Raw genomic sequence first — 115,343 nt, forward strand, 5'->3', positions numbered from 1 at the left:
ATCAAGTAACCAATGACTAAGCATAAAAATACCCTCATAATCAAAAGATGATAAGGGTATTGTGAAGCAACCAAAAGATCGGTCAACCGATCAAAAATACCTTAACTGATCGGTGTTAACTCTAGGGGTGGCAAACCAGCAACTGGCGGTGGAATTGTCAGAACAGAAACTGCAGGTATTTATAGCTTAGATAAAGTGGCGATTGAACAAGGTTTTGTTTTCACAGGGGCAACAATTACTAATAAAGTGGGAGCATGTGCAGAAGACTTTAGTTATAAACTAAGCGATAACCGCCAAGCAATCACCATCACAGATACAGCTAAAAACTTCGGTACTGTATGTTTAATTTTTAATGTTGAGTGTAATGGCAAAGCCTATGAAAGCGCCGATCCTCAGGTTGAAAATGATGATATACTCTAACTAACAACGCTTAATTATTGACTTTTAAATTGCACAGAGCTGATTTATCCCTGTGCAATTTTTTATAAACTAACCACCTTTTCGCCCCCTCTAGGCATAATGAAAAACTGAGTAAAGGCACCACCTTACAAAACACAGCAAAATCAACAACTTAAAAAAGAAGGTTACCGAAAGGTTTAAAAAACATAAATTAAATAAACTACTAGACATAAAGTTTCATTAACAATAAAAATGAGCAACACCATGTCTAACAATAATGAAAATAGCAGAGCAAACAACGCCGACAATGCTGTATCTGCATTAATGAGCAGCATTTCTAACACCGTTAACAATGAAAAAATAAGCGCTATTATTAATGTCACGAATGTCATGGCCGATGCTATTTTTATTGTTAATGCAGATGGCGTGTTTGAATCAGTAAACCCCGTTGCAGCACGTTTTTTTAACGTGACGTCAGATTTATTAATAGGTAGAAAATGGCATGATTGCTTACAAGAGCAATATCGCGATGACTATGCTTACATGTTTGAAAGTTGGAAAAATAATTATCAAACACCACTCAATCATGGTCCCAAAGAAGTTAAAATAATAAAAAATAACGGCAACTGTTTAGATATAGAACTTTCAATTTCTTGTATGCCTGCATCAACCACAAACAATACACCTTTATTTATTTGTATTATGCATGACATTTCAAAGCATGTTAAAAAGTATAAAGTACTCGAGAACATAGCCAAAATAGATCACCTCACTGGCGTCGCTAATCGCTGCACCCTAGAGAAAACGATTATTAAAAATTGGCAAGAGTGCATCGTAAACAAACAACCTTTGAGTTTTATTTTAATCGATATTGATTTTTTCAAACTGTTTAATGATAGTTTTGGTCATGTTAAAGGTGATAAATGCTTACAAAAGGTAGCGCAAACTATTGAAGCATGCCTACCCTCCAAGGATAGCTTAGTAGCTCGCTATGGTGGTGAGGAATTTGCTGTTGTATTACCCCGCTCACATATCTCAAATGCAGAAATGATCGCAAAACGTATTCAAGAAAAAATACTCAACATTAATTTTAGAGATATTGGGCTGCCACCAAATGTAAAAATTAGTGTGAGCCAAGGCATTGCGTGTGAATACGATAATCAGTACAGGACATCGGAAGCATTAATATGCGCGGCTGATACGGCGTTATATAGAGCGAAGTCGGAAGGTCGTAATAAATTATGTATAAGGTAATGTACGACCTATATTGATAGAGCCTTTATGTACTGAAATAAAACCGCACTTGGCGGTTTTATTATTTTAGGGATGCCTAAATGTCGATTAACAACCCTTCGTCTTTTTTAATTTTTTCGATCACCATATAAGTATGATGAGTGCCCACGCCAGGTATATCGACTAAGTCACCTAGCACTTGTCTGTACTCTTCCATATTAGAAACACGGATTTTTAATAAATAATCATAGCCACCTGCCACCATGTCACATTCGACTACTTGATCTATCCTTAATATGTGCTCTCTAAAGACTTTAAATACAGCAGTATTTGAAGCAACAAGCGATACTTGAACATGCGCTACTAAGCTCTGATTAAGTTTAGCTTCGCTAAGCTTGGCGTAATAGCCTTCAATATAGCCTTCTTGCTCTAAACGTTTAACCCGATCTAGGCACGGGCTGGCGCTTAAATTAACCTGCTTTGCGAGGTTAACATTAGAAATTCTGCCGTTCTTTTGAAGAACGTCTAGTATGGCTAAATCAATACGATCTAGCATGCGTAATCTATTTGGAATTGTCATAACAGAATTTTATGCGGATAAGTTAAATTTATACCCTGTAAATTATCGTAAATCGCGAAATTTAACCAGCATATTCTGCTGAATTTTAATTAGAATGCACTCACAATATCACTGGTAATTTATTGGTAATTAATTTTACTATAATTCTTAACACTCCTGAGGGTTGCTTATGTTATTCAACGGCGATTTAACAACGATTTGTCCTATTAGACAAAGAATCCGTGACTTCTACCGCATAGATGAAAATGCGGTTATTGATCATATTTTACCGCTTGCAGAAGTAGGCGTAAAAGCACGAAGTCGTGCCTGGGAAAGAGCCCGCCAAATTGTTTTAAACATTCGTAAAGAGCAAGATGGGCAAGGCGGTGTTGATGCGCTTTTAAATGAATTTTCACTCTCTAGTGAAGAAGGCGTTGTATTAATGTGTTTGGCCGAAGCGCTGCTTCGTGTTCCAGATAAAGCAACTCAAGATGTACTTATTCGCGACAAATTAGCGAAAGGTGATTGGAGCTCTCATTTAGGAAGCAGCGATTCTTTATTTGTAAACGCGTCTTCTTGGGGATTATTAGTTACCGGTAAAATGGTTAACTACACAGACAAAACGAAAGAACAACAGTTCGGCATGCTTAAAAAGACTATTGGTCGTTTAGGTGAGCCAGTTATTCGTAAGTCTGTAAATTTTGCAATGAAAATTATGGGCAAGCAATTCGTTATGGGTCGTACCATTGACGAAGCAATTGAACGTGCTGCCGATACAGAGCAAAAAGGGTATGTATACTCTTACGATATGCTAGGCGAAGGCGCGCGCACAATGAAAGATGCGAAGCGTTACTTTGACAGCTACATGAATGCAATTCATGCTATTGGTAAAGCGGCAAACGGCCGTGGTCCTGTAAAGAGCCCTGGTATTTCAGTGAAGCTTTCTGCTATTCACCCGCGTTATGAGTTCACTCATAAAGACCGCGTGATGGAAGAAATTGTACCAAAGCTAAAAGAACTTGCACTTGCCGCTAAAAAATACGATATCGGCTTTACAGTTGATGCCGAAGAAGCTGACCGTCTAGATATTTCACTAGATGTAATTGAAGCGGTATTCAGTGATGAAGATCTTGGTGATTGGCAAGGTTTTGGTTTAGCAGTTCAAGCGTATCAAAAACGCGCTATTTTTGTAATTGAATGGCTAACGGACCTTGCAAGCCGTGTTGGCCGTAAGATGATGGTACGTTTAGTTAAAGGTGCTTACTGGGATACAGAAATTAAAACCACTCAACAAGATGGTTTAGAGCACTTCCCAGTGTTTACACGTAAAGCGACTACCGATGTTTCTTACAAAGCATGTGCAATCAAAATGCTTGAAGCGCGTGATGTACTTTATCCGCAGTTCGCAACGCACAACGCTTACACTGCAGCGACTATTTTAGAAGTAGCGAAAGGCGACAACACCGGTTTTGAATTTCAACGTTTGCACGGTATGGGTGAGTCATTATTCGACCAAATCGTAAACGAGGAAAAAATTCAGTGCCGCGTATACGCACCGGTTGGTCAACACGAAGACCTACTTGCATACCTTGTTCGCCGTTTATTAGAAAATGGTGCTAACTCATCATTTGTAAACGCCATTGTAGATACAACAAAACCTGTTGAATCATTGCTACCAGATCCTGTAGAAACACTGCAAGGCCTGCGTAACAAGTACAATACGCAAATTAAAATGCCAATTGATTTATACGGTGAAGAACGTGCTAACTCTAAAGGCATGGACTTAACCGATATTAACGTTATTACCCCTTTCAAAGAGAATCTTGAAACATGGTTTAACGAGCACTTAATTGAGCAAAGCCAAGTACCTGAAGGCTCATTGGCTGTTAAAAACCCAGCGAATCACAAAGAAATCATCGGTCACGTTAAGTTGCAAACCGGCGAAGAAATGAAAGTATTACTGGCTAATGCTGAAGCTGCACTTGAACCATGGTCACAAACACCAGTAAAAGACCGTGCTAATTTACTGCGCCGCGTTGCGGATATTTTAGAGCGTCATCACGATGAGCTCGTTGCTATCTGTATTAAAGAAGCAGGTAAAGTAGCGCAAGACGGTATTGATGAAGTACGTGAAGCAGTTGATTTTTGTCGCTACTACGCAGCGCGCGCTGAAGAGCTATCACAAGATGAGCGTTTTGAAGCCCGTGGTGTTATTTTATGTATTAGCCCGTGGAACTTCCCACTTGCAATATTCTTAGGCCAAGTTGCTGCAGCAATCGTTACAGGTAACACTGTAATTGCTAAGCCTGCTGAGCAAACAAGCTTAATCGCAATTCGTGCTATTGAACTAATGCTCTCTGTTGGTTTACCTGAGCATGTTGTTCAGCCTGTTATTGCTCGCGGTTCTGAAGTAGGCAAAACAATTGTTCCTGATGAACGTATTCAAGCAGTTATGTTTACAGGCTCTACTGAAACAGGCACATTAATTTCTCAAACACTTGCTGCACGTAACGATATTCAAGTACCGTTAATTGCAGAAACAGGTGGCCAAAACTGTATGATTGTTGACTCAACGGCGCTTCCTGAGCAAGTAGTTGACGATGTGATCAGTTCTGGTTTTCAAAGTGCTGGGCAACGTTGTTCTGCTCTTCGTGTTTTATTCATTCAAGATGACGTAGCAGATGGCATTATCGAAATGCTTAAAGGTGCATTGGCTGAGTTGCACATTGGCGACCCATCATTACTATCAACTGATGTTGGTCCTGTAATTGATGAAAAAGCACTTAAAAACTTAAACGAACACGTTGAGTACTTAAAAGGTAATTCTATACTTCATTACGAATGTAAAATTCCTGATAATACGCAAAATGGCGCATACTTTTTTGCTCCTCGTTTATACGAAATTAAAGACTTATCAGTACTTAAGCGTGAAGTATTTGGCCCATGCGTTCATATTGTTCGCTTTAAATCGAATGACATTGATAACGTAATTGACCAAATTAATAACACTGGTTATGGCCTGACAATGGGTGTTCATTCACGTATTGAAGAGCGTTGTGAGTACCTAGCTAAAATGTCACGTGCCGGTAACGTTTACATTAACCGTAACATGATTGGTGCTATTGTTGGTGTGCAACCATTTGGTGGCCGTGGTTTATCAGGTACTGGCCCTAAAGCCGGTGGCCCTAACTACCTACAACGTTTAGTGAAAGAAAAAGCATCTCCAGATAACGTACAAATGACTAACCTAACGCCTGACGAACTTGATTTACACCACTACAGCGGTGCAAATGAACAAGTTAAAAAGCTAATGGCTAACTCAATGCGCGATGAAAAAATTTGGCGTGCAACACCATTAAACGACCGTGTTTCGGCTGTACGTCAGTTGCTTGCTAAAATCGCGACGGTAGAAATTATCGACGACTTAGCAGACGATTTAGCATTAACACTTTCAGAAGCACGTGCTCAGCTTAACCGCCTTGAAAAACACATGCGTAAGTTTACTACCCTGCCAGGGCCAACGGGTGAGTCTAATACACTTCATCTAGAAGCACGTGGTTGTGTAGTGTGTTATGCAGATAAGAGCACATCATTCAACTTCTGGGCACTGTCTATCATTACCGCTATTGCAGCAGGTAACACGGTAATTACAGTGGCATCTGAGTTGTTTTATGATGAAGCTGTTGCCTTTAAAGATAAGTTTATCTCTACAGGTGTTGCTGAAGGTGTTTTCCAAGTAGCTAAACCTAATCAGTTACAAGCTATTTTGGCTCACCCTCATTTAGCAGGTGCGGTAGTTGCAGCTCGCTCGTCTCGCTTAGGCTACTTTAGCCAGCAGCTTGCACAGCGTAAAGGTGCAATTTTACCAGTAATTAGCTCTGAGTATTACGATACGTTAATCAAGCGCTTAATTACTGAAAAAACAATTAGTATTGATACAACGGCATCTGGTGGTAACACATCACTAATGACACTTGTTGAAGACGATGAATAAACTATTTAATATTTTCAGTTAAATAAGTAAAAAAGGCACTGAAAAGTGCCTTTTTTATTTGGTCGTTACGTATATACTTGTTAAGTTGGTAGAAGATTAGCAGCAGAAGTTATAAATTTGAAAAGACTCCCTATCTCACAGTTACTCCCAGGTATGTTTGTGCAAGGTGTTACCAGACAAACTGGCAGTATTAAAATTAAAAACCAAGGCTGGGTTAAAACTCAGGCTAGTATTAATAACCTCATAAAAGCAGGCATTTTAGAAGTAGAAATTGACCCTGATAAAACCCTCATTGATTCAGTCCCTGAAAAAGATCCTATCGCTACACCTATAACAAAAATAAAGCGTGATCCTTGGCAAAAAACACACAGTGCCGAACAAGAAATGGGAAAAGCAAAAAAGCTTTACGATGAGGCAAAAACACTCCAACTAAAAGCATTTAAAGATATAAAAGCAGGCCGCGATATAGATATTGCGCCGTTTAGAGAGCTAGCTAGTGGCTTTATGGACTCAGTTTTTAGAAATCAAGACGCACTAGCCTGCCTTACACAGATGCGCCAAAAAGACGCTTACCTACTTGAGCACTCAATAAATGTCTCTATTTTAATGGGCATTTTTGCAAAGCATTTAGGCATAGATAAAGACATTATTGTTGAGCTAACAACCGGCGCACTACTGCACGATATTGGTAAAATAAAAATTCCTGATGAAGTGCTCAATAAACCAGGCCGTTTTACTGACGACGAATTTAAAATAATGAAAATGCATTCGCTTTTCAGTAAAGAGATTTTAGAAGAGGCCGGCTTAACAGGTGTTGCTGTTGATATTGCAGGAATGCATCACGAAAGACTCGATGGTAAAGGCTATCCGTTTGGTAAGAAAGGCGATGAGATAAGTCAGTACGTACGTATGGCGTCAATTGTTGATGTGTATGATGCACTCACTGCAGAGCGTGTTTACAAAGCAGGTATGGAGCCAATAAAGGCGTTTAAAATATTAAAAGACGGATGCCATGATAGTTTTGATCCTGTTCTACTTAATAAATTTATTCAATGTATTGGTATCCATCCGGTAGGAACGCTCGTTAGATTATCGAGTCAAAAAGTGGGTTTGGTTACTGAGAGTAACCCAAGCACACCACTAAAACCGGTAGTTAAAACATTTTACAGCGCTAAACATAGCCGCTATACCGAAGTAAAAGATATCGATTTATCTAACAAAAAAACAGTAGATACTCTCGAATCAGCTGTTAAACCCAAAGAATATAATATTGATTTAGAACGCTTTTATAAAAATTCAATACTTTCCTAAAACAATTGAGAGCTCAATATTCTATTGAGCTCTCAAACATAATATCTAAGTACTTACTGCGGCCAATCTTGCAGTGCTTTTAGGCTAAATTCATAACCATCAAAATCAAGTACACTTTGCTCAGGTGTAATCTCTCTTACAGTTAGAACGCCAATACTCTCTCCTTCATGTAACTCTCGGCCATTTAGCTTGATCCAACGCTTATCAGCGCTCGATGAATAAATATGCGCTTGATATTTAATGCTAGGCAACATTGATTGCAAACCATCAGGTAGTAACTCTACAGGCTCAACACGTGATGACGTTTTTGATGCATGAGTAACTTCATAATCTTGATTTTTTTCTACGTCTTGTATAGCTTGCGCAAACGCATTTTTAAGCGTTGTAGGCACCGCTTCAAGTTCAGGGTCGCTCACTTGTTGAGCCTGACTACTGCCATTAATTGGCTTACCCAGCACCTTATATTTACTCATATCTAGTTGAGCAGATGATGTATTTTGACTTTGATTTTGCCCAAACACCGAAGCGTTTTGCGTATTGCTTGGGGCGTAATTACTTTGTGGGTTAAATACTGGCTGATTATAATTTTGAACTGGCATTACTTGTTGCATGTTCTGTTGTTGATTATAACCTGCTGCACTCGCCCCCTGACTTGATGGCATAGGAATATATTGCCCATTTGGGGTTAATAGCATTTGCTGCACACCAGTAGGCGTTTGCACGTGCACAAGTTGCCCTTCAATCGTGGCAGTATTTGTTGAAGTTGCTTTGGCTGGTTCTAACTTAGCTATTTGTATTTTTTCAACTTCATTATCTATTTGCTTAATTTCTTTTTTAGGTGCTAAATTTTCGCTTTCAGCCACCTTAATTACAGCGGATTGTGATGTATTTAATAAAGTAGTACCTTGAAACCACTTACCCGTAGTAAAGCCACCAGCTACTGCAATAAAAGCACCTAAACTAGTACCAAAAACTAATGCTAATCGTCTATAACGCTTAAGTGCTTGCTGTTGCTTTAACTGCTCTGATTGCAAGTCGTACTGTTCAGCACTCATATCTGATTGCTGCGACTGCTTTAGCGCATCTAATAAATAAGACATAACTTACCTAACTATAAAATAAATGAAAGCCCAATACCTACGGCAAATAAAGCAGCGAATGCAAGGCTATATGGTACAAATGACGTTGCTTTGTTAGCCTCATTAACTGGCGCTACAAAATCCATGGGTAATGACTCATGTGCTGATTTTTTTATTATATCGCTATCAACTATCAACTGCTGCTTTGCAAAAGTGCCTACCAAAGCACGCTCACAGACCAAGTTCATTAATCGTGGCACACCACCGGTTAATTGATGAACAGCCTGCATGGCGTCCATCGAAAAAATGCCTTTTTCACACCCTGCAACATGTAACCGATGCTTTATGTAAGCAACTGTTTGGCCTTGCGTAAGTGGTAATAAATGGTAACGAGCTGTTATTCTCTGGGCAAGTTGCCTCAGCTCATTGCGCTTTAAAAGTTCTTGTAACTCCGGTTGGCCAACCAATACTATTTGTAATAATTTTTTATGATCGGTTTCTATATTGGTTAGCAAACGCAATTGCTCAAGCACATTAGGAGCAAGTAATTGCGCTTCATCAATAATAAGTATGGTATGCCCACCCGATTTATTATTGGTCTCTAAATGCTTTTTTATAATATCGGTAAGGCTTTTAAGCGTCGCATTATTAGTATCGTAACTAATGTTGAGCTCATCACAAATACTGGCTAATAACTCCAGCTCTGAAAGTGCTGGGTTATGTATCATCGCTACTTGAGTGTTTTCAGGCAATTGTTCTAACATGCTGCGGGTAATTGTTGTTTTACCTGTGCCTACTTCACCTGTTAATAATACAAAACCACCGTCTTCACCTAATCCGTAGGTAAGGTGTGCTAAGGCTTCTTTATGTCGTTCACTTAAAAATAAGTAATGAGGGTTGGGCGAAATTGAAAAAGGTTTTTCATTCAGGCCAAAATAGCTTAAATACACCGTGATGTTCCTTCGTAATTAAATCACGGCCTATAATGGCAAAAAAACGCGCTAAGTGACAACGTTGTAAGCGCTTTATTATTGAAATAACGTAAATTTATGTAAAACAAAAAAATGCAGCCGTTTTAAGGCTGCACTTTTGTATATCAAATTTTTTGATGTACTTTATTTTTCGTAGCGTACTAACCGTAAATACACATTACTGGTTTTGGCATGCAAGCTATTCAGCCCACTATCAAATTGATAAACCCACGCCGAGCTCATAGTGCTCACACCCGATGTATTTGACCAATAGTTTTGAAGCTTAGTACCAAAAAACACCTCTTCATTAATGCTCGGCTCGGTGCAACTGTGCTCTAGAATACTCGCTAATTCTTTAATGTTAGGCATTTGCCAATCATCGTAATCTGCGGTTGTATCATTTTTAGCACCGCGAAGCGCTTCTTGCCAAGTAAGGGAAGGTGTAGAACCTTCACAAAGCTGGGTCTCTGTATTATAAGTTTGCCCATAACTACAGCGTTGCCACATTAGTCCAGTTCCTGTATCAGAAACCGTACCGTCTGTATTTATGGTAAATCTATCTGTCGGTGTTGTGGTATCTGCACCGACGTAGCAAGTTTGCGCCGCTGCAATATTAAAGCTCAAGCTTATAGTTGCTAGTGCATAGAGTAATTTTAATTTCATTATTTTCTCCTAACGGCTTCTAACTAAACGTACATAAGCGAGCTTTTCTTTTGGATAAGCAAGGTCGTTACCATTACTCATATCTATAATATACGCTTGCGATAAACTTGTACCATCGGCTGCAGTTTGCGAGGTCCAGTACGGTAAATCCACACTTTCTATATCACCTGATTGAGGAATATAAGGAAAAAACGATTCGTCTATTAGCACTCTTTGCCCTTGTTTCCCGTAATCAATTAAACCTAAAAGCTCGTTATAAGTTGGTAAGCGCCAGTTTGTACCACCACAGAAATCTAAGCTATTCACTTCGTTTATATAACTTTGCACGCCGCAACTGGTATCATCCGGACAAGTTGAATTGGCTGTACTGGTATCGGTAAAAGTCGTAGCTCCTAAATCCCAAAAGTAATGATTTTGCCCTTCACGCAAACTTGTATTTGGCAATACTCCAGATGATTCAGTTTTTACTTCCCATACAAGCCCAGTAACATTATCGCGTATACAGGTAAAGTCACTACTATCATCACCAACTTCATCAGCAAACTGATTTAGTTTAGTATAATCAAACGCTAAATTACCTTTGCCAACCTTATCTAAACGATTTGCATAGCTATCGCGTCCGAGCTCTGCATCTTGCTCTGGAAAATCATCGCTTTCACAGTTAATGCGTTGTGTATTGTTGTAACACTCACCAACACCACTATCGTTTATAAGCCCAAGCGCTTTAGGTGATACATCAACAAATAAAGAGTCTGTATCGGTACGTCCTTTTGAATCAGTTATCGTTACTTCAAAGCTCAATGTGGATTCAGTATCTACATCAGAGGCAAAAAATGTCGTTGTACATTGGTTGCTATTACTTAATGTTTCGGTATTACCGGTAAGTTGTTGCCATTTACACTGATAGGTATCGGTAACAGTTTCACTACTTGTTGCATCAAGCGTTACTTTTTCAAACTCTTCAATATTTTGATCAGCACCTGCATTTGCATCCACTAATTCATTTGTTTTGTTAAGCGTCATTGAATATTGCGTACTCGCCTCACCGCCTTCATCATCGGTAACGGTTAGCTGCCAAGATAAATTTACGTTACTTTCAAGTAATGGATGAGAAAAGCTAAGCGTTGACTCATTAAAGCTCGCAATATCTAAATCAGGACCTGATAGCAATTGCCACAAGTAACTATCAATTTGGCCATTATCGTCAGGATCGCTCGACTCAAGGCCGCTCAAAGTCACCGTATCTTTGTAAACGGAAGGAAGTGTTTCAGGAGATGTTTGTGTAATAACAGCAAGAGGAAGTTGGTTATTAGAGCTCACTGAAATAGAAATATCGTCACTAACAGCGCTACTACCCGTACTTTGATAGCTTACTCTTAAGATTATTTCACTATCAGCTTTTACATCCGGTGCGGTAAGTGTTTGCTCAGCGCCATCAAGCGGAAAGCCTTCTAAGCTTGGGCCGCTAACTTGCTGCCATGAAAACGTACCATCAGCGGGAGAGCCTTGTGCTGTGATGGTAAATTCAGTTTTTTCGATAATTTGTAAATCGATTCCAGCATTAACAGAGGTTTCTACAACTGTATTATCGCTATCACCGCCACCGCCTCCACACGCACTTAACAAACCACAAGAAATGAGAGGGATTAAAGCAAACGCTTTCATACGCAGCACCTTTTTTATGTCAAATAATTACTATAGTGTAATCACAAGCAATAAAGATGCCATTAAAGCACTACAGATAAGTATCTTGATGAATACGTACAAATAGCTTTGTACCTATTTTACTGTAATCAATTTTATACTCTCGACCATCTAACGCTTGAATAAACAATAACTGTTTTTCTTCGCCAAATATATCAGCGCTACTTACATAAACCATCTCTAAATAACGCTCTTTTGCGTCGCGACGGTTTTTGGGTAACTCTTCTTTAAATGGCTCCAAGCCATGTTGCGTTACTTTAATTTTGGGATGAATTTCAGAGTTTACAATCACTAAATCAAGTTTTTTATCTTTATGTATTATGGTATTTCGACCACTTTTTAAAAAAGCTCTGTCTTGGCTCATTTTCTTTCCTACAGTCGCAGCTTAATTGTTAATTTGCGACGCTATAAACTGACTAGGCTCGCGCTTCCACTTATTTAAGTTAGCACTAAATGCCCAAATATCTCTATCTAATACACTGGCAGGTAATAATAAATCGTAACCTGTTAGCAGTTGAAGGTGCTTAGTTCTGTTAGCAAACATGGCTATAAGACCAGTATAGCTTACCCCTTTATGGGATGTGTATTGTGTATCTTCTATTAACCATTCTGATGGGCAACTGCCATTTTTGCAATGTTTTTGAACAACTTGCATAAATAAATTACGCTGCTCTATTAAAAGTTTTCCTGCAATTCTTGGTGCAAAATTTGTTAAAAACTCATCTATGTCGTTTACTTTAACACCCACCGCATTGAGCTCTAAGTAATCAAGGCCATCTTCTACTTTTGGTATACCGCTGTGATGGAAGTTATTACGAGACATGCTCCAAGCCCCATATTTATGGCAATAAACAAGCTCCGACTCACTTATCAAAAGGCTATAATACGGCTCTTGAGTTTTTAAATATCCAATAAAAATAGCGGCAATACACAAACTCACTAAAAACACTTCAAGGATGCTAATTTCACCTGGCCTTAGTAAATTAAACAACATAATAAACACTAAGCCTATAGCACCGACTGCAAGCACCTCAATTGCGTTTCGCGCACCTTGTGCCCGAAATTTAATTACATTGTTAGATTTATCCATATTGGTAAAACACCATATAAAAAACAAACATAATAATGGCCCAAATTATGATCTTTCTTGTTGTTATACATAAGTTACAGGTCGTTTTAAATTTCATACATTACCGCTTTATCCTCAAAAAAATAGGAACAATGAATAAATCTTATTTACTTTTACGCTTAACGCACAAATTTATGAGACACATAACCGCCTTTTCTCGGTCTTATTTCGTACAATACATATAATTAATTTTCAGGTATGAAAACGATGTACTCAAGACAATCAGGTAAAGCTCTTTTTCCATTTATTATTACATTACTACTAATATTTAGCGTTTATTTATATTTACCCGCTAGCCACGGCGAACAAGCCGATTCATCACAAATGTCTACCCAAGTTATGGCTCATACTGTTACCTCTCAGGAAAACGCAGTGATGATAGAAGCTATTGGTAGCGCACGTGCAAACCAAGCTATTTATATAAAAAGTGCACAAAATGATTATGTCACCGATATATATTTTAAAGATGGCGACCTAGTCAGTAAAGGACAAAAACTAGTACAGCTACAAAGCCAACAAGAACAGCTTGCAGTTAAAGAGCTTGGTATTAATTTACGTGAAGAAAAACGTCAGTTAGATCGCCTAACTGAACTTTCACGTTCGCAATCAACGGCAAAGTCGTTACTTGAAGAGCAGCTATCTCGTGTAGATGCAACAGAGGCTCAACTAGAAAGCGCTAAAACAAAGTTAAATGAAATGACTATTACCGCGCCATTTTCGGGCCTGTTAGGTAAGCGTGAAATATCAATAGGTGCCTACGTAAGCAACACAACAATAATAACCACACTTGATGATATTAGTATTATTAAAGTTGACTTTAAAGTACCTGAAAAATATTTAGCACAATTAAATATGGGTATGAAGGTGCTTACCCAAAACGATGCCTACCCAGGGCAGACATTTACTGGCAAGGTAACGCATATTAGCTCGCGTATTGATTCGGTAACACGCAGTGTTGAAGTAACTGCAAGTTTTGCTAATAAATCAGGCTTATTACGCCCTGGTATGTTACTAAACACAGCGCTTGAGCTTAGTAGCAACCAAGCTTTAATGGTACCAGAAAAAGCCGTTATCCCTTTACAAGACAAACATTTTGTTTTTCAAATTCAAGACGGAATAGTTAATAAAATTGAAGTGCATGTTGCTGGCAGAAATAATGGCTGGGTTGCTATTGATGAAGGCTTAACCGATGGCGAGCAAATTGTTACTGAAGGGCTAATAAAAATTCGCTCTGGAAGTAAAGTAAGCGTAAAGGGGTAATACGTGAAAATTACTGATACTAGCGTTAAACGCCCCGTTTTTGCCATTGTAATTAATTTACTGCTTCTTACTTTTGGTCTGGTTGCATTTACTATGCTGCCACTTCGTGAATATCCGGATATTGAAACGCCGATTGTAAATATCAGCACTGAATACACAGGTGCTTCTGCCGAAATTATAGAAACAAAAATAACGCAAATAATAGAAAACCGTATTTCGGGTATTGAAGGTATTAAAAGTATTAACTCATCGAGCCGTAATGGACGTTCAAACATTACCATTGAGTTTGACATTAACCGCGACATAGATGCCGCATCTAACGATGTACGTGAACGTGTAGCACGTGCACTAGATAGCTTGCCAGATCAAGTACGCCCGCCAGAAGTATCTAAATCAAATAGTGATGAAAGCCCTATTGCATGGTTTGTATTAAACAGCGAAACAATGGACTCGTTACAGTTATCTGATTACGCGCAGCGTTTTATTGTTGACCGCTTAGCGGTGGTAGATGGCGTATCGAATGTACGTATTGGTGGTGAGCGTCAATACGCCATGAAAATTTGGCTAAACCGTCAAGCAATGGCTGCACGCGGTATTACTTCAAGCGACATTGAAAATACACTTCGTACAGAAAACGTTGAGCTACCTGCCGGTGAAATAGAATCAATAGACCGTGACTTTACAGTACGTACTGCACGTAGTTATAAAGATCAACGCGATTTTAAAAACCTAGTAATTAAACGCGGCGATGAAGGCTATTTAGTACGTTTAGGTGAAGTTGCTGATGTACAGCTAGAAGCTGCCGACGACGAAAGCTTATTTCGTGGTAACGGGCGTAATATGATTGGCTTAGGCATTGTAAAACAAGCTAAAGCAAACACACTTACCGTAGTAGATAACGCACGTAGTGAGCTTGAAAAAATCAAACGCAATTTACCTGAAGGCACCACAATTCAAGATAGCTACGATTCGTCTGTATTCATTAAAGAATCAATTAATGAGGTTTACAGCACACTTGCCATCTCTATGGGGTTAGTCGTACTCGTTATATTTTTGTTTTTGGGCAGCATAAGAGCAACGCTTATTCCGGCAGTAACAGTACCAGTCGCACTGGTTGGTAGCTTTATGTTTTTATTAGCAATGGGCTACTCAATCAACTTACTAACTTTACTTGCCTTAGTACTGGCCATTGGTTTAGTAGTAGATGATGCCATTGTAATGCTTGAGAATATTCACCGCCGCATTGAACTGGGTGAGCCACCGTTACTAGCTGCATTTAGAGGCGCGCGTGAAGTAGGTTTTGCCATTGTAGCAACCACTCTTGTGCTTATATCTGTATTTGTACCACTGGTATTTATGGATGGCCGTATAGGCGCATTATTTACCGAGTTTGCTATGGCGGTAAGTGCTGCTGTATTTTTCTCAAGTGTTACCGCACTTACACTCGCACCAGCACTGTGCTCTAAAGTACTTAAAGTATCAGACAAACCAAATAAATTTAGCCAATGGATGGATCGTCAATTTACTAAAATTGAAGTAAGTTACCGTAATTCACTCTCCACTAACATAACTCGTAAATGGGGTTTAATGGTGAGCCTATTATTAGCTGGTTTTGTTAGTTACTCGCTGTTTTTACAAGTTCCTTCTGAGCTAACACCAAAAGAAGACCGTGGCACGTTCTTTATTATGATGAGCGGCCCTGAGGGCGCAAGTTATGAAAATAACGCTGCTAATATGGCAAAAATTGAAGAACGTTTAATGCCCTATTCTGAAGCAGGTGAGCTAAGCCGTGTACTTGTTCGAGTTCCTGGTTGGGGTGGCAGCGGCGGTGTTGCAATTGTAGGTATGGCCGATTGGGATAAACGCAAACGCTCAACATGGGAAGTAATGGATGAAATAAGCGGTAAAATGCAAGAAGTTACCGATGTTCGTGCATTTGCCATTATGCGCCGTGGTATTGGCGGTGGTGGCTCGTCTCGCCCTATTGAGTTTGTATTACAAGGTAACGATTACGCACAGCTAGCTGATTGGCGCGACCGTATAATAAAGCGTGCAGAACTAAATCCTGGTCTTGTAAGAATCGACCATGATTATAAAGAAACCTTCCCACAGTTTTTAGTCAGCATAGATAAAAACAAGGCAGCCGATTTAGGCGTGTCGGTATCTGATGTAGGCCGTACACTCGAAACAATGCTTGGCCAGCGCCGTGTTACCACCTTTATTGACCGCGGTGAAGAGTATGATGTAATTTTAAAAGGGACAAAAGAAGATTTCACCAACCCTACTGATATTTCAAATATATACCTTAAATCACGCAGTGGTGAGCTAGTCCCTCTCGATAGCCTTATCAGCTTAAAAGAAGAAGCAACTGCATCGCGCTTAAACCGTTATAACCGTATGCGCGCAATTACATTAAGCGCCAACTTAGCTGACGGTTACACACTTGAGCAAGCGCTTAACTTTTTAAACGAAGTAGCCGCTGAGGAAAACGATATAGATGGCGCAGTAGATTACAAAGGTGAATCGCAGCTTTATTACGAAGGCGCATCAGCGATGACCTACGTATTTATACTTGCACTAACTGTTACCTTCTTGGTGCTTGCTGCACAGTTTGAAAGCTTTATGCACCCGTTTGTCATTATGCTTACCGTACCACTTGGTTTAATGGGCGCTATGTTTGGGCTTTGGGCTACAGGACTTACCTTAAATATTTACAGCCAAATAGGTATTGTCATGCTCATAGGGTTAAGTGCTAAAAATGGTATTTTAATTGTAGAGTTTACTAACCAATTACGTGATAAAGGCGTTGAGTTTAGTGAAGCAATACTACAAGCAGCTACCCAGCGCCTTCGCCCAATAATAATGACCTCACTTACAACCGTTATGAGCTCTGTTCCTTTGGTTTTTGCTTCAGGCCCTGGCGCCGAAAGCCGTATGGTAATTGGTGTAGTTGTGTTTACAGGGGTTATTGTATCTACCCTGCTGACTCTTTTTGTTGTACCTGCTGCGTATTATGCTCTATCGAAAAATACACAGTCACCTGAGTTTTTACAACAAAAGCTGAATAAACAAGCTGCAGATAAACCTTTCGAAGAGATCTAATCTCTTTATTGCGCCGTAACCTTGTTGTTGCGGCGCATACAATTTATGCTCGCCTTTAGACTCCATATACATTTTAGGAATACTTATGAGCTCAACAACGCAAGTAGCCACATTTGGTGGCGGCTGTTTTTGGTGTATAGATGCTGCATTTAGACGTGTAAATGGCGTACTAACTGTAAGTTCAGGCTATACAGGCGGCGAAACTGACGCCCCAACCTATAATTCTGTATGCTCAGGTACTACAGGGCACGCTGAAGTTGTTAAAATTGAATTTGACGCAGCTGTAGTTAGCTTTGAAACACTGCTAGCAATGTTTTTCACTATGCATGACGCAACACAATTGAATCGCCAAGGTAACGACATAGGCACGCAATACAGAAGCGTTGTTTATTACCATGATGAAGTTCAATTAACGCAAACCAATGAAATGATAGCTCAACTGCAAAGCCATGTGAGTGAATCTATTGTGACAGAAGTTAGTCCTGCTACTACATATTATCCGGCAGAGCATCACCATCAAGATTACTATAACGAAAACCCACAGCAAGGTTACTGTAGTATTTTAATAGCACCTAAATTACACAAGTTTGAAACCGTATTTAAAGAGTTTTTAACTGAGTAACTAAATTTAGTCGCATAGTAAAAAGCCCGATTTAAATCGGGCTTTTGTCTATGTATTCAAACTAAAAGTGGTAATTAGAATTGGTAGCTTGCGCCTGCAAAAAAGCGACGCTCAGGTGTGTTGTAGTAATACACTTCACCCGTTGTAAAATCAGCATTTGAATCAACCGCGTTGTATTCTTTATCAAATAAGTTTTCTACACGAAGCGAAACTTCAATGTGTTCATTTACTTGATAATTACCGGCTAAGTTCCAAAGTGTGTATGAGCCTAAACGCGTTACAGCACCTTGTCGGTCACTACGATATTGCATATCTAAGCTTGCATCAAATGCACCAAACTGTTTTGCAAGTTCCCAGTTAAAGGTACGTTTAGCAACATTGCGTAACTCTGCACCTGTTTCTTTATTTTCTGCGCTTAAGTAAGCAAAGTTAAGGTTACTATCAAAACCAAAAAGCTGCTGAGACAAGCTAAATTCAACCCCTTCAAAGCGCGCTTCATCGATATTAGCGAGTGCAAAATTTGCGTCGTAATCAATTCTATCTTCAATATCGTTTCTGAATATTGCAACATCAACTTGTGTAATGTCAAAGTCCACACTCAAACCAAGCTCACGGTTTACTGATTTTTCAGGCTGTAAATCAGGGTTACCAAAGTTTGGAAAATATAAATCGTTAAAGGTAGGCGCTTTAAAACCAGTGCTTTGACTTATTCTAAAGGTTGCATCTTCAGATAAATGATAGCCTGCAGCTGCAGTATAGGTTGTTTCATCACCAAATTGCTCATCATCATCTTGGCGTACAGTTAAGTTAGCAAGAATTTTATCGGTATCGTAGTAAGCACCTACAAACACAGCAAGTACATCTCGGCTATCTTCTACAAACACCTCAGAGCTGTGCGATACATCGTCGTTATACCAGTTAATACCACCACTAATATTAAATTCATTAGACAGTTGATACTGACCGTTGTAATCAATTTGAGTACGTTTAGTTATAAATGTGCTGGTTGCAGGCAGTCCAGTAAAAAAATCGACAAAAGTGTTATCTGAGTCATCCGTTGCAATAGCAATATCAACACTGTGTGATTGGTTCGTGTAGTTTTTATTCCAACCAGCAGAAAGTTGATAGTTTTTAAAATCACCTGTTTCAACAGTACTTGTGGCTGGACTAAAACTACTGTCGTAATCAGCAAAACCTTCGCTGTATTGACCAAGTAACTTAAAGTCGCCGTAGTGTGCGTCGGAGTAATTTACTTTAAAACCAAGGTTTTTATTCTCGTAGCCATCTTCATCTGGTGCTACGCCTTGCAGTACATCAAAGTTATCTGTTTTTTCAAAGCCCGCATTAAATGCTGTTGTTATATCACCTGATTTTACAGAGCCTGCCACTTGATAATTTTGGTAAGAATCAGAGCCAAACATAGCATTTACAGATAAGTTATCTGACTCACGCGTTATAATATTAATTACACCAGCGAGTGCGTCAGAGCCATAAATAGCTGCACGTGAGCCTTTAATAATTTCAATGCGTTCAATACTATTTAAAGGGACATTACTTAAAGCTTTTTCACCAAGTGTTGCAGAGCCCGTACGCACGCCATCAATCAAAATTAACGTATCGCCAGAGCCTGTACCACGAAGTGACACACCTGTATTTTGGCCAAAGCCACCGTTTGGATTAACCTGAAAACCAACTTGCTTGCTTAATAACGTAGGTAAATCGCGTACATTACTTGCTTCTATTTCAGCACGTTCAATAACATTTACACTCGCTAAAACGTCGTTAATTGATTGCTCAAACTTATTAGCTGTAACGGTTATTTTTTCAATTGATTGCTCTGCACCAGACACAGAAAATGAAAGCGCAGCAGAAATTGCAACGCCTAGAGTTGTTTTGTTTAACATGATGTCCCCTACCTTTGCCCACCGCAAAGATTTAAGTAAGTAAGATTGCATCAAGGCCGGTCTCCGGACTCAGTAAGCATATAAAAACATGCAATACTTTACCGTTGCGGGGGCAGTGTTGGGCTTGTAGTCATCATGAAAACGCACCAACTTCCCGATTATCTTGCCGTTAGTTTCAATACCTTAAAACCAATGCCTAAGCATTAAGCAAGCACCTTGAAAATATGTCGCTATTGTGAATATTTTGTTTACAAATGTCAATGGACGTCTATATAGCTAAAACAGTTTAACCATACGTGTTACTCAATATTAACTGGGAAATAGCCATCTTCAACTAATACATTAATATCAACTGCTTTTGGCAAACTAGGCTGTGTAAATAGAGTTAGCACAAATAGCACAAATAATTGATAGGCTTTCATTTAATACCTTGTATTAAAATTACATGTAGTAAATATAGTAGCTTAAATACTAAAAAGCGGATCAATCGAAGGAATACTTAAGGAGGAGAAATATAAAGCGGCTTTAATTAGCAGTAAAAAATTAAAGCACGCTATATTACAAAGCTTAAAGAGCTTTATTAGTCGCGGAAGTTTTTAAACTGAAAAGGCTGACCTAATTCAGCACTGCGTACTACTTGCATTGCTTCTTGTAAGTCGTCACGTTTTTTACCCGTAACACGTACTTCTTCGCCTTGAATAGCCGCTTGAACTTTAACTTTTGAGTCTTTGATGGCTTTAACTACTTTTTTAGCCATGTCTTTCTCAATGCCTTGCTTAAGGCCTACATTACGAAAAACATTTTTACCCGCTCGCGTAATATCTTGAAGCTCTAAGCTTGATACATCCATACCACGCTTTGATATTTTATTCGCTAAAATATCAAACAATTGCATAACCTGAGAGTCTGCTTCGGCTTTTAGCTTAATTGTTTTATCATTTAGCTCTATAGATGCGTCAACACCTCTAAAATCAAAGCGAGTTTCTAGTTCACGATTTGCGTTATCAACCGCGTTTTTAGCTTCGTTCATTTCTACTTCAGATACAATATCAAATGAAGGCATTGGTTTGCTCCTAACTATTTAATCTTAATTTTATGTGGCAATTATAACGCTAAAATTATAAATCTTTACATTTTTCTGCATCTTGTTCAGGTGCGATATTAAATTAGTTTGATATACTAGCGCCTCTTTTTTAAGCGATCTTAGGATTTGTCGTGACAAGGCGTGTTTATCAAGCAATTTTTTTAATCAGCATAGTAGCGTTTACCTTTTTATTTGCCAAAGAAATAAAAGGTGGGGTTACAAACCTATTCCCTCATGTTGATAAAGTAGCTCACTTTGGGATTTTTTTCATACTTGCCATAATAATGGATAGAGCATTTAAACTTCCTTTGTACGTGCAAATACTTTTACTTGCCGGCTATGGCGCCTCAATAGAAATAATGCAAGGCACACTCCCTTACAGGCAAGCATCGCTCGGTGACTTTTTTGCAGATTTTGCAGGTGCTGCAAGCTACTTTATATTAAGAGTTATTTTTACTCCTCGAAAAAAGAATCCATATGGCTAATATTTTAATCGTTGGCGATGGCGCTATAGGCTTATTACTAAGCCACTTTTTAAGCGCATCGCATAATGTCAGTGTTTTAACTCGCAAAAGCCCAACAAACACCCGCTTTTACAGTAGAGGTAAGGGCGCATCTAAAAAAATTAATGCACACTTTATTTCATTAAATCAGCTAGATAAAGTAACTGAATTTGATGTGGTTTTATTTACTGTTAAAGCCTTTCAAGTACTTGATGCGTTTTCACAAATAAAGCCTTTTTTACCAAGTCATTGCTCGGTTGTGCTTTCACATAACGGAATGGGGAATGTTGACGAGGTAAATAACCAACTAAGCACTCATCAAGCACTCTATTTTTTAACTACCAGCATAGCGGGTTTTAAATCAAACCAATATATTGTGCAACACACAGGTGAAGGGCAAAGTGTTATTGGTGCTTGTAATGAATTAGCTTTTCAAAATAGCGTGCCAATGGCAGATACTCTCAAAGTAATACCAAACCTAAAATTTACTAATAACATTCAGCAGCTTCGTTTTGAAAAACTACTCGTTAATATTGCCATTAATCCATTAAGCGCTTTAAGTAATGTAAAAAATGGTGAATTACGCGCACCTAAGTACAACGCTATAATTTTTAATGCACTCACCGAAGCGTGTAACATAGCGAAGGCGCAAGGGCTTAATATCCCATTGATTAAAGCACTTAATACCGCTTATAAAATAATGGAATTAACGTCTGACAATTACTCTTCAATGCAGCAAGATGTCGCGCATTGCAGAGAAACTGAAATATCAGCTATATGTGGCTATATTAGCCAGCAAGGTAAACTTCACGGTATTCCTACACCTTACAACGATGAGTTGTTTGCTAAAATTCAGGCAAAAAAAAGCGTGGTATAAACCACGCTTATATAAATTCTTAATCTTAGACGACAAACCTTATGGGCGGTAAACTTTTACAGTTTCAAAGCCTTGTTCGTGCAGCATAAGTGCCTGTAGCTGGCTCATTACGCCCCTATCGCAATATAAATAGTAGTCAGTGTCTTTTGGTAAATCACCAAACTTAGTTGCTAAGCGGAAAAATGGTAAATGTACCACTTCAACACCGTCAATTACTAACGGCGCAGCTTCTTCTTCTTCTGGTGAGCGAATATCAACTACTACAGAGCCTACAGGTAAATCTGCAACTGACTCAGCTTCTTTAAGTTCTTGCTTAGCTTCTACGTCAATATCACGCACGTCCATTATACGTGCGTTGTTTACAACGGTATCTAGCACGTCAAAGTCGAACTTTTCTTCTTCACCAAGAATAACGTCTATTTTGGCTTTAACCGTTGGCTTTTTAGAAATAACACCACAGTATTCAGGCATTGTTTCTGCCATTTCGGCCGTACCAATTTGGCGAGCAATATTAATAATTTCTTGCTTATCGTGTTGAATAAGCGGGCGTAAAATAAGCGTTTCAGTAACGCGGTCAATCACACTTAGATTCGCTAAAGTTTGACTAGATACTTGGCCAATACTTTCACCAGTGACAAGTGCTTGAATGTTTAACTTTTGCGCAACTACACTACCCGCGCGCATCATCATACGTTTAAGTACAACACCCATTTGGCTGTTTTCAACATTTTCTAAAATTTCAGCAACAACAGGTTCAAAATCAACCGTTACAAATTTAACTTTATGTGTAGAGCTGTATTTTTTCCATAAGTAGTAGCTTGCTTGCTTAACGCCAATTTCGTGCGCTGCGCCACCTAGATTAAAGAATAAAAAGTGTGTGCGTGCGCCTTTACGAATCATTTGGTAACTTGCTACACCAGAGTCAAAGCCACCCGACATAAGCGAAAGCACATCTTCTTGAGTTGGCAGAGGAAAACCAGCCATACCAAAATGCGTATGAGAAACAATGTAAGCTTTATCGTCTTTTACTTCTAAGCGTATTGTTACTTCTGGGCGGCTAAGTTTAACACTTGCGCCTTCAATATGCTGGTTCAACCCACCACCAACATAACGCTCTAAGTCAGTTGATGTAAAATCGTGTTGCCCTATACGCTTAGCACGAACACAAAAGGTTTTACCTATAATTGTATGCCCAACTAACGCTATTGTTTTTTGGTAAATATCATCAAGCGTTTCGAACTGTGTTTCGGTTACTTCAATAAATTGAACAATGCCGGGTATGCGTTTAAGGCTGTCGATAAAATCAAGGCGAACTTGTGCATCTTCAAGCTTTGTAACAACTGAAATATTATCCCAGTTATTTCTTACTTGTACTTTTTCGTCAAGACGTCGCAATACAATTTTAATGTTATTTTCTAACACTTTAGTAAAGCGTTTACGGACCGAACGGCTTTTGATGGCTATTTCAGGATGTAGTTTGACGATAAATTTAAGCATAGTTCACTCTTAGACTGCGGGAATTCGCGCTCCCAGGCATTTGGCGCGCGATTATAGCAAAAAATTCAGCGTCTAGGAAACAGCCAAAGAGCAACGGCTAAACGACAGTTGGGGCTTGTTGCGCTAATTCGGTATATTTTTCTCGCAACAAATTCATTTTATCGATACTTTTATCGGTACTGTACGCTCTAAATAACGTGAGCACTTTTAAAATACCATGATAGATATCTTGCTCAGCAAGCGTACCGCTTGGCCTACGGGCTTTAATATAAGGCGTCCAAAAACTAACGGTTAGCTTAAGTGTATGTGCTAAATCAATGACATCTTGTTCATCAATAGCAATCATTTCACTATCGCGAAGCCCTAAAATAATTTTACGAACTTGCTCTAATAACTCCAGCTGGAAATCAATGTAAGCTTGTTTTAACTCTGAGTCTCTAGAGAGAATATCGCCTAAGTTGTCGTAAAAAAAATGATAACGCCACATCAATTCAAATAACGAATCTAAGTAAGCGGTTAAATGACTAAATGCATCATCTTCTTTATTAATGGGTTTAAAGTGAGTATTTAAATGATCGCGATACAACGCAAAAATATGACGGATAATGTCTTCTTTATTTTTAAAGTGATAATAAAGGTTACCCGGGCTCATCCCTAAGTTTGATGCAATATGGTTTGTTGATATTGCACGCTCACCATTTTCGTTAAACAACAAAATACTGGTGTGTATTATTTTATCCTTGGTATTCATATGCTAATACTCAATTATCTATAGGCTACATTACACTCAAAAGAGATTAAGCAGTATAAACAAATATGAGTCATTAAAACACTCCCACCATGGACTGACCTGTTTAAATAAAACAAACATTTGCATACTTTTTAGCTAGGCTGCTTTGTATCACAAACACTGTTAAACTAACGCTAAAATAATAAATAGTGAACATTATGAAAGTTACTGCAATTTATCCTGGTACATTCGACCCGCTAACAAATGGGCATACAGACCTTATTCAACGTGCTGCTAAAATGTTTGATACCGTATTAGTTGCGGTTGCTAATAACCCAAGTAAAAAGCCCTGCTTTAACCTTGAAGAACGAGTTGAACTGGCCAACACTATTTTAAGCCACTTAGATAATGTTAAGGTAATTGGTTTTTCTGGCTTATTGGCAGACCTTGCACGCGATCACAATGCAAATGTACTTATTCGTGGCATTAGAGCGGTATCTGATTTTGACTACGAGTTTCAGTTAGCCAATATGAACCGCCGTCTAAATCCAGACTTAGAAAGCGTATTTTTAACACCCGCAGAGCGAAATTCATTTATTTCATCCACTCTCGTTAAAGAAGTAGCTCGTCATAATGGTGACGTAAGCGAGTTTGTAGACCCCGTAATAGTTAAAGCTCTAAAAACTAAATTAGGCTGTGACGGCCAGTAGCTATTTATTTCATTAGCGCATAACTCGTATGCGCTAATTTGGATTTTGTATCGATGATGTTTTTAATTTTTTAATTAACCAGACAAGTTTTAGCAAATCTTTATTGGTAATTAGTATTAGTGCCATAGTAAAATCGACAAAATACATCCCGAATGTGTAAATGGTCCAAAACCACCAATAGTAAAGAGTGCCAACGATTACAATGTCGTAATGCATACCCAGGAACAAACACGCATTAATAAATAGACCAACAATTACATAGACAAAAGCAATAGAGATAGGTCTTTTACATACAGCTCGCCAAATTAATAATATACCTATGGTAACAAAATCAAAATAAAAATAATTTAAGTGAGGAGTCGCAGTGTGAGGATCCATAAAAAGGCTTGAAGTATAAGAAACCAGCATAATGAGTGATAACTGTAGCAGGTTTTTATCTGCCTTATTTATACTTGCTGATAGATTATATAAAAATGAGATTAAAAAGAACCAAGTAAATAGTAGTCCTATATTATCGCCTAAATCGACAAGGCTCCAAAGTAGATCAGCCACCAACCGTCCTTTTCAAACTAGTAATCAAACCATTTTTTAATTTCATCAAACATAGAAAATCTTTGTTTATAAAAAATATAGCTACCATTATAAAATCCACAGCGTTGATCCCAATTGCGTAAGCATTCCAAAGCCACCAATAATTTGTATTATTTAATATATAGATGTCGTAATGCATGAAGAAATGTAAAGCTGAGTTTATAGCTAAACCAGTAATAATATATAGGTAGGTAATACCATTATGCCAGAGCCGTCTAAGGAAAATAATAACTAGAAGAGTTAAAATATCGGAAAACAAAAAATCTAGATAAGTTACCGTATCCATATTTGTAAATATACTAAATGAATATGAAGCACTCATAACCAAAGACAAATACACTCTTTCTTTATTAGGCTTATTAATCGAATGAGCAAGGGAGTATAAAAAGGCCATAAGGAATCCCCATTGTACAAGCCCTCCAATGTAAAACGATACTGTTGGACTAACTATAAGTTCACTCATTATTCTTAATATTTTTGGAATTTAAAGTAATAATTTTCAAAGGTGACATTTGTACAAATTTTTTATTCAGTATCAGCGAAAGCATCATCAATATATCTATTAAAGTACTCCCAATAGAATAAAAGCTCCAATACCACCACTCATCTAAATGATAAAGAATATACAGATCGTAATGCATTATTGATGCGAGAAGGCTATTAATAGCTAAACCTATTAGAATAAAATTAGCACTTGGGCAATATTTAATAAGGTCAATTTTTTTAAAAAAAAGTATTGCTGCTATGGTAAATAAGTCATATAAAATCCAATCTAAATAAGGATCATTCAATATAGTAAAGTATCCACTCAAAAAATATGAACACAACATTATGGTTGATGTAATGAGAAGGGATTTATTTTTAGTATTGATACTAGATACTAAGCAATACAAAAAGGCCATTAAAAAGCCCCATTGTGTAAAAGCATTTACATAATCTAGGAAAGCACCTGTAAAGTACATTCTAAACTAAATTACTTTGCGGGTATCGTTTGAGTTGAAGTAGCTGAAGATTTTTTTCTTTAATTTATGAAGACCGAGGAAGTCTCTATCAACAATTAATGCGACTATCATAATAAAATCAACGATATTAACTGTGAATGTATAAACATCCCAGAAAAACCAGGGTTCATTCGTTTCATTTATAAATATATCACCGTACATCAGCAAACTAAAAATTGAATTTATTATTAGTCCTAAAGCTATATACATCATAGACGGTGACGTTTTCTTTAATAGTTTGTATGCTAAAAACAAAGCAGTAACCGTGGCGTAATCATAAAGAGCCCAGTCAAGATAAACGGTGCTTTCAAGTGACAACCAATTAAAAAAATAGTCTGATACAGTATAAGAAACCATCATAATAAAAGAACTGAGTAATAATGTTGTTTCTCTTTTTAGACCTATCGAGTAAATAAATACGTTAAAAAAGAAGGCCATCAAAAAACCCCACATAGTAAAGGCCGATAGAGAGAAAAAGCCAAAGAACTCAGTTAAAAGCATTCATAACCTTTTATTATTTAGGTTTTATAGGAACTATAATTCCACCACGCTGTAATTCATTACTCGCAGCACTCATAGCTTCTTGAGAGATGCTTACTGTATCAGATTGCAGGGTTTTAGGGCTAGCAGTTTGTTCCATTGCAGGCTTTAATTGTTGTGTTTTGTTGTATGCTTGCATTTGTAATTGGCTATTAGCTGAAACTTGCATGTGATTGATCCTTGTAAAAGTTTTAATTATATTTGGTGCAACTTTTAACCACATTATTATGTAGATAAATGCATCACCTGTTCTAAGCGATGATAGCTATTTTGCTATCTGCTTTATATAAAGCAAACAATGTGCCAACTTTTTTTGACACCTTAAAACTCACTCAAAACATACTTATATAATCAATCCAAACAGATCCGACCAGTTCACAGCAAACATAAAAAAACGCACAGGGATAACCGTACGTTTTTTATATCCAGGGATTTTAAGCTACGTATTTACACAGGATCTCCGCACGTGTACTTAACTTCAAAATATATTCCATTGCTACTTCGTCACAATTTTCTTTACGAAGGCAAAGTTCACAATCTTTCATTACTTTTTCAGGTAGGCTCTCTTTAGAGCAAAATATAAAACGCTGCTTTTCGAAAAAGTCCGGAACACGTGTTAATACAATTACCCGATTTAGCGCCAACTTTTTGGCTTTAACTAATAAGTGCTCAACTAGCTGTCTTCCCTGTCCTGAAACAGCGCTTTGTGGGTCTATACCCAATGAGCGTATTTCAGCAAGGCCAGTGTCGTATATATACAACGACGCACACCCAGTTACTCTGCCGTTAATTTCAGTTACAGCAAACTCATTTATTGAATGCACCATATCACTTTTAGCACGCGGTAGGTTTTCGCCTACAGTTGCCCAGTGCTGAACCAATTTAGCTATTGATTCAACATCATCTAAGTTGGCATCACGAACCGTTATTTGCTGTTTTTTTTTCGCTTCTTTTATTGCATTCGTTACTTGCTCAATGGATGTACCGCCAAGTGCTTGACGCGCTTTTATACAGGCGTCAATTTCAAGTACCGGATATACATCGTCTTCAAACACGTCGCTTACCGATTTGTACTGCGCAAGCGAAAGATCTTCAAGTGTTTTACCTTCACTAATAGCAAGCTGAACAAGCACACCCACAATATGATGCCCTTCTCTAAACGGTACGCCTTTAGCAACAAGGTAATCTGCAAGTTCTGTCGCATTAGCATGGCCACCTTTAGCAGCAGCAAGAGTTCGATCGCCTCTTACTTTAACGCCTTTAATACAGGCTTGTGCCATATGAATACAAGCCAGCCATGTTGGCATCGCGTCAAATATGCCCTCTTTGTCTTCTTGCATATCTTTATTGTAGGCAAGTGGCAGCGCCTTTAATGTCATCATCATCGCGCTAAACGCACCAAACACACGCCCGGTTTTACCACGAATAAGCTCAAGTGCATCAGGGTTTTTCTTCTGAGGCATGAGCGATGAGCCCGACGTTACATTATCAGCAAGCTCAATAAAACCCGCTTCACCAGAGTTGTAAAATATTAAATCTTCAGACATACGTGATAGATGAATCATCGAAATAGACGCACAACTTAATAGCTCTACAACAAAGTCACGATCAGATACGCCATCAAGGCTATTTTTAGTAGCGCCAGTAAAGCCTAAGCCTTGTGCAAGTGCTTGGCGATCAATGGGGTAAGCTGTGCCGGCTAATGCGCCACTTCCAAGTGGACAAAAGTTCATGCGTGCTTTTGCATCTTGTAAACGGCTTTCATCACGCTCTAGCATTTCTACATACGCCATACACCAATGGCTAAATAATACTGGCTGAGCACGTTGTAAGTGCGTATAACCTGGTAATATTGTACCCAGTTCACGCTCAGCTAAAGCAACAAACTCGCCTTTAAGCTGCTCAATTGCTTTTAAAATATGTTCGGCTGTATCTCTACACCATAATCTAAAGTCTGTCGCTACTTGGTCATTACGGCTTCTGCCTGTATGTAATTTTTTAGCTAAATCACCTACTTTTTCGATTAAAGCAGCTTCAACATGTGAATGAATATCCTCTGCGCCGGAAGTAGCTACTGCGAGTGGATCAGCTTTTACTTCTTCAAGTAACTCATATAATGCCGCAACAAGCTCTTTGTGCTCATCATTCGATAACACATTTACTTGTTCAAGCGCGCCAGCCCATGCCACAGAGCCAATAATATCTTGCTCCGCTAGCTGATAATCGAAGGGAAGAGAGTCGTTAAATTGCTTAAACGCCTCATCTGGACCCGTAGAAAAACGTCCGCCCCATAATGCCATGAAATCTCTCCAAACCCTGTAGTGCCCCTTTTACAGGGGCTATAAATAATTTACTTTTTAGCGAGTGCTGAAATTCTGCTTGAAAGCGAGAATAAACGAATAAAGCCTTCAGCGTGTGATTGGTCGTACACATCGTCTTCGCCAAATGTAGCGAATGCTTCGCTGTATAAGCTATTTGGTGACTGCTTTTGAACTGCAGTTACTTGGCCTTTGTATAGCTTAAGTACCACTTCACCTGTTGCCATTTTAGAAAGTGCTTCAGCACCGGCTAAAATTGAATCTTTAAGAGGCGTAAACCAACGGCCGTCGTATACTAAATGCGAGAACTCACCACCCAGTACTTCTTTCCATTTACGGCTTGCTTTATCAAGCACTAGTTCGTCAATTGCTTGAAGGGCCGCCATAATTACGGTGCCGCCTGGCGTTTCATAACAACCGCGCGACTTCATGCCAACTAAACGGTTTTCTACAATATCAACACGTCCAACACCATGAGGTGATGCAATATCGTTTAATTTAACCAAACAATCGTAAGGTTTAAGCTCTACGCCATTTACAGCAACCACTTCGCCTTCAACAACTTTTAAAGTTACTAGTTCTGATTTATCTGGTGCTTGCTCTGGAGAGTTAGTCCAAGTCCATACTTGTTCAGTCGGTTGACACCATGGGTCTTCAAGCTCGCCACCTTCATGCGAAATATGCCATGCGTTAGCGTCACGGCTATAAATTTTTGTAGCTGACGCCGAACACGGAATATCACGCTCTGCTAAGTAGTCAAGTAATGACTCACGGCTTGATAAGTCCCACTCACGCCATGGCGCAATTACTTTTAAATCAGGTGCAAGGGCCGCAAAACATGATTCAAAACGAACTTGGTCGTTACCTTTACCAGTACAACCATGAGAAAGTGCATCAGCACCTACTTTACGCGCAATTTCAACTTGTGCTTTAGCAATAATTGGGCGCGCCATAGACGTACCTAATAAATAAGTGCCTTCGTAAATTGAACCTGTTTTAAGCGTTGGGTAAATGTAGTCACTTACCATTTCATCTTTTAAGTCAACGACGTAACATTCAGATGCACCAGAGGCGATTGCTTTAGCTTCTACGCCTTCAAGTTCTTCAGCGCCTTGACCTACATCGGCAACAAATGCGATTACTTCACAGCCGTAGTTTTCTTTTAACCATGGCACGATAGCCGACGTATCAAGACCACCAGAATAGGCTAAAACGACTTTTTTAATTGAACTCATAGGTGTTCCTTAACAAAATTTGGATTTAGTAATGTAACTAGCAGAGCATTTTGCGCATGCATGCGATTCTCTGCTTGTTGAATAATTTTAGATGCTGGACCATCCATTACCTCAGAGGTAATTTCAAATTCACGGTGTGCCGGTTGGCAATGTAATACCGTAGTCGCACCTGTTTGATCTAGCAATGCCTGATTTAATTGATAAGGCATGTATTTTTCTTTAACTTGCTCAAGTGGTGTTGTATCACCCATTGATACCCAGGTATCTGCGTATACAACGTTTGCACCAACAGCAGCTTCAACACGGTCACTTACCATGACTGATGCACCATTCATTGCTGCAATTTGCTCAGCTTTTTTAAGTATTTGTGAATCTGGTGAACACCCTTTTGGTGTTACAGCAACAAAATCAGTACCTAGCGTAGCGGCAAGTAACATCAATGAATGAGTCACGTTATTGCCCTCGCCTAAGTAAGCCACTTTAAGTTGGCTCACATCACCATGTACTTCTTGAAGCGTTAAAAAATCAGCTAGCGCTTGGCACGGGTGATATAAATCACACAAGCTATTAACTACCGGTACCGATGAAAACTCGCCTAATGTAGTCAATGTGCTGTGCTGATTTACACGTGCCACAATACCATCAGCCCATGTAGAAATATTAAGCGCAAAATCTTTAATTGATTCACGTGCACCCATAGCGCCATTTTGCTGATCTAAATAAACAGCATGACCACCTAAACGATTTATACCTATATCAAACGATAAACGTGTACGTAAACTTTGTTTTTCAAATAACGTTACGATTGATTTGCCTGCTAATACTTGGCTGTATTTTTCTGGCTTTGCTTTTATATCTTGCGCTAACTTTAATAAATTAAGTGCGCCTTCTTGGTCTAACTCTAAACCCGTTAAAAAATTTTCAAACATAATAAACCTATGGTGTAATCTTTGTTCCGACATGCTCGCCTTGCAGCAGAGCTGTTAAATTTTCTGGCTTTTGCCAGCTGGAAATATACACACCGCGTCGTAAATGTTGGGCAGCGTGAAGGCTGGTCTTAACTTTGACCTCCATCCCGCCCACAATTACTCCATCTGTAATTAAAGTATCAATGTGTTTTGTGTCAAGTTGATGTAACGGTTGTTTATTTGCGTCAAGTACCGCTTCTACATCCGTCATAAAAATTAGTTCTGCATTTAAATTACTGGCAATAGCCGCTGCAGCTTCATCTGCATTTACGTTGTACCACACACCTTGTTCGTCAAAACCAATAGAGCTAACTATTGGTAAACGCCCAATTCTAAGTAAGTCGTTAATAATAGAATCGTCGTTACTTTTGCACTTACCTACTAGGCAAAGCGCTTTTAATTTTTGAGTAGCAGTCACACCCGCCTCAAAAAGGCTTAAGCCAACCGGTTTATGCCCTGCGCTTATAGCTTGAGTCATTAATTGTTTATTAGCGCAACCTGCAAGCGCACCCACTATATAAGGCATTTGCTCTGCAGGGCTAATACGTAAACCTTGATGTTTAGCGCTGGCAAAACCCGCTTGCTTTAGCCATGTATCCACTAAAGAACCACCGCCATGAACGATGACAAACTCATCATTTTTTTGCTCATTTAATACATCAAACAATGCTTTTGCAGCATTTTCTGTATTAAGTACTGCACCACCGAGTTTAATAACCCACGTTTTTTTACTCATTTAAAACGCTCCTTTTAAGCCGGTAGTGTGCTCTAAATTCATAGAAATATTAATACACTGCAAAGCCTGCCCAGCTGCGCCTTTTAATAAGTTATCAATAGCAGACATTACAATTAACTGTGTGCCTTGTTGTTGCCAACCAATATCAACAAATGGCTGCTTAGCTACACCTTTAATTGACGGTATTTTATCGCCTAGCAAACGAATTAATGGCTCGTTAGCAAGTACTTGATAAGCCGCTGTAACGTTTTCCTTGGTAACGCCTGGCTTAAGCTGTACATAAATAGTTTCTAAAATACCACGCGGGAAATTACCTAAATGCGGTGTAAATAAAACTTTGTGGCCAAGGTGTTGTTCAATTTCAGGACCGTGGCGATGGTTAAACAAACCATAAGGGGTAAGCGATACTTCACAAAAGTGAGTACCTACACTCGCTTTACGCCCAGCACCCGTAACACCCGATACTGCATTAATAATAATACTTTCGCTGCTCAATAAGCCGGCTTGTTTAAGTGGTTTAAGTGCATTAAGCGCAGCAGTTGGGTAACAGCCTGCAACAGCAATTAGCTTTGCATTAGCTATAGCATCATGGTTCCACTCAGCTAGACCGTAAGCGGCTTCATTTAAAAGCTCTGGATGTTGATGTTCAAAACCATAGTAAGTAACGTAGTCGTCATTGCTTGCTAGGCGATAGCCACCTGATAAATCAAATACCTTCTTACCCATAGCTAAAAATTGCGGTGCTAAATCAACACTTACTTTGTGATCGGTACATAAGCATACGTAATCAGCATCACTTTGAATGTCATCAAAAGCTGATACGCTAAGAGGAAGTAAAGGGCAGTCTAGTAAGCCAAGGTGCTCTGGGTATAAATCACTTAGTAATTTATTTTTATCTAAGCTACCCTCAGATACATAACAGCCTGTTAAAGTTAAGTTTGGATGCTTAGCAACTAAACTTGCTAACTCTGCGCCGCTATAACCGCTTGCGCCAATAATCACTACATTCATTTGTTACTCGTTATCTTAAAATTAGTTACTACTTACTTATAATGTTCGCTTAAACTAGCTTAGACGCTAATTAAGTCTTTTTTATTAATGAATTTTGATTATCGTCGCATTATTTTCATAGCGTTACTTTAATATATTTATGCTTAAAAAGTGAATTGATATTCATCATAAATACTTTTATATTGTTATGCAATTAAATTGAATACTTATTTTGGATTTTTTTATGCCTTTACCTTCGTTTATTTCCATGTACCAACAATTGATTGCAGCCCCTTCTATTAGTGCTATTGAAGACAACCTGTGTATGAGCAATAAAAATGTAATCGAACTCCTAGCCAGTTGGTGCAAAACACTCGGTTTTACGTGTGAAATTATAGAATTAGAAGGAGGTAAGGGGCGCTATAATTTATTAGCAAAACGCGGAGAAGGTGATGGCGGACTAATGCTAGCTGGTCATACCGACACAGTGCCTTTTGATGACAGTCGTTGGAATCATAATCCGTTTAAACTTACCGAACTCGATAATAAATTGTATGGATTAGGAAGTATTGATATGAAAGGCTTTTTTGCCTTTGTATTGCAAGCGATCAGTGAACTTGATGAAAAATACCAAACTCAACCTATTTTAATACTCGCCACTGCTGACGAAGAAACAACAATGGCAGGTGCACAACAAATATGTAAACACCCCAATTTAAAACCTGCACGCTGTATAATAGGCGAACCTACTGATATGACTCCAGTATTTATGCACAAAGGCCATATGAGTACAGCAATAAGAGTAGTTGGTCGCTCTGGCCATAGCTCAGATCCCGAACGTGGTCTTAACGCCATTGAAGTAATGCATAAAGTGATTACAAAATTGATGATCTTAAAAGAACAATTAAAGCATAAGTATTCAATAAACCACTTCGAAATCCCTTACCCAACTTTAAACTTAGGTAATATTCATGGCGGCGATAACGCGAATAGAATTTGTGGTTGCTGTGAAATGCACATAGATATGCGTCCATTACCAGGTTTAAGTGTACAAGAACTACAAGCATTAGTGCTTGATGCAACGAAAGAAATTAATGATCAATACTCTAACGCTGTGAGTGTTATTGATTTACACGAGCCCATTCCTGCATTTAGTGGCAGTACTGACAGTGCTTTAGTAAAAATGGCTGAAAAAATAGCGGGTCAAAAAGCGGTCGCGGTAAATTACTGTACTGAAGCTCCTTTTATCCAGCAACTCGGTTGTGAAACAATTGTAATGGGCCCTGGCTCAATTAACCAAGCGCATCAACCTGACGAGTTTTTAGCAATGGAAAAAATAAAACCATCCCAACAAATAATCACCGATATTATTAAAGCCAATTGCTTTAGCTATCAGAGTCACTAGCAGCTTATAACAACACAAATAATAAAGGCGCCAATTGGCGCCTTTATTAAATGATTAAATACTGATATTTAATCACCTTTAACTTCTAAATTAATAAACTTAACTAGCTCTTCAGGTTGCCCTACTAGCATCATAACTTGTTGATTAATTTCCATCATGGTTTTGCCTTCAGGTAGCTTTGCAGATACGCTAAATGAATTTAAACCTTTAGCAAAGCTAGTTAAAGCTGCAGCTATGTCTTCAGTAACAGGCGCTTGTTGCAACTGTTGCTCTAGCGTCACTTCCATCTGCTCAAGCGTCATACCTTGCTTTTCAAGCTCGCTTGATAATAAATCTTTTAGCTTACCTTGGTTATTTAAAACAAAGCTAACATTACGTGGCTCTAACTTACTCATTGCTTGCATAACAAGTGTTTGCTGCTGTAACTCTTGCTCGTAAGTAAGTGGCTGGTTACCCGCTTCTTGTTGCGCTTTACTAATCGCTAATGAGGCATCCATTAAGGCTTTTGAATTAGCCAAGCCCATATCCATGTTAAAACTAACAATGTCTTTTGCATCAAGCTTAACAACTACATCACTATTGCCAGACTCTTCATCGTAATCAAGTGATGAATGTAAGTCGTAACTTGCTGACGCTAGCATTTCGTTTGTGTCAGCAGGTAATTTTGAAACAAAATCTTTGTCAAACTGAAAGCTTTTTACATCAAACGATGTATGTGGTGATATTTTATCTGGCTCGTAACCAGTTATTTCAATGCTTTGAATATTTGCAACATTGTCACCCTCAGGGCTTATTACTTCCATGTTTACTATTTCTACGCTTTTTGAAATAACACTTGCCGATAAACCAGCGTATTTAAATGTAGCACCAGTTTGCTCGCTTACTAGAGCAAGTTGCTTATCTACTTCTGCACGCACTTCTTGTGTAGCTACATAATTTGCATAGCTCACGCCACCAACGCCCGCAGCTACAATTGCTGCAACTATTACTAACTTTTTCATGTTATTTCCTTATTCTATTCTTTGTGTGAACCGAGTTTTCTTAAGAGTAACATTACACATTAACACCCGTAAGTGTTAATTAATTAAACTAAGCAACTCATGTACTGTTTTAACTGGCGTAATTTTAGCGCCAAGCCCTTCCATTGATTTATGATAATTACGAAATGGAATGTATATTTCTGTAAAACCATGCTGAGCGGCTTCTTTAACACGTGGTACACCACTGTCGATTGGGCGTACGTCACCGTTTAAACTCAGCTCACCCATAATACAAGTGGTTCGCGGTACAACAAACTCATTTAAACTGCTAAGTAGCGCGGTAACCAATGCTAAATCAATACACGTTTCTGTTTCATCAATTCTTAGGCCGCCAACAATATTAAAAAAAGTATCGTGAAATATTTTAGTTTTAGTGTGTTTGCGTAATATACCGGTCAGCATTTTTATGCGATTCATGTTTAAACCAACACAAACACGCTGCGGAAACTCAGCCTCAGTTTCGGTAGTTAAACATTGAATCTCAAGTAATAAATTACGGTTACCTTTACGGATACAGGTAATTGTAGAGCCTGGTGAATCAGTTGTAGACCCCGATAAGAATATTTCGCTCGGGTTATCAACACTTAACATCCCGCGTTCGCACATTTTAAAAATGCCAACTGTATCAATATCGCCAAAGCGGTTTTTATTTGCCCTAAGGGTACGAATTTGCCCATCGTTGGTGTCTATATGTAACAGTGCATCTACAATGTGTACCAATGTTTGCGGGCCCGCTATTTCGTTATTTTTATTTACGTGAGCAATAATGAACATAGTTACATCGTTTTGCTTACAGTATTGAGTTAATGCTTGAGCGGCACTTTTTACTTGCGAAGGCGAGCCTGGGCTACCATTTGCCGTTTCGGTTACAACGGCTTGAATCGAGTCGATGACAGCAAACTTAATTTTATTCTTTTCGAGCTCTTCAATAATAGTTTCAACGCTCGTTTCTGAAAGTAAATAAAGCTCGTCAGGGTTATAGTTTAATTTTAAACGGTTAACCCTATTTTTAAACTGCGATAATGACTCCTCGGCCGTACAGTAAAGTGACGGCATACGCTGTGACATTCTCGCTACTAAATCAGATAATAGAGTGGTTTTACCCGCACCTGGATCACCCGAAATTATATTAACAGAGCCGGTAGTTACACCACCGCTTAGCACGCGATCGAGCTCGCCTATTTCAGTTAGCTGTTTTTCGGCCTCTGATGTAGCAATATCATTGATTTTTTTAGAACCACCACCAGCGCCGCCAGCATACCCGCCTACATTCGCTCGAACTGATGTTTTTTTACTTTGCCCTGCTGAAGGTTTAAATTCTGCTAATGTGTTCCACGCACCGCAGCGGCATTGACCCTGCCAACGTGGGTAGTTCATGCCACATTCGGTACACACAAACTCTATTTTTGCCGCTTTAGTCATTTATAACCTTATCTACGATTCTTTAATTTTAAAAACATTCACTGTTAATAACTTATTTTGCCACTTCAAGCATTTATTTAGCAACATACTCTTGCCTACATAAAAATCTAGCGCCACAATCATTAAATACAAATGATGTTTCTTTTTAGCTATAATTTAGGGCATACTTTTTGCTTTGAAATAGTTTAAAGTAACTTGCCAACAAAATGGCATATAACACATAATAACAAGAGCTAATCGGTAGTAACTAAAATAATCGTACCTATATTAATAACATAGCGCGATTTAACATTTATTAAATTTTTAATAAATGGACTTAACAGTATACCTACTTTTTCAATTAGACGGTGATGGTTTTATAAATGGCTGATGACATAATGCTCAAACACGAAGACCTCGTGAATGAGTTAAAAACATATTTAGGCAATGCTAAATTTGACCTAATTTTTAAATCAAAAACCGCTGGGTTAACTAAACCTGAGCAATTTTTGATGAAAATGGAAATGTCGCGCTTATCTCAGCCTGTGGCACGCTTTGTTGATCTTCGTGGATTAGTAACAGGCCAAGTAAAACCATATGAACACAACGGTAAACAGCACTTTATGGATGACACAGCCATTGAAGTGTTTGAAAAAGCGCTAAAACAGCATGGCGAATACACCCTAGCCGTTTACGAAGCCGTAATGAATACAGAAAATAACCACCGCGTATTACAAAAACAAGCCGCAGAAAAATCAGAATTACAAGAATTAGAAAGTAACTTAAGCACTGAAGTTATTAAGTTTGCCTCTTACGAGAGTCGCCGTGAAGAGCGAATGAATTACTCTATAAAAGTAACTATTGATTACAAAGATAAAAAGAACATTGCAGCGAGTACTTCAGATATATCTTTAAGCGGTTGTAAGGTTAAGCTAGCAACTCGTTACTCTATAAAAAAAGGCGAGCTAATTGCAATGCGCCTAGTGGGTCTTGAACAAGATTTTGAGTTGGGTTTAAAAAATGGCATTCAGTACGAAGTTGTTGCCGTAGAAAACATTTCTCGCGAATTTAACCACATCCGCTTAAAACGCACTTATATAGAAAATAACGATCCCTTTAATGACTTTTTAGAAAGCTTTATTCACGGTAATAAACGTCGTTATAAAGTAAATCTAGATAATACACTAGATGCTGTAGTATCTAAGGGCTATGAGCAATATTACATCCCTCGTGTAACGTCTTTATATGTATTTTTAAGCAAAAAAGATGAGCAATATTACCCAAGCCTTAGCCTTACTACTGAAAATAATATTTTTATCCAGCGCTACTTTACCGACGAAAGAAAAGTTCCATGTTTATACAATGTACTTAACCATCAGCGTATTACACAATTATTAACTCAAATAACCGCGGTTAAAGAAGATTATCTCTATACATTTACCCATGTATCATCAGGTAAAATTTATTACTACTCAGCAACGCGTACAGAACTAAGTAACAACCCTAATTTACGCGATTTATTTTTAGGTTTTGGTAGTCAAAAAGAGAGTTGGCAGTGCTTTAAAATACAAATAATGCCAAGCCACCCGGATGATTCTTTTATACCGCTTTCATTACCAAATAGTGCTGGTGAAAATATAGAAAAATTAAATAAGCCGCCTTCACCTCGTGTAAAAGGCCTTATAAAAGACGTTAAATATATTGTTGTACTCACTAGTATTGGCAATAAAGCAGAGCAAGCAGATTATAAACAGCTTACTTTTGATAAAGCATTAGTAAATCAGCTTAAGCATTTTGGTCATGCTAAACACAAAACTCCACCTTATTTAGATATTGTGCCACTTGAATACGTAAATTTACGCTCACATAAGCGCTACCTTTATAAAACACCGGTTAGTGTCACGATTAATGATGAAGTATTTAACGGTTATACACGTGACTTTTCAGTAATGGGTTTGCAGTTAGAGTGCGAACAACCAGCTACATTTAAAAAAGGCGACATTGTACTTTTAACATTTCCTGAGCTTCAAAAAATAACTAAAAAGCATAAACTTAGTGAGCTAAAGTACGAAGTAATGGCCATCAGTAAATCATTCACTACTATCAACTTAAAAGCGAATCGCATTGCTGATTTACCCCATGCCGGCGTGACCTTTTTCACTCAGCTAATAGAAGGGAATAAAGACAAACTTAAAGTATCTGAAGAAGCGCCAAAAGTAGAAGGCCTATCTACCGCACTTAGAAATATGGTGACGAAAAGCGTTTGCCAATTTCCGCTGTATTTACACAAAGAAGTAGCACACTTTAAAACGGGTGCAATTGGTTATGGTTTATACGCTAGCCCTATTCATGTGATTTTGCAAAACTTTGGTCTATTAGGCAATAAAACTGATTTTTCGAGCATTCTGACCGAAGAGCAGATTATTAATGTAATAACACCTAATATAAAAGATCGTAGCCGCCAAGACCCACCACTCGCTTTTACACTCGCTATTAATTTTGACCCTCGTAAAGGCAGTATTGAAGAGGCTATTGTTAGCCAATGCGCCCTAGGTGAAGACTACTCCAGCTTTTATAAACAAATTAGTAAAGGCATTACATCACAACTTATATTTGTGATGCGTTTGTATATTTCGCGCACAGGTCGCCCCGATACTGACTACCTATCTAATGAGCTTAAATACGTAAGCCAGTACGCAATGCACAAAGCAAAAGATTTAGAAGAAGCATTATGGGCTGTTGCAGGCGTGGGTGATGTAGTAGATATAACTGAAGAAGCTTTAAGCCATTTAGAACTTAAAAAAGAGCAAGTTGAACAAATGGGCCGCCGTAAGCTAATTTGGTTAAACCGCTTGCGCTAAGCGGTTTAACTTAAACAACTTTAAAGAGCGGGCTCATTTTCTAACGGAATAGCCAACATATACAACAATTGCAATAATGATCCTTCACAAATAGCCGCTTGTGCTTGCTCAACTACTTTAGGCTTGCCATGTACTGCTACACCTAGGCCTGCTTTTGCCATCATGATTAAATCATTTGCGCCATCACCAATAGCAACTGTTTGCGACTTTTCAAGCTCTAGCTTTTGTTGGAGAGACTCTAAAATAATTGCTTTTTGCTGTGCATCTACAATTGTACCTAGTACTTTTCCTGTTAGTTTATCGTCTTTAAATTCAAGTACATTAGCGTGTACTTCATCTAAATTAATAAGCTCTTGAACGCGCTCTGCAAACGGTACAAAACCACCTGATGCAATTGCTAAATACCAATTATGTTGCTTTAAAATTTGGCACAGTGCTTTAATACCAGGCATTAAAGGCAATACACCTTTTAGCTCTTCAATTAAACTTTTTTCAATACCCGCAAGCTTGGCTACGCGCTGATTTAAACTCTCGCTAAAATCAAGTTTACCCGCCATTGCAAGAGCGGTTACAGAAGCAACTTCATCGTATACATCCGCAAGACGTGCTATTTCATCAATGCACTCAATGGTTATTGCAGTTGAATCCATATCCATAACCAATAAACCAGGCTCATATAAATTAGGCGGTGTAGCAACTTGCACTAATTGGCAATCAAGCGTGTTTGAAAACTCTTGTAACACGAGCGGGTTTATAGCTTGATCGCAGTTTTGCGCGTAAAAACATAGTGCTGGAGCTAACCCTAAATCTGGTTGGTATTGGCATATGGCGGTTACTGTTTGGTTATGCGTAGCTAAAAAGTCGATAATATTAATAATATGTTTTTCTTCAAAATCACCTGCAAACGCGATGCTAAATAACCCCAATGCTTTGTTTGGGATATGATTGAGAGGGGTAAATACACCTCCACTATAACTAAACCATGTATTTAGAGTTAAGCGTTGTAATAGTTGCTCAGCAGTTGGCTGTGCCATGTTGATTTGCGACATGGGATCTCCGTGTTTGTTTTTATTTTCCTGATAGTTGGCATATCAAAATGGGTATTCTCAACACTAAATTCGCCATCAGGTGGGGTTTAAGGTTATAGTTAGTGTAGTTGTAACATCAAATCAAAATGCTGTCAGCAGCATAAACGGTGACTATGAAAAATAACCATATTAAAAACCCTATATCCGCATCTCAAAGAAAGCGACTTGTTCGCTTAATACTTGCGGCTGGCTGTTTTGTATTACTAAGCTGGGTAGGTGTTAATAGTAGTTTTCAGAGTCATCAGTTACTTTATGATAGTGCAGACAGCACCGCAAAAAGCCTCACTCAATTTATGGCTTTAAATGTAAAAACGCCGCTTATTGAAAAAAACAAACCACAACTCAATGCCATTTGTAATGACATAAGCAAAGATGAGTTTGTGCTTTCGGCGACTATTTACGATCAACAGGGTATTTTATTAGCCAGTAGCGATAATTGGCAGTCGCACCATGTTTATGGTCAGCTTTCTGACTCTACGCCTGGGATAAGCAAATTAAAAACGCCTTTTATGGAGCCGGTAATAAGCGACGATGACCGCCCTATTGGCTTTGTTTCAGTGACTTATTTAACTCGCGCCGCGATAGCTAAAAGCCATAACCATTTTCATGATTTAGGTAGGCAGGTTTTATTAATGTTAGTGATTGCCTGTATTTTCACATGGCAATTAGGCCGAGGGTTAAAACGCTGGCAAGTAAACCGTTATATGCAAAAAACATCTGAGCAAGAATCGTAAAGCTGCTTTGCAAGTACATCTCTATCACTGTATGGCTTTAAATCACATAACGCGTTAAACACACTAGGTATATGCAATGGCGTGTTAACCTCCCCTTGATAGCCACTTAACGGCATTGAAGGTGAATCCGTTTCAAGCACTAAGTGCTCTGGCTCAATAGCAGCAATAACAGCACGTGTTTTAGCTGCCCGCTCATACGTAATAACACCGCCTACACCAAGCTTAAAACCTTGCTTAATATAATACTGCGCTTGTTGAAGTGAGCCCGAAAAGGCATGAATAACTCCCCCATTTTTTGGTTTACAACGTTTAAACGATTGCGAAATTAAATCATGGCTTTGCCTGTGGTGCACAATAAGCGGTAAGCTTAGCTCATTAGAAAGCCCTATTTGCTGCTCAAATAAATACGTTTGTTTAGGAAGGTTTTCAATACTTCGATCAAGCCCGCATTCTCCAATAGCTACCAGTTGGCGCTTATTTGTAGTTGCGAACTCAAAAAGCGCTTCTATGTGCGATTCTTCATGTTGATCTAAAAAGTAAGGATGCAGCCCTGCGGCTATTTTTATACTTGGGTAGGTTGTTTTGAGTTCAATGAGGGCATGCGATTGAGCAAGCGTAATACCAGGCACAACGAACTGATTAACTCCCTTTGCTACACACTCGTTTATGAGTGATTCACGATTCGAATCAAACTCACTAAAGTCGAGATGGCAATGAGAGTCAATAAATTGCACGGTTACTTACTCATCTTTTAATTAAGGGTTTAAGCGTGTAATTTGCCAGCTGTTATCTGCTTGGCGCTGATACATAAAGCGGTCGTGCAAACGATGCGCCCCACCTTGCCAAAACTCAACTTTAGTGGGTACTACACAATAACCCCCCCAAAAATCAGGAAGTGGAATTTCACCTTTAGCAAACTTGTTTTTCATGTTGGCAAAGGTTTCCATCAACACTTTACGCGACGATATAGGCCGACTTTGCGCTGATGCCCACGCTGCTAATTGGCTTTCTTTAGGGCGCGATAAAAAGTACTTTGCAACGGCTGATGTCGGTAATGGTTTAGCCTCGCCATACACAATAACCTGGCGCTCCATATGATGCCACGGAAAGTGCAAGGAAATTTTGTTATTGCCTTTAAGCTCTTGGGCTTTACGCGAGCCTGTATTGGTAAAAAAGACAAAACCGTCATCATCCAAATGCTTTAAAAGCACAATACGCTGTGAAGGTTGACCACTTTCATCAACAGTTGCTACAACCATTGCTGTTGGATCGGGTAACTGGCTCGTTACAGCATGCTCAAGCCACGTTTTAAATTGCTTAAACGGATCATCTTGCAAGTTATCTTCGCTTAACGCGTCTTGCAGGTATTCACGACGGATATCTTCGAGTTTCATAACAAGTCCTTTAAATAAAGCCTAGAAAAGAGCTTAGAGTAGCGAGCTTAAAAAATGGGTATTGAGTAACAACAAATATCGAGTCTCAGATGTATCGTTGGGTTTCACTCAACCCAACCTACAACGCGAACTACACAACTCAGATATCTGCAAGTGTAGAAGTGCTACCAAGGCGGAGTGCTTTTTTATGCCAAGGAGCATACATTTAGTATGTGACTTAGGCTAAATAGTTTTACCAACGTAAACTACACAACTCAGATATCTGCAAGTGTAGAAGTGCTGACAAGGCGGAGTGCTTTTTTATGCCAAGGAGCATACATTTAGTATGTGACTTAGGCTAAAAAAGCACGACAACACAGTCAAAGCGAACTACACGCAGCAGACGGTGATTACATTTGCTCCATGACTTCAATGCCTAGTAAATCCAATCCCGTTTCTAATGTTTTAGAAACCAAATTACACAGCACTAAACGGCTATCACGTACACTTGGCTCTACGCCTTCTTTAAGTACTGGGCAGGCTTCATAAAATGTCATGTATAAACTTGCTAGCTCATATAAGTAACCACATAGTACGTGCGGTGTTGCCTCGGTGATCATTAAATCAAGTACTTCTTCAAGCTGTAGTAGCTTAAGTGCAAGTGCTTTTTCTTGAGGTTCAACAATTGCTACGTCTGAATTTAACGTAGTTGCATCAACGCCTGACTTACGGAAAATACTACGTATACGTGTATAAGCATATTGTAAGTAAGGAGCGGTTGCGCCTTCAAAGCTTAGCATGCTGTCCCAGTTGAAAATGTAATCGCTGGTACGGTGCTTAGAAAGGTCAGCGTATTTAACTGCGCCAATACCTACTTTACGGGCAATTTCGCTGCGCTCGCTATCACTTAAGTCAGATTCACGTTCAGCTAATTTAGTTGCTGCGCGGTTAATTGACTCTTCTAGTAAGTCAGCTAATTTTACTGTGCCGCCAGTACGTGTTTTAAATGGTTTGTTATCGGCGCCCATCATGGTGCCAAATGGGCAAAACTCGTAACTTGTTTCGTCTCGTAATAAACCTGCTTTACGCGCTGTTAGCTCTACTTGAGTAAAATGCAGGTTTTGACGCGCATCAACAAAAATCAAGATACGATCAGCACCTAGTTTATTTGAGCGATAATCACATGCAGCTAAATCGGTTGTTGCATATAAAAAGCCACCGCCAGATTTTTGCACAATAAACGCAGATGGCTCGCCATCTTTATTTGCCAGCTCATCTAAAAATACAACTTGTGCACCTTGCGACTCTACTGCAATGTTTTTATCTTTAAGCAGGCTAATTATATCTTTAAGCTCAGCGTTATATGCGCTTTCAGCCATAATATCGGCTTGGGTAAGCGTTACATTTAAACGTTTGTATACTTCTTCAGAGTGCTTAACTGAGGTGGCTATAAATAGTTTCCAAAGTTTTTCACAGTGTGCGTCGCCGCCTTGTAGTTTAACAACGTAATTACGGGCTTTATCTGCAAAGCCTTCTTCGTCATCAAAACGTTTTTTAGCGTCGCGGTAAAAGGTTTCTAAATCAGCAAGTGCTACAGTATCTAAGTCAACACCTTGGCTAATTTGATCCTCTAAATGCGCGATTAACATACCAAATTGCGTGCCCCAATCACCCATGTGATTTTGACGTACTACCGTGTCGCCTCTAAATTCAAGCGCACGTACAATTGAGTCACCAATAATAGTTGAACGTAAGTGACCTACGTGCATTTCTTTAGCAAGGTTTGGTGATGAGTAATCAACCACTACTTTTTGTGGATTAGCGTGCTCGTTTACAGCAAGCTTTGCATCGCTATTAGCTGCTTTAACGCTTTGCGCTAAAAACTCAGGCTTTAAGTGAATATTAATAAAACCAGGGCCTGCGATTTCAGTTTTTTCTGCGATATCGCTTACATCAAGGTTATCTATAATTTTTTGCGCAAGCTCACGAGGGTTGCTTTTCATTTTTTTAGCCGCGCCCATAGCTGCATTAATTTGGTAATCACCAAACTGTGGGCGTGTGCTTTGCGTTACTGCTGGGTTTGTGTCTTCAGGTAAGCCTGCGCCCGCCATAGCGGCAATAGCTTTTTCGATTAAAATAGTACGAATATTCATGTTTTTACCTTTATAAGCCCACCAAAGCAGGCTTTCTTTTAATTCTTTGAATGAGTTCTAGTTTTCGCGTGTATGGTTAAACGTTACTTCTGGGTAGCGCTCTACCGATAAGTTAAGGTTTACACGGCTCGGCGCTATGTAAGTTAAGTTATCGCCACCATCAAGTGCTAAATTGCTTTCGCACTTACGTTTAAATTCTTCAAACTTTTTAACATCGCTGCTTTCTACCCAGCGTGCTGTATTTACGTTTATACCTTCGTAAATAGCATCTACGTTATATTCAGCTTTTAAACGTGCTACAACCACATCAAACTGAAGTACACCTACTGCGCCCACAATTAAATCGTTGTTTATAAGCGGTCTAAATACCTGCACAGCACCCTCTTCAGAAAGCTGTACTAAGCCTTTTAATAATTGCTTTTGCTTAAGCGGATCGCGAAGACGAATACGGCGGAACAACTCAGGGGCAAAGTTTGGAATACCACTAAATTTAAGTTTTTCGCCTTGAGTAAATGTATCACCAATTTGAATTGTACCGTGGTTATGCAAACCAATAATATCGCCAGCGTAAGCATCTTCTGCGCGCTCACGATCGCCCGCCATAAAGGTTACCGCATCAGAAATACTTACTTGCTTGCCAATTCGCACGTGATTCATTTTCATGCCTTGGCTGTACTTACCCGACACAATACGCATAAATGCAATACGGTCTCGGTGTTTTGGATCCATGTTTGCCTGAATTTTAAATACAAAGCCGGTAAAGTTTTCTTCAGTTGCAACAACAAGTCTGTCTTCAGTTTCACGTGGTAATGGCGTTGGTGCCCATTTAGTTAAACCATCTAAAACATGGTCAACACCAAAGTTACCCAGTGCAGTACCATAATAAACAGGCGAAAGCTTACCGGCTAAAAACAGCTCTAAATCAAATTCGTTTGATGCACCAATAACAAGCTCAAGTTCATCGCGTAATTGCGCAGCTAAATCTTCGCCAATAGCGATATCTAGCTCTGGGTTATCAAGCCCTTTAATAGTGCGAACGTCTTGAATTTTATGACCTTGACCTGTTTTGTATAAAACAGCTTCGTCATTATGAATGTGGTAAACACCTTTAAACTCTTTACCACAGCCTATTGGCCAAGTGATGGGCGCACAGGCAATATTTAGCTCTGTTTCAACTTCGTCCAGCACTTCCATTGGGTCGCGTATTTCACGGTCACACTTATTCATAAATGTAACAATTGGCGTTGTACGCAGGCGTGTAACTTCCATGAGCTTACGGGTACGATCTTCTACACCCTTTGCCGCATCAATAACCATTAAGCACGAATCTACCGCTGTTAGCGTGCGGTAAGTATCTTCCGAGAAGTCTTCGTGTCCTGGCGTATCAAGTAAATTAACAAGCGCATTGTTATACGGAAATTGCATTACCGAGGTAGTAACCGATATACCACGCTCTTTTTCCATTTCCATCCAGTCAGATTTTGCATGCTGGTTAGAGCCACGACCTTTTACAGTACCGGCTCTTTGAATAGCTTGTCCGAACAACAATACTTTTTCGGTGATAGTTGTTTTACCAGCATCCGGGTGAGAGATGATAGCAAAAGTCCTTCGCTTGCTGATTTCATTGATAATAGTTTGGTCTGCCATTAATAAATTCTTTTAGTTTGATGCGGGGTTGAATGCATTTAAATAAGCGCTTGCGAGTAAACCCGTAATGTTGATCGTAATTAGCTACTATTTTCGCTGATTTTAACGTTATAAACAGCTGATAATAAAACGCCAATAGCTAATTTTTTAATAATGGCAATTGTAACAGGAGTCGGTATAAAAGTGTGCTATCTAACTTAAAAATATCTTAGCTTTGTAATGAAGAGATATGAATAGAAATATTTGAAATATGGTCAGCAATTAAATTACAGACCATTTTATAATTGCTTAAGCGATGATTCGTTGCTTTTTAAGCTTATTTTCACCGAGGAATTTATATAAGTATTTTATTTCAAAACCTTAGATAAATTAGACTTACCAGTTAGCACATACTCGACTCTAAATTAATAATTACTTAGCGCTCACCTAACACTTCAAAATCGTCACTTTTTAACTTTGCTTTTCCATCGGCTGCAACAACCCAATGCTCGCGATGAACAACACCGTGTGCTTGATTCATTGTCCATTTAGCTGATAAAACATAACCATCATCACCAAGCTTTTCCCATGTTACATCAGTGTATTGCACATTTTTAAAGCCTTGATCCATGATCCCTTGCCAAAAGCTTTCTATCGCAGCCTCTCCATTAAACACACCAAATGGGCGTGCATGCATTTCACAATCAGAAAAATACTGTTGCGCGCAGCCTTTTGCATCTTGGCTATTAAATGCATGCTGCCAATCCGCTATCCCTTGTTTGCATTTTTGAAGTACTAATTCGCTATTCATAGATCACCTGTAGTTAATAAATTACGCTTATATTAGTCATATCTTTTAATACTAAAAACAAAGATAATAAAAAATACAGTTTAGAAAAACAGAACAATAAACATGAGTAAATTTAAACAAATGTCGGTGTTTGCAAATATTGTTGAGGCAGGTTCTATATCTGCCGCAGCTGATAAACTTAATGTTTCTAAATCGGTAATAAGCCAGCATTTAAAAGCGTTAGAACTAGAGCTTGGGGTAACCCTTTTAAAACGCACAACGCGTAGGCAAGCATTAACGCCAACCGGCGAGCTGTTTTACATACAATGTAAAGAATTAAATAATATCGCGACTACGGCATGGGATACCGTAAAAACTCAACAAGCAGAGCCTACTGGTAATATAAAGATAACCGCTCCGAATGCATTAATGGAAACGCTTATTACCCCTGTTATTGCTAACTTAATGACTCAATACCCCAAATTAACGCCAGAGCTTGTAAGTGCCGATCAGCATATAGATTTTTTAGATCATAATATTGATCTCGCTATTCGAGTAGGTCCCTCAAAAGACAGCGCCCTAAAACAAAAGCGCATAGGTAGCTTTACCGACAGGCTGTGTATAAAAACGGGAGTAATTAAAAACCCTAAACAACTAGAGTCTGAAATATTAAATAAAACACCTTACATCGCTAACACTTGGCAAGGGTTAAATATAGATCACACTTTTAAAAATGAACATGGGGAAGCACTTCACTTCAGTACCCAAGCTCGCTGCCTTGCAAACTCGTTCCATAGTTGTTTATCGCTCATAAAAGCAGGAGCTGGAATGGGTCTGGTACCTGATTTTTACTTAAACTTGGTAAAGCCTTCACTTGAGGTAATTAACCCCGATTACTCACTTAGTAGTAAAAGTATTTATGCATTAACGCCCTACACGCGCAACATGCCAATCTCTGTAAAAATATGCATTGATGAAATAACAAAGCACTTAAACAAACTTACAACTTAAGTTTAATAAGCGTTACAGCACTTTTTTTAAATATATAAGGCATAAAAAATCACTTCTATATGTATAAATATTGTAAATTTTATTCAAGTACTAAAATACTATTTTAATAATACGTAACTTATTAAATTAAAATAACTTAACTATACAAATAAGCAGCTATTTTTAGCCAAATACCACACAATTAATGGTTACATTTCAGCCATCAAGACCGCTATAAGCTTGTTTAATAAAGTCGTAACGCATATTATTGATAGATTGCATGGAGGATAAGTAGTTTGGTCATGAAAACCAGTAAGTTAAGTATTAGATTATTATGGTATATAACACCTCTTGTTATTCTACCGTTGCTATTTTTAGGTGGCTTTACGCTCACCAATGTAACTAATTCAACTCAAAAACAAGCTGATTTAATAATGAGCCGTTTTGTTGAGCAGCAACAGCAAAAAATATTTAACTACATCGACTCTTTTCACTCTACTGCAAAGCTACTTTCAACATCTCCGGTACTCAGTGACTTTTTAGCAAATGACGTTCGCGCAAATGGAAATTACACGCGAAAACTTGGCGCACTAATGGATGTATTTGCCAGCTACAGTGAAGCCTATCCGGATATAATTAGTATTAATTTAGTCTCTGCCAGCGGGAAAAGTGACGCTTATTATTCTAACAACTTAACCACAGCCCCAAAAAGCTATCCATTTTTTAATCAAGTATTGCAAAGTAATTTAAGTAAACAGCAGTTTATGATTCAAAAAGATGATGGCACTACGAGTTTATATTTTATTCAACGAATTTATAGCGTTGATTACTACTTAAAGCGCCCACAACAGCTTGGGTTTATTGTAATGCATGTAGAGCCTTCAATACTTAACTCCAGCATTTTAGAAGCCCCGTATAACAACACACTTAATTTAATGCTGACCAAAGACGGTAAGATTTTATTTAGCTCTGACTACAACATGCGCGGCCAATATATAAGCGAATACGAACTCAACCAAATCCACGACTTAGCTGATATTGGCATGCTTTCGACCATTGAGCTCTCAAGCATAGATAAAATTGAGCGTATGATTTTTGCAGTGCAAATGCCTGGTGGATATTATTACGTATCGACCATTCCAAAAGGAGTGCTTTATCAATCAGGTAAAGCCATAAGTTTAATAACAGGCTTAATTGTTATTATTTCGGTGATCACCCTGCCAATATTAATTTTTGTAGTGGTACGTAATTTATTACTTAACCCAATTGAGTTACTAGGTGCTGCAAGCCACCGCGTGGGTGACGGTGATTTATCGGTGCACTTACCAGCTCATACAAATGATGAAGTAGGTGTTTTATTTAACGACTTTAACCACATGGTTAATCAAATAAGGCACTACCAACAACAGCTTGAAGAATATAAACACCATCTTGAAGATAAAGTAGAAAGCCGTACCCAAGCACTTGAAGCTATGAACAGCCAACTTGAGTTAGCTATTGGCCAAGCTGAGCAAGCTAATCAACTTAAGAGCCGCTTTTTAGCTAACATGAGCCACGAAATACGCACGCCGCTCACGGCTATTATGGGCTTTACAGAGCAGTTGTTACACAACGATAAAGTAACAAACGATAAGCAACACCTAAGCACTATTTTACGTAATTCAAAACACTTACTAGAGCTAATAAATAACATACTCGATTTATCAAAAATCGAAGCCGAAAAGCTAGCTGTTGATTTGTCAGCGTTAAACGTAGTGCAGCTTGTGCACGACATTGAATCAATTATTCAACCGCTGGCACAAGAAAAACAATTAACCCTTAATATAGACTATCAACTGCCGTTACCTCGCACCATTTATAGTGATGTGACCCGCTTAAAACAAATACTTATAAACATTGCTAATAACGCGGTTAAATTTACCGAAAATGGCAGTGTATCTATTTGTGTGCATTATTTAGAAGCGAGTCAAAAACTTGAGTTTGTAATCAAAGATACCGGTATTGGTATGTCTGAGCATCAAATAGAACGAGTATTTAAACCGTTTGAACAAGCCGATGCCACAACCACACGTCGTTTTGGTGGTACAGGTCTTGGGTTGTGTATTTCTAAAAACTTAGCACTGTTACTTGGTGGCGATGTAACTCTTGAAAGTGAAGTGGGTGTTGGTAGCCGTGTTACAATTAGGGTGGCATGTCAGTTATCAGATGATCAACCAATGCTTGAGTTTTTAACACAAGACAGCCAGTTAATACCAGAAAAAGACCCTCTCTTATCGTTTGCAACCAATAGCTTTGACGCCAATATATTAGTGGCTGAGGACAACCCAGATAACCAACTATTAATTAAATTACTACTGCAAACCTGGGGCCTTGAACCCGATATTGCTAACAATGGCGCACAAGCCGTAGAAATGGCTCTCGTAAACGACTACCAGCTTATTATTATGGATATGCAAATGCCTGTAATGGGCGGCTTAGAAGCGACTAAAATGCTACGCCATGCAGCATACGATGGCCCTATTATTGCTCTTACTGCCAATGTAATGAACCATGATATAGGCACCTATCTAGAAGCGGGTTGTGATAAAGCACTGGCTAAACCCATTGATAAAGATGCACTCGAAAAAGTACTTGTAAGCTATTTACATCTTGAAAAAGACAATCAAAATAAATGGGATAGCTTATTAAAGAGCGAGAAGTTTCAGCAAATAGCTGATAACTATTTAGCGAACTTACCTACATATTTAGAAGACGTTAAAGCTCTGCAACACTCTGATGACTGGGAAGCACTAAGAAGTATAGCGCACAGTATTAAAGGAAGTTCTGGATGCTTTAACTTTGATGAAATTTACCATAGCGCAGCAGCACTTGAAGAGAACTTAAAAAGTAACAATAAAGTACCAAGAGACGAGCTAGTAAATGATTTGATAGTAGCTATTGAGCAAGCTATTAGCGACAAAGAGTCCTAAAAAGCAAACTAGCAAAGCGGTACAAATACAGTGTTTTAGCGGCTCTGTGCTTTAAATATTAATTATCGACTTTAATTATGAAAAGTTTAAACCTAACGCCATACCCATTAAAATAGCGTCTTCAAAGCCATTTTTAGCAGGGTTATCACTTGGGTAGTAGTTTTTACGCACTGACATCTCAGTAAAGCCTGCGTTCTCGTACAGCGCAATAGCACGCGTATTTGATTCGCGTACTTCTAAAAATAGGTTTTCTGCATCTTGCTGCTCACCGTATTCAATAAACTGAGCTAACAACTGCCTTGCAATGCCTTTACCCTGATGACTTGGTGTTACACAAATATCCATAAGTGTAAAATCAGGCCCTGCTTTTTCACCAATATAAAAACCAATCATGTTAGCCTCATCAAATGCGGCAACATTAAAATAGCGCCCGCCTATGCATGAACTCATTGTATTTAAAGTCCACGGATGGCTATGACACGCTGTTTCGACGGCCATTAATTGAGATATTGCTGTTTCATCTACTGATTTAAAGTTTATCAAGGTGTTCACTCATTAAAGCCCATAAAGCACGCTTCTCAGAGGCGTTGAGCTGTGGGGATGGCAATGTAAGCTTATTGTCGTTTAATTGCATCTCACTGCCCTGTACAACGCTATTTATAATAATAGGCTCTGCACTGAGTTTAATGTCTGCAAGTAATTGCTCATTGAGCGTTAAAGAACTAGCTATCGCACTTTGCGATAAAGTATTAGCTTGATCATTTATTTTTGGACAATAATGTTGATTGAGTTCAAGATTTTCTATATCAAAAATAGCTGCGTAACGTGGATGCATAACAACTCAGTAGATTAGACATTTGAACAATATAAGAAGTAATAAAAACGATGTAAAGAAGAAATGGCAGGGGCGGAGAGATTCGAACTCCCAACCATCGGTTTTGGAGACCGCTGTTCTACCAATTGGAACTACGCCCCTGCAATGACGACGAATTATAGAGAAGTTTCGCCAAAGGTAAAGAGAAAAATCACTCTTTTAGTTCAACTGCTTTTTAAATAAACAAAACGGCGAATTAGCATGCTAATTCGCCGTTTTTTAATCACTTAAGATTAGTTAATTAAAACTAAAATTAATTATTCCCATTCGATAGTTGCAGGTGGCTTACCTGAAATATCGTAAACAACACGAGAAATACCATCTATTTCGTTAATGATACGGTTAGAAACCACACCTAAAAATTCATACGGTAAATGTGACCAACGCGCAGTCATAAAGTCGATTGTTTCAACACAACGAAGTGATACAACCCAATCGTACTTACGTGCATCGCCCATAACCCCTACCGATTTAACCGGTAAGAATACAGTAAACGCTTGGCTTACTTTATGGTAAAGCTCAGCTTTGTGAAGCTCTTCGATGAAAATCGCATCAGCGCGGCGTAATAAATCACAGTATTCTTTTTTGATTTCGCCAAGTACACGCACACCTAAACCTGGTCCAGGGAAAGGATGACGGTAAAGCATGTCGTACGGTAAACCTAGCTCTAGGCCAATTTTACGTACTTCGTCTTTAAATAACTCACGTAATGGCTCAACAAGGCCCATTTTCATGTCATCTGGTAACCCGCCCACATTGTGGTGAGATTTAATAACATGCGCTTTACCAGTTGCAGATGCCGCTGATTCAATTACATCTGGGTAAATTGTACCTTGCGCTAACCATTTTGCATTTTTAAGCTTTTTGGCTTGCTCATCAAATACATTAATAAACGTATGACCAATGGCTTTACGTTTATCTTCTGGGTCAGACTTACCTGCAAGGTCATTTAAAAACTGCTCTTCAGCTTCAACTTTAACAATGTTTAAGCCAAATTTATTACCAAACATGTCCATTACTTGCTGGCCTTCGTTTAAACGAAGTAAACCATTATCAACAAATACACATGTTAGCCTTTCGCCAATTGCACGGTGAATAAGCATAGCCACAACCGATGAATCAACACCGCCAGAAAGACCTAAAATAACTTCGTCATCGCCAACAGTTTCTTTTATGCGCTCAATTGCATTATCGATAATTTTTGCAGCAGTCCACAATTTTTCACAGCCACAAATATCAATAGCAAAACGCTCTAATAAACGCTGACCTTGATGCGTGTGTGTTACTTCTGGGTGGAACTGTACGCCGTAAAAACGTTTTTCTTCGTTAGACATTGCAGCATGTGGACAAGTAGATGTTTTAGCTGTTGTTGTAAAACCAGCTGGAATATCCATTACTTTGTCGCCATGGCTCATCCATACGTCGAGTATGCCGTTGCCGCCATCGGTAATGCTGTCTTCAATCGCATCAAACAATGCACAGTTACCTGCTTTTTCTACTTGTGCGTAACCAAACTCTTTTTTATCAGAGCTGTGTACACTACCACCTAGTTGAGCTGCCATTGTTTGCATACCGTAGCAAATACCTAGTACAGGCACGCCTGCATTAAATACATACTCTGGAGCGCGCGGGCTGTTTTCAAGTGTTGTTGATTCTGGGCCACCAGAAAGAATAATACCTTGTGGGTTGAACTCGCGGATTTGCTCTTCAGTCACATCCCATGCCCATAGCTCACAGTAAACACCAATTTCGCGGATACGGCGCGCGATTAATTGCGTGTATTGTGAACCAAAGTCTAAAATGAGAATTCGTGAATCGTGAATATCTTTGCTCATGGAGTATCTCGTAAAGTCTGATGCTAAATGTCATTTGTTAATGTAAACGACTAAAAAGAGGGCTTGCAAAGCAAGCCCAGTATATTAAATTAATTACGCTGCTTAACCTAAGCGGTAATTTGGTGCTTCTTTAGTGATTTGCACATCGTGTACGTGCGATTCACCCATACCCGCTGAAGTAACACGTACAAACTGTGGTTTTGTATTAAGCTCTTCAATTGTTGCACAACCCGTTAAGCCCATAGCACTACGTAAGCCACCTACTTGCTGATGAATAATCGTTGCAATTGGACCTTTGTAAGCTACGCGACCTTCAATACCTTCAGGTACTAACTTGTCTGCTTCGTTTGATTTTTGGAAGTAACGATCTGATGAACCTTCTTTTTGGTCCATCGCACCTAATGAGCCCATACCACGGTAAGACTTGTAGTAACGACCTTGGTATAATTCAACTTCACCTGGTGCTTCTTCTGTACCAGCAAGAAGTGAGCCCACCATTACACACGATGCACCAGCAACAAGTGCCTTAACAATATCGCCAGAAAAACGAATGCCGCCATCAGCAATTACAGGAATGTCGCGACCTTTTAAGCCTTCAACAGCATCTGAAATAGCGGTAATTTGTGGAACGCCACAACCGGTAACAATACGTGTAGTACAGATAGAACCTGGGCCTATACCTACTTTAACTGCATCGGCACCAGCGTCTGCAAGTGCAACCGCACCTTCAGCGGTCGCTACGTTACCAGCAATTATTTGTAAATTTGGGTATTCTTTACGCGTTTTATAAACACGGTCAATAACACCTTGAGAGTGACCATGCGATGTATCGATAAGTAAAACATCAATACCCGCTTCTACTAATGCAGCAATACGCTCATCAGTACCTGCACCAACACTTACAGCAGCACCTACACGTAAACGACCTTGGTCGTCTTTACATGCGTCTGGTTTGTCTTGGGCTTTTTGGTAATCTTTTACTGTGATCATGCCTTTAAGTTTAAAAGCGTCATCAACAACAAGAATTTTTTCAATGCGGTGTTCGTGCATTAAGCCTAAAATTTCTTCGCGAGCTGCGCCTTCTTTAACGGTAACAAGCTTTTCTTTTTTAGTCATAACGGTAGAAACAGGCTGTTCAAGCTTCGTTTCAAAACGCATGTCACGGCTAGTTACAATACCAACAAGTACATTGTCGCTATCGGTAACTGGAAAGCCTGAAAAACCTTTTTCGTGTGAAAGCTCAATAGCGTCTGCTATTGTTAAATCGGCAGTCACCGTTACAGGGTATGAAACAATACCTGCTTCGTAGGTTTTAACTTTACGTACGTTTTTCGCTTGTTCTTCAATAGTCATGTTTTTATGAATAAAACCAAGACCACCTTCTTGCGCAAGGGCAATAGCTAAACGAGCTTCTGTAACAGTATCCATAGATGCTGAAATAAGCGGCAAGTTAAGTTTGATACCACGCGTTAAGCGAGTTGAAATATTTGCCGTGTGTGGCAAAACAGTAGAATGACCAGGTACTAAAAGTACGTCATCAAAGGTAAGAGCTTCTTTAGCGATTCTAAGCATTTTGGCAACTTCTCACATGTGGATCTAAGATAAGGAATTGCGGCCAAATTTTAACAGCGTTGTCGCCATGAGTAAATAATATTTCGCAAATATTTATGATAAAGTAGTGCAATAAATAGTTTTAGGTTGTTTTTTATGTTTTCGAAGCCTTCGCAGGCGGTTTACACCGTTTCACGCCTTAATAGAGAAATTCGCACAATCCTTGAGCAAGGTTTTGCATCTTTAGTGCTCACGGGCGAAATTTCTAACTTTATTACCCCAGCATCTGGACATTGGTACTTTTCGTTAAAGGACGATAAAGCACAAATTAAAGCCGCAATGTGGCGAGGCAATAATCGCAACCAAAGCTACCGCCCTGCCAATGGCGCACAAGTAACAGTAAAAGCGCGCGTATCACTTTATGAGCCACGCGGTGATTACCAGCTTATTGTTGAGCATATGGAACCTGCGGGCGAAGGTCAGCTAAAGCAAGAATTCGATGCACTTAAAATGCGCTTAGCCGCCGAAGGACTATTTAGCTCTGTTCACAAACAGCCATTACCCCAAAATATAAACCGTATTGGTGTTATTACTTCAGCGACCGGCGCTGCTATAAAAGATATTTTAACGATACTTAAACGCCGTGCGCCGCAATTAGAAGTCATTATTTACCCTGCCATGGTGCAAGGTAAAGAAGCGCATGTGCATTTAATTAATCAAATAGAGTTGGCCAATGCTCGTGACGAGGTAGACGTACTTATTTTAGGACGCGGCGGCGGATCACTTGAAGATTTATGGTGTTTTAACCATGAACAGCTCGCCCGTGCTATTTATCAAAGTGAATTACCCATAGTAAGTGCAGTAGGCCACGAAATAGATACCACCATTAGCGATTACGTTGCTGATGTTCGTGCAGCGACTCCATCAGCAGCAGCTGAGCTTGTAAGTCCAAATACGCAAGAGTTACATAACAAAGTAACGCAATTAGTTAATCGCTTGTCTAACGCGTTTAAGCACGATATTGCTGACAAACGCGCACTAGCAACACAGCTACAACATCGCCTTAATTTGTGCCATCCGCGTAACCAACTTAATCAAAAATCACAACGATTGGACGAGCTAAGCATTGCACTGCAACAAGCTATGCGTAACCGTTTATATCAGCAAGAGCGCACGCTTAATAATTTAACACCGCGTTTAATGCGCCAATCACCCGATAAAAAACTCGCTACAGCAAGCCATCAACTTTCGCAATTACAAGCTAGGCTAAACCAAGCTATACAGCATCAGTTACGCCAAGCTAATAATAGCTTAGCATTGCAAGCAAGTAGGTTAGATTCGGTAAGTCCGCTTAATGTTTTAGCGCGCGGTTATAGCATCACTAAAACACAGCAAGGGAAAGTAGTTAAATCTGTGGATCAAATTAAAATAGGCGATGTTTTAATTACAGAGCTCGTTGATGGCTCTATAGAATCACAGGTCATACCTATTACTTAAACTGATACAGTTTAAAGCTCGGTACTTAGCAAGAATTTAAGCTCGCTATCGCTCGATGTGGAGGTAGTGCTTTTAAATTGTTGCCAAAACTCTTGTTTCATCAACTTGTCGCTTAGCTCTCGCCATTGAGCACTGTCAAATGCATCGTTGTCAGCAGGTGCGGCAAGTTCAAATTCGCATATCGTTGTTTTACATTTTGCACTAACAACATCAGGCATAATTACCAAATCAGCTGTTAATAAAAAATCTTGTAATGCCATTTCAGTACGATAAGCCCATTCTTCGTCACGCGTTTGCTTTTCAAATTTTTCACGTAAAATTTGCTCAAAGTCTGATGGCCCCCTCATTTGCTTTAAAACGCTTTTAAGCGTCGCTTTCTGTTCGGCGAGTTGTTGCTTGAGTTGCACAACTTGCTCCTCAAGAGGTAAGTCATCAAGCTCTTCAGTTTCAGCCGTAATTGGGGCAGTATCATCACTTTGCTCAAAACTAGCGACTTGCTCAGTAACGGCAGGTTCAACATCATCTGCTGTTACTTCATTACTTTTTGTTTGCTCAGCATTAGGCTTTTGCTGGTTTGCATAACTTTTCTGTAAATCAGTAGCCTCTGAATCACTTGAAGCTAAATTAAAATAGCTCCAAGTTAAACCTACACCTGCAATAAACCCAATCCCTAGAGCCAATAAACTATTCTTGTTCATGTTAATTCCTTTTAGTTTAATTACTTTTAATTACTTTTAATTGCTTTGAATTGCTTATAGCATTGCGCTCGTGTGTGATTCGTTTTCAGGCTCAGGATTTGTTAAAAAGTTTTGGTTCATACTTTGCGCCGGACAAGGACAATCCGGTCGACCAATAATTTTAGCAGGTACACCAACCGCAGTCGTATGCGCAGGTACATTACTTAGCACAACAGAGCCTGCACCAATACGTGCGCCCTCACCCACCTCGATATTACCCAATACTTTAGCACCAGCACCAATTAACACGCCCGCTCTAATTTTAGGGTGACGATCGCCCTGCTCATTACCTGTACCACCAAGCGTTACCGATTGCAGTATTGAAACGTTATCTTCAATTACCGCTGTTTCACCAATAACAATACCCGTTGCGTGGTCAAACATAATGCCTTTGCCCACTTTACACGCTGGGTGAATATCTACTCCAAACACTTCAGATGTACGGCTTTGAATAAAACGCGCTAACTCTCTGCGATTTTGTTGCCATAAACAATTGGCCAAACGGTGCGCCTGAATAGCATGAAAACCTTTTAGATTTAACATCACGGTAAGATGCGTTTCTGCTGCGGGGTCTCTATCTTTTACTGCTTTAATATCCTCTGCTACAAAAGACAGCATACGGTCACATTTTACAAATGCCTGATCAAATAACTCACGAATAGTAAATGCAGATACCACCGCATCAGCTAATTTATTAGCAACAATAAAGCTCAATGCCGAACCCAAACAATCATGATTCAAAATGCATGAATACACATGACTTGCTAATAATGGTTCACGTTTTACTACATCGTTAGCTTCGTCGCGAAGCTTTTGCCAAATTGCATGACGCATAATACTGCACTGCCTTAAGTTGATATAAAATAGCCTTTTCCCAAGTCTAACGGATTTAGCCACAAAGGTGTTAATCCCTTAGTTATTTGTTCTGGTTATTAGATATAACTAGCACCCAGAAATGATATTTTAAATACTTACTCATTTTTTAGATTAAGTTATACGACAGTAACTAAAATGACCAATACATACTTAAAATATAATAAATTAATAAAAATCAAAAGCTAACAACATATGACAGCTCACCTGTCATATGCCAAAATACATACTGGCGTACAGCTGACGGCGTAAATAACAAAAACAAACGCTAAATTAGCATCATCAACTCAACAAGGATAACGATGATGAAAAACGATATATTAAATACAAAAAAATTAGGTTACAAATTTTACTTTCAAGATGGCGACAATCAAATAGCCTGTTTTGGCAGCTACTTTACTGGCAAAGAAGAAATCTACGTAAACGACGATTTAGTTAGTAGTAAACGTAGTATTGGTAGAAAAAGCACGCATACATTTGAGTTTAAAGAACATAACTACCAAGTTAAATATCACATGAAAAATATTCTCACTGGCAAGCTTGAATGTACTTTTTTTAAAAATAATGAGCAAATAAAACAACAAGAACAAACTGTACTTCCTTTTATTAAGGACACGAAAAGAGCCGTCCTATTTTTTTCTGCCTGTGTACTTGCCGGATACTTGGGTGGGTATTCAACCTTTGCGCTAATTGACTTAGTGGTAGGTAAATAAACGCATGCAACTTAATCCTAAAACAATAAAAGAACTTAGGCAGCAATTTAATTGGACGCAACAGCAACTTGCCGATGCCTGCGATGTAAGCTTACGTACTATTCAGCGTGTAGAAAAAGAAGGTGCGGCATCAAAAGAAACCACAATGGCTTTATGCGCAGTATTTGAAGTGCGCCAAGGCGAGCTTATAAAACTAGACGACTTAGAAGTAGATGAAACGGTTAAAACTCAATCAACGCAAAAGTTTATTGTAGCTATTGCTATAAGCTCTTTAATAAGCTTTACACTCGGTGTTGGCTGTATGCTATTAGTAACGAACTTATGATACTAGTAACGAGCTTATTTTATTAATAACAAGCCTATGCTTTGGCTTAAAGTATTAATATAAAAATGCCCCAGAGTTTTAAAGCACTGGGGCATTTTTTATACGCTTTAAACAGTTTAAAAACAGCTTAAATTATTGAAATACTTTATCGACTTTCATTACTTCAATATTGTTAGCAGGAATTGCTAATTTATAATCGGCAATCACTTTATCCTCAGCAACAAGCTCTGCTGGTTTTTCTGTGTTGTAAACCATTGGCGATGTTTGCTGCGATGCTAAACGTTTTTGCATATCAGCGCCGTCTGCGGTTATAAACACATATTGAACGTTCTCTGTTTGTAAGTTTTCTTTAATAACGCGATTTACATCTGTAAGCGTTAGCGTTTTAAGTTTGTTAGTCACGTAACTTACAAAGCTATCTGTGTTGTAAAATTCGCTATCAAGTGCGTAACCTAATTGGCGATTTTGACTTGCGACCATTTGCGGCACAAAGTTAATTAAAAAGTTACGCGTGGCTTCAAAATCGTCTTCGCTCATACCATTTTTAATGAGCTTATCTAACTCAAATAAAGCTGTACGAGTTGCAAAGTGCGCATCGTTATTAGAGCGAAGTGGGCGTAACCACACTTGAAATATTTGCTCAGAGCGCCCTAGGTTTGCATCAGGCTTCGTTTGAAACATACCACGTGGGAAATATTCAATGTATGCGTAATCGCCATAGTTCATGCCGCGAGTTTCACGAATGCGCTCATACAAAAAGCTGTTAGAACTACGGTGCTCACCAAAGTACGAGCGCACAAGCCAAAGGGCTGTCCAGTCTTCGCTGCTTCTTATTGTATCAATAGGAAAACCAAACGATACCGCCGTCGATTGCGCAGACTTTTCTACAATAGTTGCATGATGACCTTTAAGTGCTGGCGCATCAGGAATACTTAAACGGCTTTGCTCACCTTTTGGTAGCGTTGCAAAATCGCTCATCATTTTAGCTTTAAGTTTTGCAGGCACAGCCCCAATTAAGCCAACCGTGAGTTTAGATTGCGTAAGCTCGCTGTTATAAAACGCTTTAACATCATCCAGCGTCAACGCTTCTAAATCAGAAATATCACCGTAGTTGTAGCTTTCATAAGGGTGATTTTTGTAAAGCGCACTGTATAGTACTTCTTTACCTAGCTCTTCATCGTTAGATGCTTTTAAGCCAGATTTAATGCCGTCGATCATTTCTTTTTTGAGGCGTTTAAAGTCATCCTCTCTAAAGCCTGGGTTTAGTAATTGATCGCTCACAAGTGCATACCACTGCACCGCATTATCTTTATGAATACGCCCTTGGAACGACAGCATTTCTTTATCTATTTGATAACCAAAGCTACCCGCTAGCGGATAAAGTGCTTTTTGAATATCTTTATAGCTTGTCGCCTGCGAACCGCCTTGTGCAAGCATAGCCGCAGTTAACGCAGCAACGCCTTTTTTGCCTTGTGGGTCGGCAGCCGCACCGGTATTGAATAAAAAGTTAACATCAATTAATGGCGAGCTATTGGTTTTATCAAGCACTTTAAATACAGGTGCAGCAGGTGCTTGTTCAAGCTTTGCAGTAAGCGCATTTAAATCAACTTCTTGCTCAAACCCTGGGGCTTTATCAAGTGCCGACATAGTTAATGTGGTACGTGCATTATCGGTAAAGTATTTATTAGCAACGGCTTTAATATCTGCGCTGGTAATGTTATCAGCCGATTTATACAACTGGTTTATAACCTCAGGATCGCGCTCAAAATGCATGTAGCTAGCAAGGGTTGATGCAATCGCTTGCGATGAATCTAAGCCATTAATAAAGCTATATTTAAGATTCGATTTTAAATCACTTAGCTTTTGCTCATCAACAAGCTCTGTACGTGCTTTTGCATAAGTGCGGTTAATGGCATCGCGCGCAGTGGCTAAATCGTCTGCGTTTTCTACCTTAACAAATACGTGTAATAAACCCGGATCTTTAGTTTCTGGGTTATAGGTAAACATTTGGCTGGCAATTTGTTTGTCGACCACTAGCTCTTGATATAAATCTGAATTATTTGAAAAATAAAGTTGTGAGATTAAATCAAGTGCTGCTCTGTCTTTTTTAGCAGGCTCCCACGCAGCGCCTTTGTACGATACAAGCAACCAATGCCCTGGTAGCGCTTCATCTTGCTGGTGCAAATATTTTGGTGTTTGTTGCACAGGCTCTGCCTTAATGTCAGCAACGTAGTTACCTTTTTTCCAGCTGCCCCAATGCTTTTTAACCATTGCCATTGTTTCTTCTGGCTCTACATCGCCCACAATTACCAGCGATACATACTCAGGCTTATAAAATTTAGCAAAAAACTCTTTACCGTACGCCATTTGATCAGGCATCGCTTCTATGTCTTTAAAAAAGCCCATAGTGGTGTGTTTATACGTGTGCTTATCAAATGCTTCTTCGCGTACAGCGCTTAATAATTTACGAACTGGGCTCGCGTTGTTTTTTAAGTACTCACCTTTTACCGTTTGTGCTTCGGTTCTAAATTGCTCTTCGGTGTAGGTTAAGTTTTGAAAAATATCAGCTTCAAGCTCAAGTACTTTATCAAGATGCTGCTTTGAAAAGTTTAAGTGGTAGTTTGTAAAATCGTTTGTTGTATACGCGCGGTTATCAACACCTGAATTTTTTAATATGTCTGAATATACATCTTCAGGGTATTTTTGTGAGCCTTTAAACATCATGTGTTCAAAAAAGTGAGCAAAGCCTGTTTTGCCCTCTTCAACTTCGTTACGCGATCCAACCGATACCGGAATTTGCAGCGACACGACATCGGGGTAATCGGTTTTAACAACCATTACGCGTAATCCGTTTTCTAGTTCTTCAATTAAGTAATCTTGTGAAAAAACACGATCATCAGCTTTATTTACTTGTTCTTGTTGTGCTGTTGTTTGCGTGCTTTGGTTTTGCTGCATGGCGCAACCCGTTAACGCCAGCGATACCGCTAAGCTGGTTGCTAATAATTTAAATTTCATTGTTGTCCCTTTTTAAATTGAGCAAATTTATTGTTAGATTTAACACTAACTCACCCTCGATTATGCCCCAAAGCCAATAAATATAAGAGTCCCAAAGGAATTTATTATGTAAACAACTGTGTCAATTATAAGTAATGGGAACATGCACTATGAATAAACATCATGTTAGTTGAAAAACTTTCATTAAATAAATCTATCTAGACGTCTAAATGGCTGCTATATTAAATCCATCAACACGCACTTGGCTGGAATGAGGATTATGGCTTTATCATTAAAAGAGAAAATAGAGGACACCAAACAAGGTGTTTATCTTATTGGTACTACGCCGCCTAAAATTGGCACCGATAAAGCGCAATTAAAAATCATTGCAGAAAAGCTATTGGGTCGCTTACACGAAATTGAATACGACGGTGTAATAATTTACGACATTCAAGACGAAAGCAGCCGTACAAATCAAGATCGTCCATTTGCGTTTAAACAAACTGTTGATCCGCGTGAATACAGCCATTTAATTCGTAATTTATCTGCACAAGATGTAATTACTTATAAAAGTGTGGCGCAGCGTGGCGTGGGCGAATTTAAAGATTGGTTAAGTGAAACTAAAAACGACTACGATTTACAAAATGTAGTTTTAGTAGGTAGCCCGTCATCGGTAGGCGATATAAAGTTAAGCCTGCCAGATGCATATAAAGCATTGGCTGAACAATCAGATGATTTCTTTTTAGGTGGCGTTACTATTGCTGAGCGCCATTCAAGCAAACGAAATGAGCATGAACGATTAATAGAAAAAACGGCACAAGGTTGTCAGTTTTTTATATCGCAAGCTGTTTACGACGCACAAGCGACTATAGAGTTAATCACTAGTTACGCGCGTACATGTAAAGCACAAGGTATTACACCACAACGTATTATATTAACGTTTACCCCGTGCGGCGGCGAAAAAACCTTAGACTTTATGAAGTGGTTGGGTATTTCAGTGCCAGAAGCTACAAAATGGCGCATGCTTGATGCAGACAATACATTAAGCGAATCAGTGCGTATTTGCCGCGAAAACCTCGACTTAATAATTAAAAGCTGTGCGCATTTAGATGTGCCGCTGGGATTAAATATTGAAAGCTTAACAAACCGCAAAGAAGAAATTGACGCGTCAATTAACTTATATCGTTTACTAAAGGCTACAATGGAATTAAATCTAGCTGAGAAGCTAATAGCTTAAACAAATTAACACCCTTCTTGGCAAGCCTAATGGCTTGCTTTTTTATGGGCAAAGATTAAGTAAAATGCTTTTATTATTGTGCTTTTTTAGCGAGCTTATACGCTTGTTTATTTTTATACATTGCGTGGTCTGCATCATTTAATAGCGCTTCAAAGGGCTGCTTTTGTTTATTAGTAAAACTATAACCAATACTAAGCGATAAATCGCAAACCTCCTCTTTGAGTAAGGCTTTTGAGTACTCAGAAGATATTTTATCCATGATGTAGTTAATTTTACTTTTATCGCTTACTTGCATTACTGCAACAAACTCATCGCCACCTAAACGCCCTATTATATCCGCATCTCTTAAATGAGTTTTTAACGTATCTGCCAATATAATTAATGCTTTGTCGCCCACTTCATGTCCGCAAGTGTCGTTTAATTTTTTAAAGTCGTTTATATCAATAAACAAACAACACACGTCAAAGCCTAAACGTAGCGCTAAGTTAAGTTTTTGCTGGGCTAATAAGTTAAGTGCTCGGCGATTATAAATATTTGTTAATGAGTCTAGCATGGCTATTTCACGCATTTGCTCATAGCTATACACAAGCGCTAAGTCGTCTTCAATTAAATCGCGTAGTTGTTCTATGAGTTCAAAGTATTCATCGGTATAGCTTGTTTTCTGAGTATCTTTTAAGCATAGCGTGCCAAATACTTCGCCTTCAGGCCAATGAATAGGTAAACCGAGGTAGGATTCAACACCATCTTCAACGACTTCTGGTAGGGTGTTCCATGCATCGTTATTGCTTGCATCATTAACATATAAAATATTTTTAGTTTCAGCAACGTACCGACAAAACAGAGGTGTTTGAGGAGGAAGTATAGGATTGGTCTCAAAGCTAGAGCCGCCTTCGTTACTTCTAATAACAACGCGATAGCCTTTGCTTGTTGCCTGAACTATATAACCCGACGGGGCCGAAAAAAGCCCCGTTATAAGGTCGATTGTTTTTTGCCATTTATGCAAAGATATTTGGCCATCAATACCAGAGAATGCCCATTTATCAGTTTCAAACATTAACTTTACCTCGGCTATTTAGTAGCTCCAGTATAGGCAAAAAAGCAAAGTAAAAGCTATTATTTACGACGTCTACTTGGCTCTCTTTTGCCAGTGATGCGTTTTTTATCGCGATCTTTTCGCGACTTGTTAGTATTTTTACGATTATCTTTTGGCTTTTTATTAGGATCTGGCTCGTAACCTCCTAACCACTGCGGCGTTAAACGCGTATCGAGTAGTACTTCAATTTCTTCTAGCAGCCATTGCTCATCAAGACTTACCAGCGACATAGCAAGTCCTTGTTCGCCAGCACGACCTGTACGGCCAATACGGTGCACGTAATCCTCGGCAATGTACGGTAGTTCAAAGTTAATTACGTATCTAAGTGTAGAAATATCTAAACCACGCGCAGCTACATCGGTTGCAACAAGTACGCGTGTAATACCTTCTTTAAAGTTTTGCAATGCACGGTCGCGTGCGCCTTGCGATTTGTCACCATGGATTGATTCGGTTTTTAAACCGTCTTTACACATTTCTTTAGCAAGCTGATCAGCCATTTGTTTTGTGCGAGTAAAAATAAGCACTTGGCGCCAGTTTTTCATACCAATCATGTGCGATACAAGTTCGCGCTTACGATCCTCATCTACAGCGTAAATAACTTGCTCTACTTCAACCGCGGCTGAGTTACGTTTATCAACTTCAATTAGTTCTGGGTTTTTAAGTAACTTTTTACTGAGTTCAAACACGCTGTCATCAAACGTAGCTGAAAATAGTAAAGTTTGGCGATCGCCTGGAATATGGCGCAATATGCGTCTTATTTCATCAATAAAGCCCATATCAAGCATGCGGTCGGCTTCGTCAAATACAAGCGAATCTACGCTTGAAAGTATCACACTGCCTTTAACTATATGATCAAGCAAACGCCCTGGTGTTGCCACTATAACTTGCGCTGTTTTAAGTGCTTTTATTTGAGGGCCAATACTTGCGCCACCATAGGCTAAAGCACCATTGATATTAGTGCCTTGTGCGTATTTTTCAAAGCTTGCAAATACTTGCTGAGCCAGCTCACGGGTTGGCGTTAAAATGACTACACGAGCAAGGCCTTGCTCATCTTTTTTAGGGGTATTTAAAAGCTTATGTAATAAAGGTAAAACAAAAGCGGCGGTTTTACCTGTGCCTGTTTGTGCGCTGCCCATTACATCACTTCCCGCTAAAATAGGCGGAATGGTTTTAATCTGAATTGCGGTAGGTTGAGTGTAATTATTTTGCTCAATCGCTGTTAATAATAACGGGTCGAGATTAAGTGATGAGAACGTAGTGGCAGACATAGGCTTAGCTTTAAAATAACAAAGAGCGCTATTGTACGCATATTACTGTACTGCGTAAATTAACCAGTCCAGAAAAGTATTTAATCGTGGTTACTCACTTTCGCTTTAGCGCTAAAACAATAAAAAAAGCAATAAAAAAGGCGCTAAATAACAGCTGTATTTAGCGCCTTTTCTAATTTACTGTAGCTTTAAGCTGGCTTTAGTGTCGCTTTACGCTCGTTGTAAAACGCTATTAAATCGTCAACTGTTGCTTGGCAGTATTCGCGTATACCCGAAACTACCATATGCTTTTCACCACTACCTACTTTAACGCCGTTTTCTAACAGGTTAAAACGTAGTGTAATTTTTCCGCGCTTACCGGCGTACTCAAAACTAGGCTCTGCAAACTCAAGTTCTGGTGCTTTAATATCAAGATTATCAAGGTTGATAATCATTGATTCGTAAATCACCATCGGGCGCGCAGGGTTTATCATTACCTCTTGCTTACCCATTAATGGAATAATTACATGCGGGAAAGTAGTACCAGAAAACTCAACATAATTTTTTATTAGGCTGTTTGTAAGTGTTGGGCATTGGCTGGTTTTACCTTTGCGCTTTACCTTTAAAATAACTTTTTCGCCATTGGTTACATCAAACTCATCGGCTTCCTCAGGAAAATTAAGTTTGGTGTTTTCGTCAACCATTCCGGCAAAGGTAAATTCCATTCGCTCACTTATGCCATAGCGATCTAACACTAAAGAAAAAAGTAAGTCTCCTGGCGCGCAAAACTTTTTAGCATCTTTGTCATGAAGTGGATTGTAGTCATCGGCAACACATTTTGCGAAACGACAACCTTGCTCACGAGAGATAGAAACGTAATCAGCATGTTGCTGAAAATAAGGACTTAACATAGTTTTTTCACTGCTTAAACTGCTTATAACCTATCTATACTACCAGAAAAAAAATATTGAGAGGTCGAATCTGTTAGATTAGTTGCTAAATAAAACAAAGCAATAAAAAACAATGACCTTTTATTTATTAGCGCTATCCGTTATATGTGTTTTTCCGTACTGCAAAATATCAATAATGCGACAACCCCTTTGGCATTACTTAATAGCTTTAAGTGTTATAAGTGCGTATTTTCAAAGTTATATAAATTTATATGCTCTGCTGTTTACCGGGCTTTACGTTGTTTTATACTACTGTGCGCTGCATACAAAGCGGGCAATAATACGTGCTACTTTAAGTACTATTTTTATAATTACCTCATTGGCATTAGCACTTCATTGGGTGCCTGGTTTTAATAACCTCCCTATTGTTATAAACGAGCGTATTACAAGCGATGCGATTGCTTTTACCCTTTATGCTAATTTTGATAAAGCGATGGCTGGGTTATTTCTTTGTGCTTACTTTTATTCAAACTTAGATTCAAGTAAAAAGCCTTTGAAAGCAGACTCTAATAAATCTATTTTGCTCGATGCTAAACAACCTGTTTTAATAATTATTACTACCGTTTTTACTGCGCTTATAGCTGCTTTAACACTTGGGCTTGTGAGCTTTAATCCTAAGGTTCCTGACTTTTGGTTAACCTTTATTGCTATCAATCTTTTATTTACCTGTGTAGCTGAGGAGGCTTTATTTCGAGGTTTACTGCAAACTAAGCTTAGCAAAATAATTACATCAACTCGCTTAGCAATACTGGCCCCAGTAATTGCTGCTAGTGTGTTTGCTTTGGCACATTTTGCTGGAGGGACTAACTATGTGCTGGTCTCGTTTATTGCAGGCTTGGGGTATGGCTATGTTTTTTATAAAACGCAGCGCTTAGAGTGGGCTATTTTATGCCATTGGTTGGTTAATGTTTGCCACTTCTTTTTGTTTACTTACCCTATGCTCAGTAAAATCTAAATACATTTACAAATGCTAACAATTTATTTAGTAGTAAACATTGCCCGCATTTGATTTTGTTAGTAATTTATTACCTTATACCAACTTGCATAAATCTTTGAACAATTTAACGAATTAAATTTCACTATAACTTCGTTAAAAATTTTTTATTTAGAACAACTAGATACAAAAATTTTCGCCTAGTTTTAGCGTGATTTTCTTAACGTTAAATAGCCCCCATATATAAGCAAATTGGTATTAAATAAATTAAGGGACTAATAAATATGCGAAGTTTAATAATGGCAATAACAGTGCTCGCCACAATAACGGGTTGTTCAGGCATTACTTATCATACAGATATAGACAACGACGTTTTATCTCAAGAAATTGGCACCTACGTTAATAAAAGAGATTTACAGCAGTTTTATAGCGACCAAGAAGCACACGAAAGTGGTGCAACACTTTTAGGGCGAATAGAAGGCGAAAGCTGTGATGGCGACGGTAGAGGTAACAATAATGTAAGCTATAACCGCTCTAAATCAAACGCGATTGATTTACTTAAAGCTGATGCCATGCGCAGAGGCGGGAATGCTTTTACTATTAACTCTTGTAGTGAAACCTCTGTATCGTATTGCGACCTATCTGTTTTATGCACCGGACAGGCCTACGACTATTAATAAGTAAAAGTGCAAATTATATATTAAGCGCAAAGCTCAGTAGTACACGCTTTCCAGACTCGATTTTAGATACGCTGTGTTCGTACTTATCGGGTCTAAACAAATACACGCGATTAAATAAATTTATAATGCATTTTGAGCATTTAAATACCCCACCCGCTTTAGGTTTTTCTAATACAAAGTTGAGCTTGTAATAGCGCCCTTGCTGCACAGGGTCAATATGGTTCATTACGCTGTGATTAGTTGGGTAAGTAACAAGGTTTATCGAAAATGTATTACTGCTAAAAATAGCTTTGTTTTTAACGGTTGCAATCATACTGCCTCCTATGAGTTTATATGCCGCATTGTAGCATTTAGTAAATAGTGAATGCTTAGGCTAAACAATATCAAAATACGATGTCATATAGCTAAACAGCCTGAAACAAAAAAGCCGAGCTTAATAAAGCTCGGCTTTTAAAAGTACATTGTTTAGCAATTATGCACTTGGGTATTCGCGGTACGCACGCTCTATATTTTTAGCCTGCTTTTTAGAAATACCTAAATGGGCAAGTGCTACACGTAAACGAGCACGTGATAAGTCAGACCCTAATATTTCCATTGCATCAAGCACTGACGTACTTGATTTTTTGCCTGTAATGGCGACAAATATTGGCTCTAAAAAGTCTTTAATTTTTAGCTCGTGGAATGTAGCCACTTCTTTTGCAATTGCAAAAATAGCGGGCTTTTCAAAGCTACGTAAACCTTCAAGCTGCCATACAAAAAATTGTAGCGCTTGGCGAATCACGTTTTCGTCTGCTTTGCCGGCTGTTAATAGCGCAGGATCGTAAGTTGGAATACCCCCTACAAAGTGCCCTGCAAGCTCAACCATATCCGACAGCGTATTAATACGTGTTTTAACTTCGGGTAATATTTTAGCGAGCATTTCGCCATTAAACTTCCAATCAACAAAGCGCTGAATTAACTGCTCGTCGGTTAGGTTTTCACGGATCCACATGCCGTTTAACCAGCTTAATTTATCAACGTCGAATACTGGGCCACCAAGCGATACACGCTTCATGTCGAAGTTTTCAATCATCTCATTAAGTGTGAACTTTTCACGCTCATCAGGCATTGACCAACCCATACGGCCTAAATAGTTAAGCACGGCTTCTGGCAGGTAACCCATTTCTTTATAGTAATTAATAGACGTTGGGTTTTTACGCTTAGACAGCTTTGATTTATCTGGGTTACGCAATAATGGTAAGTGACCAAGTACTGGCGCTTCCCAACCAAAATCTTCATAAAGCTTTAATAGCTTAGGCGCTGAGTTAATCCACTCTTCGCCACGGAAAATATGGCTAATTTCCATATGGTGGTCATCAACTACGTTCGCTAAAAAGTACGTCGGGAAACCATCTGCTTTTAAAAGCACTTGCATGTCTACGTTTTCCCACGGGATCTCAATTTCATCACGTAGGTAGTCGTTAAACTTAAATGTGCCTTCGCTTGGGATTTTCATACGTATAACGTAAGGTTTGCCTTCAGCTAAGTTAGCTTTAATTTCTTCATCGGTATGCTTTAAACCACGACCATCATATTTAGGGCGTAGGCCTTCTGCCATTTGCTCTTCACGCATTTGATCAAGCTCTTCGCTTGTTGCAAAGCAGTAAAACGCTTTACCATCGTCAACTAACTGATGCGCGTATTTTTTATATAAATCGCTACGCTCAGATTGACGGTAAGGACCAAACTCGCCACCCACATCAGGACCATGATCCCACTCAAGCCCTAACCAGCGTAGGCTATCCATAATCGCAAGTTCTGACTCTGGTGTGCTACGTACTTGGTCTGTATCTTCTATACGAAGTACAAATTCACCACCTTGTTGTTTAGCAAAACAGTAATTAAATAAGGCGATGTAAGCAGTGCCAAGATGCGGGTCACCTGTTGGCGACGGGGCAACACGAGTACGGATTGTCATGATAATGTCTCTTTAGATAAGTGAGATAATAAAAGTGGTTTATGCAGCTACTTTGTTTAAGTAAGCAATAATATCGTTTGATTCGTACAGCCATTCTACTTGGCCGTTTTGCTCTATGCGCAGGCAAGGCACTTTAACTTTGCCACCTTGCTCTAGTAGCTCTTGACGATATTGCTCATTGTCTTTTGCATCACGCGTTTCTATGTTTAAGCCTTCGCGCTTAATAGCGCGACGTACTTTTACACAAAACGGGCATGCTTTAAATTGATACAGTTTAAATTGTGAGGTTTGCTGATCAAGCTGCGCTTGCACATCGCTTGCACGCTTTTTACTGCGAGGAGTAAATACAAAATTAAAAAATAAAATTATAGAACCTAGTAACCAACGAACTAATTTCATGCTTAGCACTCTATTTACAACAATTTAAGGAGCCAGATTTTAGCACAAATTTACAATCAAAAAAGCTCAATACTATTATCAATAGTCAGTTCGTTAATTACAGTTCAATCAGACTTCAGAGTAAGCCTATATAAATGATAATTATCAAAGTAATACTAAGTCGTCTCGGTGCAATACTTCTGCGCCGCTATCGTAATCAAGTAACTTACCTATTTGACTAGAATGCGCACCCTTTATTTTATTCACCTCGGTACTGCTAAAGCGCGTTAAGCCCCGTGCAATCACTTGATTTTTATTATCTATTAAATCAATTAAATCACCGCGTTCAAAACGTCCAAATGCATTAGTAACGCCTTTAGCGAGTAAGCTAGCGCCTTTATTTTGAAGGGCGCCAATAGCACCTGCATCTATAACAATTTGGCCGGTACTTTTAGGCCCAGCTAGTAACCATTTTTTACGCCCATCTTTTGGGGCGGTGAGTTTTAAAAAGCGTGTGCCTGGTAACTCGTCACTCATACATTTTAAAATAACGTTTTTACCTGCGCCTTTAGCAATAATAACTTCAACACCTGCGCGCCTTGCAATGTCGGCGGCTTGTAATTTAGTTGCCATGCCGCCGGTGCCTAAACTTGTACCACTGCCACCAGCAAGTTGGCGCAGCTCATCGTTTATATGTGTAACTTCGCCAATAAGGGTTGCATTGGCATTGGTGCGCGGATCGCTGGTAAATAACCCTTCTTGATCGGTTAGCAACAGTAACTTATTAGCATTAGCCAAAATAGCGACAAGTGCCGACAAGTTATCGTTGTCGCCTACTTTTATTTCGCTGGTAGCGACTGCGTCATTTTCGTTAATGATGGGCACAACGTCGTAATTTAATAACGCATTGAGTGTATCGCGGGCATTAAGGTAGCGCTCTCTGTCGTCTACATCAGCGCGAGTAAGCAGCATTTGCCCTACATTTACCCCATATAAAGCAAACAAGCTCTGCCAAATATGAATAAGTTGACCTTGTCCAATTGCAGCAAGCATTTGTTTATCAATTAAGCTTCTGCCACAGGGTTTTAATAGTTGTTCGCGCCCAGCAGCTACCGCGCCGCTCGATACTAAAATAACCTGATGCCCCTGCTTTTTAAGCTCGCAGCATTGGCGTACTAATTCAACCATATGTGCTTTGTCTAGCTTATCGGTGCCACCAGTAAGAACGCTTGTACCAAGCTTTACAACTATTACCTGTTCCCTTTGCATATGCTTTTTACTACTGATTAATTAAAGATGAATTAATTTATACCAGCTCGGTATTTTTGAACAAGTTAAAAATTTTCATGCTAGGATCTGATTTTATTAAATTATGTAAATTACTCTCTATGCCTGCCAGTTTATGCTTAATTATTGCCACCTTTTTATGGGGCAGCTCTTTTATAGCGCTCAAATACGCCATTGCTATTTACGACCCTGCATTGGTAATATTTTTACGCATGCTCACCACGTTAGTTTTATCGCTTTGTTTATGGCGCTATGTTATTCGGTTTGAGTATTTAAAAGGTGACTGGAAGTATTTAGTGGGTATGTCGCTTGCTGAGCCTTGCTTGTACTTTTTATTTGAAGGCCATGCAATGGAATACACATCAGTTTCGCAGGCCGGTGTTATTGTGTCGTGCTTGCCTATAATTATTGCGCTACTTGCCTTTTTATTACTTAAAGAATACATAAGCAAAGCCATTGTTGTTGGTTTTACGCTGTGTATTGGCGGCAGTATTTTACTTACGCTTCTTTCACCAAGTTCTGAGCAGGCACCTAATCCGTTGTTGGGTAACTTTTTAGAGCTTATGGCTATGGTGTGCGCTGCATTTTATACCGTAAGTATTAAACATTTAGCTAATCGCTACTCGCTACTCGCCCCTGACTTTAATTGCGTTGCAAGGTATTAGCGGCAGCTTGTTTTTTGCGCCATTTTTATTTTTTATCGACCTACCAAGCGAAAACCAACACGACTTAACTGCGCTCATGAGCATTTTGTATTTAGGTTCGTGTGTAACCCTTGGCGGCTACGGCATGTACAACTACGCTATTAGCAAAGTATCGGTATTAACCGCTGCAGCGTACTCTAATTTAATTCCTATTTTTACACTTATTTTGTCAGCTATTATTTTGGGCGAAGTGCTCAACGTTTGGCAATGGCTGAGCATATTTGTGGTATTTATTGGTGTAATGGTAAGCCAGCGCCATCAAGAACTTGTGGTTGATATACCGCTTAGTGAATCAGGCGAAGACATTTGCGCAGATACAAGCAATCTTAAATCAGTACCCGAGGCAAGCGAATCAAAAGGGTAACAGGTAAGCAAATACAGCCCAGGTGTTTGTAAAAATGAGTTTTGGGATTGATGAATAACCTCAATCCCCGTTACCTTATAATTTTGAATCACCCCACTTTGCAGTTGTAAAGTAAACGCCTCTCCCACTTTTGCGTTTTGTAAAAATGCAAAGTGGGTGTCGTTATGCCCTGCTATTAGCGCGCCTTTTTCGTTTCCAAACTCTTTTCCGCCAAGCTCTCCTGCAGGTAAAAATTGGCTTGGCGCAAACGCTAAATTACGACCACTCGCTCCAGCCAATACACTTAATGTTTTATTATGGCTTGGCCAATCAAGCTTTGCAGTCACGTAGCTGTCGGCGTAATACCACGGTTTTACTTTAGTGCTGGGTGATTTAAGCGCCTCTTGCCATGCTTGTTCAATTAATACTTGAGCAAGCCACGCTTTTGCCTGCATATATGCACCGTGACCAAATAATCCAAGCCCAGCGATTAGTAAGCCCGCGCTTAGCCACTTTTTCATTTACGTGCCCTGCTTAATTTAAGCCCTCGATTTATTTTAAGAGCGCCAAATCCCAATAATAAAATACAGCCTAATAATATGTGCAGCCTACTTTGCCCATCTGTTTGTGGTAAACGCTTTGCCATACCTTGTGGTACTGCATTAGTAGCTTGCGCCGTTTGCTTTGCCACTTCTTTTATGTGAGTTTGTTCAATCGCTATAAAAGCAGTAAACGGGCTAAGTAATTGATGAGTAAGTGCAAGCTCCTGTACTTCATCTTTAACTGTATTTTGCTCGTTGTATAAAAGTAATGACTTGATTTTTTGGCGCGCCCACAGTTTTGCTATACCTTGAGCGCTTGAGCTATTTTGTGTACTTAATTTAATACTTAAAGGCCCTTGTGCTGTTTGCCCAGCAAGTACCACACTTTTAGCATTATTAAGTTTTATAGCGACCATAATAGGCTCGCCAAAATATAAATCAGGTAGTGGTGATGGCCAAAAATCTAAGCTGTTACCGCTTTCATCGCTTAGCGCCAAATTAGTAATCGCAGGATGTGCAAGTTTATCAAACAACTGCTGCATTTTAGGTTGCACCTCACTTGTGCTGCCTATAAACGTAAATGAGCCTTTGCCTATATCTGCCGCTCGGCGCATAAAAAAGCTGTTAGGTGCGCTGCCAATACCCACTGTAAATAAGCGGCTATCACCTAATTTACTTTGAATATTTTTGAACAATGCGTCTTCATTACTTACGCTACCATCAGTTAAAAATACAACTTGGCGTACAAAACCATCAAACTCGCTGCCATCAAGTACGGCATTAAGGGCACCTTGTATTTCAGTGCCGCCATCGGCTTCGAGGCTATAAATAAATCGCTCTGCACGGCGTAAATTAAAGTCGCTGGCTATAAGTGGTTTATCGCTCATTGGAGTCACTATGTTATCAAAACCAATAATGTTAAAACTGTCGTCGCTATCAAGTAATGACAGCGCATAAAACAACGCTTTTTTAGCTTGCTCCATAGATTGCCCGTGCATAGAGCCAGACGTATCAACTACAAATACCATTTCGCGAGGTAATCGCTGAGTTTGTGTAAAGTGATCCCCCGGTGGCATTAGCATAGCAAGCCCATATCGGTCACCATTTTCAAACTGCTGAGTAAAAAATGCGGCTTGAGCTTGCTCTTTTTGCAGCGGTTTAAACTCAAGTACAAAGTCGCGATTAACTGCATTTGCTTCATTTAACGCTATTTTATATTGCCCAAATGCTGTGTTTTGTACATCAACATTATGAAATTTAGAATTGATATCCACCAGTTCTAAGCCTACATCTATATCAATGTTTAAGCTAAATTTACTACTTGGTACGTTATCAGTTTGAGTACTATTTTGAGTGATGTTTTGAATGCTGTAAACAGGGCTTAACCACCCAGTTGGCAATGGGGTAACGTGCGTTTGGTGTTGAGTATTAACCTCAACCTCACCACTAATCGCGTGATAACGCGGTGTAATGGTAGTCGGAAATCTAATAGCAAATGTACCGCTGCTGTAGTCAATTATTTCTTGATACTCAAGCTCAATTACTACTTGCTCACCAGGACCAATATTTGCCACATTAGTAATAAACATATTGGCGCGTTGCTGGCGTACTAGGGCAGCTTGCTTACCTGCTTTTTTAGCCTCCTCGTATTTTTTTTCGGCTTCCACTTTTTTATCAATTTGGCCTTTAATGACTCGCTCACCTATACGCATCGTCATGGCGTGCACGGCGCTTTCATCTGGCAATGGAAAAACGTAGCGCGCGTTAACTGCAAACGGGTTTTCGTTTTGATAGGTTTGCGTAACTACAACATGATTAATTAGGCCAGTTAAGGTCATATTGGCGTCGCTTTTTAATATTATTGCTGGGCCTGCTGGCGCACCATTGCTATCAAAAAGCTCTAACTTGGGTGATTGCGCATGGCTTTTAAAGCTCACTAACAGCACAATCGCTATGAATATAAAAATGCTTACTTTAGTAAGCATTTTGGTTGGTTTACTCAACATAAAATCACTCCATCGAACGCTTTGTTTTAAATAGTTTTAGTTACTCGCCGTTTGGCCATTTGCTGGGTTCATTGAGCGAGTGGTAAGCGTTACGCGTCTATCAAAAAAGTTATCTTCCACCGTGTTGCTGTTAGCTAATGCTTGCTGTTCACCAAATGCTTGCGTACTTAAGCGTTTGTGGCTCACACCGTGTTTTATTAAATAGCTTTGCACCGCATTTACACGCGCTTTAGAAAGTAAAAGGTTGGCTTGCTCGTCGCCGCGCTGATCGGCAAAGCCACTTAAATCAAGTGCGAGTTGTGGTTGGTTGTTTAACAAGGTAACAAGTTGGTCTAACTGCAGTGAAAAATGCGGGGCAATAACACTAGAACCTGTTTTAAATTGCACCGTCATCGCCAATAAGTTATTAATTTGAACTTGAGTTAACTGCTCATTTTGATTGGCAAGTACCTCTAACTGTTGCTCTAACATATTGTTGTGGTTAAGCACGTGTTGGTAATCGTTGGTTTTTTCTTTCATTACCGTAATGGCACGCTCTTGCTCTGAAATTTTGTTATCAGCTACTTTTGAATCGCCTATTAAGCCACCGGAAAATGCCCCAATAAACGCACCAATTGGCCCGCCTACTACGCCGCCAATAATAGCGCCTGCACCTAAACCAATAGCCGTTTCTTTATGGGCTTCTTTTGATGGCGTGTTAGATGTTGAGGCAATTGCTGGAGTACAAAAACTAGCAACGAGTGTTAACGCGATTAATGTCTTCTTCATGATGTGATCCTTAAACTTACTTTTTAATTTGTGATGTTTTGTTTTGATGGCTCTATTAAAACAAGTTCAAGTGGCAACAAAGGGGAGCAAAAATGGCAAACTGCTGAGCAATTGTGGCAAAAAAATGGCAATTGCCTTTTTAAGCGTACTTAGCTTAAAAACTTCGTTATAGTGCACAACAGAGGCAATCGGATAATGATTAGAATGAAAAAAATAGCCATCGTTGAAGATGAACCCGCAATCCGCGAAAACTACATAGAAATGCTGAGCGCACAGGGCTACCAAGTGAGTGGCTTTGCAGATCGCGTCAGCGCAGAAGCTGAATTTAAAAATGCCCTACCCGATTTAGCCATTGTTGATATTGGCCTAGGCCATGAAATAGATGGGGGGTTTTTACTGTGCCAAACATTGCGTTCGCTTTCTAAAACACTGCCTATTATTTTTTTAACCGCCCGCGATAGCGAAATAGATACCGTATGCGGCCTGCGCATGGGCGCCGACGACTACCTAACAAAAGACATAAGCTTGGCTCACTTGGCTGCACGTATTGGTGCACTATTTCGCCGAATGGAAGCACTTGAACAACCCGCTGATGCAAACGCACTCATAACACGCGGACAGTTAACGCTCGACACGCAACGTATGCAGGTATTTTGGCAGCAACAACTCGTTGATTTAACCGTAACCGAATTTTGGATGCTGCATTCACTCGCCCAGCGACCCGGCCATGTTAAAAGCCGTAACGAATTAATGAGCGATGCAAAAATTTACGTAGACGACAGCACAATTACCTCGCACGTAAAACGTATTCGTAAAAAGTTTGTAGCACTCGATGACGCCTTTGATTGTATAGATACCGTGTATGGCATGGGCTACAGGTGGGAACAACACTAATGCTACGATTTGGCCTGCGCAGTAAATTTATATTACTTTCATGTTTTTTGTTTTTGCTACCGTGGCTTGGCTACGAGTACGTATGGGAAATGGAAAAGTTTTTACGCCAAGGCCAAGAAAAAACCCTAGTAGGCACCACTCGCGCACTTGCGACTGCATTGCACGAACGCCCCGCATTATTTGACGAACAAACCAACTTTTTAGACCAAGTAGTAAAAGGGCGCGATTTATACGCTTATAATCTTAAAAATCCTATTCAATTAGACGGTAAACTCACCGATTGGGACAGCTACCAACCACTATTTTGGCATTACGATAAACGCTACTTACAAAAAACAAACAGTACTCATAAAGCCAGCGACTTGTCGTTTGATCACATGGTGGGAAAATTTGATAATTACTTATATGCGCTATTTAAAGTAACTGACGACACGCTTATTTATCGCGCTAAAAATAGCTTAAGCATTACCAATAACGATTATTTAAAAATTGGCCTAAAAACGCCTGACGGCCAATTTAATACCTACATTATTGCCCCGCGCCAAAACGGTTGGGTTAATGCGTTTGATGCTAAAACCAAAATACCTTTTACAAAAATTCAGGGGTATTTTGAAAGTACTGACACTGGCTATAATGTAGAACTGCGCTTTCCTATAAGCATGCTGGGCAACAAACTTGGCTTTGCCATTGTTGACATTGATAGCAAAGAGGCATTGTTAGAACCAAAAATAATGTCGACCTCAAACTTAAATAACCCGAACGATTTAGGCTCGGTATTAGTCCCTTCTCCAGAAATCAGCCGTATTTTAAAAGGCATGGGCCACAGTGGCAGCCGCATTTGGGTGGTCGATAATCATCATCGGGTATTGGCACAAACAGGAACTATTCAAAATGCAGATGGCGTTTGGGCTGATGGACTTGCTAACCAGGCTCCTGAGACGTGGTGGCAGCGCTTTGAGCAAAATTACTTGCACCCAATTTACTATAAAATATTAACGCGCCCAGAAAACGAATTTTTAGATACCCTGCACGATGTAGCTTCTATGCAAGGCACGCACTTAGCGAAAGCATTAAAAGGACAACCAGCATCGTCTTGGCGATTAACACCCGACAGTAAAGCCGTTATTCTATCGGCCGCTTACCCTATTTGGATTCAAGATCAAGTAATTGGCGCGGTAATAGCAGAGGAAACCACAAACGGCGTACGTACGCTGCGTAATAAATCGCTCGAAAAACTATTCAACGTTATTTTAGCCGTGATGCTAATTGGTACTGTCACGCTATTCTTTTTTGCCTCGCGTATATCGAGCCGTATTAGGCGACTGCGCGATACAGCTGAGCAAGCAATTGATGCACAAGGGCGTGTTACCGGCAGTATTAATTACAGTGATGCTAACGATGAAATTGGCGATCTGTCGCGTAGTTTTTCAAACATTGTTAGTAGACTTGGTGGCTATACCGATTACTTAGAAAATATGTCGTCGCGATTATCACACGAGCTGCGCACGCCTGTTGCCGTAGTGCGCTCGTCCCTCGAAAACTTACAAAGCTTGCCGCAAAACGAGCTGAGCCAAAAATACCTCGATCGCGCCAGTGAAGGCGTTGAACGCTTAGGTAAAATAATAACTACCATGAGCGAAGCCACTCGCCTCGAGCAAAGTATTCAAAGTAACGAGCCTGAGCCTTTTGATTTACAAAAAGTAATAAATGGCTGTATGCAAGGCTATCAGCTTACTTATCCAAACCAATTATTTGCGCTTGATGTATGCCAAAACAAATTACCTATGCAAGGTGCACCCGAGTTTATAGCTCAGCTACTTGATAAGCTTATTAATAACGCGCTGGAGTTCAGTGAAGCCAATACGGCGATTAATGTAAGCCTTAAGCAGAGCGAAAATAAAGCAACATTAACAGTGAGTAACGCAGGCCCCACTTTACCCGAAGGATTAACTGAGCATATTTTTGACTCTATGGTGTCGGTACGTAGCCAGCAAATGCAGCAACAGCCACATTTGGGATTAGGGCTTTATATAGTAAGGCTGGTGTGCGATTACCATAAAGGCAGTGTAACAGCGCAAAATAACGAACAAGGCGATGGTGTGGTATTTACTGTGAGCTTGCCTTTACATAACTAAAATAGCTAATAGAGCGGTTTAACGCGCCGCTTACCCCTTCAAAACTGCCGATTACAATTTAGTGCTATTTCAAATGTAACTATTCACTTTTTATTCAGTCGAATGACCATACTCTACATCGTATTAAAGTATTAAATTGAAGGAATACTCATGAAACCATCACTAGAGCGTGAAGAACTAGACTTTATTTTTGACTTATACAGGCCCTCTAAAAAACCTGAGTCTGAAAATGTAAAACCAAAAAGTACTAACTACAAAGAACTAAGAAAGCACGACACAACTAAAAACCAAGGCGTATCGCACTACTTAGTCTAATTTTATTACGCTTGGGACTTCTCATGTTCTAAAAATGCTTTAATGCAGTTTATTTCTGCTAGTTTTACTTCTTCGCCTATTTCAGGGCCTTTTTTGCCATTTTTAAGTGCATTTTGCACTATCTGCTTTTTATCCATTTTTTGTAGTTCAGTATGAATTGCTCGCAGTTTAACTGCTTGCGGGTATGGCTTATCAACCAGCGTTTCACCACGCCCTTGTGCATCACATTGGCACGCTTGGGTAAACGCTGTAAAACGATTCGGATGCACCAACGCATTTAAGTTAGTCACTATTAGCTTGTGAACGGTTTGCGGCCTTAGTTGATCGACCGTATGGCAAAGCGTGTGGTTATCACTGGTGAGTACACCAATGTCGCGAAAACGGTTAGGCACTTTTAAACGCTCACAAAACTTTTCAACTACCGCTACACCTTCGCGTTCATGCCCCCGTAAATTTCCATGCTTTTTAAAACTAAGTGCTTTACCAAAGTCATGAGTCAGGGCTGCAAAACGAGTTTCTAAGTTAAAGTTTAAATCAGCTGCGCGCCTAAGTACCAACATAGTATGTACAAATACATCACCTTCGGGGTGATGGTTTGCTGGTTGCGGTACATTAACCATGCGCTCAAGCTCAGGAAATATCCCTAAGCCCTGCAGTGCTTCAAAATAAAGTTCGGGGTGCTTTTCGCCAAGGGCTTTTTCGGTCTCGAGCCATACCCGCTCAGATACTAAATGATTTAACTCACCTTTATTTTTAAGCTCACGCATTAATGCATACGTACTTGGGTGAATACGCCAATCACTGCCATAGCGCGCTAAAAAACGGGCAATACGCAGTACTCGAACAGGGTCTTCTACAAATGCCTCAGTGGTGTGGCGCAGAGTTTTACTTTGTAAGTCAGCTTGGCCATTAAACGGGTCTATAATATTACCGTGCTCATCAAGCGCCATTGAATTTATGGTTAAATCACGCCTTGCTAAATCCTCTTCTAGCGTAACGGTTGGGCTGGCATCAACCACAAAGCCAGTATAACCTTTGCCGCTTTTGCGCTCTGTACGCCCCAGGGCATATTCTTCTTTTGTTTTTGGGTGTAAGTAAACCGGAAAGTCGCTACCGATTGGTACAAAACCGAGCGACTCCATAGTCTGTGGCGTCTCGCCTATAACTACATAGTCGTTATCTTTTGATTTTATATTTAGCAGCTTGTCGCGCACTGCACCACCAACGAGGTAAACTTGCTTTAAGTTACTTTTCACTTTATTCCCATAACATCAGCTTAATTATTTGACACTAATCATATCATTAATTAATAAGTTCTGTGATGTTTGCCAAGCTTATGTAAGCTCATTACAATGGCGCATTATTTTTAGCTATAGCCACGTATTTAATGAAAAATCATTCATCAAAAAAAGAACTTATGTTACTGCCCATTTTATTAGTCGTTATTTTAATGTGTGTGGCGGGTCACTTTTTGCTACAAGCAAATTTTCAAGACAGTAATATGGTTGAATACATGTTGGCGGCTTTGCCGTTTGCTATGTTTGGATTGGTTATTGTGGCATTTAAAATGGCGGCTAAAAGCGAAAAGGATGAACAAAACGAGCAGGACTCTTAATCCTGCTTTTTGGCTGATTTAAAGTACGTGGTAGCCAAACCAGTCTGGCTTTATTGTTTGAGCTTGCCCGCTTGGAGTCAGCTTAATATTTAATTGGCTGTCGAGTAAATCAATCGCAAAGCAATCGTCTACGTCGTGCAAATCGTCTTTATGAATATGGCTAAGGCCTGCAAGTAAATCGTTTTTAGCGCGTTGCTTGGCTTCATGGCTACTGCTTGCTACATACAGTGCAAAGTCGTGTTGCTCAGCCATAGAGTCACTTCTATAAGCCCCTAAGTTTACAAAATAAAGTTGTTTATTTTGTTCAACGTAGCTATCAACCACTTCTACTTTAAATCCATCAATGTGGTTTATTGCCATAAAGCTATCCATATGAACACTGCTTTTATCGCCCACCCATTGGCTTTTTAACTTTGAGTAGGTTTGCTCAATATTCTCCCCTACTACAAAGCGAATATCGTGCATTTCAATGTGGCAGCCTTGAATTCGACCACCTAAATACACCATAAATAACTGCATGCTTTTCCTTAACCTAAATTATCAACATCAATATTATGCTTTTTAATCAACTTATAAAAATCTGAGCGATTACGTTTAGCAAGCTTAGCCCCTTCTGCTACATTGCCACCTGCCATTTTTAAAGTATTGATTACGTAGTCGCGTTCAAATTCTTTTTTAGCGTCGTTAAGTGATAACGGCTCTACATTTTTTTCATTACTGTTAAGTGCAGTCAGCACTAAATGTTCTGAGATCACTTCGCTTGGTGTTAATGCGACCACTTGCTCTACTACGTTTTGTAATTGACGAATATTACCCGGCCAATCGTAACGCACAAGCGCATGCATGGCATCGCTGGCAAAGTGCTTTTCATTTTGATTCATACGTTTGGCAATGCTTGCGCTAAAGTACTGCGCTAATAAGCTTATATCTTCGCGGCGCTCACACAGTGGCGGTAATTTTAAATTAACGACATTTAAGCGATAGTATAAATCTTCTCTAAATTGTTGGTTTAAAATAGCTTCGGGTAAATTTTTATGTGTTGCCGATACAATGCGTACATCAATTGCTATTTCTTCTTGAAAGCCTACGGGGCGAATCGTTTTTTCTTGTAATACGCGCAGTAACTTAACTTGTAGGTTAAGTGGCATGTCGCCTATTTCATCTAAAAATAACGTGCCGCCCTCAGCTTGTTGAAACAACCCTTGGTGATCTTTAATTGCGCCCGTAAAAGAGCCTTTTTTATGGCCAAATAATTCGGACTCTAAAAGCTCCCCTGGTACAGCCCCACAGTTAATTGCAACAAAAGGTCCGTCGCTTACGTGGCTATGTTGATGAATAGCCTGTGCAAGTAGCTCTTTACCTGTACCACTAGCCCCCGAAATGAGTACATTAACTTGTGTTGGCCCAAGTAGTTTTACTTGCTCGAGCAAGTGAAGCATTGTGCCACTACGCGTAACTATATTGCTTTTTGGCGCGGCTTCATCAGCGTTAACACCGTGAATTTCTATCGCTTTAGCAAGGCTGTCGAATAACTCATCTTTATCTACGGGTTTAGTTATAAATGCAAAAATGCCTTGTTTGGTCGCTTCTACCGCATCAGGAATAGAGCCGTGCGCTGTCATCATAATGACAGGCAACGCAGGGTAACGGCTTTGCAACTGGCGATGCAGTGCCATGCCATCCATTTCATCCATACGCAAGTCGGTTATTACAGCGTCAAACACTTGGCTTTTAAGTATTTGTAGTGCAATTAAGCCACTTTCACAGGTCGTTACTTCGTACCCTTTTGATTCAATGCGAATAGCGAGCAGTTTTAATAAGCTAGCGTCGTCGTCAACGAGTAATACTTTTGCACCTTGCACTTTAGTTGCTGCCATAGTTACTGCTCCTTAGTTTCTTCTCGTAGTAAAAGCTGTTGCTCAATAGTTGCTAACGATGAGAGGGTTTCTTGCATTTTATTGTTAAGTGCTTGCTGCTCTTTTTTAGCGTTTATTTGCATCGTCACTTGCTGTTTTTGAAGCCATAAATATTGCTTAATGTCGTCTGGCCAAAAGTAAGCTAAATCGAGTTTTAGTAACTTGGTCATTACTGTATTTGGATCATCATTTATATTTAAACACATAAATTTAAAAAAGCGTTTAAGGTCGTTCTCGCCTGTAAAAATATCTTTTTTAGGCACTAATTTAAATCCACCACACTGATTAGCGTGCCATGCAATAACTTGATCTGCTGGAGGATAACTAGGTTCAATTTTTGGTCTGGGTTTTGGACTAGGTTTACTGTTTTTGTCGTTTTTTATTTTAGTATCGACCACAGGTGCAGGTGTAATTGACACACGCTCTTCTTGCCCATTATTAATTTCACAACCTGATATAACCATGCTGCTACTGAGCACACTTAAAATAGCGATTAAACGCAAGCGCATGTTAATTAACTCCTAGATTTTTTGTTATGGGAATTTTAATTGAAAACCGGCAACCATGTGGCTCGTTATGCTCAACAGTAAGTGTTCCTCTTAACTGTTCAACAGATTCTTTTACAATAGTTAAGCCCAGCCCACTGCCTTGCAGCGTAACATTTTTACTGTGTTTACCTTGATAAAACGCGCTGAAAATTTGGGTTTTTTCTTGCTCTTTAATACCGCACCCTTTATCAAGTACAGCAATGCAAAGTTGATTTTGCTCAAGTGCTAAATTAATAGTAACGATTTGCTTATCTTCTGAAAATTTTAAGCCATTTGAAATAAGCTGAATTAAAATCATCTCAATAAGCTCACTAGGTAAAGCAAGTGGTTTATTCGGTAAGTTATTTTGCCATTTTAGAGCCTGCTCACGCGCACTTAAACGATGCTCAAAATGACTATTAATTTTATTAATAAGAAGGCTAAATTCAACTTCGCTTAGGCTGTCTTTACTGGTACGAATCGCATTATAACTCAGTAAGCTGTCAATCATTGTACGAAGGCGCACCATAGATTGGCTAATGAGCTCAAGCACTGCTTTTTGCTCACCTGTAATTGGGCCTACTATTTCATCAGTTAGTAAATCAGTGCCTTCGACCATTGAAGCAAGCGGCGTTTTAAGCTCGTGTGTTACATGGCGTAAAAAAGTATCTTTTTGCTGCTCAAGCATATGTAGTTGCTCTTGCACCCAATGAAGTTTTTCTCCTAACTCAACTAGCTCAGCTGACCCCTTAACTGATATTTTTTGCTGCCAATGCCCCTGCCCTAGCTTATCAATAACCGTAGTTAACCCTTTTAGTCGCCCACTTATGCGCCATAAAAAACCACCACCTACAATTAAAGTAAGTGGAATAAGTGCCACCAGCCAGTTTATAAATGAGGCTTGTAAGCTTGTCAGCTCATTTTGGTTATTGGTAATTTGCGCTTCGTTTTTATCACGTAGCCATAAAGTAAGTTCAGCAATTAAATCGCTCACTGGCACAAACAACTCAGCTTGTTGTTGTTTTTGCTCAACAAGCTCCGCATGCGCGGTTTGTAAAGTGGTATATAAGCGCTGCCATTGGTGAGTATAATCTTTATTCGTGTTTACAAATTTAAGCTCATCGATACTTTGCAGGGATGACTGCCATTTATCAATAATTAGTTTATCGAGTGATTCACTTTTTAACACCCAGTTTTGCCTAGTGGCACGCTCAAGGCTGTTGAGTTCTTGCTTTAAAGTATTAAACGATTTCGTAACTTGGTAGTTGTTACTTACAATACTTTGAGTAACCGCTAACTGCTTATTAAGGGCATTTAAAAACACAATTACCACTATAGAAAGGGGGAGTAACGAAAGCAGCATACTCATTGCAAATTGCCCAATTAAATTAGGCCGCCAGTTAAGCATTGCTTGGTATTTTTTAGCTATGGTTGCTGGCATTGCGTTTCGTCCTTTTAAGTTAAGCGCTCTATTATTAAGTGCTTACCTTATACACTAGCTGAACCAGCAATTATATTTAATACGATTAACAACTAACACTAACAAAATAGCGTGTCGCCAAACAGAGACAACGTAAGTTACTGATTTTAAATACCTCTCATCAACATCACCAAATAATGTTGCAAAAGGCACACAAAAATTACAATAAACCCCGTAAAAATTTCTCACGCCCTTGAAGTGAAAACAATAACCACTTGAAAAATAACAACAATTATTATTGGCGCGATTTTTGTAATAGGAGTAATAACTTTAATCAATAAGGAAATAATTATGAACAAACGCATTTTAGTAATTTCATCATTACTGGCTTTAGGCTTTTTAGGCGCTAATGCACACGCAATGGACGTTCACGCGACTTTTAACGAGCTTGATAAAGACAGTAACGGCACATTAAGTGAAGCCGAAGCAGGTGAAGATGCTGTTTTACACGAGAATTTTTCTCAAATTGATACCAATCAAGATGGGCAATTGTCGCTAGATGAATTCAAAAAATTTATTCAATAAACTCATTTAATAAGGAACGTGATTATGAAACAACTTATAGCCGCTTTTTCATTAATGTTTTTAGCAATTAGTGCCACCGTAATTGCATCGCCAACAAACGTGCGTTTTGCCCACTTAGATAAAGACATGGACGGGCAAATATCAATTGTAGAAGCAAAGGAAGACAAGGAAGTAATGAGACAGTTTGCCGACTTAGATGAAGACGGTGATGAAAAAATCTCAAAAAAAGAATTTGAAGGCTTTAAACCTTAGGGCCTGTTGATCTTTCAAGGTTAAATTTGCAGCAGTCTGTTTGGTATTTAGGCAAGGCAGAGCCTATGCAGTGTGGTTATTCCCCATAAATGGGCGATAACGTAGCATTAATGCCAAACAGGCGCTGCCCAAAGGGTTCTTCCTAGGGGCTACTTACTCTTTGTTGCTCGGTTTTTACTTAGCCCACTAGGTTACAAATCTCGCGCCGCGATTAAATAGCCCCTAGTTTGAACAAATTTTAATCCGCAAAGATCAACAGACCCTAATGAGTAATTACTGATTAAGCTTTACTTAAGCTTGTTATAGGTAGACTGGAATTAAAAGCATTTGCCATAATCCCTGAGGGAGTGTGTAAAAGGATTTAATGTTGGGAGTTAAATTACGGCAAGTGCTTTTTCCTCTTATTTCAGCCACAAAATTTTAATACATCTTTTGGAAGGAACGCCATGAAGATACTTTCTCTAGTTATAAGCATTTTAATGCTATTAAGTTTTGATGCCGCTGCACTTGATGTAAAGCAACGCTTTGATCACCTTGATAATGACAAAAGTGGCTATCTGACACATGACGAACTTGATCCCCAACCACAACTTTTAAACACATTTGTAAAATGGGATAAAAATCAAGATAACCAAATTTCGTTAATCGAATTTAAAAATTACCTTACTAATAACCTCTACTGAGTATTTTTCATGAAAAAAACAAGCTATATAACGCTTTTTGCGTTTAGTATTTTTAGCACATTAGGCTTTGCTGCAAGCAACAATGTTGCAGAGCAATTTGAAAAACTTGATAGAAACCAGGATGGTTTTTTAACACGCGCAGAAACAGCAGTAGATCCCGCTCTTTGGTCTCGGTTTTCAAGCTACGATCAAGACAAAGACGGTAAGCTAACGCTAAGTGAATACAGCTTATACGCTAGCAAATAATACTAAAGCTAGGCAAAACACCTAGCTTATTATATTTATATTAATTACGTTCAGGCTTTATTTTTAGAACAATGCGCCAAATATTTTGCATCGGTAGGTTTTGGGCTTAACATAAAATCCATTTTAAGATAAGTTAAAATAGGTTGCTTACTCGTATTTTCAGCTGTCGCTTTCCAGCGCCATAAACCCACAGCAGCTGCCGCATTATTATCAAACACGCCCTCAGGGTAAGACGAGATAACCTTATACCCTTGGGCTTCACCTTGTGAATTAATTACCATTGCTAACTCAACACAACCTGAAATGCTTTTTTTTGCGGCTTCCAACGGGTATCGTGGTTCGACCCTTTTAGCAATATTCCAATACTCACCAGTTTTACTTCGAAGTTCGGGACTTGATAAATCAATAAAACTCGGCATCTCTTCGTTTGCTTGTTTATCAGATGTTGAGCTACATGCTGTTAGCAATATGCTCAACGGGAGTAATAAATAGAGAGCTTTCATAGTATTTCCTTATTCTTGATGCTTATTTAGTTATTTGTAATATTCGTATTAAACTCATACTCATACTCATACTCATACTCATACTCATCAGATTTTATAAAGGTTCGATCTAAAACGTTACACACACTTAAAGTAACTTTAGAGTGAGGTAAATAAGTACTTTTTTTCAAACCTTGTAATTTTTCTCGTTACTTGAAATGTTTCATCAGTAGGAGATTTTTTTTATTTCCCCTGTTACTAAAAATGTTTCACCAGCCGGACAATTTTTTAGATATTTTTTACCTACAGGTATTGAATCAATCATGAAATCAATTCTGATATGCGTAAGAACAGGTTGTTTAGCTACATTTACGGCAGTAGGTAGCCAAGCCCATGCACTTAAAGATCTCGCTGCGGCTTCATCAAATAACCCTTTAGGATATGAGGAAATTACTTTATACCCCTGCGCCTTACCCTCAGAATTAATAATAGTCATTAACTCTACACAGCCCGCTAAGCCTTTTTTTGCTGCCTCTACTGGGTATCGTGATTCAACTTTTGTAAAAATACTCCAATAGTCTTTCACCCTATCGCGCAGCTCAACACTTGATAAATCTATATAATTGCGTATTTCAGCATTTGATACATCAGTATGGTTTAGCTTTTCTACACTTTTATCTGCAGTAGGTGTCGATCCACATGCCGCAAGTAATGAAGTTAATGGGAGTAATAAATAGAGGGCTTTCATAGCGTTTCCTTATGCTTTATTGATTGTTTTACATACTAAATAATCACATCAATTACCTATTTTGTAAACAGTTAATATAGAGAAAAACCTTAGAATCAGGCTCTATCAATTCATTGGTATTATAAAATTAAGTTTGTTAATGTAAGTAAATTAACAATAAAAATTAAGTAACTATGTATCTCAGAAAAGTACTCAAACCGCTCATACTAGCCAGCTTATTTGCTGGCTCTAGCTATGCTATCGCACAGACAAAAGTAATTTATAACGCGAATGGTTATACCCCTTTATACCAAGGTGAAGTACAGCAATTCACTACCCTCGTTATTAAAAATGGCAAAGTAGTAAAGCTAGGTAGCGATACACTTAAAGATAGTTACCCAGACGCTAAACTAATTGATGCACACGGTAATACCTTATTACCTGGCTTAATTGATGCCCATGGGCACGTTATTGGCCTAGGAGATAACTTATCGCAACTTGATGTACGCGGTGCAAAATCAGTTGATGAAGTAACAAATAAACTAAAAATATTTGCCGATAAAAAACAAGGCTGGATTATAGGACGTGGTTGGAACCAAGAACTTTGGGCTGATACACGCTTCCCTACAGCTAAAGATCTAGACAAAGTAGTAAACGATCGACCAGTGGTACTTTCGCGGGTTGATGGCCATGCCATTTGGGTTAATTCAAAAGTGCTCGAACTTACTGGTATTACTGCTCAAACAAAAGCGCCTGATGGAGGTGAAATAATTAAAGACGAATTTGGTAATCCTACAGGTATTTTTGTAGATAAAGCAGAATCGTTAATTACCCAGCATATGCCAGCCCCCTCAAGGCAAGATATAAGTGACTCACTAGATGCAGCAGGTAAGCATTTATTAAGTTTAGGCATTACTTCTACTCACGATGCTGGCATTGATAAAACCACATGGGAAGTTTACAAAGAGCGCGGCGACCTTGGTAATTTACCGCTACGTATTGTCGCAATGTTAAGTGGTGCAAGTCCTGATTTAGGCACAATGTTAAAAGCAGGCCGATACCACGACAAAAATGATTTTATGGAAATTCGCAGTGTTAAAGTTTACGCCGATGGCGCACTGGGCTCTCGCGGCGCCGCTCTGATTGAAGAATATGCAGACAGATCTGGCCACTATGGTTTAATGCTTGAAACACAAGAAAAACTCGAGGCGCTCTTTACACAAAGCTTTAAAAGCGGCTTTAGCGCAAACACCCACGCAATTGGCGATAAAGCAAATAAAGTAGTACTCGATGCCTATCAAAATGTATTTAAAAAAACCGGCGGTATATTACTGCGCAATCGTATCGAGCACGCACAAATTGTAACGCCTGAGGATATCCCTCGTTTTAAAGCGTTAAAAATAATTCCTTCAATGCAGCCGGTGCATGCCACTTCTGATATGCATATGGCAGAGCAGCGTTTAACTGAAAAACAATTAAGCGGTGCCTACGCTTGGCAAACATTTTTAAAGCAAGGGTCTGTTGTTGCAGCAGGATCTGATTACCCTGTAGAGCTTGCAAATCCATTTGATGGTTTGTATTCAGCTATCACACGCATGGATCATAACAAGCTGCCTGAAAATGGCTGGCGTCCAAATGAAGTACTAAGCCGCGAAGATGCATTACGTGCATTTACTCTCGGAGGCGCTTATGCAGCTCATCAAGAATTTAAGGTGGGTAGTTTAGAAAAAGGAAAATGGGCCGACTTTATTTTAATTGATAAAGACTACTTTAAAGTGCCTGTTGACGAGATATACAAGACGAACGTGCTACAAACATGGGTAGCAGGTAAGCTTCGCTATAAAAAAGAAGAGGTTACAAAAGCACCATAATCAAAAATAAACAAATTAATTATTAAATTTAATTAAAGTAATCAAAAAGTGTGTCGATAAGGAGGGGTATTTATAAAATCCCCTTATGTTTCAGGAAGAAAACATGTTATCAAAAAAGATATCTCTTACTTTATCGACACTTTTTACACTTTCACTTTCAGCGTGTTCTACTCATCCCATTTATAATGGACATGCACCACAAAACAATATTGGCTATAATAACGCTCACAATCGCTATGCTGAATATAACCAGCCTCGCGTTAGTAACTGGCAGTTTCCTGAAAATAATTACCGCCCAATTAACAGCAGTAAGTTACTAAGTAATTATACAGAGCAATTAGCAATGAAGCTGATTGAAAATATGAATTACATAAATAGTAGTACGCCTATCGCTATCACTTCGTTTGTAAATTTAGACGATAACCTGCAAACCACTAATATTTTTGGTAATCATTTAGCTGAAAGCTTTATTACTGAATTACAAGAGTTTGGTTTGTCAGTTGTTGATTACAAACATACAGGTACAGTGCACGTGACGCCCTTGGGTGATTTTTCGTTTAGCCGAAATGGTAAAGACATTAAAGGCTATCCACATATTGAATACACCTTAACTGGCACACTTACGTACACTAATCGTGGCGTTATTGTTAATGCTCGTATTATTGGTGCTAAATCTAAAGTAGTGGTGTCATCAGCTAAAGGGTTTATACCAAGCTTTGTAGTTGAATCGCTATACCCCACTCGTAGAACCGATGGGATAGTATTAGACGCCATTCAATAAAAGCAAAAAGGGTTAACGCAAGTTAACCCTTTCTGTTTGTGTAATAAAACATGTTTAGCTAAACATGTTTTTCACATCAGTTAGCATATCGTTGTATTCATCACTTGTGAATAATTGCATAGATGGTATTACACCTTTATCTATATATGTTTGCAGCGCTGCCGATTTATCAGAAACTTGTAACGTCCCCTCTAAAATAGCCCCTACTCTTATAAAGTCTACGTAACTAACCTTATCAGGTTTGTAACTTGGATCTGCCCAGCTTAGAGCCACATCTACAAACTCTTTAGGAAACTCCCAAGCTTGCATGATGGATGAGCCAATTTTTCCACTCAACTTTTGAATTGCGTGAGCTAAAAAGCTTGGATTTGCAAATACTTCTGGGTGGCGCTCAGCTTCAGTTAAAATTGGTAATACACCAATATTATAAACAAGCGCAGCTAATGTAATTGAATCACGGTTTAATGAAGTGTGTTTATTGTTTTTTAAGTAAAACTCCATGAGTGTTATTGAATGGCTAGCAACCGTTAATGTTTTTTGCCATGCCTTACCCATGTAGCCTTTAATTAGCTCATTGTTTGATACAAATAATTGCTCCATAGCCATAGCCGTTGCAATATTTTTAATTTGGCGCAGTCCAATACGCGTCACTGCTTGATGCAAATTAGATACTTTTACAGAGCGTCCCATAATTGCACTATTAGCTACTTTTATCATACGAGCTGAAAGCGCTGGATCTTGTGAGATTACATCTGACATTTGCATTAAATTAACATCAGGGTTATCTGCAGCTTGGCGAACCTTAATCGCTACTTCAGGTAGCGTTGGTAAAACCAACGTATCGTTATTTATTCTATCGACTAGAATCGTTAATAAAGCGTTTTCTGTAGACATAAAGCTGCCGTCCTTTTGTGTTCAGCCTGTAAAGTAACTGCAAACTCAGGCAGTTAATTTTTGTATTAGTAATATAATTAGTATTGTCTAACTTACCGATAAAGTTAAGAAAATTATAGAAGTTTATTTTTATTTATAATGTTTTACCGCTCATGCTTGCCTTACAACGCCAAATACTTGCTATTTACCATTTAGTTTTGCTTTAATGCACTCACAATAAGGAAGCGTTTGTACGTATTTAGCCTTTTAACTAAAGCAGTACAATTATTAAACTTACTTTTTAACAGGCAATATAATGATCTTAAATAAAATTAGCCAAGCAATTATGCTCTCTGGTGTTGTTTTTCTTAGTGCATGTTCTGAACAAGCACCGTCTTCTACCGACAACACAGCCGTAGAGCTTGCTCAAAAAAGCAGTGCACAATCAGGTCCTAAGCTTATTAATGCAGATAAACAACGTTTAGATATTTACACCGACTTTAGCTTGAAAAGTGATTTATCACACTTGAGCGACAACCAAAGAGCGATGGTTGGAAAGCTTATTGATGCTTCAAAAATAATGGACGAGTTATTTTGGAAGCAATCTTTTGGTGAGAATAAAGATGCTTTTTTAGCAAAGTTAGGTGACGAAAAAGTACGTAAATTTGCCGATATTAACTACGGCCCATGGGACCGTTTAAATGGCGATGAAGCGTTTTTATCTAGCTATAAAGAAAAGCCTCTTGGCGCACAGTTTTACCCTGCCGATATAACTAAAGAAGAGTTAAACAATGCAGATGTTGAAGACAAAACAGGGCTTTACTCTGTAATTAAGCGTGATGAGCAAGGTAAGCTTTATAGTGTGCCATATTCAAAAGAGTATGCCGTTGAGCTTGCAAAAACAGCCGACCTTTTACGTGAAGCAAGTAAACTTGCCGATGATAAAGAGTTTGCTAATTACCTAAACCTGCGTGCTGACGCTCTACAAAAAGATGACTTCCAAGTTTCTGACTTTGCTTGGATGGACATGAAAAACAACCCAGTAGATGTGGTTATTGGCCCAATTGAAACTTATGAAGATCAATTATTTGGTTACCGTGCTGCTTATGAATCTTACGTACTTATTAAAGATTTAAAATGGAGCGAACGTTTAGCTAAATTTGCAGCATTTTTACCTGAACTTCAAAAAGACTTACCAGTTGATGCCAAGTACAAACAAGAAGTACCAGGCTCTGACGCCGATCTAAATGCCTATGATGTTGTTTACTACGCAGGGCATTCAAACGCGGGTAGTAAAACAATCGCAATTAACTTGCCAAACGATGAGCAAGTACAGCTAGAAAAAGGCACACGTCGTCTGCAACTTAAAAATGCAATGCGTGCTAAGTTTGACAAAATTTTAGTGCCAATTTCAGAGCAGTTAATTGTACCTGAGCAGCGTAAACACATTACTTTTGATGCCTTTTTTGCCAACACTATGTTCCATGAAGTAGCGCATGGTTTAGGTATTAAAAATACAATCACTGGTAAAGGAACTGTTCGTCAATCATTACAAGAGCACGCGAGTGCACTAGAGGAAGGCAAAGCCGATATTTTAGGTTTGTACATGGTTGAGCAATTGCTTAAAAAAGGCGAGATCACTGAAGGTACACTTGAAGATTACTACACGACGTTTATGGCTGGCATATTCCGCTCAGTACGTTTTGGTGCATCAAGTGCGCATGGTCAAGCGAATATGATCCGCTTTAACTTTTTTGCACAAGAAGGCGCGTTTTCTAAAAATGAAGCGGGCTTATATAGTATAAACATGGAAAAAATGAGCACTGCTATTGCTGACCTATCTCGCTTAATTTTAACCTTACAAGGTGATGGCGATTACGAAAAAGTAGATCAACTAATCGCAACTCATGGTGATATTAAAGAAGAACTTGCTAAAGACTTAGAAAAACTAAGCAAAGCAAATATTCCTGTAGATGTTACGTTTAAACAAGGTAAGGAAGTACTAGGTTTAAAATAACCTAGCACGGTGATAATTTAAGAGCGCTGTAGTTTATAACTGCAGCGCTTTTTTATTATTTATCGTTTACCACTTCACGCACTACAGGCTCTAGACTTTTCATACCCCAGCGTTTTCCTTTATCAAGCGCGGCCCCTACATCAAGACCCTGCTCATGTGCAGAAATTGCAATCAACGCTCCAACTCGATTGCTACTTGCGCAATGCACTAAAATCGATTCTCCCTCAAACTCATTAAGTAAGTTTGTTAAATTACGCGCATTTTCAACAGTAACATCCTTCGCACCTGCAATAGGTAATGCGTGATAGCTCATCCCTAAAGATCGCACAAGCTCACCTTCATCCCACGTTTGTTCACTAGAGGAGCGTAGGTTTATTACATGCTTTACACCTGCAAGTGACAACAGCTTAATTTGCTCTGCACTGGGTTGGGCAGCAGAGTAAACATGATTACTATGTTCAACTAAATTTTGTATGTCTGTTTTTTTAATAATTTCAGTGTTAACTGGCTGCTCAATTGCAACTGCAAAGTACCCTCCTGATAATGCGACAATAAATAAACCCGTACAAAGTTGATTGATTAGTTTCATTTTATTCCTTATTGATTAGAGTCTGTTGACCTTCAGTATTAAAATTTTTTCGACCTAGGGCAGCGCATATTTGGCATTTATACTACGTTATCGCCTATTTATGCGAAGCAGACGCACAACATAAACATAAACTCGGCCTTACCTAAAAACTAAACAGACTACTAAAAATTTAACCCCGAAAGATAAATAAACCCGAACAGCTATTAAAAATGGGTTTTTAATTTTACTATTTGATCATCAGTATAAGGGACTGCAGGAAATTTACCCCAAATTGGCGCAGGCCAAGCAGCATCAATCGTAAAGCGTGCAATATGGTGAATATGTAATTGCGGCACCATATTACCCAAAGCCGCTATGTTTAACTTATCAGGGCTAAACACATCCATTAATAATTTACTTAGCTTGGCTGACTCTTTTAAATACACAATTTGATCATCCTCAGATAAATCAATTATCTCTTTTAAGTTAGCCTGCCTAGGTACTAATACAAACCACGGATATTGGCTGTCGTTCAATAAAAGTACTTTACACAGCGGCCAATCAGCAAGTTCTATACAGTCGCGTTTAAGCTCTGGTGCAAGTTCAAATTTAGGGTTTGTCATTGTTATGTCCTACTTTGTCTTTAATAATCGCCACTTTATAGCATTTAGTTGCAGTTGCACACGCTTGGCTTTAACATCAAAGCAATATTTATAATAAGCTAAGGCAACCTTGTGCTAAAAAAAATAAAACACCTCTCACTAGCCCTACCGTTAATGGTTGGCGCTATTAGTGTTCAAGCAAAACCTTTATCGTTGGAACGTATTTTTGACGATCCAAGCCTGTCAGGTAAATCACCTGTACAACTTAAATTTTCGCCTGATGGCAGCCGTGTAACTTACCTGCAAGGTAAAAGCGATGACTACAACCGCTACGATTTATGGGAATACAATTTAAAAGATAACACCAATCGTGTGCTAGTTGATTCGGCAAAGTTATTTTCAGGCCCAGAAAACCTATCAGATGAAGAAAAAGCTCGCCGCGAACGCCAACGTATTTTTGGTAAAGGCATACTTGAGTACAAATGGTCTAAAGACGGTAAAGCACTTTTATTCCCACTTAACGGCGACCTTTACTATTACGATTTAGCCTCTGGTAAAAGTAAAAAGCTAACCGACACTGAAACATTTGAAACCGATGCACGCTTTTCACCTAAAGGTAATTATGTATCGTTTATTCGTGAACAAAATCTTTATGCTTTAGAGCTTGAATCAGGAAAAGAGATTCAGCTTAGTAAAGATGGCGGTGGCGTAATTAAAAACGGTATGGCCGAGTTTGTTGCTCAAGAAGAAATGAGCCGTATGACGGGTTACTGGTGGTCAGGGGATGAAACTAAAATTGCCTATACCCGTGTTGACGAAATCCCAGTAAAAGAAGCTATCCGTAACGAAATTTACGCTGATGAAGTTAAGTTATTCAACCAACGCTACCCGTTTACTGGTACCGATAACGTAAAAATTCAACTCGGTGTAGTTAAACTTAACGATCAAAAAGTAGATTGGATTGATTTAGGTAAAGATGAAGACATTTATATAGCGCGTGCTAAATGGCTAAAAGACGGCAATACATTGTCGTACCAATGGCAAAATCGTTCGCAACATAAATTAGAACTTCGTTTTTATAACAGCGAAACTAAAGCACAAAAAGTAGCACTAACCGAAAACAGCGATACATGGATTAATCTACATTTTGATCTTGAGTTTTTAAAAGACAAAAAGCACTTTGTATGGGCATCTGAGCGCGACGGTTTTAAACATCTATACTTATATCGCACTAACGGTCAACTTGTTCGCCAAATTACTTCTGGCGATTGGGCTGTTGATAGCTTAAAAGGTATTGATGAGAAAAAAGGCATTGTTTACTTTGCCGGTCGAAAAGATACACCGCTTGAAAGCCATTTATACAGCGCACCTTTATTTAAAAAAGGCGATGCTAAACGTATCACCGAAAAAGGTCAGTACCATAATGTTGTGCTAGCAAAAGACAGCAAAACCTTTATCGATAATAGCTCATCTGATAACACACCAAATTCAGCAGCGCTTCGCAAAATAAACGGCGAATTTATTACATGGCTTGAAGAAAACAAGCTAGATAGTAGCCACCCGCTTACCCCTTATTTAAGCGATTTAACAAAACCAGAATACGGCACAATTAAAGCCGAAGATGGCCAAGTTATGCATTACCGTTTATTTAAGCCAAGTAACGTAACCGATGGCAAAAAGCATCCTGTTATTGTTAATGTGTACGGCGGCCCGCATGCCCAACGAGTAACGAATAGCTGGCGCAGTAAAAACTTGTATTTTCAATACATGGCGCAACAAGGTTACGTAATTTTTCAACTCGATAACCGTGGTTCGTACAACCGTGGTAAAAAGTTTGAAGATGCTATTTATAAACACTTAGGTGTAGTGGAAGTTGCCGATCAAATTAAAGGCGTAGAGTTTTTACGTACACTTGATTACGTAGACCCACAACGCATTGGTGTTTATGGCCACAGTTACGGTGGCTACATGGCACTTATGACTATGTTTAAAGCGGGTGATTACTTTCAAGCAGGCGTATCGGGTGCTCCAGTAACCGATTGGGCTCTATACGATACGCATTACACTGAGCGCTATTTAGGTCATCCTAATACAAACGCTAAAGGTTATGAGGACAGCGCAGTATTCCCATACGCAGATGGCTTAAAAGGTCCATTAATGATTTATCATGGAATGGCCGACGATAACGTGTTGTTTACGCATTCAACTAAATTGTTTAAACAACTACAAGATAACGAAAAACAGTTTGAAATGATGACCTACCCAGGCTCTAAGCACAGCCTACGTGGTAAACAAGTGCAAACGCACTTGCATCAAACAATTACAAACTTCTTTAATCGTCATTTTGATGTTAAATAGTTAAACAAGTTTAAAAAGTAGACTAAAGGCTGATTGATAAATCAGCCTTTTTTTTGCATTAATGGTTGTTAAGCCTAGATTAAACTCTCTTTTTAGCTACGCTTATTCTATGCGCTAAAGCGCACACTTTTTGAGGATAAATGTATGCCTAGTTTACGTAGTTTTAGTATATTTCAACGTTTCTCGCTGCTCATAGCAATTGTGATATTTGGGCTTATAGCGCTTAGTGTAGCTAGCCTAACTCACCAATATAGCTCTCTTAAAAACGAGCAGTACCTTAAAACACAAAATGTAGTAGAAACTGCGTACAGTATAATCGAGCACTTTTATGACCTTGAGCAAAGTAACTCACTCACCCAGCAGCAAGCTCAAACGCAAGCTCTTGAAACAATAAAAGCACTGCGCTATGACAATACTAATTATTTTTGGATAAATGATTATCAGCCTACAATGATAATGCATCCAATGAAGCCTGCTCTCGATAATAAAGATTTAAGTAATAATAAAGATCCAGATGGCAAGGCGCTCTTTGTAGAAATGGCTAATATAGTTAAGCGTGATGGTGAAGGGTTTATACCTTATAAATGGCCAAAACCAGGTAAAGAAAAACCAGTTGAAAAAATCGCATTTGTTAAAGGTTTTAATCAGTGGCAATGGATTATTGGCTCAGGGGTTTATCTTGACTCAATAGACGAAGCATTTAGTGAGCAACGAAACCTTATAGTCGTCAGTGCAACAATTATGATTATTGCTGTTATTTTACTTAGTTACTTTATAGGCAAAAGCATTTTAATACCTACTCGTTTAGCAGCCGATATGATGAAAGATATTTCACAAGGCGAAGGCGATTTAACTCGTACATTAAATGAATCCGGTAACGATGAAATATCTGAACTATCACACTCGTTTAATTTATTTGTTTTAAAAATGCGAGAATCGCTTGTTCATGTATCACAAAGCGCAAGCGACGTAAGCGAGCATGCGCATACCGTTGACGAATCAAGTAAAACGAGCCACTCATTTATTGAGCTTCAAAACGATAGCTCAACCCAAGTTGCAGCTGCCATGGAGCAAATGACTCACCAAATACATGATGTGAGCCGTAACGCCGAAGCCGCAGAGCAAGCAGCTAAAGATGCAGCAAAAAACGCATCAACGGGTAAAAATGTGGTGGCGCAAACAATAACAGCCATAGAAACACTTTCAAGTAACATAGAAACCGTTAGCCGCGTGACAGAAGATTTAGCCAACGAGAGTCATAATATAGGTTCTGTACTTGATGTAATCAGAAGTATATCGGAGCAAACAAACTTACTGGCATTAAACGCCGCCATTGAGGCTGCTCGCGCAGGAGAGCACGGCCGAGGATTTGCAGTTGTTGCAGATGAAGTAAGAACATTGGCAAGCCGTACAGGGCAAAGCACAGACGAAATTCAAATCATGATCACTAAACTACAAGAAGGTGCAAAGGCAGCTGTTGAAGCAGTTAAATCAAGCCAAGCACTTTCGGTTTCTACCGTAGATCAGGCGTCGTCTGCCAATACTTCACTTAATGAAATAGAACGACTTGTTTCAATTATTACCGAAATGAACAGCCAAATTGCACGTGCTACAGAGCAGCAAACTCAAGCTGCCGACGAGGTTAATTTACGTATTAACGAGCTATCTCAATCAACAGAGCAGTCACTTAATAATACTAAACAGCTTACAAATGCCAGCGATAACCTTAAGCAAAGTAGCCAAGGGCTTTCGAGCGTAGTTAATCGCTTTAAATTAGATTGATAGCGATACCGTTATCATGAAACGCAAAAGCCCTGAATTAACAGGGCTTTTTTATTGCATGTAAGTTTTTAGCTTACAAACAGTAACGTGCAAACAAGCTCGTTACTGATGCGGCAGTTGGCTTACCGTGCTGCCAATCACCACCTTCAACACCGCTACCCGCAATATCCATATGCACATAAGGTAAAGGCTGTGCAGAGTCGTTACCGTGTTTATCAAGCCCACCAACAATAGCCATAAATGCCATTGGGAACTGATGACCACGAGCGGTAACAGCCGATGCCGCGTTATTGCTAGATAAAACATCGTCAGCTAGTGTGCGTGGTTTAATAAAGTCGTAATCTTCACGGCGAGAACGCGATACTTCAGCGCCATCAGCCCACAAATCTCCAAGGTCAGCAATTTGACGAGATACACCAGCGCTTCGAGCTGGGCCATTTTCAACATACGCACCGTAAGGACCCATTGCACGAGCCGCATGACCCGTTAATGTAGCAACAGTAAATAACGTTGGATTAACCTGCGTTTTAGCTAAATCTTTCATTTCGCTAAGTAGATCGCCCATTGCTAAACGCCCTTCTGCATCGGTATTACCAATGCGTACACGGATACCTTCGCGGCTAGTAATAATTTCATCTGGCACAAAACAATCTGAACCAATAGAATTACGAACAACAGCTAAATACGATACTACTTTAACGCCTTTAGGTTGGTAATCTGCAACAGCTTTCATAAAGCCCGCAACAGATGCTGCGCCGCCTTTATCACGGCTCATGCCTGCCATATGGCCGCCTACTTTTAGATCTGCACCGCCTGTATCGTATACAAGGCCCTTACCTACAAACATAAGTGTACGAGTAATTTCGCCCTCTGGTACATATTCAAGCTTAACAACACGTGGGTGATGGCGCTCAACTGCGTATGATGCACGAGCAACCGTACTTAGCATTGGGTAGTTTTTATCAATAGCAGTAATATCATCAATTACATCAACGGCCACATTTGAGCCTTTAAACAAATCAACGCAGTAATCAGCAAAACGCGGTGGAGCCATACGCTCTGGTTCAGTGCCACATAAATCGCGTGCTGCATACTGCCCTGCTGCAATGGCATTAACTGCTTTAATTGTTTGCTCGTTCGCGCCCATTAAGCCAATTTGAGTAATAGGCTCAATACTTTCACCGTGATATTCACGCGCCTCTAATGGCTGCCATAATGCTTGGCAAGCACCTAAATAAGCAACTTCTAGCGCATGTTGGTAACGGCTATCACCATTTAAATTTGGTAAAAATAATGTAGGATTAACACTACCCGATGCTTTTGCTTCGTTAATTGCTAGTTTAGCTGCATCAAAATAACGACGAACGTCGTCGTAATCTCTATTTAACGGACCGGTTGGCGCAAGTACAACGCGCTTGTTTTCAATCACTAATAAAGTAACTTGCTTACCAATGCGAGAATCAACTTTTGCCTGCGCTAAAATAGCGTCACGTAATGAATTGTTTGGTAATTGAGAAAAGTCATCACTAATAATAATAAGCGCATCATGAGATGTGCATTCAAGGCTTGCACTAACCGCTTGAGGGTATGCCATAAATAAAGTCCTGTTAGAAAACATAAGCCCCTATTATCGTCGATTTAAATATTGAAGACCAGCTAGGTGCGATGAGCTAATTATACAAGTTGCCAATAAATGGCAACTTGGAGTTACAGGCTTTACAGCTTAATCAAGAATACTCAGTTGGAAGTTTTGTTCTGGCTCGTTTTTAATGCCAACACCTATGCCAAGTAACCGAACAGGCTGTTGTAGCCCTCGTTGATAGGCCTTAGTCAGGAGTTGAATAAATATTTCAGTATTTAGCTCGTGATATGCTTGGTCGGCTGAAGTTACTACAAAATTAGCAAACTTCACTTTAACACTCAGTTTATTTATACGGTTTTGTAGTTGTTGCTTATTAAGCCTTAAAACTAATTCGTCTAACAGTTTTGGAAGCTCATCTAAGCACTCTTGCAAACTTGTTTTATTGTATTCGTAGGTATGTTCAACACTCAGCGATTTTCTTATGCGATCTGTCGATACTTTACCAACATACTCACCTGCACATTTTTGATAAAGCGACACGCCAAAATTACCTACATGTTGCTGCATCCAATTTACGCCTTTTTCGCGTACATCTTTGCCGGTATATAGCCCTTTTAAATTGAGTTTTTCGAGTGTTACTTTACCTACACCCGGAATTTTACCCAGCGGTAATTGCGCCAAAAAGTCATCGACCTCGTGAGGCAAAACTACAAATTGACCATTCGGTTTTTTTTCGTCGCTGGCTATTTTGGCAATAAACTTAATAGGTGCAATACCTGCCGATGCAGTAAGCCCTGTGGCTGTGTAAATATCCGCTCTTATTTGCTGTGCTATAAGCGTGGCACTGCCTTTACAAGCACTACTGTCTGTTACATCAAGGTAGGCTTCGTCTAAAGAAAGAGGTTCAACTAAGTCTGTGTAGCGGTTAAATACTTCGCGTATCTGGTTTGAAGCTTCTTTGTATACAGCCATGCGCCCAGGAACAATAACTAAATCGGGGCATAATTGTTTAGCATGATAGTTCGACATAGCCGAGCGCACGCCATACTCTCTCGCTATATAGTTAGCAGTTGAGAGCACGCCTCGTCGGCTATTGCCTCCAATAGCAAGCGGTACATGTGCAAGTTTTGGGTTATCTCGCATTTCTACTGCTGCGTAAAAGCAATCCATGTCTATGTGAATAAACTTTTTCATCACCACTATAACGACTGGTTATTTATACAGTCATTATTATAGAATCAATTGTGATAAGCAAGCCTAGGGCCTGTTTATCTTTCGAGGTTAAATTTGCAGCAGTATGTTTGGTATTTAGGCAAGGCAGAGCCTATGTAGTGTGGTTATTCCCCATAAATAGGCGATAACGTAGCACAAATGCCAAACATACGCTGCCCGAAGGGTTCTGCCTAGGGGCAATTTACTCTTTGTTGCTCGGTTTTTACTTAGCCCACTAGGTCACAAACCTCGCGCCGCGATTAAATAGCCCCTAGATTGAACAAATTTTAATCCTGAAAGGTCAACTGGCCCTAGTTAACGATTAAAAAAAGCGTTTATTGTCTTCAGGCTCTTTATAACCGCGTAGCCAAAATATAACCTCGAATAAAAACCCCGCTAGCATTAAAATAATAGCGCCAGATACGTTACCCATTGCATAACAGGTGAAAGAGGCTATAAAAACCAAACAAGCTAAAAACCAATTAATTATATTTTGCATACATACCTCTGTGTGTTTTTGTCTTGTGTGTTTTTACCGTGCCACTTAACTGTAGACCTAAAATTAAATAGGTACAATCATCTTACAAAAAAACATACTCTAATTACCTTGAGCTCATAACACCATATTGATAATCTAAGTGCTTTAAAATTAAGGGCCAATACATAATGCAAACGTTTAAAGATCAGCACCCTATTCATACCGACATCACCGTAGCATGGGCTGATATGGATGCACTGCAACACGTAAATAATGTAGTGTATTTACGTTACTTTGAAATAGCCCGAATCGACTTTTTAAATAAAATAAATCTGTTCGACACAATAAGCCCAAATGGTGTGGGCCCAGTAATTAGCGAAAATAATATTCGTTATAAACGCCCTGTCACCTTTCCCGATACGCTTACAGTGGGTGTTACTATTACTGATATAAAAACAGACCGCTTCACCATGAATTACACCGTTTACAGCCATGTTCAAAAGGCTATAACAACAACGGGTACTTCTAAAGTTGTCATGTTTGATTTTACAACAGGGCAAAAAGCTGCGATCTCTGAGCCTCTTTTATCGGCTTTAACTAGCCACGCTCAACACTAATTTAGCTAAGGAATTTTTATGAAATACAGCCCACTAGGTAGCAGTGGTGTAGACGTATCTAGAGTGTGCCTAGGCAGTATGACTTGGGGCAAACAAAACACTCAAAGCGATGCGGATGAGCAAATAGCCTACGCGCTAGAGCAAGGCGTAAACTTTATTGATACAGCCGAAATGTATGCTGTGCCTCCTTCTCCAGAGACCTATGGTAAAACAGAGGAAATTATTGGCGATTGGCTATCGCGTAATAAACAAAAACGCGGCGATGTAGTACTTGCCACAAAAATTGCAGGCAATGGCTTATCGTGGGTACGTGATGGTGGCAATATTACTCGCCAAACAGTAATAGAAGCCGTGGACGATTCACTCAAGCGCCTTCAAACCGACTACATCGATTTATATCAGTTACATTGGCCAAACCGTTCAACACCACATTTTGGTAGGCAGTGGCCTGGCACGCTTAAATTTACTGACGTAAATACACAAGAGCAGCAAGCTAGTATGCTCGATATTCTAGAAGGACTTAATGAATGTGTAAAAGCAGGAAAAATTAAGCACTGCGGTTTATCTGACGACACGCCATGGGGTATCAGCCAGTTTTTAAGTTTAGCTAAAGAGCATAACTTACCGCGTATGGTGTCTATTCAAAACGAATTTAGCCTAGCGCATGCTAAAGATTGGCCATATTTAATAGAGCAATGTGTTCATGAAGAGATTGCCTACTTACCATGGTCGCCTCTGGCTGCCGGTTTATTAACGGGTAAATACTTAAATGGCGCTCGCCCTGAAGGCTCTCGATGGACCTTCATGCAGCGCAACGGCATTTTTAGAGATACACCCAATGCAGAACAAGCCACTAAGCAATATGTTGAGCTGGCTCATGCAAATAATATTACCCCAGCGCAGCTTGCGCTAGCATGGTGTAACCAGGTTGATGGTGTTACATCTTCAATTATTGGCGCGACAAGTATGGCGCAATTAAAAGAAGATATTGATGCATTTGATATAACGCTAAACAGTGAAATACTGACAAGTATTGATGCTATTTTTAGAAACCATCCAATGCCTTATTAATACAAACTTAAACAGGCAATTAAATCACATTTAATTGCCTGTTTAAGTGTCTGTTTAACCGTATTTTTAGCTCACGATCCACTGATGCTCAAGCAAGCACTGATCGTTAGCATAAAGCGCAACAGAGAAAGTACTTTTAGCCGTTACTTCACCTACGCCCGACGGTGTGCCGGTCATTACTACGTCACCGTCTTCTAGGCTCATAAATTCACTAATTTCTTGTAAAATTGAGTCAGGGTTGTGCAGCATAAAATGAGTATCGCCTCGCTGAATCACTTCATTATTAATTTTAAGTTCAAAGGTAAAGTGCTGCATTGCATCTGTTAATTCAACAAAGTCACTTAAAATAACAGACCCGTCGAACGCTTTAGCCCGCTCCCAAGGTAGCCCCTTATTTTTTAATTTACTTTGTACTGTGCGCTTAGTTAAGTCGAGGCCGAGTCCAACCCCTACAAACTTTTTATTTTTAACTACAAAACACAACTCGGTTTCATAATGCAGCGTATCGCCGTTGTGAGCTGCAAATAACGTATTAGTAATTGCGCTATTTGGCTTATTAAATAAAACTATTTGATCTGGCGTTTCGTTATTTAGCTCTGCAATGTGTGCGGTATAGTTACGGCCAACACACACTACTTTTGATGGTGTTAATTCTTCAGATAATAACTTTATTGAATGCATATAATAACATCTCAGTTAATAGGGCCTGTTGACCTTTCAGGATTGAAATTTGTTCAATCTAGGGGCTATTTAATCGCGGCGCGAGATTTGTAACCTAGTGGGCTAAGTAAAAACCGAGCAACAAAGAGTAAATAGTCCCTGGGCAGAACCCTTCGGGCAGCGCATGTTTGGCATTTGTTCTACGTTATCGCCTATTTATGGGGAGTAACCACACTATACAGGCTCTGCCTTGCCTAAATACCAAACATACTGCTGCAAATTCAACCTCGAAAGATAAACAGGCCCTAGCTAATAAGTGTTTCTAACAAGCTCAAATTAATAGGTTTAAGTAAAACTCGGTCAATATTTAAATCTTTTATTTCTCTTGGGTCTGGCTCAGCTCCACTTACAATCACTAAGCGTAGTTCAGGGTAACGGTCGTTAATTTGCTGACCTAAATCAACGCCACACCCATCAGGTAAATGCATATCTAACAATACTTTATTAAATTGTTGGTCGTGATTAAGTATTTGCAAACATTGCGCGCAGCTAGACGCAATCACAGTTTCTACACCTAAACTTTCTAAAAGTAGCTGTGTAATTTGCGCTGCATCGTGATCGTCTTCTACAAGTAAAAAGCGCTGTTTTTTCTCTGTTAAGTCCGAACTACTATTTATATCTTTGGCTTGAGGAGCATGTTCTGGCGCTACCAAATAATCTTGCAAACATTGATACAAAGCAGTGCTATCAACCGGTTTTGGTATTACATCATTAAAGCCAAGCGCAGCAAGTTCTTCATGTATTCCTTTCATAGTAGCAGCAGTGAGCGCAATTATTGGGCCTTTGTAGCCCATTTTTCTAAGCTCTATGGTAGCTTCCTTGCCGCCCATTACAGGCATATGAATATCAATAAAGATAATATCATAAGGCGATTTATACGCATCTGCTATGCGTACTTTTTCAAGTGCTTGCTGGCCATGTTCAGCATAATCAACTCGTGCACCGCAGGTGCTAATCATATGCCCAACTAGCATGCGTAAGTCGCGCAAGTCATCAACAACCAATACTCTTCCGTGTACTTTACAAGGAGCCAGTTTACTTTGTAGTTGCGGCGCACTGCTAAAGTTAAGTACTTGGCGCTCTACTTCACTAATATCACCTGGGTAAACCGAAATAGTAAACGTAGAGCCTTTACCAACTTCAGAGTGCAAACTAATATCACCGTGCATACGCGCTAACAGCTCAGCACATATTGCTAAGCCAAGACCTGCACCACCTACAGAGCGCGATTCTACATCAGCTATTTGCTCAAACGGTTTAAATATCAGTTCTTGTTTTTCAGGGGCTATACCCATTCCTGAATCTTTAATACTAAAAAACAGCATTTCGGTGTCATCAACCCACTGCGTCCACGCATTAACAACAATTTCGCCTTTATCGGTAAACTTAACCGCATTATTTATTAAATTTATTAAAATTTGGCGAACCCTTGTTGCATCAAGTCGTGCAACTAAAGGCAATGGCTGATGTGATTCAAAGCGTAGCGTAAGCCCTTTATCAAGGACCGATACGCGCATTAACGTGTATACATCGGCAAGCATGCTATCTAGGTTAACTTCGCTTAAGGTCAACTCTAGTTTATCGGCTGCTATTTTAGACAAGTCGAGCACATCGTTTAATAGGCTCAATAAGTGTTTACCGTTTCGATAAATTACACCTAACTCATTTTCTGCTTGCTGACTAAAGTCGCTCTGCATTAATAGCTCGGTATAACCTAAAATGGACGATAGAGGAGTTCGTAATTCGTGGCTTAAGTGCGCTAAAAATCGGTCTTTTGAACGGTTTTCTGCTTCGGCTTTTAAACGCTCTACTCGCTCACCTTCAACATCTTTACGCGCCAAAGCATAGCGAATAGCACGCGCAAAGCGGCTAGAGCTCATTTCTGTTTTTATTAAATAATCTACCGCGCCAGCATCAAGTGCCGCCGAATCTAGTTCGTCGTTTGACTGCCCGGTAAGCATAATAATAGGGCCGCTAAAACCATTAGCAATGGCTTCTTTTAATACATCTAAACCATTAGATGCACCCAAGCGGTAATCAAGCAGGCAAATGTCGTGCTCATTTTTGCTAAGCGTTTCAATTGCCTGCTCTGGGGAGCTTATCCATTGAATGTTAAACGTGTGTGAATCCAATTGGTCCAGATAGTCGCAGGTGAGTATGTAATCATCTTCATCATCTTCTACAAGCAGCAACTGAGTCACTTTATCTAACATACAATCTCCATTAATCGTTAAATGTTGTCGGTAGCTCTACAAATTCTACCCAGTATTTTCCAAGTGTTTTCATTAAATCAACTAGGCCATCAAACGTTACAGGTTTTGTAATATAAGATGCAGCGCCTAGGTTATACCCTTTAACCATGTCTTCTTCTTGCTTAGACGTAGTTAAAATTACAACAGGAATACCCTTTAAGTTAGGATTTGCTTTAATTGCTTCAAGCGCTTCACGACCATCCATTCTGGGCATATTTAAATCAAGCAATATAAGCCCAGGGCGAGGCGATGTTGTCTTGTCTTCAAACTTACCTCTACGCTCTAAATATTCAAGTAACTCAACACCATCTTCAACAAAGTGAAGTTCGTTAAGTACACGGCTTTCGGCAAGGGCATCTTGTGTTAACAAACGATCATCTTCATCATCGTCTGCCATTAAAATAGTAATCGGTTTTACTTTTGTATAGGGCATTTAAGCCTCTCCTTGCAATGTGAAAAGCGCTGCTTCCACAGGTAGTTTTATGGTGAAAGTTGCACCTTCACCGTCTTTACTTTGGGCTGTAATTGTTCCGCCATGACGCTCCACTATACGCCTACATACAGAAAGGCCAATACCCGTGCCTTTATACTCTGAGCGGCCATGTAAACGCTGAAACGGTACAAATATTTTATCGGCGTAGTCTTGTGAAAAACCAATGCCATTGTCTTCTATTGTAATAACTTGAAAACTTAATTCGGTATTATGATCAGCACTAAATATATTTTCATGCTGGTAACTAATTTTAATATGTGGACTTACATCTGGGCGTCTAAATTTCACCGCATTCGACAACAAATTTAAAAACAATTGCTGCATTTGGCTTTTATCAGCCTGAATAACCGGTAAGTCTTCTACATCTACTTGTGTATTAGACTCATCTATCGCAATTTCTAAATCACTTAATATATCAGTTACCACTTCGTTTAAATTTGTATCGTCAAAGTCTTTACCACGCGTTGCTATACGCGAAAACTCTAATAAATCGTTTATTAAGTTAGACATACGTTGAGCTGCATTTTTCATACGGCCAATGTAATCAATCCCTTTTTCACCAAGTTCATCTTTAAACATTGTTTCAAGGCGATCGCTAAAGGCTTGAATTTTTCTAAGTGGTTCTTGTAAATCATGGCTCGCCACAAAAGCAAACTCTTCAAGCTCTCGGTTACTTCGGCTCAACTCGTCAGAATACAACGTTAATTCTTGCGTACGTTCAGACACTTTCGTTGCTAATGTTTCGTTTTGTTTTTCAAGCTCAAAACGATACTTTGCAGCATTTCTTAAATTAAGACGCGTCATTACAAACATACCAATAATAAGTAGTGCACTTGTTATTGCCGTTATAGCAAACGTAATTTTAGCCTCATTTTTTATCTTTGCTAACTTTGAAAAATGACTCACTTTGAAAAGTAATTCGCGGTCTTGTATTTCATTCACGTGTTCACGGATTTGCCTATAAAGATCTCGCCCTTTATGTGTATTTAACACATACAATGCACGTCTTTCTCTATCATCAAGTGCAAGGTTAACGGTTTTTTTAAGCTCGTTAATTTTACTATCTACAAGCACTAGTAACTGAGCAATACGATCTGCTTGGCCATCAATTTCAGAGTGGAGCGATTTAACATGATCTGTTTGTGCCTGTATTTGCCCAATCGCATCATAGTAAGGCGTTAAATAATCAGCCTCTTCCGTTAATAAATAACCACGCTGACCCGACTCAGCCTGCACTATAGATAAATGCAATTGCTCAATTGCCGTAGTCAGCATACTTGTGTTGTCTAAACTCTTTTGGGTTTGTGTTAAACCTTGAATAGTGTTCAATGCTAAAAATGCGTTACCTACAATAATACTCAACACAACAACTATAAAAGCTGCCCAAGTAATATTCGCTTTGCTTTGATGTTTTTGCTTGTTCATTAGCTTCCCGAGTTAGTGTTTAAACAACACTGTATTTATTGAGAGTCTGATATTTTTTGTAAACTTTCGCTGCACTGTTGGCAATTATTGATAATTTTATCAAGTGCATCTAACGCTTTTTCTTTTGGCATATCGTTTTCAAGTACCAATTTAATAAGCTCGGCATTCATCGAAATACGATTTAGCGGCCCTCTTGCATCGTGTACTAATTTATTAAGCTGCTCTGTTTTATTGTCTGATGTCATACCCTTCCTCAGATCTATTTATATTCGCCAATACCGCCATACGCATTAAGGCGGTTATAAAGTGTTTTTGTACTAATACCTAACATTTGCGCAGCAAGTGTTTTATTACCTTGCACTTTATCAAGCGTTGCATGAATAAGTTCTTTTTCAACTTCTTCAATTGTTTGCCCTGCCGATACTGGCTTTTCTGCAGTTTGATTATTAACACGCGAAAACGGCGATTCTAAATTATCAGGCAAAATAATATCGCTAGTTTGCGGATCACTCATAATAAATGCACGGTGTATCGCATGGCGAATTTCGCGCACGTTACCCGGCCATTCATAGCTTTGCAACTCTTTAAGCTGTGCTGGCGTCCAACTAAAGGCAGTGCCATTTTCGTCATTAAGTTGATCTAAAAACGCTTTAGCTAATAAAGGAATATCTTCTTTTCTATCGCGAAGTGGCGGTATATCAATAGGAAAAACCGCTAGCCTAAAGTAAATATCTTCACGAATAATATTATTTTGCGCTAAATCGGTAAGCGAGCGGTTAGTGGCTGAAATAACACGGCAATTTGTTGGTATTTCTCTGTTACCACCGACGCGCGTTACTTTTTTAGTTTCAAGCACTCGCAGTAAATTTGGCTGCATATCAATTGGCATTTCGGTTACTTCATCTAAAAATAAAGTACCGTTATTTGATTGCTCAAATACCCCTTCTTTACGAGCTATAGCACCGGTAAAAGCGCCTTTTTCATGGCCAAATAATTCACTACCAATTAACTCTTTTGAAAGCGCACCACAGTTACTCGCCACTAACGGGCCTTCACACTGGCTGGCGTTATGGATAGCTTGAGCTACAACTTCTTTACCTGCACCACTTTCACCCATGAGCATCACGTTAGCATTTGTTTTAGCAACGCGTTCAATCATGTTGTAAAGCTTGTGCATTACCTCTGATTCGCCAATTAAGCCACCAAAGTGACGCGTTATACCACTCGACTTTGCTTTTTTAACTGCTTTTTTAGGGCCATTTAAAACCAGTTCTAAATCTTCGCGTTGTAATGGCTTTAATAAATGCCCAACATTTGGCTCACACATTTCAGCTAAAATACCCTTCACTGAAGGGTGGCCCGAAATAAGTGTAATTTTTGGAGATTGCCCAATCATTTTTAAATGATCGAGTAAATGCAGGCCGCTGCCATCTGGCAACATAAAATCTAACAACACATGATCAAAGGTATTATTTTCAAACCATTGATGCGCTTCTTTTAAACTGGTTGCGGTGCTTATATTGTGGCCGAGGAATTCGACTATGTGGCATACAACGTCACTAAACTCGACGTCATCATCTACTAAAAGTATGTTTAACATGATAAATCCCTATGCTTTTTTCTTATTCTACGCATCATAAATACTAATTTAAAGGCGCGCTTAAAATCTAATGACTTAAATAATTAAGTGATTCAATACTATTTATGTTACCAACTTAATATTTACGTATGCTTAAAAAAATCGATCACAAAAAAATAATTAAAATCGTTCCTATTCACACAATGATAGCAACTGATAGTATGAACATCCCACAAAGGAGATGAAATGCAGCAATTAAAAACCCTGATTCATTCAGGTATTAATATCGACCAAGGCACTCAATTTACTCGTATAACAGGGCGTGCCATTGTAATTAAAAATAGTAAAATACTTTTAATGTACACAAACCGCTATGAAGATTACAGCTTGCCTGGTGGTGGCGTGGATGAAGGCGAAAGCATTGAGCAAGGCTTAATACGCGAACTAAATGAGGAAACCGGTGCACAGCAAATAAGTGTAGTAAAAGCCTTTGGACTCTACGAAGAGTATCGTCCTTGGTATAAAGACGATTTTGACATTATCCATATAAAATCGTATTGCTACGTATGTAATATTGCCGACGAACTTGGTAAAGCCCAGCTTGAACATTACGAGCAACAAAATGGCATGACTGCTAAATGGGTCAATATTAATGATGCAATTGCACATAACGAGCGCACGCTTGCCAACAGCGAAAAACAAGGGCTTTCTATTTTGCGAGAAACCTACTTACTTAAAAAGATTGCTGAACAGCTTTTTTAACGTCTACTTACCTGTTTAAAAAACGAAATATACCAACCCCTAAGCTAATTTTTTAGGGGTATAAAACCGATATAGCCCTACTAAATTACTAGCCATAAATAGGCTTTCCATTAATACAGCTATCGGCGAGCCTACTAATATATTATGACTTATCCAAAGCGATGTACCCACCACCATAATTAAGCGTAAATACAGATCATTTTTTTGAAACGAGGCAAAAGTCTGAATAAGTGTTGCAGAAAGTGCCAAACCACTTAGCCAGCTATACCAAGTAAAATAAACTGCTAAGCAACTAAGTAACATAAACGCCAACATTACCCATGTTTTTCGAGCAAATACACAATATAAATAACGTATTGCAGCGATTAACATTAGGCTACCCGCACTGGCATGGCCAAGCATAAAAAAATGAACTGACGTAAGTAAAACAGAACTAAATAAACACATTAAAATAAGCGAACGAGACTTAAACTGAAAAGAAGCTAAATCTAATAAAGTAGCGATGGCTACCAAGCACTGAGCAAATAAAAACATAGTGACTCCTGAAAAAGCAGCAGTCTAACCAGCTTTACTATTTTGCCCTTAACTTAAGTTAAGTCGTTTACGAATTCGTGATAACGAAATAGCCGATATACCAATATACATAGCCACTTCGGTTAAACTTAGCTGTGCAAGCCAGTGCGGTTTTTTTAGTAACAAATAACGATAACGCTGCTCAGGACTATTAAGTAGTAAAAAAGCCTCCTTTGCCTCTTTAAATATAAGCTGCTGAGCAACAAGCTGGTTTTTAATGTTGACCCATTCACCGTTATCAAATATATGTAATGGGACAACGATAACTGTGGCAGCCTTTATAACCTTTAACTGATAAAAAGCCTCTGTGTTTGTAAGCCAATTAGCAAACAATAGCGCAAATTCATCTTTAAAATAAAACTCCTTACACCTTTGCCCTCCATCAATTGTAGAGTGCAAAGCGCCAAGTACACCGTCAATAATTAAATAACCATAACGCTGCGTTTCGCCTTGTTGTAATAGCACTGTATCTCGGGAAAATTGCTTAACTGAGTATTGCCCCGCCAGCTTTTGTTTTAAAACGTGTGTAAGCTCGGCATAACTATCGCCCAGTTCAAATACATATGTTTGACTCATTTATTTGCCATTTTAATCATTTGCGAATTTTAGCTGCACTCGTATTAGCATATTGAGTAAACAACCTTATATTATCAGCGCTGCACTAAGCTTTATACGTGCGCAGTAACCATCAGTAATCTATAAGTAGTAAGTGAAGATTAGAAGAAACGTATCATTTTTATCTCTATGTAACTTTTTCTGCTAATTGCATTATTTACAGAACATATCAGAAAGCATTTTAAATAAAAATTATAATTTTATAAAAAGTAAAAATAAAAACTCAAATATTACATGCAGTTACAAATAATTTATTGATGACTACTAACTGGCTTTTGTTTTGCACCCTTATAGATAATTAATTTGTAAGGAGATAGAAATGAGTAACACAGTTAAAACGATTAATCCGGCAACTGAGCAAACCATTAATACCTACACACTACTTTCTCAAAAGGAAGCTGAGCAGGTAATCGAAAAATCTCACGAAACATATTTAAAATGGCGTTTAACCTCATTTACCGAACGTGCTAAGCATTTAAATAAATTAGCATCGCTATTTGAAGATCAAAAAGAAGCTATTGCAAAACTAATGACCGAAGAAATGGGTAAAGTTTACGAGCAAGGCTTTCAAGAGGTTGAGCTGTGTGCAGCTATTTGTCGTTACACCGCCGAAAACGGCCCACAAGTACTTGCCGACGAAGAACGTGATATGGAAGGTGGCCGCGCAATTATTAGCTACCAACCAACGGGCGTATTATTAGGTATTCAACCGTGGAACTTCCCGCTTTATCAGGTAATTCGCTACAGTGCTGCCAACATCATGGCGGGTAACACAACAGTATTAAAACATGCTGGTAACGTATTTGGCATGGCTGAAAAAATCGACACCTTATTTAAACAAGCAGGCTTCCCTGAACATTGCTTTAGCAACTTACTTATCGATGGTAAAACAGCAAGTTCATTAATCGCACATAAAGCAATTAGCGGCGTAACCTTTACAGGTAGTGATGCTACAGGTAAAAAAGTAGCTGAAGAAGCTGGCAAGCATGCTAAAAAGATGGTACTTGAGCTTGGTAGTAACGATGCCTACTTAGTACTTGATGACGCAGACTTAGAGTTAGCAGTTAAAACTTGTGTAACAGGCCGTATGATTAACAACGGCGAAACCTGTGTTTCAGCCAAACGTTATGTAGTAGTTGAGTCTCTTTATGATGACTTTAAAGCGCAAATAAAAGAGCAATTTGAAGCCATGAAAATGGGCGACCCAATGGCAGATGATACAGACTTAGGTCCAATGGCACGTGAAGATTTACGTGACGGCATTCATGACCAAGTTATGCAATCGGTTGAAGCCGGTGCAAACATAGTAACGGGTGGCGAAATACCACAGCAAACAGGTTACTACTACCCACCAACGCTACTTGATAACTTATCGCCTGGCATGCCTGCGTACGATGACGAACTATTTGGCCCAGTAGCTTCGCTAATAAAAGCGAAAGACAACGACGATGCAATGCGCATCGCCAACGACTCTCGCTATGGTTTAGGCGGTGGTATTTTCTCTAAAGATGAGAAAAAAGCCATCGAGCTTGCTAAAAAGTACTTCGACACCGGCATGATCAACATTAACGGTTACGGTTTAGCACAGCCTAACTTACCGTTTGGTGGTGTTAAAGGCAGTGGCTATGGCCGAGAGCACGGCGGTTTTGG

General features: G+C 39.2%; 105 protein-coding genes, 1 tRNA gene, 1 pseudogene and 1 riboswitch (1 of these 108 running past the window's edge). Of the genes and pseudogenes, 39 read left to right on the forward strand and 68 right to left on the reverse strand.

Annotated features, from left to right (window positions below; all coding sequences use genetic code 11):
* Positions 1-108 precede the first annotated feature (108 nt).
* Both I6F49_RS08625 and I6F49_RS08630 read left to right on the forward strand, forming a co-directional pair.
* A complete protein-coding gene (locus tag I6F49_RS08625) occupies positions 109-420 on the forward strand; it encodes a DP-EP family protein (protein ID WP_331461449.1) in 312 nt (103 codons plus the stop codon).
* Between the two features lie 243 nt (positions 421-663).
* Positions 664-1,653: a sensor domain-containing diguanylate cyclase gene (locus I6F49_RS08630; protein ID WP_165740718.1), complete on the forward strand. Its 990-nt coding sequence runs from the start codon at positions 664-666 to the stop codon at positions 1,651-1,653.
* Between the two features lie 76 nt (positions 1,654-1,729).
* Here I6F49_RS08630 and I6F49_RS08635 read toward each other — a convergent pair whose 3' ends face one another.
* The gene (locus I6F49_RS08635) at positions 1,730-2,212 is read right to left on the reverse strand and encodes a winged helix-turn-helix transcriptional regulator (protein WP_166420184.1); all 483 of its coding nucleotides are present in this window, start codon (positions 2,210-2,212) and stop codon (positions 1,730-1,732) included.
* 169 nt (positions 2,213-2,381) lie between these two features.
* Here I6F49_RS08635 and putA point away from each other — a divergent pair, with 169 nt between their 5' ends.
* Positions 2,382-6,185, forward strand: a complete 3,804-nt coding sequence (gene putA, locus I6F49_RS08640) for a bifunctional proline dehydrogenase/L-glutamate gamma-semialdehyde dehydrogenase PutA (RefSeq protein WP_197179828.1) — start codon at positions 2,382-2,384, stop codon at positions 6,183-6,185.
* 117 nt (positions 6,186-6,302) lie between these two features.
* Positions 6,303-7,496: an HD-GYP domain-containing protein gene (locus I6F49_RS08645; RefSeq protein WP_197179830.1), complete on the forward strand. Its 1,194-nt coding sequence runs from the start codon at positions 6,303-6,305 to the stop codon at positions 7,494-7,496.
* 53 nt (positions 7,497-7,549) lie between these two features.
* On the opposite strand, the gene I6F49_RS08650 is transcribed toward I6F49_RS08645, so the two are convergent.
* The 6 genes from I6F49_RS08650 to I6F49_RS08675 form a co-directional block, all read right to left on the reverse strand.
* Positions 7,550-8,596 (reverse strand): general secretion pathway protein GspB, encoded by a 1,047-nt coding sequence (locus tag I6F49_RS08650; RefSeq protein WP_197179832.1) that lies wholly within the window; start codon positions 8,594-8,596, stop codon positions 7,550-7,552.
* Positions 8,597-8,607: 11 nt separating this feature from the next.
* A complete protein-coding gene (locus I6F49_RS08655; protein WP_197179834.1) occupies positions 8,608-9,525 on the reverse strand; it encodes an ExeA family protein in 918 nt (305 codons plus the stop codon).
* A 165-nt stretch (positions 9,526-9,690) separates the two neighbouring features.
* Positions 9,691-10,209, reverse strand: a complete 519-nt coding sequence (locus tag I6F49_RS08660) for an Lcl C-terminal domain-containing protein (protein ID WP_166420873.1) — start codon at positions 10,207-10,209, stop codon at positions 9,691-9,693.
* Positions 10,210-10,218: 9 nt separating this feature from the next.
* Positions 10,219-11,874, reverse strand: a complete 1,656-nt coding sequence (locus I6F49_RS08665) for an Lcl C-terminal domain-containing protein (RefSeq protein WP_197179836.1) — start codon at positions 11,872-11,874, stop codon at positions 10,219-10,221.
* Positions 11,875-11,944: 70 nt separating this feature from the next.
* Positions 11,945-12,277 carry a hypothetical protein gene (locus I6F49_RS08670; protein WP_166420875.1) on the reverse strand — a complete coding sequence of 111 codons (333 nt, stop codon included), beginning with the start codon at positions 12,275-12,277 and terminating at the stop codon, positions 11,945-11,947.
* Positions 12,278-12,298: 21 nt separating this feature from the next.
* Positions 12,299-13,003, reverse strand: coding sequence for a DUF2982 domain-containing protein (locus I6F49_RS08675; protein ID WP_166420876.1), 705 nt, complete (start codon positions 13,001-13,003; stop codon positions 12,299-12,301).
* Positions 13,004-13,249: 246 nt separating this feature from the next.
* Between I6F49_RS08675 and I6F49_RS08680 the strand changes: the two genes are divergently transcribed.
* From I6F49_RS08680 to msrA, 3 genes are all read left to right on the forward strand, one after another.
* A complete protein-coding gene (locus tag I6F49_RS08680) occupies positions 13,250-14,302 on the forward strand; it encodes an efflux RND transporter periplasmic adaptor subunit (protein ID WP_197179838.1) in 1,053 nt (350 codons plus the stop codon).
* 3 nt (positions 14,303-14,305) lie between these two features.
* On the forward strand, positions 14,306-17,404 hold the full coding sequence (locus I6F49_RS08685; protein ID WP_197179840.1) for an efflux RND transporter permease subunit: 3,099 nt from the start codon (positions 14,306-14,308) through the stop codon (positions 17,402-17,404).
* 85 nt (positions 17,405-17,489) lie between these two features.
* Entirely contained in the window at positions 17,490-18,026 is a 537-nt protein-coding gene (gene msrA / locus I6F49_RS08690) for a peptide-methionine (S)-S-oxide reductase MsrA (protein ID WP_197179842.1), read from the forward strand.
* Between the two features lie 74 nt (positions 18,027-18,100).
* Here the strand turns inward: msrA and I6F49_RS08695 are convergent, their stop codons facing one another.
* The 3 genes from I6F49_RS08695 to I6F49_RS08700 all read right to left on the reverse strand — a co-directional run bounded on the left by I6F49_RS08695 (position 18,101) and on the right by I6F49_RS08700 (position 20,993).
* Positions 18,101-19,930, reverse strand: coding sequence for a TonB-dependent receptor domain-containing protein (locus I6F49_RS08695; RefSeq protein ID WP_197179844.1), 1,830 nt, complete (start codon positions 19,928-19,930; stop codon positions 18,101-18,103).
* Between the two features lie 37 nt (positions 19,931-19,967).
* Positions 19,968-20,131, reverse strand: a riboswitch (cobalamin riboswitch).
* Positions 20,132-20,229: 98 nt separating this feature from the next.
* The gene (locus I6F49_RS20490; protein WP_269435356.1) at positions 20,230-20,352 is read right to left on the reverse strand and encodes a hypothetical protein; all 123 of its coding nucleotides are present in this window, start codon (positions 20,350-20,352) and stop codon (positions 20,230-20,232) included.
* A 158-nt stretch (positions 20,353-20,510) separates the two neighbouring features.
* The gene (locus tag I6F49_RS08700; RefSeq protein WP_007377833.1) at positions 20,511-20,993 is read right to left on the reverse strand and encodes a YajQ family cyclic di-GMP-binding protein; all 483 of its coding nucleotides are present in this window, start codon (positions 20,991-20,993) and stop codon (positions 20,511-20,513) included.
* 152 nt (positions 20,994-21,145) lie between these two features.
* Here I6F49_RS08700 and I6F49_RS08705 point away from each other — a divergent pair, with 152 nt between their 5' ends.
* Together I6F49_RS08705 and I6F49_RS08710 are read left to right on the forward strand one after the other, a co-directional pair.
* Positions 21,146-21,499, forward strand: coding sequence for a VanZ family protein (locus I6F49_RS08705; protein ID WP_166420882.1), 354 nt, complete (start codon positions 21,146-21,148; stop codon positions 21,497-21,499).
* A complete protein-coding gene (locus tag I6F49_RS08710; RefSeq protein WP_197179846.1) occupies positions 21,492-22,394 on the forward strand; it encodes a ketopantoate reductase family protein in 903 nt (300 codons plus the stop codon). The genes I6F49_RS08705 and I6F49_RS08710 overlap by 8 nt, the downstream gene beginning before the upstream one ends.
* A 39-nt stretch (positions 22,395-22,433) precedes the next feature.
* On the opposite strand, the gene thiI is transcribed toward I6F49_RS08710, so the two are convergent.
* Positions 22,434-23,891 carry a tRNA uracil 4-sulfurtransferase ThiI gene (gene thiI / locus I6F49_RS08715; protein WP_166420884.1) on the reverse strand — a complete coding sequence of 486 codons (1,458 nt, stop codon included), beginning with the start codon at positions 23,889-23,891 and terminating at the stop codon, positions 22,434-22,436.
* A gap of 97 nt (positions 23,892-23,988) precedes the next feature.
* On the reverse strand, positions 23,989-24,642 hold the full coding sequence (locus I6F49_RS08720; RefSeq protein ID WP_166420885.1) for a TetR/AcrR family transcriptional regulator: 654 nt from the start codon (positions 24,640-24,642) through the stop codon (positions 23,989-23,991).
* A gap of 197 nt (positions 24,643-24,839) precedes the next feature.
* Between I6F49_RS08720 and coaD the strand changes: the two genes are divergently transcribed.
* Positions 24,840-25,331 (forward strand): pantetheine-phosphate adenylyltransferase, encoded by a 492-nt coding sequence (gene coaD, locus I6F49_RS08725; protein ID WP_166420886.1) that lies wholly within the window; start codon positions 24,840-24,842, stop codon positions 25,329-25,331.
* A gap of 33 nt (positions 25,332-25,364) precedes the next feature.
* On the opposite strand, the gene I6F49_RS08730 is transcribed toward coaD, so the two are convergent.
* The 9 genes from I6F49_RS08730 to argC all read right to left on the reverse strand — a co-directional run bounded on the left by I6F49_RS08730 (position 25,365) and on the right by argC (position 33,731).
* Positions 25,365-25,883 (reverse strand): hypothetical protein, encoded by a 519-nt coding sequence (locus tag I6F49_RS08730; protein WP_197179848.1) that lies wholly within the window; start codon positions 25,881-25,883, stop codon positions 25,365-25,367.
* Positions 25,876-26,385 carry a hypothetical protein gene (locus I6F49_RS08735; protein WP_197179850.1) on the reverse strand — a complete coding sequence of 170 codons (510 nt, stop codon included), beginning with the start codon at positions 26,383-26,385 and terminating at the stop codon, positions 25,876-25,878. Before I6F49_RS08735 ends, I6F49_RS08730 begins: the two co-directional genes overlap by 8 nt.
* A gap of 505 nt (positions 26,386-26,890) precedes the next feature.
* Entirely contained in the window at positions 26,891-27,424 is a 534-nt protein-coding gene (locus I6F49_RS08740) for a hypothetical protein (RefSeq protein ID WP_197179852.1), read from the reverse strand.
* Positions 27,425-27,437: 13 nt separating this feature from the next.
* Entirely contained in the window at positions 27,438-27,632 is a 195-nt protein-coding gene (locus I6F49_RS08745) for a hypothetical protein (RefSeq protein WP_197179854.1), read from the reverse strand.
* Between the two features lie 265 nt (positions 27,633-27,897).
* Positions 27,898-29,763, reverse strand: a complete 1,866-nt coding sequence (gene argH / locus I6F49_RS08750) for an argininosuccinate lyase (RefSeq protein WP_197179856.1) — start codon at positions 29,761-29,763, stop codon at positions 27,898-27,900.
* 50 nt (positions 29,764-29,813) lie between these two features.
* Positions 29,814-31,016 (reverse strand): argininosuccinate synthase, encoded by a 1,203-nt coding sequence (locus I6F49_RS08755; protein WP_197179858.1) that lies wholly within the window; start codon positions 31,014-31,016, stop codon positions 29,814-29,816.
* Positions 31,013-31,945: an ornithine carbamoyltransferase gene (locus tag I6F49_RS08760; RefSeq protein WP_197179860.1), complete on the reverse strand. Its 933-nt coding sequence runs from the start codon at positions 31,943-31,945 to the stop codon at positions 31,013-31,015. Before I6F49_RS08760 ends, I6F49_RS08755 begins: the two co-directional genes overlap by 4 nt.
* A 7-nt stretch (positions 31,946-31,952) precedes the next feature.
* Positions 31,953-32,720: an acetylglutamate kinase gene (argB, locus tag I6F49_RS08765; protein ID WP_197179862.1), complete on the reverse strand. Its 768-nt coding sequence runs from the start codon at positions 32,718-32,720 to the stop codon at positions 31,953-31,955.
* Positions 32,721-33,731, reverse strand: coding sequence for an N-acetyl-gamma-glutamyl-phosphate reductase (argC, locus tag I6F49_RS08770; protein ID WP_197179864.1), 1,011 nt, complete (start codon positions 33,729-33,731; stop codon positions 32,721-32,723).
* Positions 33,732-33,954: 223 nt separating this feature from the next.
* Here argC and argE point away from each other — a divergent pair, with 223 nt between their 5' ends.
* Entirely contained in the window at positions 33,955-35,115 is a 1,161-nt protein-coding gene (argE, locus tag I6F49_RS08775) for an acetylornithine deacetylase (RefSeq protein WP_197179866.1), read from the forward strand.
* Between the two features lie 68 nt (positions 35,116-35,183).
* On the opposite strand, the gene I6F49_RS08780 is transcribed toward argE, so the two are convergent.
* Both I6F49_RS08780 and radA read right to left on the reverse strand, forming a co-directional pair.
* Entirely contained in the window at positions 35,184-36,116 is a 933-nt protein-coding gene (locus tag I6F49_RS08780) for a hypothetical protein (RefSeq protein WP_197179868.1), read from the reverse strand.
* A gap of 75 nt (positions 36,117-36,191) precedes the next feature.
* Positions 36,192-37,577, reverse strand: a complete 1,386-nt coding sequence (gene radA, locus I6F49_RS08785; RefSeq protein WP_166420897.1) for a DNA repair protein RadA — start codon at positions 37,575-37,577, stop codon at positions 36,192-36,194.
* A gap of 362 nt (positions 37,578-37,939) precedes the next feature.
* Here radA and I6F49_RS08790 point away from each other — a divergent pair, with 362 nt between their 5' ends.
* Positions 37,940-40,417: a PilZ domain-containing protein gene (locus I6F49_RS08790; RefSeq protein WP_197179870.1), complete on the forward strand. Its 2,478-nt coding sequence runs from the start codon at positions 37,940-37,942 to the stop codon at positions 40,415-40,417.
* 20 nt (positions 40,418-40,437) lie between these two features.
* Here the strand turns inward: I6F49_RS08790 and serB are convergent, their stop codons facing one another.
* Positions 40,438-41,466: a phosphoserine phosphatase SerB gene (gene serB / locus I6F49_RS08795; protein WP_197179872.1), complete on the reverse strand. Its 1,029-nt coding sequence runs from the start codon at positions 41,464-41,466 to the stop codon at positions 40,438-40,440.
* A gap of 152 nt (positions 41,467-41,618) precedes the next feature.
* Between serB and I6F49_RS08800 the strand changes: the two genes are divergently transcribed.
* Complete coding sequence (locus I6F49_RS08800) at positions 41,619-42,239, forward strand: AhpA/YtjB family protein (protein WP_197179875.1); 621 nt, start codon at positions 41,619-41,621, stop codon at positions 42,237-42,239.
* Here I6F49_RS08800 and I6F49_RS08805 read toward each other — a convergent pair.
* The 5 genes from I6F49_RS08805 to I6F49_RS08825 all read right to left on the reverse strand — a co-directional run bounded on the left by I6F49_RS08805 (position 42,206) and on the right by I6F49_RS08825 (position 48,202).
* A complete protein-coding gene (locus I6F49_RS08805; RefSeq protein ID WP_197179877.1) occupies positions 42,206-42,973 on the reverse strand; it encodes a TatD family hydrolase in 768 nt (255 codons plus the stop codon). The two genes, I6F49_RS08800 and I6F49_RS08805, sit on opposite strands and share 34 nt — an antisense overlap.
* 21 nt (positions 42,974-42,994) lie before the next feature.
* On the reverse strand, positions 42,995-43,633 hold the full coding sequence (gene pdxH, locus I6F49_RS08810) for a pyridoxamine 5'-phosphate oxidase (protein ID WP_197179879.1): 639 nt from the start codon (positions 43,631-43,633) through the stop codon (positions 42,995-42,997).
* A gap of 389 nt (positions 43,634-44,022) precedes the next feature.
* Positions 44,023-45,765 (reverse strand): arginine--tRNA ligase, encoded by a 1,743-nt coding sequence (gene argS / locus I6F49_RS08815; protein ID WP_197179881.1) that lies wholly within the window; start codon positions 45,763-45,765, stop codon positions 44,023-44,025.
* A 57-nt stretch (positions 45,766-45,822) separates the two neighbouring features.
* A complete protein-coding gene (gene prfC / locus I6F49_RS08820) occupies positions 45,823-47,412 on the reverse strand; it encodes a peptide chain release factor 3 (protein ID WP_197179883.1) in 1,590 nt (529 codons plus the stop codon).
* A gap of 415 nt (positions 47,413-47,827) precedes the next feature.
* Positions 47,828-48,202, reverse strand: a complete 375-nt coding sequence (locus tag I6F49_RS08825) for an isochorismatase (protein WP_197179885.1) — start codon at positions 48,200-48,202, stop codon at positions 47,828-47,830.
* 102 nt (positions 48,203-48,304) lie between these two features.
* Here I6F49_RS08825 and I6F49_RS08830 point away from each other — a divergent pair, with 102 nt between their 5' ends.
* Together I6F49_RS08830 and I6F49_RS08835 are read left to right on the forward strand one after the other, a co-directional pair.
* Positions 48,305-49,192: a LysR family transcriptional regulator gene (locus I6F49_RS08830; protein WP_197179887.1), complete on the forward strand. Its 888-nt coding sequence runs from the start codon at positions 48,305-48,307 to the stop codon at positions 49,190-49,192.
* Between the two features lie 281 nt (positions 49,193-49,473).
* Positions 49,474-52,140 (forward strand): ATP-binding protein, encoded by a 2,667-nt coding sequence (locus tag I6F49_RS08835; RefSeq protein ID WP_197179889.1) that lies wholly within the window; start codon positions 49,474-49,476, stop codon positions 52,138-52,140.
* 75 nt (positions 52,141-52,215) lie between these two features.
* Here I6F49_RS08835 and rimI read toward each other — a convergent pair whose 3' ends face one another.
* From rimI to guaB, 5 genes are all read right to left on the reverse strand, one after another.
* Complete coding sequence (rimI, locus tag I6F49_RS08840) at positions 52,216-52,683, reverse strand: ribosomal protein S18-alanine N-acetyltransferase (protein WP_197179984.1); 468 nt, start codon at positions 52,681-52,683, stop codon at positions 52,216-52,218.
* A complete protein-coding gene (locus I6F49_RS08845; protein ID WP_197179891.1) occupies positions 52,670-52,975 on the reverse strand; it encodes a hypothetical protein in 306 nt (101 codons plus the stop codon). Before I6F49_RS08845 ends, rimI begins: the two co-directional genes overlap by 14 nt.
* A gap of 64 nt (positions 52,976-53,039) precedes the next feature.
* A tRNA-Trp gene (locus I6F49_RS08850) sits at positions 53,040-53,116 on the reverse strand.
* A gap of 155 nt (positions 53,117-53,271) precedes the next feature.
* Entirely contained in the window at positions 53,272-54,849 is a 1,578-nt protein-coding gene (guaA, locus tag I6F49_RS08855) for a glutamine-hydrolyzing GMP synthase (RefSeq protein WP_166420909.1), read from the reverse strand.
* A gap of 102 nt (positions 54,850-54,951) precedes the next feature.
* Complete coding sequence (gene guaB, locus I6F49_RS08860; RefSeq protein ID WP_166420910.1) at positions 54,952-56,421, reverse strand: IMP dehydrogenase; 1,470 nt, start codon at positions 56,419-56,421, stop codon at positions 54,952-54,954.
* Positions 56,422-56,556: 135 nt separating this feature from the next.
* Between guaB and xseA the strand changes: the two genes are divergently transcribed.
* The gene (xseA, locus tag I6F49_RS08865) at positions 56,557-57,897 is read left to right on the forward strand and encodes an exodeoxyribonuclease VII large subunit (protein ID WP_197179894.1); all 1,341 of its coding nucleotides are present in this window, start codon (positions 56,557-56,559) and stop codon (positions 57,895-57,897) included.
* A gap of 11 nt (positions 57,898-57,908) precedes the next feature.
* On the opposite strand, the gene I6F49_RS08870 is transcribed toward xseA, so the two are convergent.
* Together I6F49_RS08870 and cysE are read right to left on the reverse strand one after the other, a co-directional pair.
* A complete protein-coding gene (locus I6F49_RS08870; RefSeq protein WP_197179896.1) occupies positions 57,909-58,595 on the reverse strand; it encodes a hypothetical protein in 687 nt (228 codons plus the stop codon).
* A gap of 54 nt (positions 58,596-58,649) precedes the next feature.
* Complete coding sequence (gene cysE, locus I6F49_RS08875) at positions 58,650-59,468, reverse strand: serine O-acetyltransferase (protein WP_197179898.1); 819 nt, start codon at positions 59,466-59,468, stop codon at positions 58,650-58,652.
* A gap of 344 nt (positions 59,469-59,812) precedes the next feature.
* Here cysE and I6F49_RS08880 point away from each other — a divergent pair, with 344 nt between their 5' ends.
* A complete protein-coding gene (locus I6F49_RS08880) occupies positions 59,813-60,220 on the forward strand; it encodes a hypothetical protein (RefSeq protein ID WP_197179986.1) in 408 nt (135 codons plus the stop codon).
* Between the two features lie 4 nt (positions 60,221-60,224).
* Complete coding sequence (locus tag I6F49_RS08885; RefSeq protein WP_197179900.1) at positions 60,225-60,545, forward strand: helix-turn-helix transcriptional regulator; 321 nt, start codon at positions 60,225-60,227, stop codon at positions 60,543-60,545.
* Between the two features lie 132 nt (positions 60,546-60,677).
* On the opposite strand, the gene I6F49_RS08890 is transcribed toward I6F49_RS08885, so the two are convergent.
* Complete coding sequence (locus I6F49_RS08890; protein WP_197179902.1) at positions 60,678-63,560, reverse strand: M16 family metallopeptidase; 2,883 nt, start codon at positions 63,558-63,560, stop codon at positions 60,678-60,680.
* A 259-nt stretch (positions 63,561-63,819) separates the two neighbouring features.
* Here I6F49_RS08890 and I6F49_RS08895 point away from each other — a divergent pair, with 259 nt between their 5' ends.
* A complete protein-coding gene (locus tag I6F49_RS08895) occupies positions 63,820-64,776 on the forward strand; it encodes a methylenetetrahydrofolate reductase (protein ID WP_197179904.1) in 957 nt (318 codons plus the stop codon).
* A gap of 73 nt (positions 64,777-64,849) precedes the next feature.
* Here I6F49_RS08895 and I6F49_RS08900 read toward each other — a convergent pair whose 3' ends face one another.
* From I6F49_RS08900 to I6F49_RS08910, 3 genes are all read right to left on the reverse strand, one after another.
* Positions 64,850-65,830: a sensor domain-containing diguanylate cyclase gene (locus tag I6F49_RS08900; RefSeq protein ID WP_197179906.1), complete on the reverse strand. Its 981-nt coding sequence runs from the start codon at positions 65,828-65,830 to the stop codon at positions 64,850-64,852.
* 59 nt (positions 65,831-65,889) lie between these two features.
* A complete protein-coding gene (locus I6F49_RS08905) occupies positions 65,890-67,137 on the reverse strand; it encodes a DEAD/DEAH box helicase (protein ID WP_197179908.1) in 1,248 nt (415 codons plus the stop codon).
* 188 nt (positions 67,138-67,325) lie between these two features.
* On the reverse strand, positions 67,326-68,027 hold the full coding sequence (locus I6F49_RS08910) for a DUF3581 domain-containing protein (RefSeq protein WP_197179910.1): 702 nt from the start codon (positions 68,025-68,027) through the stop codon (positions 67,326-67,328).
* 112 nt (positions 68,028-68,139) lie between these two features.
* Here I6F49_RS08910 and I6F49_RS08915 point away from each other — a divergent pair, with 112 nt between their 5' ends.
* Together I6F49_RS08915 and I6F49_RS08920 are read left to right on the forward strand one after the other, a co-directional pair.
* On the forward strand, positions 68,140-69,021 hold the full coding sequence (locus tag I6F49_RS08915; protein WP_197179911.1) for a CPBP family intramembrane glutamic endopeptidase: 882 nt from the start codon (positions 68,140-68,142) through the stop codon (positions 69,019-69,021).
* A gap of 263 nt (positions 69,022-69,284) precedes the next feature.
* Complete coding sequence (locus I6F49_RS08920) at positions 69,285-69,677, forward strand: hypothetical protein (RefSeq protein ID WP_197179913.1); 393 nt, start codon at positions 69,285-69,287, stop codon at positions 69,675-69,677.
* Positions 69,678-69,693: 16 nt separating this feature from the next.
* Here the strand turns inward: I6F49_RS08920 and I6F49_RS08925 are convergent, their stop codons facing one another.
* The 4 genes from I6F49_RS08925 to proB all read right to left on the reverse strand — a co-directional run bounded on the left by I6F49_RS08925 (position 69,694) and on the right by proB (position 73,284).
* Positions 69,694-69,993, reverse strand: coding sequence for a hypothetical protein (locus tag I6F49_RS08925; RefSeq protein WP_021032137.1), 300 nt, complete (start codon positions 69,991-69,993; stop codon positions 69,694-69,696).
* A 159-nt stretch (positions 69,994-70,152) separates the two neighbouring features.
* Positions 70,153-71,637, reverse strand: a complete 1,485-nt coding sequence (gltX, locus tag I6F49_RS08930) for a glutamate--tRNA ligase (RefSeq protein WP_197179915.1) — start codon at positions 71,635-71,637, stop codon at positions 70,153-70,155.
* A gap of 39 nt (positions 71,638-71,676) precedes the next feature.
* Positions 71,677-72,036, reverse strand: a complete 360-nt coding sequence (locus I6F49_RS08935; RefSeq protein WP_166420466.1) for a glutaredoxin family protein — start codon at positions 72,034-72,036, stop codon at positions 71,677-71,679.
* 144 nt (positions 72,037-72,180) lie between these two features.
* Positions 72,181-73,284 (reverse strand): glutamate 5-kinase, encoded by a 1,104-nt coding sequence (gene proB, locus I6F49_RS08940; protein WP_166420467.1) that lies wholly within the window; start codon positions 73,282-73,284, stop codon positions 72,181-72,183.
* 119 nt (positions 73,285-73,403) lie between these two features.
* Between proB and I6F49_RS08945 the strand changes: the two are divergent.
* Positions 73,404-74,370: pseudogene (locus I6F49_RS08945) on the forward strand (DMT family transporter).
* Here the strand turns inward: I6F49_RS08945 and I6F49_RS08950 are convergent.
* The 3 genes from I6F49_RS08950 to pdsO are packed head-to-tail and all read right to left on the reverse strand — an operon-like array spanning position 74,265 to position 77,665.
* A complete protein-coding gene (locus I6F49_RS08950) occupies positions 74,265-74,870 on the reverse strand; it encodes a class GN sortase (RefSeq protein WP_197179916.1) in 606 nt (201 codons plus the stop codon). The pseudogene I6F49_RS08945 and the gene I6F49_RS08950 overlap by 106 nt on opposite strands.
* A complete protein-coding gene (locus tag I6F49_RS08955; protein ID WP_197179918.1) occupies positions 74,867-76,897 on the reverse strand; it encodes a marine proteobacterial sortase target protein in 2,031 nt (676 codons plus the stop codon). Before I6F49_RS08955 ends, I6F49_RS08950 begins: the two co-directional genes overlap by 4 nt.
* A 36-nt stretch (positions 76,898-76,933) precedes the next feature.
* Positions 76,934-77,665: a sortase-associated OmpA-like protein PdsO gene (gene pdsO / locus I6F49_RS08960; protein WP_166420470.1), complete on the reverse strand. Its 732-nt coding sequence runs from the start codon at positions 77,663-77,665 to the stop codon at positions 76,934-76,936.
* Between the two features lie 204 nt (positions 77,666-77,869).
* On the opposite strand from pdsO, the gene pdsR reads away from it, so the two are divergent.
* The 3 genes from pdsR to I6F49_RS08975 all read left to right on the forward strand — a co-directional run bounded on the left by pdsR (position 77,870) and on the right by I6F49_RS08975 (position 81,009).
* Entirely contained in the window at positions 77,870-78,559 is a 690-nt protein-coding gene (gene pdsR, locus I6F49_RS08965) for a proteobacterial dedicated sortase system response regulator (protein ID WP_166420518.1), read from the forward strand.
* The gene (pdsS, locus tag I6F49_RS08970) at positions 78,559-80,694 is read left to right on the forward strand and encodes a proteobacterial dedicated sortase system histidine kinase (protein ID WP_166420471.1); all 2,136 of its coding nucleotides are present in this window, start codon (positions 78,559-78,561) and stop codon (positions 80,692-80,694) included. Before pdsR ends, pdsS begins: the two co-directional genes overlap by 1 nt.
* 150 nt (positions 80,695-80,844) lie before the next feature.
* Entirely contained in the window at positions 80,845-81,009 is a 165-nt protein-coding gene (locus I6F49_RS08975; RefSeq protein WP_166420472.1) for a hypothetical protein, read from the forward strand.
* Positions 81,010-81,014: 5 nt separating this feature from the next.
* On the opposite strand, the gene I6F49_RS08980 is transcribed toward I6F49_RS08975, so the two are convergent.
* Positions 81,015-82,265 carry a multifunctional CCA addition/repair protein gene (locus tag I6F49_RS08980; protein ID WP_166420473.1) on the reverse strand — a complete coding sequence of 417 codons (1,251 nt, stop codon included), beginning with the start codon at positions 82,263-82,265 and terminating at the stop codon, positions 81,015-81,017.
* Positions 82,266-82,396: 131 nt separating this feature from the next.
* Between I6F49_RS08980 and I6F49_RS08985 the strand changes: the two genes are divergently transcribed.
* Positions 82,397-82,624, forward strand: a complete 228-nt coding sequence (locus I6F49_RS08985; protein WP_024611697.1) for a hypothetical protein — start codon at positions 82,397-82,399, stop codon at positions 82,622-82,624.
* 18 nt (positions 82,625-82,642) lie between these two features.
* Here I6F49_RS08985 and I6F49_RS08990 read toward each other — a convergent pair whose 3' ends face one another.
* From I6F49_RS08990 to I6F49_RS09005, 4 genes are read right to left on the reverse strand one after another with little or no spacing between them, the layout of a single operon-like run.
* Positions 82,643-83,143, reverse strand: coding sequence for a DUF1543 domain-containing protein (locus I6F49_RS08990; protein ID WP_166420474.1), 501 nt, complete (start codon positions 83,141-83,143; stop codon positions 82,643-82,645).
* 8 nt (positions 83,144-83,151) lie between these two features.
* Entirely contained in the window at positions 83,152-84,501 is a 1,350-nt protein-coding gene (locus tag I6F49_RS08995; RefSeq protein ID WP_197179921.1) for a sigma 54-interacting transcriptional regulator, read from the reverse strand.
* Positions 84,502-84,503: 2 nt separating this feature from the next.
* The gene (locus tag I6F49_RS09000; RefSeq protein WP_197179923.1) at positions 84,504-85,049 is read right to left on the reverse strand and encodes a hypothetical protein; all 546 of its coding nucleotides are present in this window, start codon (positions 85,047-85,049) and stop codon (positions 84,504-84,506) included.
* Between the two features lies 1 nt (position 85,050).
* Complete coding sequence (locus tag I6F49_RS09005) at positions 85,051-86,508, reverse strand: sensor histidine kinase (protein WP_197179925.1); 1,458 nt, start codon at positions 86,506-86,508, stop codon at positions 85,051-85,053.
* Between the two features lie 330 nt (positions 86,509-86,838).
* Between I6F49_RS09005 and I6F49_RS09010 the strand changes: the two genes are divergently transcribed.
* The 4 genes from I6F49_RS09010 to I6F49_RS09025 all read left to right on the forward strand — a co-directional run bounded on the left by I6F49_RS09010 (position 86,839) and on the right by I6F49_RS09025 (position 88,253).
* Positions 86,839-87,072, forward strand: coding sequence for an EF-hand domain-containing protein (locus tag I6F49_RS09010; protein WP_002961641.1), 234 nt, complete (start codon positions 86,839-86,841; stop codon positions 87,070-87,072).
* Positions 87,073-87,096: 24 nt separating this feature from the next.
* Positions 87,097-87,324: a hypothetical protein gene (locus I6F49_RS09015; protein ID WP_197179927.1), complete on the forward strand. Its 228-nt coding sequence runs from the start codon at positions 87,097-87,099 to the stop codon at positions 87,322-87,324.
* A gap of 446 nt (positions 87,325-87,770) precedes the next feature.
* A complete protein-coding gene (locus tag I6F49_RS09020) occupies positions 87,771-88,007 on the forward strand; it encodes an EF-hand domain-containing protein (RefSeq protein ID WP_149593610.1) in 237 nt (78 codons plus the stop codon).
* Between the two features lie 9 nt (positions 88,008-88,016).
* Positions 88,017-88,253: an EF-hand domain-containing protein gene (locus I6F49_RS09025; RefSeq protein WP_166420479.1), complete on the forward strand. Its 237-nt coding sequence runs from the start codon at positions 88,017-88,019 to the stop codon at positions 88,251-88,253.
* A gap of 50 nt (positions 88,254-88,303) precedes the next feature.
* On the opposite strand, the gene I6F49_RS09030 is transcribed toward I6F49_RS09025, so the two are convergent.
* A complete protein-coding gene (locus I6F49_RS09030; RefSeq protein ID WP_166420480.1) occupies positions 88,304-88,756 on the reverse strand; it encodes an energy transducer TonB in 453 nt (150 codons plus the stop codon).
* Between the two features lie 205 nt (positions 88,757-88,961).
* Complete coding sequence (locus I6F49_RS09035) at positions 88,962-89,483, reverse strand: energy transducer TonB (RefSeq protein ID WP_166420481.1); 522 nt, start codon at positions 89,481-89,483, stop codon at positions 88,962-88,964.
* Between the two features lie 173 nt (positions 89,484-89,656).
* Between I6F49_RS09035 and I6F49_RS09040 the strand changes: the two genes are divergently transcribed.
* Both I6F49_RS09040 and I6F49_RS09045 read left to right on the forward strand, forming a co-directional pair.
* Positions 89,657-91,333, forward strand: coding sequence for an amidohydrolase (locus tag I6F49_RS09040; RefSeq protein ID WP_197179929.1), 1,677 nt, complete (start codon positions 89,657-89,659; stop codon positions 91,331-91,333).
* Between the two features lie 103 nt (positions 91,334-91,436).
* The gene (locus tag I6F49_RS09045) at positions 91,437-92,114 is read left to right on the forward strand and encodes a FlgO family outer membrane protein (protein WP_166420483.1); all 678 of its coding nucleotides are present in this window, start codon (positions 91,437-91,439) and stop codon (positions 92,112-92,114) included.
* A gap of 54 nt (positions 92,115-92,168) precedes the next feature.
* Here I6F49_RS09045 and I6F49_RS09050 read toward each other — a convergent pair whose 3' ends face one another.
* The gene (locus I6F49_RS09050; RefSeq protein WP_166420484.1) at positions 92,169-93,008 is read right to left on the reverse strand and encodes an HDOD domain-containing protein; all 840 of its coding nucleotides are present in this window, start codon (positions 93,006-93,008) and stop codon (positions 92,169-92,171) included.
* A gap of 295 nt (positions 93,009-93,303) precedes the next feature.
* Here I6F49_RS09050 and I6F49_RS09055 point away from each other — a divergent pair, with 295 nt between their 5' ends.
* Entirely contained in the window at positions 93,304-95,004 is a 1,701-nt protein-coding gene (locus tag I6F49_RS09055; protein ID WP_166420485.1) for a dipeptidyl-peptidase 3 family protein, read from the forward strand.
* A gap of 55 nt (positions 95,005-95,059) precedes the next feature.
* On the opposite strand, the gene I6F49_RS09060 is transcribed toward I6F49_RS09055, so the two are convergent.
* The gene (locus I6F49_RS09060) at positions 95,060-95,593 is read right to left on the reverse strand and encodes a fused DSP-PTPase phosphatase/NAD kinase-like protein (RefSeq protein WP_166420486.1); all 534 of its coding nucleotides are present in this window, start codon (positions 95,591-95,593) and stop codon (positions 95,060-95,062) included.
* Between the two features lie 203 nt (positions 95,594-95,796).
* Positions 95,797-96,195 carry an HIT domain-containing protein gene (locus I6F49_RS09065; protein WP_197179931.1) on the reverse strand — a complete coding sequence of 133 codons (399 nt, stop codon included), beginning with the start codon at positions 96,193-96,195 and terminating at the stop codon, positions 95,797-95,799.
* A 111-nt stretch (positions 96,196-96,306) separates the two neighbouring features.
* Between I6F49_RS09065 and I6F49_RS09070 the strand changes: the two genes are divergently transcribed.
* Entirely contained in the window at positions 96,307-98,532 is a 2,226-nt protein-coding gene (locus I6F49_RS09070) for a S9 family peptidase (RefSeq protein WP_197179933.1), read from the forward strand.
* A 144-nt stretch (positions 98,533-98,676) separates the two neighbouring features.
* Positions 98,677-100,314: a methyl-accepting chemotaxis protein gene (locus I6F49_RS09075; RefSeq protein ID WP_166420489.1), complete on the forward strand. Its 1,638-nt coding sequence runs from the start codon at positions 98,677-98,679 to the stop codon at positions 100,312-100,314.
* Positions 100,315-100,387: 73 nt separating this feature from the next.
* Here the strand turns inward: I6F49_RS09075 and I6F49_RS09080 are convergent, their stop codons facing one another.
* From I6F49_RS09080 to I6F49_RS09090, 3 genes are all read right to left on the reverse strand, one after another.
* A complete protein-coding gene (locus I6F49_RS09080; protein WP_197179935.1) occupies positions 100,388-101,908 on the reverse strand; it encodes a M17 family metallopeptidase in 1,521 nt (506 codons plus the stop codon).
* A gap of 129 nt (positions 101,909-102,037) precedes the next feature.
* Positions 102,038-103,090: a DNA polymerase IV gene (gene dinB, locus I6F49_RS09085; RefSeq protein ID WP_197179943.1), complete on the reverse strand. Its 1,053-nt coding sequence runs from the start codon at positions 103,088-103,090 to the stop codon at positions 102,038-102,040.
* Positions 103,091-103,430: 340 nt separating this feature from the next.
* Entirely contained in the window at positions 103,431-103,607 is a 177-nt protein-coding gene (locus I6F49_RS09090) for a hypothetical protein (protein WP_197179945.1), read from the reverse strand.
* A gap of 167 nt (positions 103,608-103,774) precedes the next feature.
* Here I6F49_RS09090 and I6F49_RS09095 point away from each other — a divergent pair, with 167 nt between their 5' ends.
* Positions 103,775-104,203 carry an acyl-CoA thioesterase gene (locus I6F49_RS09095; protein WP_197179947.1) on the forward strand — a complete coding sequence of 143 codons (429 nt, stop codon included), beginning with the start codon at positions 103,775-103,777 and terminating at the stop codon, positions 104,201-104,203.
* Positions 104,204-104,221: 18 nt separating this feature from the next.
* Positions 104,222-105,274 (forward strand): aldo/keto reductase, encoded by a 1,053-nt coding sequence (locus I6F49_RS09100; protein WP_197179949.1) that lies wholly within the window; start codon positions 104,222-104,224, stop codon positions 105,272-105,274.
* 66 nt (positions 105,275-105,340) lie between these two features.
* Here I6F49_RS09100 and I6F49_RS09105 read toward each other — a convergent pair whose 3' ends face one another.
* The 6 genes from I6F49_RS09105 to I6F49_RS09130 form a co-directional block, all read right to left on the reverse strand.
* The gene (locus I6F49_RS09105) at positions 105,341-105,955 is read right to left on the reverse strand and encodes a fumarylacetoacetate hydrolase family protein (protein ID WP_197179951.1); all 615 of its coding nucleotides are present in this window, start codon (positions 105,953-105,955) and stop codon (positions 105,341-105,343) included.
* A 284-nt stretch (positions 105,956-106,239) separates the two neighbouring features.
* Positions 106,240-108,207 carry a hybrid sensor histidine kinase/response regulator gene (locus I6F49_RS09110; protein WP_197179953.1) on the reverse strand — a complete coding sequence of 656 codons (1,968 nt, stop codon included), beginning with the start codon at positions 108,205-108,207 and terminating at the stop codon, positions 106,240-106,242.
* Positions 108,208-108,217: 10 nt separating this feature from the next.
* Positions 108,218-108,679 (reverse strand): response regulator, encoded by a 462-nt coding sequence (locus I6F49_RS09115; protein ID WP_197139911.1) that lies wholly within the window; start codon positions 108,677-108,679, stop codon positions 108,218-108,220.
* On the reverse strand, positions 108,680-110,164 hold the full coding sequence (locus I6F49_RS09120) for a sensor histidine kinase (RefSeq protein ID WP_166420497.1): 1,485 nt from the start codon (positions 110,162-110,164) through the stop codon (positions 108,680-108,682).
* A gap of 35 nt (positions 110,165-110,199) precedes the next feature.
* The gene (locus I6F49_RS09125; protein ID WP_166420498.1) at positions 110,200-110,409 is read right to left on the reverse strand and encodes a histidine kinase dimerization/phospho-acceptor domain-containing protein; all 210 of its coding nucleotides are present in this window, start codon (positions 110,407-110,409) and stop codon (positions 110,200-110,202) included.
* A gap of 14 nt (positions 110,410-110,423) precedes the next feature.
* A complete protein-coding gene (locus I6F49_RS09130; RefSeq protein ID WP_165727625.1) occupies positions 110,424-111,764 on the reverse strand; it encodes a sigma-54-dependent transcriptional regulator in 1,341 nt (446 codons plus the stop codon).
* A 225-nt stretch (positions 111,765-111,989) separates the two neighbouring features.
* Between I6F49_RS09130 and I6F49_RS09135 the strand changes: the two genes are divergently transcribed.
* A complete protein-coding gene (locus I6F49_RS09135) occupies positions 111,990-112,505 on the forward strand; it encodes an NUDIX hydrolase (RefSeq protein WP_165727626.1) in 516 nt (171 codons plus the stop codon).
* Positions 112,506-112,544: 39 nt separating this feature from the next.
* Here the strand turns inward: I6F49_RS09135 and I6F49_RS09140 are convergent, their stop codons facing one another.
* A complete protein-coding gene (locus tag I6F49_RS09140) occupies positions 112,545-113,039 on the reverse strand; it encodes a YgjV family protein (RefSeq protein ID WP_197179955.1) in 495 nt (164 codons plus the stop codon).
* A 48-nt stretch (positions 113,040-113,087) separates the two neighbouring features.
* Entirely contained in the window at positions 113,088-113,654 is a 567-nt protein-coding gene (locus I6F49_RS09145; RefSeq protein WP_197179956.1) for a Crp/Fnr family transcriptional regulator, read from the reverse strand.
* A gap of 358 nt (positions 113,655-114,012) precedes the next feature.
* Here I6F49_RS09145 and I6F49_RS09150 point away from each other — a divergent pair, with 358 nt between their 5' ends.
* Positions 114,013-115,343, forward strand: partial view of an NAD-dependent succinate-semialdehyde dehydrogenase gene (locus I6F49_RS09150; protein WP_197179958.1) — the 5' portion only. The gene runs 46 nt beyond the window's last position; 1,331 of the gene's 1,377 nt are visible here — the first part of the coding sequence; its start codon is at positions 114,013-114,015; its stop codon lies beyond the right edge, outside the window.

It is taken from the genome of Pseudoalteromonas sp. SWN166 (genome assembly GCF_015864485.1).
Classification (GTDB): domain Bacteria; phylum Pseudomonadota; class Gammaproteobacteria; order Enterobacterales; family Alteromonadaceae; genus Pseudoalteromonas.

Bases quoted from the DNA above. Each gene is read 5' to 3' on its own strand.
- pdxH (WP_197179879.1), bottom strand. From the start codon at position 43,633: ATGAAACTCGAAGATATCCGTCGTGAATACCTGCAAGACGCGTTAAGC.
- I6F49_RS09115 (WP_197139911.1), bottom strand. From the start codon at position 108,679: ATGCCCTATACAAAAGTAAAACCGATTACTATTTTAATGGCAGACGAT.
- I6F49_RS09010 (WP_002961641.1), top strand. From the start codon at position 86,839: ATGAACAAACGCATTTTAGTAATTTCATCATTACTGGCTTTAGGCTTT.
- proB (WP_166420467.1), bottom strand. From the start codon at position 73,284: ATGCAAAGGGAACAGGTAATAGTTGTAAAGCTTGGTACAAGCGTTCTT.
- I6F49_RS08845 (WP_197179891.1), bottom strand. From the start codon at position 52,975: ATGCATCCACGTTACGCAGCTATTTTTGATATAGAAAATCTTGAACTC.
- prfC (WP_197179883.1), bottom strand. From the start codon at position 47,412: ATGGCAGACCAAACTATTATCAATGAAATCAGCAAGCGAAGGACTTTT.
- I6F49_RS08985 (WP_024611697.1), top strand. From the start codon at position 82,397: ATGAAAAATCATTCATCAAAAAAAGAACTTATGTTACTGCCCATTTTA.
- I6F49_RS08755 (WP_197179858.1), bottom strand. From the start codon at position 31,016: ATGAGTTCAATTAAAAAAGTCGTTTTAGCCTATTCTGGTGGTCTTGAT.
- I6F49_RS08880 (WP_197179986.1), top strand. From the start codon at position 59,813: ATGAAAAACGATATATTAAATACAAAAAAATTAGGTTACAAATTTTAC.
- I6F49_RS08790 (WP_197179870.1), top strand. From the start codon at position 37,940: ATGGCTGATGACATAATGCTCAAACACGAAGACCTCGTGAATGAGTTA.
- I6F49_RS09130 (WP_165727625.1), bottom strand. From the start codon at position 111,764: ATGTTAAACATACTTTTAGTAGATGATGACGTCGAGTTTAGTGACGTT.
- guaB (WP_166420910.1), bottom strand. From the start codon at position 56,421: ATGCTTAGAATCGCTAAAGAAGCTCTTACCTTTGATGACGTACTTTTA.
- I6F49_RS09005 (WP_197179925.1), bottom strand. From the start codon at position 86,508: ATGCCAGCAACCATAGCTAAAAAATACCAAGCAATGCTTAACTGGCGG.
- I6F49_RS09000 (WP_197179923.1), bottom strand. From the start codon at position 85,049: ATGCGCTTGCGTTTAATCGCTATTTTAAGTGTGCTCAGTAGCAGCATG.
- pdsR (WP_166420518.1), top strand. From the start codon at position 77,870: ATGAAAAAAATAGCCATCGTTGAAGATGAACCCGCAATCCGCGAAAAC.
- pdsO (WP_166420470.1), bottom strand. From the start codon at position 77,665: ATGAAGAAGACATTAATCGCGTTAACACTCGTTGCTAGTTTTTGTACT.
- cysE (WP_197179898.1), bottom strand. From the start codon at position 59,468: ATGCGTCATGCAATTTGGCAAAAGCTTCGCGACGAAGCTAACGATGTA.
- xseA (WP_197179894.1), top strand. From the start codon at position 56,557: ATGTTTTCGAAGCCTTCGCAGGCGGTTTACACCGTTTCACGCCTTAAT.
- I6F49_RS20490 (WP_269435356.1), bottom strand. From the start codon at position 20,352: ATGAAAGCCTATCAATTATTTGTGCTATTTGTGCTAACTCTATTTACA.
- argS (WP_197179881.1), bottom strand. From the start codon at position 45,765: ATGAATATTCGTACTATTTTAATCGAAAAAGCTATTGCCGCTATGGCG.
- I6F49_RS09025 (WP_166420479.1), top strand. From the start codon at position 88,017: ATGAAAAAAACAAGCTATATAACGCTTTTTGCGTTTAGTATTTTTAGC.
- I6F49_RS08630 (WP_165740718.1), top strand. From the start codon at position 664: ATGTCTAACAATAATGAAAATAGCAGAGCAAACAACGCCGACAATGCT.
- I6F49_RS08680 (WP_197179838.1), top strand. From the start codon at position 13,250: ATGTACTCAAGACAATCAGGTAAAGCTCTTTTTCCATTTATTATTACA.
- I6F49_RS09140 (WP_197179955.1), bottom strand. From the start codon at position 113,039: ATGTTTTTATTTGCTCAGTGCTTGGTAGCCATCGCTACTTTATTAGAT.
- I6F49_RS08990 (WP_166420474.1), bottom strand. From the start codon at position 83,143: ATGCAGTTATTTATGGTGTATTTAGGTGGTCGAATTCAAGGCTGCCAC.
- pdsS (WP_166420471.1), top strand. From the start codon at position 78,559: ATGCTACGATTTGGCCTGCGCAGTAAATTTATATTACTTTCATGTTTT.
- I6F49_RS09120 (WP_166420497.1), bottom strand. From the start codon at position 110,164: ATGAACAAGCAAAAACATCAAAGCAAAGCGAATATTACTTGGGCAGCT.
- I6F49_RS08735 (WP_197179850.1), bottom strand. From the start codon at position 26,385: ATGAGTGAACTTATAGTTAGTCCAACAGTATCGTTTTACATTGGAGGG.
- I6F49_RS09040 (WP_197179929.1), top strand. From the start codon at position 89,657: ATGTATCTCAGAAAAGTACTCAAACCGCTCATACTAGCCAGCTTATTT.
- I6F49_RS08870 (WP_197179896.1), bottom strand. From the start codon at position 58,595: ATGAACAAGAATAGTTTATTGGCTCTAGGGATTGGGTTTATTGCAGGT.
- I6F49_RS09125 (WP_166420498.1), bottom strand. From the start codon at position 110,409: ATGACATCAGACAATAAAACAGAGCAGCTTAATAAATTAGTACACGAT.
- I6F49_RS09075 (WP_166420489.1), top strand. From the start codon at position 98,677: ATGCCTAGTTTACGTAGTTTTAGTATATTTCAACGTTTCTCGCTGCTC.
- I6F49_RS08895 (WP_197179904.1), top strand. From the start codon at position 63,820: ATGGCTTTATCATTAAAAGAGAAAATAGAGGACACCAAACAAGGTGTT.
- I6F49_RS08995 (WP_197179921.1), bottom strand. From the start codon at position 84,501: ATGGCAGCAACTAAAGTGCAAGGTGCAAAAGTATTACTCGTTGACGAC.
- I6F49_RS08740 (WP_197179852.1), bottom strand. From the start codon at position 27,424: ATGCTTTTAACTGAGTTCTTTGGCTTTTTCTCTCTATCGGCCTTTACT.
- dinB (WP_197179943.1), bottom strand. From the start codon at position 103,090: ATGAAAAAGTTTATTCACATAGACATGGATTGCTTTTACGCAGCAGTA.
- I6F49_RS08695 (WP_197179844.1), bottom strand. From the start codon at position 19,930: ATGTTAAACAAAACAACTCTAGGCGTTGCAATTTCTGCTGCGCTTTCA.
- I6F49_RS09015 (WP_197179927.1), top strand. From the start codon at position 87,097: ATGAAACAACTTATAGCCGCTTTTTCATTAATGTTTTTAGCAATTAGT.
- I6F49_RS08635 (WP_166420184.1), bottom strand. From the start codon at position 2,212: ATGACAATTCCAAATAGATTACGCATGCTAGATCGTATTGATTTAGCC.
- I6F49_RS08925 (WP_021032137.1), bottom strand. From the start codon at position 69,993: ATGATTGCAACCGTTAAAAACAAAGCTATTTTTAGCAGTAATACATTT.
- I6F49_RS09135 (WP_165727626.1), top strand. From the start codon at position 111,990: ATGCAGCAATTAAAAACCCTGATTCATTCAGGTATTAATATCGACCAA.
- argE (WP_197179866.1), top strand. From the start codon at position 33,955: ATGCCTTTACCTTCGTTTATTTCCATGTACCAACAATTGATTGCAGCC.
- I6F49_RS09020 (WP_149593610.1), top strand. From the start codon at position 87,771: ATGAAGATACTTTCTCTAGTTATAAGCATTTTAATGCTATTAAGTTTT.
- I6F49_RS08700 (WP_007377833.1), bottom strand. From the start codon at position 20,993: ATGCCTTCATTTGATATTGTATCTGAAGTAGAAATGAACGAAGCTAAA.
- I6F49_RS08710 (WP_197179846.1), top strand. From the start codon at position 21,492: ATGGCTAATATTTTAATCGTTGGCGATGGCGCTATAGGCTTATTACTA.
- thiI (WP_166420884.1), bottom strand. From the start codon at position 23,891: ATGCTTAAATTTATCGTCAAACTACATCCTGAAATAGCCATCAAAAGC.
- I6F49_RS08885 (WP_197179900.1), top strand. From the start codon at position 60,225: ATGCAACTTAATCCTAAAACAATAAAAGAACTTAGGCAGCAATTTAAT.
- gltX (WP_197179915.1), bottom strand. From the start codon at position 71,637: ATGACAATCCGTACTCGTGTTGCCCCGTCGCCAACAGGTGACCCGCAT.
- I6F49_RS08915 (WP_197179911.1), top strand. From the start codon at position 68,140: ATGACCTTTTATTTATTAGCGCTATCCGTTATATGTGTTTTTCCGTAC.
- msrA (WP_197179842.1), top strand. From the start codon at position 17,490: ATGAGCTCAACAACGCAAGTAGCCACATTTGGTGGCGGCTGTTTTTGG.
- I6F49_RS08835 (WP_197179889.1), top strand. From the start codon at position 49,474: ATGAAAACCAGTAAGTTAAGTATTAGATTATTATGGTATATAACACCT.
- I6F49_RS08910 (WP_197179910.1), bottom strand. From the start codon at position 68,027: ATGTTAAGTCCTTATTTTCAGCAACATGCTGATTACGTTTCTATCTCT.
- I6F49_RS08830 (WP_197179887.1), top strand. From the start codon at position 48,305: ATGAGTAAATTTAAACAAATGTCGGTGTTTGCAAATATTGTTGAGGCA.
- I6F49_RS08780 (WP_197179868.1), bottom strand. From the start codon at position 36,116: ATGAAAAAGTTAGTAATAGTTGCAGCAATTGTAGCTGCGGGCGTTGGT.
- guaA (WP_166420909.1), bottom strand. From the start codon at position 54,849: ATGAGCAAAGATATTCACGATTCACGAATTCTCATTTTAGACTTTGGT.
- coaD (WP_166420886.1), top strand. From the start codon at position 24,840: ATGAAAGTTACTGCAATTTATCCTGGTACATTCGACCCGCTAACAAAT.
- I6F49_RS09060 (WP_166420486.1), bottom strand. From the start codon at position 95,593: ATGAAACTAATCAATCAACTTTGTACGGGTTTATTTATTGTCGCATTA.
- I6F49_RS09100 (WP_197179949.1), top strand. From the start codon at position 104,222: ATGAAATACAGCCCACTAGGTAGCAGTGGTGTAGACGTATCTAGAGTG.
- I6F49_RS09090 (WP_197179945.1), bottom strand. From the start codon at position 103,607: ATGCAAAATATAATTAATTGGTTTTTAGCTTGTTTGGTTTTTATAGCC.
- I6F49_RS09050 (WP_166420484.1), bottom strand. From the start codon at position 93,008: ATGTCTACAGAAAACGCTTTATTAACGATTCTAGTCGATAGAATAAAT.
- argB (WP_197179862.1), bottom strand. From the start codon at position 32,720: ATGAGTAAAAAAACGTGGGTTATTAAACTCGGTGGTGCAGTACTTAAT.
- I6F49_RS09095 (WP_197179947.1), top strand. From the start codon at position 103,775: ATGCAAACGTTTAAAGATCAGCACCCTATTCATACCGACATCACCGTA.
- radA (WP_166420897.1), bottom strand. From the start codon at position 37,577: ATGACTAAAGCGGCAAAAATAGAGTTTGTGTGTACCGAATGTGGCATG.
- I6F49_RS09030 (WP_166420480.1), bottom strand. From the start codon at position 88,756: ATGAAAGCTCTCTATTTATTACTCCCGTTGAGCATATTGCTAACAGCA.
- I6F49_RS08670 (WP_166420875.1), bottom strand. From the start codon at position 12,277: ATGAGCCAAGACAGAGCTTTTTTAAAAAGTGGTCGAAATACCATAATA.
- I6F49_RS08760 (WP_197179860.1), bottom strand. From the start codon at position 31,945: ATGTTTGAAAATTTTTTAACGGGTTTAGAGTTAGACCAAGAAGGCGCA.
- I6F49_RS09045 (WP_166420483.1), top strand. From the start codon at position 91,437: ATGTTATCAAAAAAGATATCTCTTACTTTATCGACACTTTTTACACTT.
- I6F49_RS08905 (WP_197179908.1), bottom strand. From the start codon at position 67,137: ATGTCTGCCACTACGTTCTCATCACTTAATCTCGACCCGTTATTATTA.
- serB (WP_197179872.1), bottom strand. From the start codon at position 41,466: ATGTCGCAAATCAACATGGCACAGCCAACTGCTGAGCAACTATTACAA.
- I6F49_RS08660 (WP_166420873.1), bottom strand. From the start codon at position 10,209: ATGAAATTAAAATTACTCTATGCACTAGCAACTATAAGCTTGAGCTTT.
- I6F49_RS08825 (WP_197179885.1), bottom strand. From the start codon at position 48,202: ATGAATAGCGAATTAGTACTTCAAAAATGCAAACAAGGGATAGCGGAT.
- I6F49_RS09105 (WP_197179951.1), bottom strand. From the start codon at position 105,955: ATGCATTCAATAAAGTTATTATCTGAAGAATTAACACCATCAAAAGTA.
- I6F49_RS08890 (WP_197179902.1), bottom strand. From the start codon at position 63,560: ATGAAATTTAAATTATTAGCAACCAGCTTAGCGGTATCGCTGGCGTTA.
- I6F49_RS09055 (WP_166420485.1), top strand. From the start codon at position 93,304: ATGATCTTAAATAAAATTAGCCAAGCAATTATGCTCTCTGGTGTTGTT.
- I6F49_RS08720 (WP_166420885.1), bottom strand. From the start codon at position 24,642: ATGAATACCAAGGATAAAATAATACACACCAGTATTTTGTTGTTTAAC.
- I6F49_RS09065 (WP_197179931.1), bottom strand. From the start codon at position 96,195: ATGACAAACCCTAAATTTGAACTTGCACCAGAGCTTAAACGCGACTGT.
- I6F49_RS09110 (WP_197179953.1), bottom strand. From the start codon at position 108,207: ATGTTAGATAAAGTGACTCAGTTGCTGCTTGTAGAAGATGATGAAGAT.
- I6F49_RS08935 (WP_166420466.1), bottom strand. From the start codon at position 72,036: ATGAAATTAGTTCGTTGGTTACTAGGTTCTATAATTTTATTTTTTAAT.
- I6F49_RS09145 (WP_197179956.1), bottom strand. From the start codon at position 113,654: ATGAGTCAAACATATGTATTTGAACTGGGCGATAGTTATGCCGAGCTT.
- argH (WP_197179856.1), bottom strand. From the start codon at position 29,763: ATGGCATTATGGGGCGGACGTTTTTCTACGGGTCCAGATGAGGCGTTT.
- I6F49_RS09080 (WP_197179935.1), bottom strand. From the start codon at position 101,908: ATGGCATACCCTCAAGCGGTTAGTGCAAGCCTTGAATGCACATCTCAT.
- I6F49_RS08955 (WP_197179918.1), bottom strand. From the start codon at position 76,897: ATGTTGAGTAAACCAACCAAAATGCTTACTAAAGTAAGCATTTTTATA.
- I6F49_RS08920 (WP_197179913.1), top strand. From the start codon at position 69,285: ATGCGAAGTTTAATAATGGCAATAACAGTGCTCGCCACAATAACGGGT.
- argC (WP_197179864.1), bottom strand. From the start codon at position 33,731: ATGAATGTAGTGATTATTGGCGCAAGCGGTTATAGCGGCGCAGAGTTA.
- putA (WP_197179828.1), top strand. From the start codon at position 2,382: ATGTTATTCAACGGCGATTTAACAACGATTTGTCCTATTAGACAAAGA.
- I6F49_RS08900 (WP_197179906.1), bottom strand. From the start codon at position 65,830: ATGTTTGAAACTGATAAATGGGCATTCTCTGGTATTGATGGCCAAATA.
- I6F49_RS08975 (WP_166420472.1), top strand. From the start codon at position 80,845: ATGAAACCATCACTAGAGCGTGAAGAACTAGACTTTATTTTTGACTTA.
- I6F49_RS08800 (WP_197179875.1), top strand. From the start codon at position 41,619: ATGAAAAATAACCATATTAAAAACCCTATATCCGCATCTCAAAGAAAG.
- I6F49_RS08950 (WP_197179916.1), bottom strand. From the start codon at position 74,870: ATGAAAAAGTGGCTAAGCGCGGGCTTACTAATCGCTGGGCTTGGATTA.
- I6F49_RS08745 (WP_197179854.1), bottom strand. From the start codon at position 27,632: ATGCAAGTTTCAGCTAATAGCCAATTACAAATGCAAGCATACAACAAA.
- I6F49_RS09035 (WP_166420481.1), bottom strand. From the start codon at position 89,483: ATGAAAGCCCTCTATTTATTACTCCCATTAACTTCATTACTTGCGGCA.
- I6F49_RS08650 (WP_197179832.1), bottom strand. From the start codon at position 8,596: ATGTCTTATTTATTAGATGCGCTAAAGCAGTCGCAGCAATCAGATATG.
- I6F49_RS08675 (WP_166420876.1), bottom strand. From the start codon at position 13,003: ATGGATAAATCTAACAATGTAATTAAATTTCGGGCACAAGGTGCGCGA.
- I6F49_RS08665 (WP_197179836.1), bottom strand. From the start codon at position 11,874: ATGAAAGCGTTTGCTTTAATCCCTCTCATTTCTTGTGGTTTGTTAAGT.